Here is an 84,684-nt window from a genome sequence, read left to right on the forward strand (position 1 = left end):
GGTATTCGGTTGCCTTCTCATTGTAGTAGAAAAGGTCACCTTCATGTCGAACCTCCAGGTAGTAGAGCATAGCTACCATGCCCGCAGCCACTTTCATTGACATAAGCACCAGAGTGGCCCTGGTTCCAAAAACTGGCCTGGCATATTGCAGACAGGCCCAGCCGATGATCACAAGGAGAAAAGAACCGACGATCATATTAGTGGTTTTGCCTGATAAGGTGAGTGCCTATTTGGCATGAAAGGCATCTTCTGGGCTGGCAGTAGTGCTGGTAGAGTTCAAGAAAAGCTTGAGACTCATAGGCCGTGGGCTTTTCGACAGGCAAGAAAGAAAGCTTTCTGGTAATGGTGTTTTCCTCAAACTGCAGCTGGTTAAGCAGCAGCAATGCCTTTTCCTCTAGCTCAGTACTCCCCTGCTCCTTTGCATAGGCGAATAACAATGGCACCACACAGTTGATGAGCAAGATGTCTATGCTCTTGCTGCCCACAAAAGCACTTGACCTGCTTGTTTTCCCTTTTTCCACTCCGGGCTCGTCCTTAGCAAATTGAAAATGCGTTGACCAATAGTCGGACACCTTTGATTTAAAAACGCCTCTGAGCCCGGCCAGATCTGAATCAACAAACACTGCAAAAAGCCGGGGCGACTGATGGATGATGGCTGCTAGTTGTGCCAGCCTGATCGTTGGAAAGTTGGCTGGCCGCATGCGCATAAACTTCCAGGGTATAGGAGGCAGTGTGGTGGCTATGAGCTGAAATTTGTGGTTGATGTAATCGAATCGTTCTTTGAGGGCCTTCGAGTAAAAGTCACTTGAGTCGTCATCAAGCAGCCCGGCAAGGCCCAGCAGGTAGGCCTCCAGGTCTTTCTTATCGAAAGCCAGCTTCTTCATCACCTTGTACGAAACCCGCTTGCTTAGCTGCTGAAAACCTTCCTCGTTCTTTTTGAAGCCAAAATACCGGATGAGGAAATGAACCGCTGTGGCATCCCAATCGCCACCGTACTTTTTCAGGAGTATCTCAACATCCTTTGTCTTTCGCTGCAAGCGCTCAACGAGCACCCGATCAATCATCGACTGCCTTTTTAAAGCGTCAATGTTTTTGATTTGTGTTTGGCAGGGCACATCCACTCGCTGCTGAATCAGGCCCTGATACTTCGAGAGTAGCTGCAGCGATACCCTGTCCTTTAGTTCCAGCTGCGGCACGTACGTACCGTCGGTTCTCAGTATCTCACGGTCTGCCTCCCAAACCACGTGGAGAACGACGCTGTCATATGCCTTATCAAACTGATGTTTGTGATTATGCCAGTCGCTGCTTTTGAGGTGTATCTCCACCTGACCATTCCACTCCATTTCCCCAATGCGCAGCCGGGCTTCCTTGAAATCTGGCCCTGCATCGGTGTTCAGAAAACCTTGCTTGCTAATCAGGACGGCCTGTCCGTCGGTAGTTCGTAGATCAGCGCTATCGAAGTATTGAAATTGCCAGATAAAATGGAGGAACTCTTCAGGAAACATCTTGTCATTGAAAAAGTAAATAGATTGGGCTGTCTAAAGCTTCACAGTCATCCAATTTATAAATACTTCTCCAACATATCATCCATTTGTTGCTGAAGATCCGTGGCAGCTAGCTTGGCTTTTTCAGCGAAATCGACGCCGTTACCTGCGTAGATAATGCCCCTTGCCGAATTCACCAGCAGTCCGCATTGGCTGTTCATGCCATATTTGCAGGTAGCTTCCAGATCGCCTCCCTGCGCACCAATGCCCGGCACCAGCAGAAAATGCTCCGGAGCAAGGGCTCTCACTTCTTTGAACATTTCGCCCCTGGTTGCGCCCACTACATACATCATGTTATCGGCACTCCCCCACTGCTGGCTTGTTTCTATTACTTTCTCAAAAAGCTTCCTACCATCTGCCATTGGCTCGTTCTGGAAGTCAGCAAAGCCTTCGTTGCTGGTGAGCCCCAGCAGAATCACCCATTTATTATCAAACTGGAGAAAGGGCTTCACTGAGTCTCGTCCCATGTAAGGTGCTACAGTAAGGCTATCAAAGTTCATCGTCTCAAAAAATGCCTTTGCATACAAAGAAGAAGTGTTGCCGATATCACCCCTTTTAGCATCTGCTATGATGAAAATATCGTTGGGGATATAGTCCAGCGTTTTTTGCAGCGACTCCCAGCCTTTTGTTCCCATGGCTTCATAGAAAGCTATATTAGGTTTGTAGGCAACCGTTACATCTGCTGTCGCATCAATGATTTGCTTGTTGAATTCAAAGATGGGATCCTTCTCTTTGTGAAGATGTGAGGGAATCTTCGTGATATCTGTATCGAGGCCAACACATAAAAAAGAGCGCTTCTTCTTTATGTTGGTAAATAGTTCTTGACGGGTCATGTGGCAAAGATAAACATATACGGCATTTGACATGCCAGGAATTTTGTTTCAATCGAACCCCCATTAGTCTATGTTTCGCTTGTCTTACGCATTCCCAGGCCGCATATTGCATACATTCTCCATTTGTTCAAAGGCTAGCTATTTTTTTTGGCCGGCCAAATCAAAAAAGACATGTTTCCAAATTCCAGCTCTTCCATTGAGCTCAGCCGGTCGGCACTGCAAAACAATATCCAGTTTATACGGAGCCTTGTAGGCCCCGAGGTGATCATTTCATCCGTGCTGAAGGGGAATGCCTATGGGCATGGCATTAAGCATATGGTGCCGGAACTCGAGCGACTTGGTGTTCGCCATTTTTCTGTGTTTGGTTCATTCGAAGCACTGGACGTGGCTAGTTTCAGTACCGAGTCATCGACGATTTTGATCATGGGTGATATTCTTGACGATCATCTACCGTGGATAATTGAAAATGATGTCGAGTGTTTTGTATTTAACGTAATAAGACTCGGGGCTCTTTGCCAACAAGGTCGTCTGATGAAAAAGAAGGCCAGGATTCACCTCGAACTGGAAACCGGCATGAATCGCACTGGCATTAATCCGGACGAATGGGAAGAGATGGCACGACTGCTCAAAGAGTTTGAAGACTGCATTGAGGTAATCGGCATGTGTACACACCTGGCGGGTGCTGAGAGTGTTACCAACTTCAAGCGGATCCTTAATCAAAAAAGTCTTTTTAACGAGGGTGTATCATTTTTCAACCGTTCAGGCATTCGCCCGAAAATCCTTCACACTTCCTGCAGCGCCGGAGTGATCATGTACCCTGAGAATAACCTGGGTATGGTGAGGGTGGGGATTTTGCAGTATGGCCTTTGGCCAAGTCTGGAAACGCAGGTGAGTTATATGAGAGAGAATAAGCTGGCAGAAGATCCACTCAAGCGGGTGATCTCCTGGAAAAGCCATGTAATGGATATAAAACATGTGAAAATGGGCGAGTTTATTGGCTATGGCACTTCCTTTCTTGCGGAATACGATATGAGGGTAGCAAGCATACCCGTTGGCTATAGCTATGGCTTTAGTCGTGGTCTCAGCAACCAGGGCCGGGTGCTGATCAACGGCCACCGACTGAGTGTGGTGGGCGTAGTCAACATGAATATGTTTTTGGTGGAGATCACCCATGCTGAAGTAAAAATCGGCGACACGGTGACCCTGATAGGCAACGATGGAGACCTGTCGATTTCCGTTTCCCATTTTGGAAATTTGAGTGACCAGCTGAACTATGAGCTACTGACGAGGTTGGACAAGGATATACCGAGGGTGGTGGTGTGATCCCTGGCTGAATCAGCAATTTTTTCAATTAGGAAAAATACCCGCTTTGCAATGTATTTAGCTTAATCGTAAATATATTGCCGGTATGTATATGTAGAAATTTATACCAGCACATGAGTATCAAAACAGGCACCCACCTTTTCAATCTATTTTCTTTCAAATCATTAATACTGGCAATGGCCCTTATTGCGAGCTTTGGTTTAGTACAAGCGCAAAGGCTAATGGATGATTTTACGCCGGTGATTAAAGGTTATCCGATAATTTATAGCTCAGCCCTTGACCAAGAAGGTAATTTATATGTTGCTGGCCTTTTCGGTATAGTAGGTAGTGAGACGACAAGTACTATTGTCAGAATCCATCCTAATGGATCGCTGGATCCAACATTTAATGCACCCGCAGACTTATACTACTTTACAACAGATATTATTGTTTCATCTGACAGCGTACTCTTGTGCTTAAATGACCGGAAACTGCTGGTATTGAAGAAAGACGGAGCAATTGAAGAAAGCTTTCAGCCCGACAATTCGTTTTTTGATGTATCAGCCGCAGCTATTGCTGGAGACAAATACATAGTTGGTGCTAGGGCAAAAAGTAATGGTGATTCCAAAATCTTCAGGTTCAATAGAGACGGAACCATCGATGATAGCTTCGAGGAAATTACCTTGGGAGAACTCCCTTCCAAAACTAAAATCAAGGTTTTGTCAGATGGCAAAATACTGATTGCAGGCAAAATCAATACATTCAACACAATTGAAGTTGGAGGTGTTATACGTTTGAATCAGGACGGAACACTTGACGAAACCTTTGACAGTGGCATGGCTCCTAACAGCAGCGTTGAAGAATTGGAAATTCAACCTGACGGTAAAATAATATTAGCTGGCACCTTTACTACTTTCAACAACGTAGACACACACGGTATAATCAGACTCACAGAAGATGGAACTATAGACCCTGACTTTGGCCTAAGTGCAACAGAAAATGCGTTCGTTTTCTACGCCTTGCAAGTGGAGATAAAGGAAAATGGGAAAATTCTGGTGGGAGGGTATTCAAGAGATGGTAGCTACCAGGGGTTTTATAAAATTATACAACTCAATTCTGACGGATCCCTAGATGAATTATTCAATCCTACAATAATTAAGCGAGCGGCTAACGGATTGAGTTTTAGCATGCATGGAGGCAGTGACGGAGTAGTTTATGCTTCAGGCGACATTAATGGAGCTTCTGGAGAAATCAGAATTGGAGTCATTGCCTTCGATGAAGCAGGTGCAGTTTTAGAATTCAATCCGAAAATTGGAAATGTACCCTCTATTAGCGACGTAGTCAGACAGAACGATGGTAAAATCATTATTACTGGCGAATTTTATCAAATCAATAACACACAAGTATATGGTATTGCGAGGATAAATACAGATGGGTCTTTGGACCAGGCTTTTCAAGCTAACATTGATTTTTCTGACCCTAGAGCTAACCAAGCTTATGAAGTAGAATTGCAATCTGACGGAAAGATTATACTAGCAGGTCTACTTCACAATATTGACAATTCTAACAGTAATCAACATCAAATAATTAGGCTCCTTTCGGACGGAACCATTGATGATTCATTTTCTGCAATTCGAACAGAATTCAAGATTAGCGATCTATCGGTGAGTCAATTTGATGAGATCTTTGTGACTGGGCGTTTCTCTTCAGTGAACTATGAAAATGCAAGAAACGGTCTAGCAAAATTTTCTCCAGGTGGTTCATTTATCTCCGAATTTAACTCGTCTAATTTCTTACCGTCAGGTAGTACAACAAGCTCTATAAAGCTGTTATCCAATAATGAGATTTTAATCGGGGGGTTTCTGGAAGATTTATCAAAAGGGTATGTATATAGGATTGATGCAAACGGAAATCTTATGTCTTCACTTGCGGAAGGGGGTCTGGACTATAACCTTATTCACTTCGTTGATGCCGTGGATGAACTAATCTTTTTTGGTGGGAATTTGAGTTCAGGGGGTGATGCCAATACAAAAACACCGCTCTTCATAACAGATCAATCCGGATCCAACCTAAACGGCACAGCAGTTCAAATATCAGACAAATACCTTGGTTCAGCTTTTTTTGGCATTCTGAAAATTTCTGACAATGACATATTGGTCGGAGGATCGTTTACCGAAATAAATGATATTGAAAAGTCTGGATTAGCGAAAGTAACACTATCTGGTATTGTTGATGAAGAATTCACCTTCAATTCTTATGGGCTAAAGGACTGGGGTGGAAGAATAAATCATATTTTGCGAGAGGATGACGAGACTGCATTAGTATTCGGATCTCTATCGAAAATAAACGAGAAGCCCTTTTTTGGAGCAGCAAGAATAAAATTCCTAAATGACGTTCCAGTAATCAATGGTTCAAATTCCGTTCTTTTTACTTATGAAGACTCGCCAATTGAAATATCTCTATTAAATCTAACGGTGACTGACGAAGACAACGCATTCCCCGAAGGATTTACCATGACAATTCAAGAAGGAGAAAATTACACCTTCTCCGAGAATACCATCACCCCAATCAAGGACTTCTTTGGCACGTTGGCAGTGCCATTAATAGTATCCGATGGCAAAGACGAAAGCGAACCTTACCAACTTAGCATCGAGGTCACACCAGTAAATGACAAACCAGTCATTTCAGGTTTTGTGAATATCCCTGGCGTTACTGAAGGCGAAACCTTTAGTCTTTCATTGGATAATTTCACAGTCACCGACCCCGATAATACTTTCCCCGATGATTTTAGTTTAATGCTCGAGGCAGGGACTAACTATACTTTGGACGGGTTAACTGTAATTCCAAATACTGATTTCAATGGCAAGCTGATTGTTAGAGCCAGAGTAAACGATGGTGAAGTTAGCAGCGACGTTTTTGAAGCAGAAGTAACCGTAGTGTCCACTAACGAAGCGCCTGCCATTAACGGCTTTGGCGGCACACTTTCAACGTCTGAAGAGACGGCATTGACCATTGACTTGTCAGATTTTTCAGTAACAGATCCTGACAACACCTTCCCGGATGATTTCACCCTTATCATCGAAAGCGGAGACAATTATTCTGTTGCTGGCTCTACCATTACACCAGCCACAGACTTCAATGGCACTCTCACCGTACCCATAAAAGTGAACGACGGCGAGGCAGACAGCCCGACTCTTGAGCTATTTGTGGAAGTCACACCGGTAAATGATGCTCCTGTGATATTGTCTTATGCAGGTATTTTGACCGGTGGTGAGGATGCTCCATTGGCATTCATTCTCGATGGTTTCACTGTCACTGATCCAGACAACACCTTCCCAACAGATTTCAGCTTCACGCTGGAAGCAGGGGATAACTACACTGTTGATGGGGCGTCCATTCTCCCTGCCGCCAATTACTTTGGCAGTCTTTCAGTTTTGGCAACTGTGAGCGATGGAGCGGCTACCAGCGCTCCTTACGTTATTGCTGTCACTATCAATCCAGTGAATGACAATGCTGTAATAACAGGCTACTCAGGCACCACAACCACCCCGGAAGAAACAGCTTTGACAATTGATATGGCTAGCCTAGCTGTTACCGATCCTGACAACTCATTCCCTGCTGATTTTACACTTGATATTTTTGAGAGCACTACGTATACAATTTCAGGGGCTCAAATTATTCCGATCAATGATTTCAATGGAACAATGACCGTCCCTGTGAGGGTTAGCACGATTGACAATAACAGTGAACACTTTAACCTGACAATCGAAGTAACTCCTGTTAATGATGTCCCGGTTATAGAAGGTTATTCCGGCGAGTTGGAGATGGATGAAAACACCTCGTTGGAATTTAACATCAATAGCTTTCTGGTTAGCGACCCCGACAATACTTTCCCGGATGAACATTCGGTTCTCGTTTCAGAAGGGGACAATTATTCGGTAAATGATGGTAGCAGCATCACGCCAACAACTGACTTTACCGGTGAGCTATCCGTTCCTGTGTCGGTGAGTGACGGAACCGCCACCAGCGCCCCAAGTATTTTAAATATTACGGTCAATGAGGTAACCGGCATTTCAAGCATCGCCAGCTCGGTGGCAATTTTTCCAACCCCAACAGAAAATGAGTTGACACTAAAAATAGACAACGGCTTTGTTGGTGATTTCAATATACGTTTGGTAGACCTAACGGGTAAGGTGGTTTTGGATAGAACAATCAGGAAGAATGCACGTTCGTTCGAATCGGTAATCGATTTGCAGCACCTTGGAGATGGCACCTTTGTTTTCCATGTGGAGCTTACCGGGCATGAAGTTATTTCCAGGAGGATAATTATCGAATAACGCTCAAACCTTCGGAGCCAGCCACAATCCCCCAAACCCTACCAACAGCAACAGATAGAAAATAACTGCAGAGATCGGCTTTTTAATAGTTTGCACGTATCGCCTGGAGATTCCTGGCTCCTTACTGGCATGCAACGCCGTATTGGCTATTTGTTGGGAAAAAGCTACCGATTGCCAGTCTGACTGTTCCTGAACGAAAAAATGCTTTGATTGCCCGGCGGCATCCACAAAAAGTGAATCCCACCCAGTAGCATCCGGCCAAATGGTGCCGCTCCAAACATTGTCCAGCTGCCAGCTCTCTATCAATGGAACTGTTTCACCTTTGTAGCTCACCAACGGCGGCTCTTCCAGGGAACTTATAACCGTAAATCGAATGGGTTCATCTATAAAATATGGTTCTTTAGTCTCCACCTGAATGTCGCAGCAGACAGATGCCTTCCTGGCCAGCGACTCAATCACTTCCATCCACAGAGCCGCATAAGTGAGCTCCTGCCCTTTCAAAACCAGCCTGTAAGTGTCTTGCCACAACGAGGTTCCTATTTTCCCCTGACCCTGATAAGCATAAGCAGCCAGCACGCTGCCACTTGTATCTTCCCAAACCGGGATTATTTCCGGCGACTTGTCAATCGCAAGCCCTACCCCACTCAAGCTAACTTGCCTGCCCAAGTCAACAGCAACCGACAAAGTATCCGCATCATAGCGAGTCAACTGAAGAGGCATCCAACGTCTGGCATTCCTGCTAGCAGACTGCTGATTGACTGTAATAAAAACACCCAAACCCTGATCAACGGCGGCGTTCAGGGCATTTGCCTCCTCCCGGTTCAATGCATCCAATGACGCTTCGTCTATCCATAGCAGATCGGCATCGTCCAAAAGAGTCGTTGTTAATCTCCTGAACGGCACCTCGGCTTGATTGGCAAACTCGTAGCTAAACTTGTCTTTCGATAGCTGGTACCTCAGCGCCAGGGAATGGCCTTGCTCTGCCAGCAGATTTTTTAAATACCTCGACTCAAAAGTTGGGAATTGGCTAACGAAAACCATTTTCAGCTTTCTTTCCTCGGCCACCTGCACCGGAACTTTGTAAGTGGCTGTTGAGGAGCCTGCACTATCCAGCAACTCCAGTTCGTAGATAAACTTTCCGGCGAGTTTAGGTACAAAGCCAAAGGAAAATCCCTCAGTATCTGCTAAAAGCATCAGAGAGTCCATCCTTCCTTCAGGGCCGCTCCACCTGATCATGCTTCCAGGGGTTCCCTGGATCACAACTCCGCTGACGGCACTTCTCCTATTTAAATTCACCTTCTCGGGCACATCAATCGCCTGAATGCCCTCGGGAGACGATGACGGAAAATAGGCAAACCGAAGAGAAGATGCATCATCAAAGACATAGTCCGGCAGTCCGGCCCCAAGCACATAACGAATCCTTTCTTTGATTCCTGTTAGCTGACTAAATGATTTGAGGTCAGTGGCTGCTTTAAAGTCGGCTGCGTCCAATGCCTTGTAAACGCTCAGCCCAGGGTTCGTTTGAAGCAGGCTATCCGCCTTTGCTCCATTGTATCCTTTGGTAAGCAACATGATGTCCGACAGAGCACTTTCGCTTTGATAATGAGGTCTTAGTAACACGCCAGCCAGGCCAATAAAGGCCAGCAGCAATGCTGAGAGCCTGAACAGTTTCCGGCCCATTTTTCTCCGCCACTCTGCCACAGCAATAATAACAAAGAGCAAAATCAAGCCCCACAAGGTCAAATGGATATTCAGCAAAGGCTCAAATGACAGGATCCAGCTACTCATTGGCCTCCATTCTTTTTAAGAACTGCTGATCAATGGCGCTGGCAGCAGTTGGATGTAAGGCTGGTGACGCAGGCTCGTTAGGTACTATTTCCCACAACGCCTTCCTAATCTTCAACAGCGCAATTTTATTTTGCATAAAATCATCATCAATCAAAGCCTTGATCAAACTCATGCTTTCAAGGTATCTCCCGGGAAACTCAATCGCCTGCCCGGCTAACTCATTGCCTGCCAACTGAAGCACATCCTTTTCGTCGTCAGTTGGGGTTGCCGCTGGTTGCTGCATGTATTTCTCCAACAAGACAAGAGCCTTTCGGGAATTAGGAAACGACTTCCTGGATTCCAACAAATACTTTCTCCTCGCCGGATTGATTTCAGTCAGGTCGCCAGTAAGCCGCTTTTCTTCTTTGATTGGAGGTGGATCGAACCCCGTGCGATGTACGTAAATTCTGGAATCGTTGCTGATTTCTTTCAACAGCTTTAGAATCTTGTACTGATAAGGCAGCGACTCCTCCGGATTGTTCATCCGAAGGTGCAGCTCAGCATCCCACATCATCGACAAAGCCGCTCTCAGCTTCGCTTTGACTGATTGGATATAGAAAGTGGCTTCCTCCTCGCTGTCATGCATATGAGCAAACGCCTCCAGCGGGTTTTCCTCTTCTTCCCCCGAATGTTCATGATCCTCTTGCGGCACTAGATTGTGCTCATTTTCGGTGTCATGCGCATGCCCGAACTGCTTCATTGCTTCGTCGGTATTGGTCGGGGCAGCCACTTCTTCCGGTTCATGCGCTTCGGTTTCGGTTATGCCTGATTCAAACTCTTCACCAAGAAACTGCCCATACCTGAGTCTCAGCACCTTTTGATCATGTCCCAACCCATTGCTGGTGTTATCGAAAATCTCTTTTTTTATTTTCCCTCTATCTGCGACAAGCTTTTCAGAGTCGATGATGATTTGGCGCTGGCTGCGGAAGTACTCAGGCATCAAGTCGACTCCCAGCCCACCATCGTTCGAAACGATATAGGAAACCGTGTCCTTTAGCTGCAGAAAGTAGGTCTCTGTTCTTTCGGTTTGCTGTTTGGGTGCCTTGTTGTCCCAGGCCTCGACATAGAAATAAAGCTCATCCCCGGGTTCCAGTCCCATCTTCTTTAGGTCGATGATTCGTTCTGCCACCACCTTTTTGCCAGAGATTGTCTGCGGCTTGTCAAAGAGTAACTTCTCTTCCCTAAACTTGACCGACTCCCCGCTTCCTTTGGCGACTGTAGCGATCAGATAGGCGTCCTTTAGGCCATAGTCATCCGACAAATCTGTTTTTACATTTATTTTCTGAACGTCATTCCACTCGAACTGCTGAAACTGAGGCAAATCCCTTATCGCTAGTTGGGGAGGTAAATCTGCTGCCACTTCAAGTTTGTAAAAATCAGAGGCCTTCCATTCCCCATCTTGCTGCCAGGCAACCTGATAAAATCCTGTGTTAAAGACTTTGGCCGAACAACTGAGCATCGACTGCCTTTTTTCTAAGGCCAAAGTATCGGAGCCAGAGAAGATGATCAGTGCTTGCTGTGGCGCTAACGAAAAGCCCAATTCCCAACTGACAACACTGCCTTCCACGGCTTTAATGTTTGGATCGGCAAATGAAACGGTTCTCAGACCTGTGTAAGCTGGGGCGTTTATTGTGCCCTCAATACTTTCCAGCACAACCGGCTGAAAAGCACTTTCAGCAGAGGCCGTAGTAGGGGAATTTCCCGCAGCACTTTGACCAGAACCAACGCCAATCGGAACTCCCGGGAAGAAAATGAGAAGTGAAATTCCTGCTAATAAAACCAAGCTCGCCACCCATAACTGATGAGGGAAGCGCAGCTTGCTCAACTCCATAATTTTCACCAAAGCCCTCTCTCGTTGTAGCTGCTGTAGACCTGACAAAGGCTGATCAGTCGCCAAAAGGTCAGCACTCCAATTCAGGTCGGGATATTGCCGATTAATAAAAGACGCCAGTCGTGCAGGGCTTAGCTGGTGCAAGCCAAGCCCGTAGATTCGCTGGAGGAGCACAAGTAAGCCAACGGTTCCGGCAAGTACCAGTGCATCAATTGGGTTGAGCCCGGCCACTTTACCCACCACCATCAAAATCAGTCCAACGCCAGCGGAAAGACACAGTACTTCTAGTAGCCGGAGCATTAAGTATCTCTGCTGTAGCGCTATGAGTTGATGGTTTTGTGTCTGCTTCATTGGCCTCTCCTCCATGCCACAAGGCGTTCAATGACAAGTGTCAATACCAGCAGTGCCACCAACCACTGATTGATGTCAGCATAGTTAGCAGTTTTGCCATTAACGTCAACCTCCGCAGCCGTTACTTTGCTCCAACGCCAGGCTTCCGGCATCGTCCGACGGTCGCTCTCAGCCATTAAAGGCAGTTCAGTGTCGAAAAACTTAGACAATTCAACTATCAACCGATCTTCTAACACCACCCTTTTATTGAGCCGTTTGGTGAGTTGCCATTGCTTTGGCGATAGCTGTACCAAAAGATCGTCGGAAGTAGCTTCCTCCATGAAAACAAAATCGTTTTCCAGGGCAGGCGCAGCTGCTGACGCCAGCCAAAAAACTACGGCTTCTTCGTTGGCACTAAAAGACGCAGCACTTTCCGATTGAATATCCATCCTGAAACCAGGCAAGTCATTCAAAACCAGCAGCGCCGTTTCCAGGACTTTTGCGTCGTAAGCATGTTCACCGTCTGATACGATAGCTACCTTTTTTATTTGAATCTCACTGGAAACAGCGCTTTTTACTGCCGTATTAATGGTAGTAAACTTCGTAAACTTATCATCCGTTTGCCCCGAAACTTCCCAAACGGTATCGCCTTCAATAATAAAGATCGCAGGCAGCCTTTCAGACTCAACTGGCATATCAAACCAGGTAACATGCTCTGGCTTTAGCGGCCTTTTTCCACGAAAGCCGGACATGTAAGCCTTTGTAAAAACAACAGCTTCGCTAATCTTTGCTTCCGCAAGCTGCTCAGCAAGAAACCAATGGTTCGGCGTTTTCTCGTCTGACATCGTGTCTTTGGGGAGAGGGAAACCTTCTTCCAAGTACCTTAGCTCATAATCGTTGCTCGTCAAGCTGTCTATTATCCGGCCGATCTCATTGTGTTGCTCTGCTCCCCTATCCACCACTACCCATTTTGGAAGGCTCGCCGATGACTGCAAGAGCAATCCCGCAAGCAAAGCCACTACTGTGATTAGCAGCAGACTTCTCAATGCCAGCAGCAAAAGCTCATTGAGCTTTACGCTTTTGAATTGCCTTGTGGTGGAATCAGTCAGGTGTCGTAGACTACCCACTTTGATGACCTTGCCTTCTTTTCTGCTCAGCAGATGAATAGCAAGTGGCACTGCAAGTCCCAGCAATCCCCAAAGCCACAACGGATTCGCCAGCTGCATCATCTTATCATCGATTTACGAGCTTTCAGGAAAGTCCGAAGCACCTCAGGCGCCGGGTCATCAAGGTAGGTCGGTTGGTATATTACCTGCTTTTGCAACATCCAGTCCCTGGTGGCATCTACCCAATCACTCATCTTTTTGCGATAAACGCTTTGCTGAGCAGACGAGTCTACTTTTAATCGTTCGCCAGTTTCAAGGTCTTCGAAGGTAAGCTGGGTACTATAGCTCAATTCCAATTCTTCTCTTCCTATCAAATGGAAGACTATGACTTCATTGCGGGGAGTCTTCAGCTTTCGAATAAAATCCTGCAGATCCCCATCGTTGTCATACATGTCGGTGAAAAACAGGATCATCTCCTTGCCCTGATGACTGTAAATATGCTCGAGTCCATTGCCCTTCTTCCAGGTGCTTTCAGCTTTTATTTTTATTAACTCATTCAAAAAGCGAATGTATTGTTGTTGGTCAAACCGCGGGTGCACGGCGGTTATATGCAGATCGTTCACTGAGAACAGGCCAAACGTATCACTCTGCTTCCTCGCCAGAAAAGCCAGCGCTGCAATCAACACCTTGGCCATCTGCATTTTACTAACGTCGCCTTCAGCATGCTCCATCGACCGGCTGGCGTCCAGCATAAATTTGACGGTAATATTGGTTTCGATTTCCGACTGCTTGATGTAGTAGCGCTCCGACCTGGCAAACATCTTCCAGTCGAGCTGCCGGAGATCGTCGCCGGGCTCGTAGCTTCTGTACTGGCTAAACTCCTGACCGGCTCCTACAGATTGACTTGGATTGCCTCCACTCATGTAGCCTTCCACTATCACACGGGCTACCAGCTCCAGTCCGTTAACGGTGGAGAGGATCTCTGGTGTAAGTAACTGGCGGATTTGGGGGTTCACAATTGAAGCCTTTTTAGTTTGCCTTAGAAGGACTGAAGATTCCCTGGTAGTTGCCTAAACTCCAGATGGAAGTTTAATCTTATCCAAAAGCTCGGCGGTTACCCTGTCCGAAGTAACACCGTCGGCCTCTGCTTTGAAGTTCATAAGGATTCGATGGCGAAGGACAGGAAATGCTACACTTTTGATGTCCTCCATGGTCACGGCAAAACGGCCTTTGAGGAGTGCCCTTGCTTTAGCAGTTAAGATCATTGCCTGACCTGCTCTTGGGCCTGCACCCCAGCGCACCCATTCGTTCACAAAACTCACCTCGCTTTCGCCCGCCCTGGTAGCCCGCACCACCCTGCTCACAAAGCCAATAAGGTCTCTGCTGATATGCACTTCCCTGACGAGCTTCTGTGCTTCCAGAATTTCTTCGCCTTTGATAACACTTTTCACCGCTTCTTTCTTCTTGCCAGTAGTACTTTCCAAAATATTAAGCTCTTCCTCCGCAGTTGGGTAGCCGATTCGGATGTATAAAAGAAACCGATCCAGCTGCGCTTCCGGAAGCGGGAAAGTACCCGCCTGTTCAATCGGGTTTTGGGTGGCCAAAATAAAGAAAGGCCTCTCCAGCGGATAAGTCGTTCCCGCATAAGTCACCTCAAACTCCTGCATGGCTTCAAGCAATGCCGACTGCGTTTTGGGCGACGTTCGGTTGATTTCATCTGCCAGAATAATATTGGCGAAAATGGGGCCTTTATTGAACTTGAATATCCTTTTGCCTGTGGTGTGGTCCTCCTCCAATATTTCCGTACCAATGATATCGGTCGGCATCAAATCAGGAGTGAACTGGATCCGTCTGAATTTGAGATCAATCGCTTCTGACAGCGTTCGGATCATCAGCGTCTTGGCCAGGCCTGGCACACCTTCGAGCAAGCCATGGCCTCCCGCCAGAAACGTAATCAGCAGCTGGTCAATTGTTTCTCCCTGCCCCACAATCACCTTTCCAATCTCCTTCTTCAGGTCACCCAGGCTGGTCACCAGCTTTTCAGCCGTTTTCTCTATCTCTTTTAATTCTGCATTCATGCTATCAATGTCTCAAACCCAACCAGCTAAAAGGTCAGGCCATCATGGCATACATCACTATATTAATACTAAACCTGGTGTTGTCGATCTTATAAAAACGTTTGTTGCGGAAATCATAATCCCACTCGCAACCGTAATCCTTATTGCTGTAAAGAACTCCTATCCTTCCATCCACTTCTATTGCTTTCAGGTAGTCATGCACAATATCATCGCCCCAACCGTTCAGCTCCTGCGAGGTGGTAGGCGGGCCATCGAATTCGAAAAAAGAAGAATAAATAGGGTGGTTGTTCGGTATTTTCTTCAGCTGGCCTGCTCCAAAAAGCTTTTCCATCTGCGTTTCAAATGACTTGGCAAACAGACCATCGATATCATGGTTGCAGTCGTCGACAAAGACAAAACCTCCATTCTCCACATACTTCTTGAAGTTGTCCCGTTCGGTTGCCGTAAACTCAACCAGCTTGTGGCCGCTCAGGTAACAAAAAGGACTGTTGAAAATCTCGTCAGAGCTCAGCGAAACAATGTTCTCTCTGGTATTCACTGGCAATGTGGTATACTCCACCAGAGAATTGAGCAAATTGGATGGCATGCGCTGATCTACATCCCAATCGCCTGATTCATACTGAAGCCGTGTAAAGAAAAACTCCTCAAAGCGCTTTCTGCTCATACCAGTTTACAACTAAACGTCTTCCCGACAACGTTAAGGTACCGGGAAGACGTTCCCTTGAGAGTTTTAAACAGCGTCAGACAAACTGGAGAAGGTAAAGTCCCTGATCTTCATGTAAGGAATCAAATTACCATCCGTCCGCACCTGCTTACCCAGCGTTTCCAGATTATTGAGCATGATCACGGGGCTCTCATTGAAACGGAAATTTTTTACAGGATAGGCAATTTTGCCATTTTCAATGTAGAAAGTACCGTCACGGGTAAGACCAGTATAAAGCAGCGTTTGGGGATCAACCGTTCTGATATACCAGAAGCGAGTAACCAAAATGCCTTTTTTTGTATCCTTGATCATGTCCTCAAGACTGGCAGTACCGCCTTCCATGATGGCGTTGCCGGGGAATGGCACCGGCGCCACACCTTGTTTTTCGGCCCAGTACCTATCGTAGAACATGTTGCTTACCACACCATTCTTAAGGATATCCATTTTCTTTCTGGCCTGGCCATCCTGTGTCCAGGGAGAAGCAGGCACCTCCGTATTGAACGGGTCGGTATAGATGTTCACCCTTTCGTCAACTATCTTTTCTCCAAGCTTAGTTCCTCCGCCTTTTTTAGCGAGAAAGCTTCTTCCTTCGTCTGCCTGGCGTGCGCCCATGCTGAAAAGCATATTCTGCAAAAGATCAGAAGCGGCGGCGGGCTCAAGAATCACGGTATATTTGCCGGGCTCAATGGCTTTGGCAGTGCTTGACTTTACGGCTTTCTCAATCGCAATTTTGGACGCCTCAGCCGTATCAAGTTTGCTTACATCGTTGTAGTCTCTTGTTGCCCAGCCTGAGCCAAGCCCGTCGTTGGTCCGCATTGTCACTGTAAAGTTGACGTTGGTAGACCTGTTGTAGGCAAAAAGGCCTTTTGTGTTCATCATGGAAGCAAAACCGTAGCTGTCCTCCAAAAAGCCTGCAGCCGTAACATCCTTCGCCGCCGCCGGATTGATACTGTTGGCGGCTGCCTGCGCCCGGTATTCCGGAGTTATCTTAGCTGTTGCTTCGGCGTAGGTTTTTGATTCACCATAGGTCTGTTGCTCAAGAGGCCCCATAAACTCGGGGTTTTCTGGTGCCAGCTGCGCCAGTTCTTCCGATCTTCTCACTACTTTTTCGAGCGACGCATCGTCGAATTCATTCACAGTTGCGGTGCCCGACTTCTTACCGAAGTTCGATTGCACCACCAGCGTCACATCGCTGTTTTCCCCAGCAGTAGAAACGGTGTTCCTTGCATAGCGGATATTGCCCCCATTGGAGCCGTTGAGGTTAGCCTCGCAAGCATCGGCCTTCGAGAATTTCATTACCTTCTCCAGGATCGCCCTTGCTTCGTCTTTTGAAAATATTGCCATTTTGAATTCTGATTTCGAGTTAGTTAATAGGTTAAATGCTTCTCGCAGTATTGATCACGTTGATACCGTTGAACCTCGTCGTTGCACTTCCGTGCGACACTGCGCTTGACTGCCCCGGCTGGCCTTTTCCGTCAAAGAAAGAGCCGTTCAACCGGTAATCTCTGCTGTCGCAAACCTGCACACAGGAATTCCAGAACTCCTGAGTATTTGACTGGTAAGCCACATCTTTCAGCATACCGGCTATCTTTCCGTTCTTAATTTCGAAGAACAACTGTCCACCAAACTGGAAGTTGTAACGCTGCTGATCAATAGAGAATGAGCCGTCCTTTACAATGTAAACGCCTTTGTCAATGCCCCCGATAAGCTGCTCGGGCGTAAGTTGCTCTTCGCCAGCCTTCAACGACACATTGGCCATGCGCTGGAATTGAACGCTGCTCCAGCTATCTGCATAACAGCAGCCATGCGACTCAGTTTCTCCAATGATTTTGGCCTGGTCTCTGATGGCCTGGTAGTTCACCAGCGTACCGTCTTTCACCAGGTCCCACTCTTTTGTCTTCACCCCTTCATCATCCCAGCCGACAGCACCAAGCGAACCTACCTGCGTTTTATCAGCCACAAAGTTGACCTGCTTGCTGCCATAGTTGAATTTCTTGGTTTCCCATTTGTCCAATGTAGCGAAGCTGGTACCTGCGTAGTTGGCCTCGTAGCCCAGCACCCTGTCCAGTTCCAGCGGGTGACCTACCGACTCATGAATGGTCAGCCACAGGTGCGAAGGCTCTAGCGCTAAATCATATTTGCCTGGCTCCACCGATTTTGCTGACAGTATTTCTTTCACTTGTTGCGCTGCCATGGTAGCATCTTCCACCATGTCGTACGACTTATCGTAAAGCGTTACGCCCGCTGGGCCAATGATCTTGTCTTCAGCACGGCCGTCGAGGTACTCGTAGCCCATGCCCACTGGGGCACTGAAAGAGCCACGCTGTTTGAACTGTCCCGAATCTTTATCGATAGCAGTCACCGTAAAGAAAGGCCAGGTTCTGTGCACATCCTGATCGATGTATGATCCTTCAGACGAAGCAAAGTACTTTTGCTCATTCACGAGGAACAGAATGTTATTAATATAGCTTGCTCCGTTCTCCATTGCTCTTGCGTTGGCATTCAGCAGGAGGTCGGCCTTGTCTTTTATGGTTACTTCAAATCCGTTCTTCTTGATAGGAGTTTTATAACTCACCTCTCCGTATCCTTTCACCGGCACCAATTCTACCGGCGACGTCTGGAATTTGGAGTTCGCTTTGGCAATAGCGACCGCCTGTCTTGCCGCTTTCGCAATTCCTTCCTCAGTCACATCGTTGGTCGATGCAAACCCCCAGGTACCGTTGGCAATCACACGAATACCAGTACCAAACGACTCAGTGTTCACCATGTTCTGCACTTTGTCTTCACGGGTGATGACAAACTGATTAAGGTAACGGCCTATGCGAACATCCGTATAACTCGCACCGGCAGAGCGGGATGCGTTGAGTGCCACGTCGGCCAGTCTCTTCTTCTGGATCACATCCAGGGCAGGCTCCAGCAGTCGGCTGGGGTCTACCGATTTGGCAAAAGCGGAAACAGGCAGCATCATTGCTCCAGCTCCCAAACCCGCCAGTTGAACAAAATCTCTTCTCCTCATGGGTTAATTAAGTTAGTCCTTGTTTTATTTTAGTTTGAGTTCCTTCTTTCTTCAAAGGGCTATTAAATAGACCTTCCAGTATTGATCACATTCACTCCATCAAACCTTGTTGTGGAGCTTCCGTGCGATACGGCACTTACCTGCGAGGGCTGACCTTTGCCATCGAAGAAAGAGCCGAACATCCGATAATCATTTTCATCACATATTTTCACGCAGCTATTCCAGAATTCCTGGGTATTGCTCTGATAGGCTACGTCATTAAGCATACCCACTATTTCACCGTTTTTGATTTCATAAAACACAGTGCCGCCGAACTGGAAGTTGTAGCGCTGCTGATCGATAGAGTAAGAGCCCCTGCCAGCAATGTAAATGCCTTTCTCTACGTCTTTGATCATATCGGCCGAGGAGTACTTCTCCTTGCCCGGCGCCAGTGAAACGTTAGGCATGCGCTGGAACTGCACATCCTGCCAGGTCTGGGCATAGCAGCAGCCATGCGACTCATTCTGACCGAGAATATGCACCTGGTCACGAATGGCTTCATAGTTCACCAGAATACCGTCTTTGATCAGGTCCCAACGCTTGGTCTTCACTCCTTCATCGTCGTAACCCACCGCACCCAGCGAGCCAGGCTGCAGCTTGTCAGCAAAAATATTTACCTCCTTGCTGCCGTAATTGAAATCGCCTGACTTCCATTTATCCAATGTGGCAAAACTTGTGCCGGCATAATTGGCTTCGTAACCAAGCACTCTATCCAATTCCAGCGGATGCCCCACAGACTCGTGAATTGTTAAACCAAGGTGGTTCGGCTCCAGTACCATGGTGTATTTACCAGGGTCCACCGACTTGGCGTCGAGCATTTCCTTCGCTTGGAGCGCCGCCGTTTTGGCATCCTCTACTATATCGTAGCTGTTCTTGTACAGCTTCATGCCACCAGGGCCTTCCAGCTTGTCCGATTCCTTTGGAAGCATGTACTCCCATCCCATTCCCATGGGGGCACTCATGGCAGAGCGGGATTTGAATTTTCCTTCGGCACGGTTCACGGCATTCACATTGAACGTAGGCCATATCCTGTGCACGTCCTGATCGATGTACGACCCCTCTGTAGAAGCAAAATACTTCTGCTCATTCACCATGAACAGGTTAGAGTTGACGAAGCTGGCACCAGCGTCCATGGCGGCGGCATTGGCGGCCAGGAGCAAATCAACTTTCTCGGATACAGGTACTTCAAAAGCACTCTTTTCTATTGGGCTTTTCCAGCTTACTTCTCCGTATGACTGAACAGGAGCAAGCTTTACAGGGTCAGTCTGAAATTTTGAATTGGCTTTGGCTATGGACACAGCTTGCATCGTGGCTTTTTGAATACCTGCCGGATTGACCTCGTTGGTGGAGGCAAAGCCCCAGGTACCATTGGCGATAACTCTAATGCCTACACCAAACGACTCAGTGTTGACTATATTTTGCACCCTCGTCTCTCTGGTAAACACATATTGGTTGAGGTACCTTCCTATTCTCACGTCGGCGTAGGTCGCTCCGTTCGCTTTTGCAGCATTCAACGCCACGTCCGCCAGCTGTTTCTTTTGGGCCACATCCAGTGGCGACTCCAAAAAGCGCTGTACCGGCACCGCATTCCCTATCATTGGAATCGACAAAGCAGCCCCTGCCATTCCTAAACCTGCTATCTGTACAAAGTCTCTGCGTCTCAAAGTATTATCGCTTTTGTAGTAATAAGAATTTTTTCTTGCATCCCTTCAAACAAAAGGAGCTGATCGTTAAATAAGTTGTAAAATACACAGCTTCAATTACACAACGATAGTAAAAAATGGTCAGCGGTTAGAAATGGGTTTGGAGGATCAGAATCATCAAGCTAATGCACTGTAAATTAAGTGTGGCAATCATTTATATAACAGGAAAGAACAAAAGGCGTCGCTAGATCAGAGAACCTAAGTCGGGTCGTCCAGCGCTACTTTAAAGAAAAATAGCCTTAGTGTTGATAATTAGACATTATATATATTTATGGAAAATTGACGCCAGCAATCATCGGCTGATAGTTGCCAAATTCCGTTCTCCGCTGACCACCAACAATATAGCGTTCGGATTACGACATAGAATTTCATATTGACAATACCTGACCAATCCGGAGACAGGCCGAAACTCCTCCTTCCGTCATATTTTTACATGTTATTTTCCTAATTAAAGTAAAGTCTCATACATTAAGATGGTCTACTTTAGCGGAATTACTTCTTGACGCCTGTTGATAGGCTAACCAGCAAAAGATAAAATGAGAACAAGCAAGGACAGTTCATTTGTTACTTACACAAGTCTGGCCGTCAACTTCATTGCCATTCTCGTAGTTACTGGATGGATTATTGGATTCGACGTCCTGCTGGCGATAGTTCCTGGCCTGCCGACGATGAAGTTCAATACTGCTCTGGGCTTTTTGTTCGCCGGCCTGGCTCTAACTTTCCTTGACACTTTCAGGAACGGATTCAACCTGCCTGTTCAGCTATTTTCTGTCTTAACCATGCTGATTGGCCTCCTTACGCTTTCGCAATATGCGTTTGGCTACTCGTTGGGGATAGATGAATTCTTCTTTGTCGACAATATTTCGAGAGTGGCAAATGCGCCCTACCCGGGTCGTATGTCGGCCGCTACTGCTACGTGTTTTCTATTGCTGGGGGCCTCCCTGCTGATTTTTTCATCATCCAGGGTGCGGCTTTTGCCGCTTGCACAGTATGTTCTTCATCTGGTGAGCCTGCTCTCATTTATTTCATTAATGGGCTTTTTCTATCAGGTTCCCTCAAGCGCCAAACTGCCGTTTTTTAGCACAATGGCCATTCACACTTCAATCACCTTTTTATTGACTTCACTGGCGGCCAGCCTCAGCCGACCTCACCTCGGGTTGGTTGGCTTTTTTAAAGGACGAAACCTGGGCACCTGGCTGGCGAAGCGGCTCTTGCCACAAATTGCCTTTCTTGTGATAACCCTGGGCTTTTTAATGATTCTTTCCAAGAGGTTCGGCATAGTATCCGTGGAATTCGGCATTTCGCTGCAAACAATCTCCTTTCTGGCAATTTGCCTTGTTCTCATCCTGAGAGTGGCCTTCATACTCAATAGAGTGGATACCGAACGACAAGAAGCAGAAAATCAACTTTCAGACCTCAACCAGTCGCTGGAAGAAAAAATTGCAGAGCGAACGGAAGAACTAAATTTGCTTAATGAGAGGCTACAACTAGCTACCAGTAGTGGAAACGTTGGTTTGTGGACTATCGATATCAAAGATAACTTCCTTGATGTGAACGATGCATTAAGAAAAATTTGGGGTTTTGACCCCTATGAGCCAATATCTCTGGATTCGCTCAGCAAAAGGACTCATCCCGAAGATCGGGCACGAGCTGACAAGGCATTTGATTTGGCGGTAAAAAATCAGCTGTCCATTGGTCTTGAGCACCGGATTATATTACCCAACAAATCTATTAAATACATCAAGGTTAATGGCGTAGTCCACTATGACGAACAGGGCAATCCTTTCCGAATTGCGGGCACTCATTGGGACATTACCGAACAAAAGCTTTTTGAAATAAGTCTTGAGGAAAGTGAAAAACGCAATAGGGTATTTATTGAACAAGCCCCCTCAGCCATTGCCATGTTCGATACCGAAATGAGGTACCTGGCTGCCTCCGAAAAATGGAAAGAAGACTACGGAATCAAAGACAAGCAAATAATAGGCATCTCACACTATGATATTTTCCCTGAGATTGTAGAGGATTGGAAAAAAATCCATACAAAATGTCTCCATGGAGCCATTGACAAAGTGGACGAGGCTCCCTTCAACAGAGCTGACGGGTCGGTGCAATGGCTCACGTGGGAGGTGCGACCCTGGTACAAGAAAGAAGGCGTTGTGGGGGGGCTTATTATGTACACTGCTGACATAACTTCACTAAAGCAGAAGGAAGAGGAAAAAAAACGTCTGGAGTCTATTCTAGAGCAAGCCAGCGAAACTGCCAACATCGGTGCGTGGGAAGTAGATTTGGTTAACAACACCGTTTATTGGGACAAAACAACAAAGGAACTACACAAAGTGGCTGCCGATTATGAACCCAAACTTGACGGCGCCATCCAATTCTTCAAAGAAGGCGAAAGCAGACAGAAGATCGAAGCTGCCGTCCAGAACGCAATATTAAACGGCACTCCCTATGATTTGGAAGTTGAGCTTGTAACAGCCGATGGCTCCACTAAATGGATCCGGGCAGTGGGCCAGGCAGACTTTAGCAACGGAGTTTGCACCAGGCTTTTTGGAGTTTTTCAAGACATCAATCAAATCAAAGAAGCTGAGCTCAACTTAAAGGTGAGCGAAGAGCAGTTCCGGGGAGCCTTTCAGTATTCGGCGATTGGAATGGCTCTGGTATCGCCTGAAGGCAAATGGAAACAGGTAAATAGCCGTGTTTGCGAAATGCTTGGATATGAGGAGAAAGAGCTTCTGCAAACCACCTTTCAGGAGATAACTCACCCTGACGACCTTGAAAGCGACCTTCAACTGGTGCAAAAGGTATTGAGCGGAGAAATTGATTCCTACAAGATGGAGAAGCGTTATTTTCATAAAAAGGGAAACATCGTCTGGGTGCTACTGAGCGTTTCGCTGGTGCGAGATGCCGACAACCAGCCCCTCCATTTCATTTCTCAAATAGAGGATGTTACTGAAAGAAAGGCAACAGAGAATGCCCTGAAAGAGGAAAGAAAGCTTTTGAAATCGTTGATCGATAATATTCCCGTCAATATTTATATCAAAGATTTGGCGTCGAGGAAAACACTTGTCAATAGGCTGGAAATGGAATATTCGGGCTTCAAAAAAGAATCAGAGGTACTGGGCAAAACCGACTTCGACCTCTACCCGGCGGAATCTGCAAATGTATCACGGCAAGAAGACCTAGAGGTGTTCAGCACTGGGAAAGCGATCTTAAATAAAGAGACGATCAACACCAGGCATGACGGAAGCACCAATTGGTTTCTTTCATCAAAAATCCCTTTGCGAAATGATACTGGGGAAATTGTGGGCCTGATAGGCATCAGCTACAACATCACTGCGAGAAAACTTACTGAACGGGCACTACAGGAAAGTGAACAACGCTGGCAATTTGCGCTCGAAGGAGCCAACGATGGCGTGTGGGATTGGAACCTGGCAACCGAAGAAGTATTCTATTCCAAAAGATCACTCGACATGCTGGGGCTAAGCACCAAAGACGCACCAAACAAATCAGGGGCCTGGGATAATCGGGTACACCCAGAGGACAAGGAAGCATACTTTGAAGAAATGCAGAAGCATTTGAGGGGCGAAAGCGAGGTTTATATCAACGAGCACCGTGTGCAACACGAAGATGGACACTATGTTTGGATACTTGATCGGGGCAAGGTGACCGAATTTGACGAGAAGGGCCAGCCTTTGCGAGTCATTGGCACTCATTCGGACATTACCTGGCGCAAGGAAAAAGAGGCGCAGGTCAGGCACTCGTTTGATATTATCAGCGAGCAGAACAAGCGGCTGCTGAACTTTGCGCACATAGTGTCACACAACCTTCGATCTCACTCCGGCAACCTTGAGATGATGATCAACCTCATCGATATGTCTTCTACGCCCGAAGAAAAAGAAGAACTTATCGAGCACCTGGCACAAATATCCGGATCACTGAGCGAGACTATCACCAACTTGAATGAGGTGGTCAAAATACAGGTGGATATTAACACGCAAACAGAGGAACTCAGCTTAAAAGAGTATTTCGTCAAAACGATGCGCATACTGTCGGGTGACATAAAGGAAAAAAGAGCAAGAATAAATTTAAACATAGGTGACGGGGTCACAATTACCTACAACAGAGCTTATCTGGAAAGCATCCTGCTCAACTTCCTGAGCAATGCTATTAAGTACAGGCACCCGGAGAGAAATCCTGTGGTTAATATTGACTTTGTTGAATCTAAAAATTCAAAATTTTTGCAAATTGCAGATAACGGTAGGGGTATCGATCTCAAACTCCACAAAGCCAAATTGTTTGGCATGTACAAGACATTTCACGGCAATGCCGACGCCAAGGGGATCGGCCTTTTCATTACCAAAAATCAGGTGGAGAGCATGGGGGGTAGAATCGAAGTAGAAAGTGAAGTGGGGGTAGGAACAACGTTTAAGATATACTTTTAATAAGCATGGTAGATTTAGCTTGCATCATCGATGATGATCAGATTTATGTATTCGGCCTCAGGAAGCTGATTGATTTTCATAAGTACAGTAAAAACCTGTTGGTATTTAAAAATGGTGCCGAGGCAATTAAGTACATGAAACCTTTGATCAGCACAAGTGAAGAATTGCCTGACGTCATTTTACTGGACATAAACATGCCCGTGATGGATGGATGGCAGTTTCTTGACGAGTTTGTAAAAATCAAACCGATGATAAAGAAGAAGATCACCATTTACATGGTAAGTTCTTCTATAGACCAGGCTGACATAGAAAAAGCGAAGACATACCAGGAGGTTAGCGATTTCATTGTGAAACCCGTAAAAGAAGCTGACCTGGCAAAAATACTGGGGTAACTGCCTGTCCCCTCCCCTTAACTAATCTCACGCCATCGCTCCCCGCAAGTATTAGCACAGGGCTTTTGAAAGTTAAATGCTGTAAGGGAGGCAAAAAAGGGTTGTCCGACCTTTTGGCAGGTGACCACCTGCCATTTACCCGCCCGGGGAATGCAACTACCTAAAGCCTCATGAAGGCCCTTAAATGATATAATTTACAAAACTGAGGAAAACATATTTATTTTATTTACGTTTGTGAGGATAATCAATCGCAAACTTAAAAGAAATGAAAGGCAATAACCTTGGAGAGCTCGAAGAGCTGGTCCTTCTGATGGTGGCTTCACTCGGCGACGAAGCATATGCGGTAGCGGTGAGGGAAGAACTGGAAAAAACAGCCAGCAGAGTAGTAAATATCAGCGCAGTCCACTCTTCACTCTACAGGCTTGAGGACAAGGGCTTTCTGTCGTCCGAATTCGGCGGGGCCACTTCAAAAAGAGGCGGCAAGAAGAAGCGCCTGTTCAAAGTAACCTCAGCCGGCTTTGCCACGCTGAAGGAGTCCAAAGAAATGAAAGAGCAACTGTGGTCCAACATCCCTCAGTTGTCGTTTGTCAATAGCTGAAACCCGGCACTTCTTTGATACCCGCAGGACAAAACCATGTGAATCGGCCACCAGCGCTGGGAACCTTCCTCCTCAGGAAGATTTACAGTGCAGAACTGTTCGAAGAAATCCACGGTGACCTGCTTGAGCTTTACGAAGAAAGACTTGAAACAAAGGGTAAGTGGATCGCCTCGCTTCACTACCTGAAAGACGCCGTACTTTCTGCCCGCAATTACGACCTCAGAAGAAAAAGACATTATACTACTCAAAATAACTCAGGCGCTATGATTCGAAATTACCTTAAAATCACACTGCGGACCATCTCCAAAAACAAGGTCTACACTGCCCTCAACATCATGGGGCTGGCACTTGGCATGGCTGCCTGCATTTTTATTATGCAATACGTGGCCTACGAGCGGAGCTACGACAAGTTCAACGTCAATTTCAAAAATCTGTATCGCATACAGTACAACTTTTACCGCGAAGGAGAGCTTCAGTTTGAATGTGCTGCGGCCGTGCCAAGGGTAGGGCCTTTCATGAAAGAGAAAATGCCCGAGGTGGTAGACTTCGCCAGAGCCTATCCCCTTTCGATGGTAGTTTCTTATAACAATATCAACTTTCGGGAAGACAGAATTCACATTGCCGATCCTGCTTTCCTGAAGATCTTTACCTTCCCACTCATCAAGGGAGATGTGGAAACCTGCCTGACTGAACCGAATACAGTGGTAATTTCTGAAACAGCTGCCAAAAAATACTTCGGCGACGAAGACCCTATCGGCAAAATGATCCGGGCTGACGGGCAATACAGCATGGCGGTGACAGCAGTGGCCAAAGACGTGCCCAACAATTCGCATATCAAATTTGACTTCCTTATCTCCTATCAAACACTCAATAATCAAACTGATAACCAGTCAGAAACAGCCTGGGGGTGGTACGATTTCAATAGCTACGTTCTTTTGCGGGATGGAACTGACCCTGTGGCCTTCAATAAGAAATTTGCTGACGTGCTGTATGAAGAAAGACATGAGGAGGAAGAAAAATACAATATCAGACAAGAGTTCCTCTTACAGCCAATTACCGATATCCACCTGAGCTCTAATCTACTTCAGGAATCGGAGCCGGACGAAGCCGGCGATGGGGAAGCCGTCTTTTTCCTCACCATCATTGCTGCGTTTATCCTGGTGATTGCCTGGATAAATTACATCAACCTGAGCACAGCCAGGTCGGTAGAACGTGCCAAGGAAGTTGGCGTAAGAAAAGTAATGGGCGCATTCAAGGCGCAGCTAATCGGGCAGTTTATTACCGAATCGCTTGTCATGAACTTGCTCTCCTTCGTGTTGGGGCTCGTCATAGTAACACTTGGCATCAATCAGTTCAATGCGCTTACTGATGCAAGCCTGGACCTTTCATTCTTGTTGAGTGCAAGTTTTTGGGGTGTCGCAATGCTGGTCGTTTTTATCGGCTCGTTTCTCTCCGGCCTGTACCCCGCATTTGTTTTGTCGTCATACCAGCCATCTACCGTGCTAAAGGGCAAAATGACTGGCAAAAAGGGCGGCATCCTTCTCAGAAAAACCCTTGTCATATTCCAGTTTGCTTCCTCGGTATGTCTGATTGCCGGAACCCTCATTGTGTATCAGCAGCTCAGCTTTGTCCGCAACCTGGACCTGGGCTTCGATATGACAGAGACCCTTGTGGTAAAAGGGCCCGGTGTATTTGCAGCTGACTCCCTTTATGGCTCAACCATGCAGACCTTCAGGAATGAGCTGCTTCAAATGCCGGAAATTACAGCCCTGGCTTCGGGCACCAACGTTCCGGGAGATGAGATTTTCTGGGCAAACGGTATCAAAAGAGCCGAAGAGCCCAACGAAGCACGCAAAACAATCTATATAGCCGGAGTAGACTATGACTACTTCCCTGCCTACGACATCAGGTTTGTTGCCGGCCGCAACTACGACCGAACATTCGGTACCGACACAGGCTCGCTTATCCTCAACGAAGCGGGTGCGAAATTCCTCGGTTTCGCCTCGGCTGAAGAAGCCATTAACCAAAAGCTAAGCTGGGGACGGGGCAACAAAACCATTGTGGGCATAGTGGAAGACTACAACCAAATGTCGGCCAAAACCAAACCTACTCCCTTGTTGTTTCCGCTGGTAACAGGCCGAAGCAGCTTTTTCACGATTAAGCTCGATAAAAATGGCGTTTCCGACCTTAGCCAGTTGTTCGACAAAGTAGAGCGCACCTACACGGCCTACTTCCCGGGCAACCCGTTCGACTACTTCTTTCTCGACGATTTCTTCAATCGGCAGTACAACCCCGAAAAGAAATTCAGCAGGGTCTTCACCCTGTTTGCAGGCTTTGCTATTGTGATTGCCTGCCTTGGGCTGTTCGGCCTGTCGTCGTTCAATGCACTACAAAAGACCAAGGAAATTGGTATAAGAAAAGCGATTGGCGCCGACGTAGGCCACATTGTCATGCTGCTGTCAAAAGAGTTTGTCTACCTGGTGCTGTTCGCCAACCTCATTGCCTGGCCCGCCACCTGGTTCATCATGAACAACTGGCTCGACAATTTTGCCTACAGAATTTCTATTTCACCGATGATTTTCGTCATTGCCGGATTGCTTGTTTTGGTGATAGCTTTACTTACCGTTGGCTACAAAACGATGTCAACCGCCAAGTCGGATCCGGTAAAAGCCTTGCGGTACGAATAAGAAACATGCCCTAACACAAGGCGCAAATGAAAACCTCGAATGAAACGGATGGCTTGCCACCTCGCTTTGGCTCTTGGCTGCTCAGGCGTGTTCTGAGCCGGGAGCTGTTGGACGAAGTACAGGGCGATTTAACCGAACTGTATGAAGATCGCCGGGTGCAGCATGGCGAAAGGTATGCATCTCTGCACTATCTGAAAGATTGCCTGCTATCCATAAGAAATGCCGGGCTTCGCAAGCAAAAGAAGCCACAAAAAACTCAACTCAACAGCCTGGTCATGATCAGTTACTACTTAAAAATTGCCCTTCGCAATATCAGCAAAGACAGGGCATTTGCTGCCATCAATATCCTTGGGCTGGCAGTAGGCGTTACGTGCTTCCTAACCTTGTTTCTATTCGTTCGCTTCGAACTAAGCTTCGACAAAGCGGATTCACCCGTTGCCAAAAACGAGCAACTTTATCGGGTCTATGTTCGCTCCCACATCAACGGCGAAAGCAATGTTAACTCAAAAACGTCGGGAAGAATGGGTGCCACTCTCAAAGAGAATTTCCCGGAAGTTCTCACCTATACCCGTATAGGCTATCAGGGCCCCAGAGCGTTTCGGCACAATAACCGGGTTTACAGGAGCAATACGGTTCATGCCGTTGACAGCACTTTCTTTGATGTTTTTCCTGTCAAATTTATCGAGGGAGAGCCAGGCTCCGCCCTCACAAGCCCTAACTCGCTCGTAATCACGGAGTCGGCGGCAAAGAGAATCTTTGGTAACGAAAACCCGGTTGGTGCTACACTGGAGACAGAGGGAGGCCGGAGCTACATGGTGACAGCCCTGATAGAGGACTTTCCAAAAAATTCTCACTTTAGCTGCGATTACCTTGAATCCCTCTCTACCTACGAGCCAAATGACGGTTGGATAGAGCTTTGGTATACCACTTACATCGCTTTAAAAAAGGGAACCGATCCGGTCGCCTTCGAGAAGAAAATGCAGTCTATTGTAACCAACTATGTAGCGCCTCAGGTCCAACAAGTACTTGGCGTTTCCTTCGACGAGCTGCTTAAGCAAGGCAGCGACTATGCCTTTGGCTTACAGCCCTTTCAGTCAATTTACCTGAGATCACAACGAGACTACGGTATCGATCTCAATACGGAATGGGGCACGGTCAGGTCGGGAGACATCGCTTACATTTACATATTTTCTGTGGTCGCAGTGTTCATTCTATTCATTGCGGTAATCAACTTCATGAACCTGTCCACAGCCAAGTCGGAAAAGCGGGCAAAAGAGGTGGGGGTTAGAAAAACCTTTGGTTCTACCCGCTATCAGCTCATCACACAATTTATTTCTGAAGCAGTATTGATGAGCCTGCTGGCTGTAGCATTGTCGGTAGTATTTATCCGCCTGGCATTGCCCGGATTCAACAACCTGACAGGAAGGACCCTTACTTTCAACCTTTTCAGCAATGTATACACACTGCCCGGTCTTCTGCTGTTTGCCCTGGTAGTGGGTGTGCTGGCAGGCAGCTACCCGGCTCTGTATTTATCGCAGGCCCGGCCCATCAGCGTTTTGAAACACAACAAAGTTAAAGGAGCTAAAAGCAGCAAGCTGAGGAGTAGCCTGGTCATTACCCAATTTGCCATTTCTATCTCTTTGCTCATCGGCACTATCGTCATCAAAGACCAGCTGCATTATATCCAAAATAAAAACCTGGGATTCAGCAGAGAGCACCTTGTTTCAATCAGGAATGCAGCGCTACTTAGAGAAAAGACAGATGTATTTAGCGAAACCATACGTCAAAACTTGAACATACAGGCGATTACCAACAGTTCCAGACTGTTCAATAGTGGCATTCCCGGAAGCGGTTATTTGTACAATAAAAAGACCGGATCCGACATTGTGCTTGCTCAGTTTATCAACGTGGATGATGCCTTTTTGGAAACTTTTCAAATAGAACTTGTAGCAGGAAGGTTTTTCTCGAAGGACTTCCCCAACGATTCTCAGGCCGTGATCATTAATGAATCGGCCGCCAGGGCCTTTAACGCAGCAGACCCGGTCGGCAGTGAAATAACGTCCATTGATATCACGGAAAGAGGGACGACCTACAAAATCATTGGCGTGGTCAGGGACTTTAACTACGAATCGCTCCACCGGCAGGTCCGGCCCCTGGTACTCAACCTGCGACCACCAAGAGAATCATCGGGAATGCTGACGCTTCGGGTGTCGTCCGACGACATGATGTCGACCATGGCCTTCATTGAAGATGAGTGGTCAAAGCTTGCACCTGAAGGTGAGGCTATCCACTATAGTTTTGTAGATGAAACATTGGCCAGGCTTTACCAAAGCGAACAAAAGGCCGGTACTATTGTTACCATTTTTGCCAGTATTGCCATATTTATCGCCTGTCTGGGCCTTTTTGGACTGGCAGCCTTTGTCACCGAACGACGCACCAAAGAAATTGGCATTCGAAAAGTACTGGGTGCTGGCGTGCCTCAAATCATCGTGATCCTCTCCAGGGAGTTCACCATGTGGGTTCTCCTGGCCAACCTGATTGCATGGCCCGTTTCTTACTTACTGCTGCAGCGATGGCTTGAAAATTTCGCCTTCCGCATCGACATCAGCTGGTACATATTTGCTGGGGCAGGGGCAGCGGCGCTGCTCATCGCTTTGTTTACCATTGGAGTTCATGTGATCAAAACAGCCAGGGCCAACCCGGTCAAAGCGCTGAGATACGAATAAGAATGCAACCTTTGTGTATTGATTGATCGTAAGCGTATTTTTGAGGCTGGCATTGATGCTTTTGTGCTCTCCATACACTTATGAGATTGATTTTAGTTGTTTTCAAGTTTATCGGCATCTCCCTTGCCGGGATTACTACCCTGGTGGTCGTTGTGGGATGGCTTTTCACCGGCCTGAGCCCGCAGTTTGGCGGCACCCCAACTGACGCCCAAATCGCTTCCTACGAAAAGTCCGGCCATTTCGAGGAGGGTCTTTTTGTCAACCAACAGCCCACTTCCATGGACATGGACTGGGCTACAGTAAAAACCCTGCTAAGAGATTACGTTGTGGGCGTGCCCAACCTGGCTCCCGAAAAACCACTTCCTGTTTTGAAGATTGATTCCATGAGCATCGTCAATCGACCGGACACCCTGACCCGGCTTACCTGGTTTGGTCACTCGGCCTTTCTCCTGGAAATGGAAGGAAAGAACATTTTACTCGATCCAATGTTTGGCGACAGCCCTTCCCCTGTTTCGTGGCTGGGCTCGCATCGGTTTACCGAGGGGCTACCCATAGAAATCGAGCAGCTTCCGGCTATCGATGCCGTCTTCTTTTCCCATGACCATTACGACCACCTCGATTACGAATCGGTGATGCGATTAAAGGACAAAGTAAAAGACTTTTACGTACCACTGGGCGTTGGCGCTCACCTGGTCGCCTGGGGTGTAGCCGAAGACAAAATACATGAGATGAACTGGTGGGAGGAAACTACTCATGAGAATCTCCAAATTGTCTGCACACCGGCAAGGCATTTCTCCGGCAGGGGTATTACCAATCGTTTTTCAACCCTGTGGGGTTCGTGGGTGATCAAAGGGCAGCACGCCAACATCTATTTCAGTGGCGATAGCGGCTATGGCTCACATTTTAAAGAAATTGGTCAAAATTACGGCCCGTTTGATGCGGCCCTTATGGAGTGCGGGCAGTACGACCTGCGCTGGCACAATATTCACATGCTGCCAGAAGAAACAGCTCAGGGTGCCGTTGACTTAAATGCAAAAGTTATGATGCCCATCCACTGGGGGGCATTTGTGCTGGCGCTTCATGCATGGAAAGACCCTATTGACCGGGTAACAAAAGAGGCTGCTGCATTGGGGATGCCTATCGCTACGCCAAAAATTGGAGAAAGACTAATAGTGGGCCAGCCAGACTTCCCGATGGAAAGATGGTGGGACTCGCTAAAGTGATTATACCTTATTTTTTGAACACGCCGTCATACCGGCTGCCCATATAGGCACCCCATTTTATTTCTTTGTTAACAGGCAGGGTGGTAGTAAGCCTGATGACTTCCATCCCATCGAAAGTATAGGTATGTTCTGTATTGGTGGCATGACAGTAAACGATATCAATATTGCCATCGCCATCCAGGTCGCCCACCCAGGGGGTTGACGAAAGATTATGTCCATCGGTATGAACATCGAGATCAATGACCTCACCTGTCGTGAAATCGATCACCGCCAGCATGTTGTAGAAGTACTTCTTCATTAATCCATTTTCCAGGCTTTCTGCCTGATAGTTAACAATTACCAATGCATCGTCAACACCATCAAGGGTAAAGTCGGCAATCACAGGCGTGGTGGTTTGATAAAGCCCAAGCGAGTCCAGAAACTCAACAGCTCCATTGGCGCCATTCACCATGAATTGCTTGGTCCAGTCGAGGTTGGGCCAGGAACCCTGTGCAAAAGACAAGAAAAAATCGGGAGTCTTATCGGCGTTGAAATACCCGACTGAGACCGAACTATAAGCTTCAGTATTGTCCATTTGTACCTGCCATATCTTTTGATGCGTCTTACCGTCGAACGCCAGAAACCTCCCATCCACTGCATTGGCAACGATGTCGGACCTGCCGTCGTCATTCACATCTACCCAGGCAGCTGGAGCTATAAACCCCTTATTTGCACTGCTATCGAGCTTGATGGCGGCCGTTAAATCGCCTTTCATCACCTGAGAGAGAGTGCCCAGCCACAGGTTACCTCCAATGGTTTCGCCCCCTGTTCCAAAAATAATTTCTCTGTCATTGCTCCCGGCTATCGGCAAAGTGGCCACCGACATGTATATTTCCTTGCCGTCGGGCATTTTTGCTTTTCCCAGCACTTCGCCATTGAGGATGTTGAGCACTACCAGATGGCCCGACGGTCTGTTTGGGTCGTAAGGTTCTGCCATTACATCGCCGCCATTGGAAATCAATATATCCTCCACACCATCTCCGTTTTGGTCTGGTACAAACTGTGGGTTGTAAAAGTTGAACCACTGCTTTTGCTTCCGTTCTTTGGCCAGGTCGGGGTCATTGAAATGCCAGATCACTTCCCCGGTCTTTCCATTCACAGCCTGCAATTCCGCCGACCTCCCATTGATAAAGATGTCCATCACACCATCACCAGTGATGTCTTTCAAACTGGCCGAACCAAACACCTGATCAATAGCCGACACATTCCAAAGCATGTCGCCGGTTCTTCCGTCCAGTGCAAACACTGCCGAGTCGCAGGCTTTGAATTCCTCCCTGCCCGCCCCGAGAATAATATCTTTGATGCCATCTCCGTTGAGGTCAGCTACTCTGGGCGATGAAAAAGTCCCGATTCCGGGAAGACGTTTTGTCCATGATTCTTGCGCCAGCAACTGACCGGCTATGCTAATGCATACCAGCATAAAAAGTGTAAACCGAAAAGCCATCCGATGCAATTGATTTTAATCCTTTGAAAGATAGATCAAAAGCGCATGAAGTTCAAAAAGGGTTACCCTACCGGGGAGTCACCGGCTGCGTCCAGGCCGTTTCAAAATCACCCTCTTGGAACGGGTTTTCTTTATACTTGTCCGACACTACTTTGGCCCTGACAAACACTATATCCTCGGTTAGCGCAAATTCAGCAGCTATTCCTTTTTTCTCCATCAGCACCGAAGACATCTCCCCACCTTTCTTCACCCCAATGAATTGTATGGTATAAGCAACACCCTCTTCAGCTGCCACCTCCACTCTGATCTTATTTCCCTCCCGACTAATTCCACTCAAAGACACTCCGGTCGACCCATAAAAGTCGCCTGCTTCCATGGCTTCAATCAAAGATGCAGGTCGTAGTGAGTCGGCCTGCACCATCACCCAGCCCCGGCCGCTGTTGCTATAGGCATCGCCAAACATATGGTAATTGTGGCTGTCGTCCGTTGCCACGCCATACATAAGGGGCTTACCGGCGGCCAGGTAGGCAATATTGATGCGATCCCACATCTCCTCCATTCCTATATGGGTGGAGTCGCCGTAGTTGTTAACCATGGGGTGGCCATTGAACACCTCAAAGAATCGCTCACCGTTAAGCGAGATCATGTCGTCTAGCGTAATAGCAAAATAGAAATTGGGATGGTTGATGTGAATGATCATTGGTTGGCCGGTGGCCTGTCGTTGTGCCGCTACTGCGTCGATGCATTTTTGCAGCACATCCGATACACTACTCCCTTCCTGTGCCCCAATCAACTCTTTGACGTTGGTGACGTTCAGGTGTAGAGGTTTTCCCTCGAAACTGTTCGTAATTTCCTCTGACTGTATGATGAGGAATTTGTCCTTTTCGGCAAAAAGTGGCACGTATTCCTGAAAAGTTTTCAGCTTCACACTTACCCGGCCCGTGTCCTCTTTATATTCCACCCAGTCCTCCCCATATTTGTTTAGGTAGGTGTAAAAAGCGTCTTTATACACCCCGCCCCTTGGCACAAGTTTCCACTTTTCACCAGCCGCCAATGTGTTGTGGTCAGAAAGGCCAACAAAGTCATAGCCGTGGTCCTTGTACCAACCCATGATCATTTCAGGAAATTCGTCACCATCACTCCAATAGCTATGGGTGTGCAAATTTCCTTTGTACCATTGCCTTTCAACCTTAGCTGTTTTCGGCGTGCCACACGACCAGAGAAGCAGCAAAAAGACCGATAGAATACCTAATCTTTTCATTTTCTAAAATTTAGATTTTATCAATTCACCAAACGAGTGTTTCAAAAAGAAAGCAAATATTACAATAACTCATCCAATAGATGCGTCTTGCGGTAGCTTTTATCAGTCATTTCGTGCTCAGGTAACAAGCCAAACTCACCAATGAATCAAACAACTAATTCTTTGAAAAATATAATTTAAATAACTGAGCCGATTTCATCATTTAGTTGCATCACCTATACAATTTGGCCTCAAAAGTTGAAATATGAAAAGAAATTGCATAATATACGTTAGCATTCAATAACCTTATAAGTAGAACCATTATTAACCTAACCTGTTTATGTCCAATTTATTGGATATATTTTACCTTAGAGCATGTCACTTAAATCCACCCTCCCAGCAGATATCTACAATCGGATTGAAGAAATCCAGTCCATGATATTCGAAATTGCCAACGGCAATTACAACTTCCGACTTCAGCGCTCAGCCGAAAACAACGAGCTTGATGGCCTCATTGGGGGCATCAACATGCTGGGAGAAGAAATTAAGGCATCTACAGTATCCAGAAACTACCTCCAAAACATCTACAGGGGAGTGATCGACCTGTTGATCATTTTAAAGAAAGACTTCACTATTGAGACAGTCAATCACCAGGTGTTAAGCTCTCTTGGATACACCAAAGACCAGCTTGTTGACCAGCCATTCAGCAAGCTACTCGGCCCCAACTATCAGGACAGCCTGGATCGGATTGAGAAAGATTTGAAAGAAAATAACATCTCGGTGAATTTGGAACTTAATTTCCTCACATCGGACAACGTGCCTGTTACACATGCCGTCTCATTTTCGCTCCTTTCAGGGAGTGATGACCTCGACACCAGCATCTTGGTCACTGCAAAGGATGTTACCGCATTTAAGGAAACTGAGGAACGGCTTAAGCGCCAAAATGAAGCGTTGAAAGAAATTGCCTGGATACAGTCGCACAAAGTGCGGGGGCCGGTTGCCTCTATCAAAGGGCTCATGATGCTGATTGATTTGGATCAAAACTCGCTTGAAGAAAACCGACAAGTTTTTAAGAACATGCAGCTAACCATCGAACAGCTTGATTCCATTATTCATGAAATCGTCAGCAAAACGGGAAACCTCTTCGAGGAGGAGGACCCTCCGCAGTAACATAAGTGACTCCAAAAACTGACTAGTGCGCTGAGTTCACCTCCAAAACCTCCACATAGCCTTATTCCAAATGATTGCTTTGCTGCTGCCGAATGTATCTGCCTGGCCCACAATATTGGTCACCAATTGTCTACTGGCAGTCATTGCACATTAATACAAGCCGACTACCTTGAACTCCTCTGCCTAAATTCATACCTTGATAAAAGCTCCTGCCACCAAACCAAACAGCCGTTGAGTTGTTAAATGCTTGAGTTTCACAGGTACTTGCAAAAACGACCTGATATGAAGGCTTTGATAGTTACATCGCTATTTTTTCTTTTTCAAGGAGAGATCGTGGGCCAGTCGAATTGGCCTTACCGTGTCCCCGCAGGTGTCAAAGTGGAAAGCATAGTACCATTCGACGAACTCTATCTGTTTCCAGCTTTCCGAAAATGCTCCATTTTCTATGTGGATGGCAACACCTCACTGGCCATGGCCAACTACAGTCTGCTATATCAAAAAATGGTATTGATCAGTGTAAAAAAGGATACCACTTTTTTAAAAAACGACTACCTGGTTCAAAAATATGACTTTGGAGATACGGTCATTCTCAACGACTATAAATATGGCCTTGTAGAAGTACAGAAAGACTCATTGTTCCCAAAGCTTGCCAGAAAAGACTTTGTCCATTTAATTCCAGTCGATGAGGGCACCTTTGATGGATACTCCAATTTTGTAGATCCCTCCACAACCAACATCGTACTAAGGAGAGTAGGAAACGACACCGACAGAGTGCTGGAAGACCAGTTTGCCCGGAGCAACATCATCGTGGAAAAGAAGGTAGCATTCTTCTTAATCGACCGCAACCATAGAGTGTTCCCAGCCAGTGGAAAGTATATCTACCGGATACTGCCCCGCCACAAGAACACCATCCGTGATTTTATCAAGGCGGAGTCTATCGACTTCAAAAGTGAAGCCGGCCTCCACAAGCTATTGGATTTCTGTCGAAAACTGTAGCGGTTTTTTCTCTCAGACTCAAAAAGAACTAGTCCTACTAAACTCAATCCGCTATCACTACAACGACCACACCTTCGTACCCTTCTCGTAGGGCACGCAGCTATTGTACCTCCCTGGAATCGATTCGTACCGCAATATTCGCTCTCCCAGCTCCTCAGTATTGAAGTAGCTGGAAACCGTCATGGCCTTCACTTTCTTGAAAATAGAGTTAACCGGCTTTTTGGCCATGTCGGTGCCCCACACAGATATTCCGTAGGACTCAGGAGTGTCATACTTACTGAGAAAAGCCACCTTTTCTTCAGCGCTGCATTTTTCAAACGCCTTGCCCTGGGTACTTTCACATTCTTTCATGAAGGTGTCGAGGTCGGTTTTGAACTGCTCTGCGTCTGCCGGAGAAAACACTACCGAAATAAAGGCATCCATCGTCTGCGCCACCTTCATATCTTTAGCACCAGGCGTAGTAGTTTTAGGAAGAATAGCCTCGGTCAGCTCCTCCAGCGCAACCGCCTGCGATGGTGTGAATACCAAAGGCTGCCACCCTAGCTCGGGAGCACTTTCGCAACTGTTGAGAATTGACACAATGGCTGGCGCTGAAAGGGTATACCCCATGCTAAGGGCCATTCTTTTTATTACTTCTCTTCTATCCATGGCTTAGAGGTTTTTCTTCTTTAGTTGTTCGGCAGCATAGTTGGCAGCCCTGGCTGTGAGAGCCATATAAGTGAGTGAGGGATTCTGACATGCCGACGAGGTCATTGCTGCACCATCTGTCACAAATACATTAGGAGCACCATGCACCTGATTCCATTTGTTCAGAACAGACGTTTTTGGATCGCTACCCATTCTAGCGGTTCCCATCTCGTGTATACCGAGCCCTATAGCTGCAGGAGAGTCATAAGTTTCTACCTTCTTATAACCGCTGGCTTCAAGCATCTCGGCAGCGGCATCAGCCATGTCCTTCCTCATGGCCATTTCATTTTCCCTGAACTCAGCGTCGACTGTGAGGGTCGGCAAACCGTACGGATCCTTTTTATCAAAATTGAGCCACATGCGGTTGTCCCGATGAGGCAGGCATTCACCGAAGCCCACCAACGCCATTTGCCATGGCCCTGGCTCCATCAGTCCGTCCTTGAAATCAGCTCCAAAACCAGGCACACTACCTCCCCGGCCTGCTCCCGCCCTTTCGGCGCCCCCCTGGTAGCCAAAGCCTCTCACATAGTCTGTCCTTTTGGTTTCTTCATTGATATTCCTGAAGCGAGGAATGTAAATACCGTTGGGTCTGCGGCCTTCGTAGTACTTATCGGCAAACCCTTCAAAGTCTCCAATAGCGCCTACCCGATAGTGGTGATCCATCAAGTTACGGCCCAGCTGATCAGAGTCGTTGCCCAGGCCTGTCGGGAATCGCTCACTGATCGAATTCATGAGGATAAAAGTCGACCCCATCGCCGAAGCGTTCAGGAAAACGATCTTTGCGAAGTATTCTGTTGTTGCCTTAGTTTCGGCATCAATCACCTGCACGCCACTGGCTCTGCCGGTTTTATCGTCGTAAATAATTGAATGAACAATTGCATTGGACACCATGGTAAGGTTGCCAGTTTTTTCAGCGTCTGGCAGGGTAGACGACACGCTACTAAAGTAGCCTGCAAATGGGCAGCCACGAGAGCACCTGTTTCGGTACTGGCATGGCCCCCGGCCATTGTGCTGCTGTGTCAGATTAGTAACCCTCCCAATGGTCAGGTAGCGGTGCTTAAAGTTCTTTTCTATTTGCTCTTTTGTGTGTTGCTCCACGCAGTTGAGCTCCATCCCTGGCAAGAACTGCCCGTCGGGTAAGTGTGGCAAGCCCATGGCTTCTCCGCTGATGCCCACATACCTTTCTACATAGTCATACCAGGGAGAGAGATCTTTGTATCGAATGGGCCAATCCACTCCGATACCCTCTTTGGCATTGGCCTCAAAATCGAGGTCGCTTAACCGGTAAGTTTGCCTGCCCCAGGTAAGTGAGCGGCCGCCTGTCTGGTAGCTTCGGATCCAGTCAAAGCGCTTCACCTCATCATAAGGGTTCTCTTTATCATTAACAAAAAAGTGCTTGGTGTCCTGACCTATCCATCCTGTGCGGCTTTGTACTGGTCTTTCCTGCTGCTCTTCATAGGTGAGTGCGCCATTATTGGGCATATCCCACGGATCAAGGTGAGCCGTTGGGTATTCACCATGCTTCACCGAGCGCCCCCTTTCGAGCACCAGCGTTTTCAATCCTTTTTCACAAAGCTCTTTGGCGGCCCAACCTCCGCTTATGCCCGACCCCACAACAATGGCATCGTATTGATGGGTGCTATTCTGATCCTGCATGGTATCAATGTAGTTTAAGTAACAGTATTTCCTTTTCAGGAAAAGCTTTCAATATAGCCATTCCACTGTAAATAGAACAAGAAAGCACGAAACAATATCCCGAGTTTTGAACCGGTCTAAATTACCTAAGGTAAAAGCAGAAAAGCACAGACGGAGTAAATCCTCATCAGTTTCACCAGCCTTAAAGAGTAGTAGTCCTGCGTTCTAATCCTACATTTATTCTTTTTTATTAATCTTAACTATTGACTATATTAAAGGAGATTGCCGTTGCTGGCATATCAAATCGCTCTCAACGGCCTCCTTGTATTAGAAAGGCAAACATAATTTGGACTCTTTTCTAATAAATTTTCATATTCATTAGACTTATTTCAAATGAAGTCATAATTTATTGCGAGATATTTAACACACACCCTGATTGATTATATAGAGTCCATTTGCGAGCAACCCAATCGGATTGATCTGCGGACGCCAGGCAGGCTTTGCTTCATGTCCTAGGGCTGAGGGGGAAACTGCGTGGTGATTCATTGCAAAGTCAATGGAAATGATTGACCCGAACAATGGCCGCTTCACAAATGTTAAAAAAAGGTATCGACTAAAATTAAGCAAAGGCTTCATGCAACACACCAACATTTTCGAGTCTTACCACATCGGCGAGGGTACTTTTGATGAAATGTACCAGGGCAAGGACGTAAGAACTGCCTATCAGGGAATTTTTAATTTTCTTAAGAGTAACAGTCCTGAAGACCTCACCATGAAAGAAGAGCTCTCCAAGCGCCTCTTCATGAGCCAGGGAATCACTTTCACGGTGTACTCCAGCGGCGAGGGCATAGAAAAAATATTTCCTTTCGACATCATCCCAAGAATCATCACGGCCGACGAGTGGGATTTTGTAGAGAGAGGTATCAGGCAGCGGCTCAAAGCACTCAACCTGTTCCTGAAAGACATCTATTCTCATCAGTTCATTCTGAAGGACGGCATAGTGCCCACCGACATTATTTATTCCTGTCCTCATTTTATTCGTGAAATGCATGGACTGAAAGTACCTCACGATATCTATGTGCATATATCAGGCATTGACATAATCCGTGGCGGCGACGGTACTTTCTATGTGCTGGAAGACAATCTGCGCACACCGTCCGGCGTGTCGTACATGATCGAAAACAGGGAGATTACCAAGCGGATTTTTCCTGACGTGCTGCGACGCAACTCTGTGAGGTCAGTGACACAGTATCCCACGTTGCTACACAAAAACCTCAAGTCACTCTCACCCCGGCAGGTGGCTAACCCCACAGTAGTACTGCTCACACCCGGCATGTTCAACTCTGCCTACTTTGAGCATACGACTCTGGCCCGCCTCATGGGCATAGAGCTGGTGGAAGGGCGTGACCTTGTGGTGGAAAACCATAAGGTGTTCATGAAAACAACCTATGGCCTACAGCAGGTGGATGTTATTTATCGCAGGGTGGATGATGATTTTCTTGACCCACTTGTTTTCAACAAAGAAAGTGTGCTGGGCGTGGCGGGCATTATGTCAGCCTACAGAAAAGGCAATGTGGCCATTGTAAACGCAGTAGGCAACGGTGTGGCCGACGACAAAGCCATTTACACCTTTGTGCCTGACATGATCAAGTACTACCTCAACGAGGAGCCTATACTGAGCAATGTGCCTACCTACCACTGTGCAGACCCTGAGCAACTGGAGCATGTTTTCAACAACATCACCTCTATGGTGATCAAAAAGACCAATGGCTCAGGTGGCTACGATATGTTGATGGGTAATTCCGCTACAGAAAAGGAAATTGAGGACTATAAGAAAGCGGTAATCAAAGAGCCAAGGCAGTTCATTGCACAACCTATTATCAGTCTTTCTACCACCCCCTGCTACATCAATGGCAAGCTGACACCAAGGCGTGTCGACCTGCGCCCGTTTGCATTGTTTGGCCCTGAGGGTATAGAGATAGTGCCTGGCGGACTCACCAGAGTTGCTTTGAAAGAAGGCTCCATGGTGGTGAACTCCTCACAGGGCGGTGGCAGCAAAGACACCTGGGTATTGGCTTAATTATTAAATTGGTAAAACACTTTAGAGAACAAATATATGCTTAGCAGAGTAGCAGACTCACTTTTTTGGATGGCTCGTTACATGGAGCGCTCCGACGGCATTCTCCGCATGCTGAAAGTGAATTACAATTCGTCGCAGGACAACCTCAGCGACTTTAGCTGGCAGCCGGTGCTGAAGGTGTTCACCTATCTGGAAGGGCCTGCGATTATTGAGTTGGCCAACGAAAGCAGTGAGGTGTTGCGTTACATGATCCTTGACAAGGAAAATGGCAACTCCGTACAAAACATAGTGATCCACGCCCGGGAGAATGCCCGCTCTGTGCAGGACAATGTCACTATAGAGGTGTGGCAATGCCTCAACGACTTCTATCACCTTATCAGGGACGAACGCCACATCAACAGCCTGGCACAAGGCGATGCCATTTCGGTGATTGACGTGATGGTGAAACAATGTCTGGTGTACTATGGCACTGTGGACATTACCATGTCGAGAGGCAGCGGTTACTGTTTCATGTCGCTGGGCAAGTTTTTGGAAAGAGCACTGCAGTCTATCGATATCCTTGATGTAAAACTTGGCAGTATGTCGGCAGAAGACACACAAGCTTACGACACGCTCTACTGGAAGTACCTGCTGATGTCGGTGTCGGGGTATAAGCTTTACCTAAAAAACTATCAATCAGGGTTTGAGGCCCGCAATGTGGTTCATCAAATTGTGTTGAACACTCATTTTCCAAGGTCTGTCATCTACTCGCTGGATCACCTCCACCGCAACTTCGAGCAGCTCAGTGCCTACCTTGACAAAGCAAGCTTTGATGAACTCAATTTCGAAATAGGTAAACTGCGCAGTAAGGTACGCTACTCTACGCTCAACGATATTGAGGCCATGGGACTACATACCTATCTGGCAGATATTAAAAAGGACTTGTCGGACATTAGCAGCAAGCTGAACCAGTATTGCTTTGCGTATAGCTAGAGGAAGTTGGAAGGTAGGAGGCGGAAGACAGGCGAAAGTCGGAGACATAAAAGTGGCTAAATCAGAAATCTCAAATCAGCAACTTCCTATTCTTTAACATCAAATTTGTAACTTCCAATCCGAAATTGTCAAACCCTGAATTTCAAATTAGCAATTCCTTTATGCCCAAGTTCAACATCCGTCACCTGACCAAATACACCTATACAACTTCAGCCACCAACAGTGCCAATGAGATCATGTTATATCCCATCCAGGACGATCATCAGGAGGTTCTTCAGCATCATGTGATTATTACCGGCAACCCGGACGTATATGTGCACAAGGACTATTATGGCAACAACGTGGGCTCTTTTGCATTTGCTGACCCTCACCTACAGCTTCTGATCGACTCCATTCTGGAGGTTGAAACAAAGAAAGCACCGGAGGTTGCCGACGAAAGCCCAGCCGATGAGCAATGGAAGCACCTTTACAACATATCGAATCATGTGCCTTACATCGACTTTCTCAGGCAGGAAAACTTTCAGGCGATCCCTGAAGTGATGGCAATGATTGAGTCAGTCAAGAAACAAAACGCCACTCCACTACAAGCCGCACTTAACCTTAGCGAATATGTGTTTAGCAATTTCAGTTATATCAAAGGTGTAACCACTGTAGAAACCACCCTCGATGAAATCTGGAAACTGAAGTCTGGCGTTTGTCAGGATTTTGCCCACATGTTGCTTGTGATGCTGCGTCAGCTCTTTATTCCGGCCCGCTACGTGAGTGGCTATGTGTGCCCCAATAAAAATGGCATGCGGGGCGAGGGCGCTACCCATGCCTGGGTGGAAGCCTACATACCAGACCACGGCTGGGTGGGCATAGACCCTACCAACAACTGCCTGGTCAATGACCTGCATGTGCGCCTGGCCATAGGCCGCAGCTTTGTGGATTGCTCACCAGTGAAAGGCACCTACAAAGGCGCAGCCGACCATACCCTTGAAGTGGCAGTGTCAGTTGAATACGAAGGAGGGCCAAAAGTCAACCAAGACCTGGCCCTGGAAGAAATCGCTAAAGCCACCGCTACACCCGACGTCAATTCTTTCCAGCGCTACCAACAGATACAGCAGCAGCAGTAGCCCTCTTACGCCAGATGCTAAGAAGATGGGAAGACGGGAGACCGGAGCTGACCATCCCTAAATATGGTTGACCAATTTGACTAACTTATATCTATCGGACAAGCTACGTGCGATAGTGTTGGCTTGATGCATAGGGCTTTACCCAATGCACAGGTATTGCGCCATTTCAGGGGTTGGGTAGCTGCGAGCCCTGAAAGGACGCAATTCGAGGAGGATGGCGGTGAAGCCCCATCTTAAAAGAAAGACAGGAGACCGCAGCAGACATCCGCACTCCAACCCCCTCATCCTTTCGCTCATTTTTCATAAATTACAAGAGTAACAAGGTAATCCTATCCAATACGCTTATGGTACTCCGCCGTCATTTTCTCAAAAAAACAGCCGCCGGGTTGGTAACCATCCCGGCCATCCTTCCTATGCTCAGTTGTGAAACCAAAGCTGAAAATGCTGAGGCTGATTACAATTGCATACTTACACCGCAACAAACTTCGGGCCCTTTCTATTTCGACACAAAACTAAAACGGAGCAATATCACTGAAAACCGACCAGGGCTCTCTCTTGCTTTCAAAGTGCGGGTAGTGAACGTAAAGGACTGCACTCCTATTGCCAATGCCGTAGTCGACATCTGGCATTCTGATAAAGATGGTTTGTATTCGGGTTACCCACGCCAGGGCGAAAAGCGAATTGACACGACAGGCGAAACCTTCTGCCGTGGCCACCAGACAACCAACGCCGAAGGAGAGGCTTCCTTCGTCACAATGTTTCCGGGCTGGTACCCGGGCCGGGCACCTCATATTCACTTCAAAGTGTATATGGCGGGCAATAGTTTTGTCACCTCACAAATGTATCCACCCTGGGATATTGCCAAGGAAGTCTACGAATCACGTCTCTACGCCTTCAGGGGACAAAGCCCCACTACCTATACCAACGACGGTGTACTCCGCTCTTCCGACCTTGAAAAGCTAACGCTTCCATTGGAAAAAGAAGGAGAAGGATTCAAAGGGACGTTTGTGGTTGGGGTAAAAGCGTAGGGACAAGAGTCGGAAGACCGGAGACCGAAGCAGGCGTCGGTGCGATAGCTCTGGCCTATTGCGGCTGGGCCGTCAGACTCCCGTAAACAAAAATACAATCATAGAAAGCAAGGCTGCTCAAACCTCAAATTAGAAATTTCAAATACCTTCAATTGGTAATCCCTAAATCCCTACTTTCGCATCGTTAAATACTCAGATTTTCAACCTCTCGCCCATGTCCTCCAACAACAACATCTTCGCCTTCTGGTCCTGGTTTGAAGACAACCTCGGCCGCATCCGCACCGTGCTGCTTAACCCCTCCCACCCTGATCGTGAATACGTAGTTAGCTCCCTTGACCAACACATCCTGGCGATTGGCACCTTCACATGGGACATCGAGAAAGGCATGCACCGTCCCTGGAGCCTGACCATCTCCCCCAATGGCGACCCCGAGCTGCTGGAGCAAACCAAAGCCATTGTGGAGCAGGCACCCGAGCTCGCCGACTGGGAGTTTTACCCAGCACACCAACCAAAGAAGCAAGACTTTGCCTTCACAGTGTACGACGAGGAAATGAACCAACAGCCCGTGGATGCCAATCCATGGCACTATGTGCTGATACCGGCGAGTGGCAGGCAGCACACCCTGCTCATAGAGGCAGGCAACTGCCCACATCTCGACGACAATACCCTTTATGCTGCTGTCAACCACCTGGTGACCTGCCTGCTGGGCGAAGAAACCAAAATCCACCGCATTGCCGACATAGAAATAGTAGACGAGCTCGACGAAGAGCACCATAAGGCGGCGAAACCAATTGTGCAGCTAGGGCTGGGGGTATCGGAATAAAGAGGTTACTCTGCCCCCAAGAAAGTAATAACCTCTTTAATCTTCGAAGAAGATAAGTCAAAAAACTAAAGAGATTACATCTGCTGGAGCGAAGAGAGTAACCTCTTTAGTCAAACTTCTTCCCTTCCAGCACGCCCACACCTTTAGGCAATGGATTGCCGGATGAACGCCTGAATGTAACCACCTGGCCTACATGCCACAAGGCGTCAGCAATAGGGCCGTTGATTACATTCCAAAACGGATATACCTGCGCTTTGTCTCCACTGCCAAACACCATCTGGTAGCTTTCCAAATCGGCGGCGCTGCTGGTCAGCAGTTTTTGGCTGGCCTCCTGAATATTAAGCAACGTAGCCTTGCGCAACGCCTCGAAAGTTTCGGGCGCAGGCTCTCCGCCAACGTTGGGTTGCTTGCGGGTGGCATTCACAATCACCTGACTGAGGCCGTGAATGTGCTTTACAGTAGCCATACTGCTGCGAGCCTCGTCGCCGGGGCTCCAGGCCAGGTCCTCAGCACGCAGCCCTTCGGTAGCCCAGTAGTAGCGAAAACCAAGGCCGTCTACCATACGAGCTGCTACTGTGCCAGGGCCATAGGAAGCCGGGTAGTCTGGTATTTGATAGTATGGGAGGTTGGAGGTTTGTGCATTTAGCGCCAGCGACACAAAGGCAAGACCGCAGAAGAGTAAGGTTTTTAACATGTTATTGAGTTTTTGATAAAGCCAAAAGTAAGAATTCGTTTTTTTTTCTGGCTGGCTATCTCAGAAATTACCATGAAGGATGGAAAAGCGTACCAAGTCAAAATACCGGCGACTGCACATGTCCGACTGGCGGTGGGAGGAGTGTGAACGCCAAGCGGAATATACCAGTAGCGTCGGCTTGAAATGAGCAGAGTAGCTCCATACAAAGGGTCAAAAAAGCCACCGAAACTCTCCGGTGGCTCTCACATCATCTATTAACAATCAATATTACTCGATTACATCCACCTTCATCATGTTGGTGCGGTTTTCCCAGTGGTGCGGCTGTGAGCCAGTGTATACCACGGTATCTCCTTTGTGCAGGAATCCCTTGTCTATAAGAATGTCTTCCAGGTGCTTCAATGTTTCTTCAGCGCCAACCCTTTGGTTATAATAAAACCCACGGATACCCCAAACAAGATTCATGGTATTCAAGATCTTTCGGTCATCAGTGAAGATAAAGATATTCGCCTTTGGCCTGTGCGACGATAGTCTGAAACCCGTGTATCCCGATTTTGTCATTCCCAAAATAGCTTTGGCATCGATGTTGGCGCTCAAACGTGCGGCAGCTCTTACCAGCTTGTCGTTCACAAGTGTGGCAGAGTCGTCGTTGCTTTCAGAGAACTTATTGAACATTACGTCGGTGCCCTGCTCAATGGAGGTGATGATCTTCACCATGCTTTTTACCGACTGCACCGGAAATTTGCCTGAAGCTGACTCTGCACTTAGCATCACCGTGTCAGCACCATCCATTACGGCATTGGCCACGTCGTTCGCCTCGGCCCTGGTAGGCCTTGGGTTTTCAATCATGCTTTCCATCATTTGCGTGGCAATAATCACGGGCTTTGCCGCCTTGTTGCACTTGCTCACCATCATCTTCTGGGCTAACGGTACGTCTTCCATAGGAATCTCCACGCCGAGGTCGCCACGTGCCACCATCAGGCCATCGGCCGCTTCGATAATAGCGTCTATATTTTTGAGCGCTTCCGGCTTTTCAATCTTGGCGATGATCCGAGAAGTGCCGCCTTTCCTCCTTATCTTTTCTTTCAGGTCAAGTACATCCTCCGCTTTCCGAACAAATGAAAGTGCTATCCAGTCAACCTCATGCTCCAAACCAAAATACAAATCCTCCTCATCCTTTTCAGTCAGCGACGGGGCGGACACTGGCGTATTAGGCAAGTTGATGCCTTTTTTTGACTTCAAAATGCCACCGTATACTACCTGACACTTCACTTCGTCGCTGGAAGTAGCCAACACTTTCAGCTCCAGGTTGCCGTCGTCGATAAGGATAGAGTCGCCAATGCTTACATCGGTGCAAATACCGGCGTAAGTGGTGCTGATAATTTGTGCATTGCCAACCAGCTTTCGTGTGGTGATAATGATTTCCTGACCCGGCACAATTTCTACGCCCCCATTCTCCATATCACGGGTACGAATCTTAGGCCCCTGAAGATCTTGCAGCAACGCCACGTGCGTACCCATTTCCTCGTTGAGTTCCCTTACCAGCTTAATGACCTTAAGGTGGTCTTCATGCGAACCGTGGGAAAAGTTGAGACGAAAAACATCTACCCCCGTCTGAATAAGGCTTTTCAGCATTTCCTTGCTATTAGAGGCAGGCCCTACGGTGGCTATGATTTTCGTCTTATTAAAAATTGGTGAGCTTTCCATGAGTGTTATTCAAATATGAGATTTTCCTTTTCTTTCAGTTTATTGATGTTAATTGAGGCCAGATACTCTACCACGGGTATGCTTTTCAGAGCCGTAAGGGTACCATCAGGATCAAAAAATCCGCCGTCGTCATTAATCATTATGAGATAATCGAAGTGAGCCAGCTCAGCTAGTAAAAAGCCGGATTTTCCGGCACCTGCCAGGCTCTTATTCTTAAGGAGCCGAAAAGTACTGTATTCCGTTTTAAATAAAAAGTGTGAAATGGTGATTTCACGATCATTGAGAAATTCCACACTGAGTTCCTGCTGTTTTACCAGTCTCACACCAAGCGCACTATTAATATGCCAGGCAAGCTTATACTCCCTGGCTGAAGTGGCCAGGCCAAGTAGCGTGAAGTCATAATTGTACTCAATATGTAACTTTTTGCTCTTCACCTGTGGCTTCCGGAATTTTGGTCATTTCTATTCGGCATCACCTCTTCGGCCCAGCCTGTGAGTATAGCGCACATTTCACTATAATGTGACAGGCGGCGGAGCGTTTACCAACACAAAGTTAGCGTTATTGCGGTAGCCATAAAGGCAAAAAGGGCAAATTCAACGTCGAAAAAACACCGGCTGTCAAATCTTTTTTACTCCCTGAGGGTAATCAATGGCGCACCGCCCCATTCGAAACTAGCAGCATGCATACCAGGCAAAGGAAGCAACAAGAGGAAGCAACCTGCAACACTCCAACAATTCTCCAGCTTGCTAAAGTATCGCTTTAAGGCACCTTCAGGCTATTAAAGCAATGTTTCCCCCAGGCTTGCGCACTCACTTTTAAGTTCAGGTAACCCATTCATTTTCAGCCCCAAAAAGCCCTTTCCGAACCGTTTTTTGCTATCTTTAGCTAAAATTAAGATTGAACGAATTTGTTTGACATTATTGGGGAATATCTATTTCTTTGCAGTGTTTTTTACTAACTAAACATTAAAAAAATGTCTGAAATTGCACAAAAAGTTAAGGCTATCATCGTGGATAAGCTTGGGGTAGAAGAGTCTGAAGTTACTCCTGAGGCAAGCTTCACCAACGACTTGGGTGCTGATTCTCTTGACACAGTAGAACTTATCATGGAGTTCGAAAAGGAGTTCAATATTTCTATTCCTGATGATCAAGCCGAAAATATCACCACTGTAGGACAAGCAATTACATATCTCGAAGAAAACGCAAAATAAATCTCAACCCGGCGGACACCCTTTTATGAATGGCAGAAGAGTAGTAGTTACAGGTCTTGGAGCGCTTACCCCCATCGGCAATAACCTCGAAGAATATTGGAAAGGACTTTCCAATGGAGTAAGTGGTGCGGCCCCTATTACCCGGTTTGATGCCGAAAAATTCAGAACAAAGTTCGCCTGCGAGGTAAAAAACTATGATCCTCTCAATCATTTTGATAGAAAGGATGCAAGAAAGATGGACCCCTTCACTCAGTATGCACTTATAGTGAGTGAAGAGGCCATCAAACATTCAGGTCTTGACCTGGAAAAAGTAGACAAAGATAGGGTTGGGGTGATTTGGGGTGCCGGCATAGGCGGTCTCAAAACCTTTCAGGACGAAGTCACTGATTTTTCACGTGGCGATGGAACACCAAGATTCAACCCATTCTTTATCCCCAAAATGATCGCCGACATAGCTGCCGGCTACATTTCCATCACTTATGGTTTTAGAGGGCCCAATTTCGTAACAGTTTCTGCTTGCGCCTCTGCTACCAACGCCCTCATCGACTCGCTCAATTATATTAAACTAGGCCATGCCGACGTGATTGTTTCCGGCGGTTCTGAAGCCACAGTGTGTGAAGCGGGTGTGGGCGGATTTAACGCACTTAAGGCTCTTTCTGAGCGCAACGATGACCCTGCCACGGCATCCCGTCCGTTCGACAAAGATAGGGACGGGTTTGTATTAGGCGAGGGAGGGGCATGCATCATTCTTGAAGAACTGGAGCATGCCAAAGCCCGTGGTGCAAAAATCTACGCTGAGTTTATTGGCGGCGGCATGTCGTCCGATGCTTACCACATTACTGCTCCGCACCCTGAAGGCTTGGGAGCAAAGAATGTGATGATCAACGCTTTAAGAGATGCCGGCATCAAAACTACAGACGTAGATTATATCAACGTTCATGGTACCTCTACACCACTTGGCGACAAAGGCGAAACGCTGGCGATAAGAGAAGTGTTTGGATCCCATGCCTACAATGTCAACATCAGCTCAACCAAATCCATGACAGGGCACTTACTTGGAGCTGCTGGAGCTATTGAAGCAGTGGCTTCGATCATGGCCATTCAACATCAGCTCGTTCCTCCTACCATCAATCACTTCACTGACGACGAAGAGCTGGACAGCAAGCTGAATTTCACATTCAACAAGGCACAGGCACGCAAAATCGACATCGCACTAAGCAACACTTTTGGTTTTGGCGGCCACAACACCTCCATCATCTTCCGTAAATACGAGGGATAGTGCTGAATCTGGTCAGGCGTCTCAAGTCATTCTTCACCATTTACACAGAAAAGGAACGCTCCCTAAGCAGAGCTGTTAAAACCATTGTCGGCTATTCCCCGATCAATATCCAGTTATACAGGCTGTCGGTGATCCATAGTTCTGCTGCCAAAGAAAATAATAACGGTTTCAAGGAATCAAACGAAAGGCTGGAGTACCTTGGGGACGCAGTGCTGGGCATGATTGTGGCAGAGTATCTCTTTAATAAATACCCTTTCAAAGACGAGGGCTTCCTCACTGAGATCAGGTCACGCATTGTGAACCGGGAGAGCCTCAATGACCTTGCGAGAAAGCTGGGCATTGGCGAGATCATAGAATACGAAGGGGGAGGCCGTAACGGTGTAGGTCATAAGTCGATATACGGCGACACCCTGGAGGCACTCATTGGCGCTGTGTATCTGGACAGAGGCTACCGGTTCTGCCGAAAGTTTGTCATGAACAAGCTGATGAAAAACCACTTCGATATCCAACACATCGTTCGGAACAACCCCAACTATAAAAGCAAGGTCATAGAATGGGCCCAGAAGGAAAACAGGGACATTAGGTTCGAAATTACCGAGCTCAATCAGGACAGTTTTCCCCGCAAGTTTGAGGCACTTGTAATGGTGGATGAAGAACCCTTCGGCAAAGGGTTTGGGTTGAGCAAGAAAAAAGCAGAACAAGATGCAGCTCAAAAAACTTGTGAAATGCTAAACCTGCCATAACTTCGGTTTGTTTTAAGGACGTGTTTGATGAATGAGGGCAGCGAGCTTCACAGGAATGTCATGTTGAGCTTGTCGAAACATAGAATTGGCGTTTGAATCGGTCTTCGACAGGCTCAGACTGACACTCGTTTTCAATTGATAATCCTCTCCTACCAAACACACCTTATCTGGTACTGAATGAACGAATGAAAACACTCAAGCTGGGTGGCGCTACCGTCAACCAAATCCCTTTAGACTGGAAAAACAATAAAGCCAATATCCTGGCCTGTATCGCACAAGCGAAAAAGGAAGGTGTAGAGTTGCTTTGCCTCCCTGAGCTGTGCATCACTGGCTATGGCTGCGAAGATTTGTTTCTGAGCGAATGGCTCCCAGCCAAAGCCATGGAAGTCCTTTTGGAGATTGCCCCGGCTTGTTCCGGCCTGGCAGTCGCCGTTGGCTTGCCCGTACGACATCAAAACAAAACATACAACTGCACCTGCTACATAGTCGACGGTCAAATACAGGGCTTCTACGCCAAGCAAACCCTGGCCAATGAAGGCGTACATTATGAGCCCCGGTGGTTCACACCGGGGCCGCCCTCTACTACCGACACCATTGAAGCCGGAGGTAAGACCTACCCTATTGGCGAGCTAACCTTTCACCTCAAAGACGTACACCTGGGGTTTGAAATCTGCGAAGACGCCTGGCATGACGTGCGGCCAGCCTGCCATCATATGGAAAAAGGCGTAGAGCTCATTCTCAACCCCAGCGCCAGTCACTTTGCCTTTGGTAAAGCCAGCTTCAGGCAAAACCTGGTCGTTGAGAGTTCGAAGAAATTCAATGTGGCCTACCTCTACTGCAACCTATTGGGCAATGAGGCGGGGCGCATGGTGTACGATGGTGATGTGATACTAGCGCAGCATGGAGAGCTACTTTCTTATGGACATCGGCTGTCGTTTGCCAGCTGGAAGCTACAAACCTGTGAGGTCAACTTCAGCAACCCTGAGCGATCGGAACGTCAGTCGATCAAGCCAATAGCGGATCAAAATGAAGAGTTTCCAAAGGCAGCTTCGTTGGCTTTGTTTGACTACATGAGAAAGAGCCGCAGCAAGGGTTTTGTGCTGTCACTTTCCGGTGGCGCCGATTCATCTACCTGCGCTGTGCTGGTGGCCGAAATGGTCAGAAGAGGCACTGAAGAGCTGGGGTTCGATGCCTTCAAAACAAAGCTGGGGTTGCCATCCTCTTTGCCAAACGACAGAAAGACAATTGTCCATAGCATTTTGCAAACGGCCTACCAGGGCACGGTGAATAGCTCCGACGATACTTTCGATTCCGCCAAAGAGCTGGCAGAAAGCATCGGAGCCACTTTCTTCCAATGGCAGATCGACGACGAAGTAAGGGGCTACAGAGAAAAGGTGGAAAAGGCACTGGGTCGGCAGCTTACCTGGGAAAAGGACGACATTGCTTTGCAGAACATACAAGCCCGGGCCCGATCACCGATTATCTGGATGCTGGCGAACATTGCCAATGCGCTACTACTCACCACCAGCAACCGCAGCGAAGGCGATGTGGGTTATGCCACCATGGACGGCGACACTAGTGGCAGCCTGGCGCCTATTGCTGCTGTGGACAAAGAGTTTGTAAAACAATGGCTCAGGTGGGCGCAAAAAGAACTAGGCTACGAAGGCTTGAGAAGAGTGAACAGCCTTACACCAACAGCCGAACTGCGGCCTAAAGAGCAGCACCAGAGCGACGAAACAGACCTAATGCCCTACCATGTGCTGGTCGCCATTGAACGGGAAGGTATCCGCAACCGGAAGTCGCCACTAGAGGTGTTCGAAATTGTGAAAACGCTGAAGCTGGAATCAGACGAATTGCTGAAACAACATATCAAGCGCTTCTTCAGGCTGTGGAGCCGCAATCAGTGGAAAAGAGAGCGCATCGCCCCTGCCTTCCACCTCGACGATTTTAATGTGGACCCCCGCACCTGGTGCCGATTTCCTATTTTATCAGGAGGGTTTGAGGAGGAACTGGAGGAACTTGGTTAGCTTCCACGAAGTTAGTGGTAGCGAGGCAGAAGCCAGTTGATGAACTGCGGTTGAGGAGTGCTGTGTAACTGGCAAAGCCCTTTCGCATGGGGGTTTTAAGAATTAGAACTATTCTTATTAGATTTATAGTTCTTTCATAAACCATTTCTCTTATGATAATCGAAAGAACCAAAGATGAAGTAATAATCAGGCTTCCTGCTACTCTGGATACTAAAGACCTTGAGGAAATGGTTAACTTTTTAAGATTCAAGGAAATTACCGCCACCTCAAAAGCGTCCGAACATGATATTGAAAAACTAAATAAGGATGTAAAGAAAGGCAGGTGGGCCAAACAGAGAGCGAAGTTGCTGGGTGAATGAAAGTTGTTGTAGACACCAACATCGTTTTTAGTGGCCTTTTAAACCCGAAAAGCAGAATTGGCGAACTTCTAATTAAGTCAAAAGATTACTTCACATTTTATTCCCCGGAGTCGTTACTGGAAGAGCTAGAGGAACATCAACAAAAGATCCTCAAAATATCAAAGTATTCAGATTTAGAATATCTGGAAGCCAAGAGCATCATTCTCTCAAAGATTAATGTAGTTGATGATGAATCCATCCCAAAAGAATGCCTCTTAAAAGCTGAAAGCCTATTGACTGCCATTGATCCTGACGACACAATATTCCTGGCCTTGAGCTTCAACCTAAACGCATTCCTTTGGACGGGTGATAAGAAAGTGGCTAATGGGCTGAAAAAGTTGAACGTCGATAAAACCATTTCCACTGAAGATATTTACAAGGCTTATCTGGATCGAGAGTTGAATAAATAGTCGTACAGTCAAATATGTCCTACACAGGAGCAATCTTCTACGAGATTTTTGTTCAGTCCTTTGCTGACTCCAATGGTGATGGCATTGGCGACATCAATGGGTTGACTACCAAACTGGACTACTTGCAAGAGCTTGGCATCACTGCTGTCTGGCTCATGCCCATTTGCCCTTCGCCCAGCTACCATAAGTATGATGTGACCGACTACTATTCGGTTCATCCCGATTACGGCACAGTGGACCACTTCAAAAACTTCGTTTACGAAGCCCATCGTCGTGGCATCAACGTAATCATCGATTTTGTCATCAACCACACCTCCTCTCAGCACCCATGGTTCTTGAATGCCCGCACGGGCATCCACGCAAAGTACCGTGACTATTACATCTGGTCAGACAAAGAGAATGTCGTGGAGCAAATAGAGAAGAAGGAAACCTCAGCAGATTCGGACAATATCCGGCAATGGCACCCAATCAGCACAAAAGACTCAACAGCGCAATACTACTATGGGTTTTTCAATAGTGACATGCCAGACCTGAATCATGACAACCCAGCGGTAAGGAACGAGGTATATGCCATTGGCAAATTCTGGCTGTCGGAAGTTGGCGTTGACGGTTTCAGAATGGACGCAGCCAAGCACATCTTCCCAGACGACAGAGCGGCCGATACACATGCCTTTTGGAAAGCGTTCAGAGCACAAATGCAGTTGGTGAAGCCCGACGTCCATCTTATTGGGGAGGTATGGTCCGATGCCAGAAGTGCCTCACCCTACGCAGCAGGGTTTTCATCGCTGTTCAACTTTGACCTGGCCCAAAGCATCCTCGAATCGGTAGACAAGCGGCAACAGAAAGCAGCAGCGGTAGTCGGCAACTCCTACAAAATAAGTGAAAGCCAGCGACTGGTGGACATCATAAATGAGTCTGCACCGTGGTTTAAAGCGCATAACGAACATTTTCTGGAAGCAAGCTTCCTTAGCAATCACGACCAGAACAGGACAGCGTCCGTTCTGGGCGGCAAGATGGACAAGATAAAGCTGGCTGCTTGCATCCTATTCACACTTCCGGGCATTCCATTCATATACTACGGGGAGGAGCTGGGCATGCTGGGCATAAAGCCGGACGAACACATAAGGGAGCCAATGTTGTGGGACGAAACCGAAAGAGACTCATACCGAACCCGCTGGATAACGCCCCGATACTCTACTGACGAAACAGTTGTTCATGCGACACAACAAATGACTGACAGCAACACTATGCACAGTCTTTACAAACAGCTTATTGCACTCAAGAAAACAGCCCTTTTTTCATTGGGGGCCATTGAAAGTCTGCCACTTGCCGGAGGCAATTTACTGGCGTTTAGCAGAAGGCTGGGGGAAATGCATGCGTTGGTTTATCACAACTTGTCTGCGAAAAAAATATCGATCACAATACCTGTTGGATATAGAGAAGCATTCGTCAGGGGTAAAGTGAAAATATCGAACGACATTCTGACATTGGGTGCCAGGGCTAGTTTGGTTCTCACAAATCCTTAGCCACAAAGTTCGTCTATGGCACCGGGTCGTAGCCACTTCCTCCCCAGGGGTGGCACCTTCCGATTCGCCGGGCGGCCAGCCAACCACCTTTGAAGGGGCCATGTTTGGTAATGGCCTCCTTGGCATACTCACTGCAAGTAGGCGCATAGCGGCAGGACGATGGAAACAGTGGCGAAATGCTATACTGATAAAACTTGATAGGCAAAACAGCCAACCAGATACCCAGCTTTCGAAAAAACGTCCTGCCTCCCATGTCTTAAATTTCCTTTACAACAATCAGTCCGGCCAAAATATCCCCCAGGCTGAAACACTTCCTTTTCACCTTAAATATCGGCATTAATGAGGACTTGTTTGGCAGAGTAACTAAGTTTGAGGTTTCTTTATTTAATTTTCCCAACTAAAGAAACTGAAGTACAACAAATAAAGGAAAATTTGGGTCTGTCCGTGAAATGAAGCTGCCACAGAAAAGGAATATAGGAAAGGATGAACCGGTAATGCAGCTAAAAATCAATGCATTTGCAATTGCCTGCTTTTTTGCGCTGACACTTTTCAGTTGCCTGCCTTCGGCTGCCCAGGATTCAGGCAAAAAGAATAAAACGTCGGCTGCGGACACAGTGCGACAACGTTTTATCAAGGTTGAGAAAATATATATTATCGGCCACAAAAGAACCCGCAAGTCGATCATTACCCGGGAGCTGAGCATCGAGGAGAATGGCATCTACGATTCAACGACCCTGGCCACCACCCTGGAGCTCGACAAACAAAAAATTTTTAACACCCGGCTGTTTAACACCGTGGATGTGACCCTGCTTGAAACCGCCCCCGGGATAGGGAGCGTGCTGGTGAAAGTGGAAGAACGCTGGTACTTCTTCCCTGCCCCTATCTTTCAGCTAGCCGACCGTAATTTTAATGACTGGTGGACAAATCGGGAGCGGGATCTTAGCCGGGTCAACTATGGCGTAAGGGTTGACCAGTACAACCTGCGGGGCATGAATGACCGGCTGCGGTTAATAGCTCAGTTCGGATTTACGAGGCAATTTGACATCACCTACAGCATCCCCTATTTCGACAAACGGCAGCGTCATGGTTTTACAACCGGCGCCTCCTACAACGAGTCCAAGAACGTAGCCTACCAAACCGATAACCACATTCCCACTTTTATCCGGTCGGAAGACTTGATACAAAACCGGTTCAATACCTACCTCCAGTATAGTTACAGAAATGCCTTCTACAACTTTCACTACTTCACTGTTGGATATCAAAAGCTACAGGCAGCCGACACAATACGGCAGCTAAACCCAAACTACTTTGGCATCAATAAGGGGCAACAACAGTTCGTTCATCTCAAATATCAATTTTTAAGAGACAGGAGAGATTTCCGAAATTATCCATTAAAGGGCTACTATATATCCTTCATAGGTGAAAAGGACGGTCTCAGCAATAAGTCAGATGTTAACCTTTGGAGCGGAAAATTGCTCTATGCTAAATTCTGGGATATGGGTAAAGGGTTCTACTTTGCCACAGGCCTTACCGGCCTAGTCTCAGGCCCCTCAAGCCAGCCCTACTCAGTGAACCAAAGTCTGGGCTTCGGCAGAAACTATGTGCGGGGCTTTGAGCTCAACGTGGTAGAAGGGCCGAGGTATGTGCTGAGTAAAAACACTTTCAAGAAGGAGATTTTTAAGACTACGAAAGACATTAGCAGAATCATGCTGATTCCTCAGTTTCAGAAGCTGCCGCTTGCTCTATACGCAAAGGTGTTTTTTGACCTGGGCTACGTGCAAAACTACCCGAACTATGAACTCAACACCCGCCTGAGCAACAAGCTGCTTTATGGCGTCGGCACTGGACTTGACCTCGTTTCTTTCTACGACTTTGTTGTACGAACGGAATACTCCTATAACAGCCAGGGAGACTTTCATTTCTTCCTCAACTTCAAGGCAGAACTGTAATAAGCTTTCATAGCCAAACCTTCAATTACTCTCCTCAGTTTCTTCAAAAACCACAAGCTTTCTCTTCCCTCTTTTATTGACCAAAAACCACTCCCCAACACGTATGCCATTTTCGTAATGACCCTCATACTCCAAAGAGCCATCTTTTCTATAAAATCTCCATAAACCGCTTTCCAAGCCCTCGGTATAAGCTCCTTCCTGCCAAATAGTACCATCATCATAATAAGACGTCCAACTCCTGTTCGGCAGCCCATTTTCATAAGTGCCTTTGCGAATCAGAACACCTTGGTCGTTCATAAAAACCCATTGCCCCTTGTACAAACCCTTTTCATAGACTCCCTTCTTCTCAAGCTGCCCGTTTTCATGATAATAGAAGGCTGAATCAGTGAGCAGTCCATCTTCCCAGGTCTCTTTAGCCATGATAGTTTCATCGGGATAATAGTACATCGCCAGGCCATCGAGCTGGCCAAGGCTGTAATTGATAGTGGCGCTCTTCGTTCCCGACGGGTAGTAAAACACCCACTCTCCTTGCTTACGATGCTCGTCTAATATCCCCTCACTTTTAATACTCCCAGTAGGGTATTTCTCTACTACAGGCTGCGCAAAAAGCGATAAATTAAAAGTAATGAGCCCTATTAGAACATTTAACTTCAATGATTTAGGCACGCCAATCTTGTTTTAACCTCCACATAATTTTGCAAAAGAGAGAGCTTTAGCTAGATTAATACGATGGTTCAAAAGCTTTTACTCTCTGTATGTATTGTTTTTCTCGCACTTAGGGCAGCTGGTCAGGCCGGTGACTACTCCCTGGGTGCCCGAAGCGCCGCCCTGGGAACCACCTCTTCTACACTCACCGATCAGTTCAGTCTTTTCAACAATCCCGCCGGGCTGGCTCAGGCAAACTCACCAGGCGTTTTTGCAAGTTATGAAAATCGCTATCGAATAGAAGATTTTCAAGTGATGGGCGCAGGTGCTTCCATTCCTTTCGGAAAGTTCACCACCGGCGTAGGCTTTTATCGGTTCGGTGGCAAACTCTACACAGAACAGTTGGTAAGTTTAAAAGTGGCCAATAAAATTGGGTTTGTGAGCCTTGGTGGAGGTGTTAGCTATGTGCAGTACAACATCCCAACCATTGGCACCAGGGGTGTATTGGTAGTTGACCTGGGTGGCATAGCGGCAATCAACAAGCACTGGCACCTGGGCGCACATATTTACAACCTCACCCAATCAAAGCTGGTGCCCGGCACTGGTGAAAGGGTGCCGACTGTGATGAAGCTTGGAGTTTCGTACCGACCCATTACAGCGTTCATGGTCAATATGGAAGTATCCAAAGACATTAACTACAAGCCGATAGCAAGAGCAGGGATGGAATACTTCATCATTCCACAGCTTGCGCTGAGAACCGGCTTCAGCACCGGCCCCTTTATTTCCTGCTTCGGCCTTGGGTTTAAGCCGGGCAAATTTCAAATAGACTACGCCTTCAGGAATGATGCAAGATTGGGAGAACTGCACCAAATGTCAGTGATTTATGCTTTCGCCCCTAAAAAATAGCCTGACAGGCATTGCCTTTTGCCTCTTGTGTTGCTTACAGCTACATGCACAGCAGTCGCCGCCTGAACCACCGGCCGAGGACATCGATCTATATGCCTTTGTACAAGAGCTCTTTGCCATACAGGACGAAGACGTCAACTATGATGACTTGTACGAGTCCTTGTTTCAGCTTTACACCAGTCCGATTGACATCAATCTTGCCAGTTTCGAAGAGCTCTCATCTTTTTACATTTTAAGCCCTATTCAAATAGAAAGCCTGCTCAACTACCGGAAGCTCAACGGGCCACTTCTTTCCCTTTATGAGCTACAGGCAGTACCTAATTTTGATCTGGCGACCATCAGAAACATCAGGCCCTTCGTTACCGTTTCGGGAGCAGGCAGCAAACAAGGGAAGTCACTTTTTCAGCGTGTGGTAAATGAAAAGAACAACTACCTGCTGCTGCGAACGGAGCGGACTCTTGAAACAGCCAGGGGCTACACCCAGGCGGATACCGCCACCAATGGTGATCTGAGTAGCAGGTATGCCGGAAGCCCCTACAAGCACTACGCCCGCTTTCGGGTAAGTCATCCCAACGATTTTAGTTTTGGTTTCACAGTGGAGAAAGATGCAGGCGAGGAGTTGGCCTGGAATCGATCGAGACATGCCTACGGTGCCGATTTCTATTCTTTTCATGGGCAATTGAAAAACCAGGGCAATTTCAAGGCCATCAATATTGGTGACTACCAACTTCAAATGGGACAGGGACTGGTGTTTGGAGCAGGATTTGCCGCTGGCAAAGGTGGAGAAACCCTACTGACAGTCAAAAGAAACTCTACTGGGTTACTCCCCTACACCTCCGTTCTGGAAACTGGTTTTTTCCGAGGGGCTGCCGCTACCTATTCATTCGGTAAATGGGAGTTTACCGGTATTGCCTCCCGACTCCGACAAGACGGCACCGTGCGAACAGACACCATCACCGACGGCCCTGAAGCCTACATCTCTTCCATTCTCAACACAGGCTTCCACCGAACCGAATCGGAAATAAATGGCAAAGGTCAGGTGGTGGAGCATGACGTGGGAGGCAACCTGCAATACAAAAGCGGCACTTTTCAATTTGGTCTCAACACTTTGTACACCCAATTCAGTACACCTATTCAAAAAACGCCTGCACTGTACAACCAGTTTGAGTTTTCAGGCCGAGCTAACCATATCAGCAGCCTGTATTTCTCCAAGCTCTGGCAAAACACACAGTTTTTCGGCGAAGCAGCCAGGTCCAGTTCAGGAGGTTGGGGGGCTATTGGCGGCCTTATGGTGAGCATCACCAATAGTCTTGGTGCCAGCATGGTAGCGAGAAACTACCAGCAGGACTTCCACAGCTTTTATGCAAGATCCTTTGGAGAGGCCTCAAGAAATGTGAATGAAAAAGGCATCTATTGGGGCATCAAATGGCGAGCTGCATCAAAGCTATTGTTCACTGCCTATTATGACAAGTTTAGCTTTCCCTGGCTGCGCTACAATACCGACGCTCCTTCGGATGGGAACGAATTCCTTGCCATGGCCACTTACAGTTTCAGCAAGTTGACGAAATTTTATGTACAACTAAGACAACAGACCAAAGGCGAAAATGGCGAAATACTTGCGAATAATTTACAGGTGCCGGTTGAAACCAAAAAAGGAAACATAATCCTCAATCTGGATCATGACACGGGCCACCTGCTAAGCTTCAAATCCCGGCTACAGCTAAGCAGGTACGAAAAAGAAGAAGTGGTGAGCACAGGATTTGCGATCATCCAGGATTTGAATCTTACGCTACCAAAATGGAGGTTCAGCTCACGTGTAGCCTTGTTCGACACCGACGACTATAGCAATCGGCAATATGTGTATGAAAAAGATGTGCTTTATGCCTTTTCTATTCCTGCATACACGGGCAAAGGCATCAGAACTTACCTGCTCGCTCAGTACAAAATCGGTGATAAAGTTACCATATGGGGGCGATGGGCGAAATTTTCCTACATGAATACCAAAAGTACGGGGTCCGGTTTGCAAGAGATAAATGGCTCTTTAAAAAATGATTTTAAAGTACAAATAAAGGTGGCCCTCTGGTGAATTCTACTCTAAAGTTATTTTTTACAGTTATTTGATTGGTTTACAATTGAATTAGTTAACCTATTTTTTTCAAATACGTCAATAAAGCTTCTTTACGATTTCATGCAATGTTTTATTTAATGTTATTTTTTTTATATTTACTGAAAGTAAAACAGCATTACTTCTATGATAATGGAGTTTACGGATATGAAGGAGCTAATAGTTATTGATGATGACCCGATCAATAATTTCATTTGTAAAAAAATGATTGAAGAGATTTCCGGCGATTTCAAAATCAGAAGTTTTGAAAGTGCAGTTGAAGGGTTAGCCTATCTATCCTCCCTGGATCCGAACGCACAGAGCTATCCAACGCATATTATGCTGGATTTGAATATGCCGCAGTATAACGGCTGGCAATTCCTTTCTGACTATCAACGATTAAACCTTCATCAAACTCACCATACCTGCTTATATGTGGTAAGCTCCACGATTCTGAGAGATGAAATTGAGAAGATTAAAGAACTGTCATTTGTAACTGACTTTATATCTAAGCCATTGACTGTCTACAAGTTAAAAAAGCTTGTAGAAAACGAAGACTTGCCGTGAACCAGGTGACTGTAAGTGCAATGGCAATCTCACAGAAGGTTGTGATTGCAGAGATTCCTTACCCTACCGGCTATTTTTGAGCATTGTGGAACTTTCATGGAGACTATCGTATTTATATGTATATACATTAAGTATTGATACCTCCATGACATCCACATTACTACAAAAGGAAACCCCCACCGACTTCGATATACATCCGCTTATTAAAGAAAGGTGGAGCCCAAGATCCTTCTCACAAAAAAAGGTGAGCCGTGATGCCGTCAACCAACTTCTTGAAGCCATGCGCTGGGCCCCCTCTGCCATGAACGAACAACCCTGGGAGGTACTGGCTGCACAAAAAGGCACAAAAAGCCATGACACACTAGCGAAGACACTTGCTCCGGGTAATCAGCCCTGGGCACCAGATGCCCCCGTGTTACTGCTGGTGATGGCACGCACTACTTACAGCAATGGCGCCCCAAATCATTCTGCGCTGTATGACCTGGGTTTGGCAGTCGGCAATTTAAGTGTTGAAGCTACTCATCTCGGGCTTTCGCTCCATCAAATAGGCGGATTTGACAGGGCCGTGGCCAGAGAATCATTCAACCTCCGTGAAAACCTTCAGCCAGTAGTAATGATTGCTGTTGGCTATCGGGACAGCCATGAGAGCCTGCCTGAAGCCCTGCGGCAGCGAGAGCTGGCTCCCAGAAAGCGGAAGAAAATTGAAGAGTTTGCTGTGATCGATTTTTAATTGCTTCCGGCAGTCATAAGTCAACAACGATGGTTTAATAAAGCTGCCACTCCGTTATATTTAAAACCAGGTAGCTTTATTGATTCATGATATACGAGAAGCGAGATCCGGCGCCACATTTGCGGCAAGTAGTGAAGAACTATTGGCGGGTAGACAGCGAAGGTGACAAAACCATTACTACCCAAAAAATCATCCCCGATGGGTACCCGGAGATTATCTTACACTATGGCTCGCACTTCGAAATCTGCCTCTGCAAAACATGGCAACCCCAGGCATTGCACCTTCTCGCCGGACAAATAAAAAAACACTTCTTTCTTAGAAACACCGGCGCTTATGGCATGATTGGAATCAAGCTGATGCCCACCACTTTGGCCAAATTGTTTGGCCTTTCAATGCATGCTCTTACAGACAAAGTGGTGAATTTCCACGAAGTGGCGAATGGCAAATTTTTGGAGCTTGAATCAATCGTTTCTCAGAGTCCTGAAAGCTCACAGGTTTTCGAAAGAATAGACAGTTGGTTCAGTTCAGTGAGCACGGAGTATAAAAACGATACTTCCAGGGCCGAACAGGCATTGCAAGTCGTCTTCGAAAGCGGGGGAACCAGGCAGGTCGGCGAGCTGGCAGTGGGAGTTGGCATTAGCGAAAGGCAGTTAGAAAGGCTTTTTCAGCAACATGTAGGGTTATCACCTAAGTACTACTCCCGAATCATCAGGTTCAATAAAATATTTGACCTGATGCAAAACCAAGATCCGGCATGGGTGCAATTGGCGCTAGATTCCGGCCATTTCGACCAGTCTCATTTTATCAGGAATTTCAAAGCATTTACCGGGGAAGAACCCACAGGCTACCTTTTCAACGAAGAAAACATGGCCAATTTCTTCCTTCACAAATAGATGTCGGGTTTTTACAATACAAAATGCTTTCGCTTAGCTAATGTTGAATAAAAAACTATGAAGTCAATCCTGACCATTACTCTGCTCCTATCGACAGCCTCGTTGTCATATGCACAATCGGCAAACGCCGCTTCTGCCAAAAATTTTAAAAAGCTCTCATGGCTGGAAGGCACCTGGGACCGCACAAATGTAAAGCCAGGAAAAAGTGCTCATGAAAGGTGGGAAAGGGACAGCAAAACAAAGTGGATAGGGTTCGGAGTTTCTCTGCAGGGAGAAGACACTACGTTTTTGGAAAAACTGAGCATTGTGGTTGAAAATGGGGGTATTTATTACATAGCCGACGTGCCAGAGAATAAGGCACCTGTGCTATTTCAGTTCATCCAACTTAGCGATCAGGGCTTTGTTTGTGAGAATCCAACCCACGATTTTCCAAAGAAGATCGCCTACAAGCTAGAGGGAGACAGGCTGGAGGTTCAGATATCCGGGGATGGGCAAGCTGTGGACTTTGAATTTGTAAAGAGAGAATAAAAAAAGGGGCCTCCGCCCCTTTTTTATTCTCCATCAATAACACCATCAATTGGAAAGTTCCGATGGCCAGGTTTTGCTGTCTGTTCGTGTCAGGACAGTGGTACCGGCGTCTCCATAATCGTTAGACCAGTCAATCGTCAGGCTTGTGCCATCGTTGTTTTTAATAACGAAAGTGTAAATAAGACCGTATTGATCGGAGCCAGTAAGGCTAATCTTGTTACACACATCCACCAACCTCACTCCTACTGCAGGCGTATCGTCCCAGGCGCAGTCATACTGACCAAACGTAGCATCAGATACGGCGTACCTGCCGCCACCAAGGGCCGTGAGTGCGCCAGTGCCTGTAACGGGATTGCTACAGTTGCCAGCCGCCCCACCAGGACCAGCTGCGATCACAGTTGTAGAAAAGTCAAACGTTCCGCCAAGATCGGAAGCGCAGGCAATCGACCAGCGCACGTTACAACCCCCGAAGGATGGCTGAGCAGGCTGTTGACACAAATCGCTATTCAGCGCTACTGTGAAAGTTCTTCCATCAGCAGAGTGTATTGGGAAAGTTAGATTGAAGCCATCGCCAACTTTAAAGAAGCTCAAATCCACACCAAGAGACTCCGCCGCAGAGGCTGCTGTAAGGGCAAAGGTAGATGGAAAGGTAGTAACCTCGCCAACCTTCACTGCATCGTACACTTTATCAACGTACACATCCTCCAGCTCATTGTAGGTACCATCTTTCTCAGTAAATGTTAGCATGATATCAACACTCGACACCTCTGTCACGTCAAACCCGTCCACATCAATGGTAAACTCCACTTCTTCAGAAGCCAAAGGGTTCAGGGCATTGAAGAAGTTTTTATCGGGATTCACCGAAATCTTCGTCACCGCTCCAATATTATCGTTGATATCCGGCGCCGGATTCCAGTCCTCGTCCTGGCAGCCGTTCAATAGGATGAGCCAGGCAAATACTACAGTTAATATGCTTATTTTCTTCATGTTCGTTCGCTTTTAAAGTTAGTTAGCATCCCAGAAAATTGGTTCACTCACCAAAGGCACCGGATTAGGAGCATTCGGATTAGACGAAAGCTCTCCCGGAGGATAGGGAAGCCTCAAAGGGAATGGACCACTGGGAGCAAGAGAGGCCGGCTGATTGTTTGGCATTCCTGTACGACGATAGTCGGTGTAAGACTCAAATCCATTGCCATAGCTGGCATAGAATTTCTCAGTCATTACAATGTTCAGCCTTTGGTTATTATTTCCGGCAGCCGCATAAGCTGCTGAAATATCATCCAGATAGTCGTCAACATCCGCCTGATCCATTGCTGTCGCATTGTTAGGATCAATTGCCAGGCCAAAAGCCTCCACTTTGCTGAAAGAGTCCTCGATGCCCTTTACCGTAAGTGCCAAAGGATCGCCTGGTGTCCCCAGCGTAATGGCCGCTTCAGCCAGCATAAATGATACATGGAAATTAGTCAGCCAGGGCATAATACCAGCACCGGTGCCGTGCCCTCTGTCAAACCTGCGCTCCCCGCCACCAGGGCCTACATCGTAAGAGCCGCCTATCGGATATACGCCAAAAGTTGCCCTGATTGTGTTATCACCAGGGATACCTGACGGATCTCCATGGTCTCTGCCAATATAACCGTTGGCCGCAGCGCCCAATGCAGGCAGGCCATTTGAAGGCTCTTGCCCGCCAAGCCACCCATACACACAATCGCTCCTTTGGGAACAAGGCTGCGTCTGGAAGTCCAGGTCATCATCTTCTCCCTGTCTGAAAATGTAGAATGGCAAACGGGGATCATTCTTGGCAATCAAATTGTACATGAAGTAGTTGTTCATGTATTGCGTTTTGCTGCCGGGGATGTACTCCTGCTGATAAATGGGGTGCTGGTTCATTGGAGACACGGAAGACCCAAACGTAAACTGAAAATCGTCAGCATTGCTCGATATAAAATTGTTCTCCGTTATCAGCGTTTCAATGCCTGCCTTCGATCTAGCGGCATCGACTAGACGGATGTTGAGCAGTAAACGGAGTTTAAGCGTATTCGCTGCCTTCACCCACTTGCTGTAATTTCCACCGTAAATCAAATCGCTTGAAACTGGTGACTCGCTGTTATCAATGGCTTCCTTCAGGTCAGCCTTTGCAACATCTACCAAATCAATGATGTGGTCGTAAACAGCTGCGTCGTCTTCGTAATGCGGAAACAATACGTCCTCACCCTGTAGTGCTTCTGTATAAGGCACGTCGCCCCAGGTATCCACCAACACCATGTACAGGTAGGCCTTCATTACTTTGGCAATACCAGAGTAACCTTTGAATCCTGCTTCTTCTCCCTGCTTGACAATTGTTTGCAAGTCTTTAAGCGCCTGATCAAACATCGAATTAAAATCGTTGGAGAAGTTAGCACCGGTGATATTGTAGGTGCTCTGGTTCAACCTTGTGTAGTGCTGAATAAATGCAGATGCATTTTCCTGCACGTTCCTGGTCGTCCAAAAACCAGCCGACAGCTGTGCTGCTGGCAATAGCAGGTTCAATGACGCTTCTGACGGGTTGTTCGGGTCAGTGTTTATATCCAGGAAATCTGATCCACACGACATACTAAATATCGTCAGCATCACTATCCCTGCCTTTGAAAGTCTATTTCTTAAAATCTTCATATTCTCTTCAATTAAAAAGTGAATCTTAGGTTAACACCATATCTCCTTGTCGTTGGGATAATTCCCAGGTCGATGCCCTGGGCGTTACCGCTCTGAAATGCACTCAATCCCTCCACATTACCCGTTCCCAGGGAGTTTGTTTCTGGATCAAAATTGAGGTCATCTGGGAAATTGAGGGCTTTGAACCATAGATTTCTACCTGACAACGAGATGTTAGCAGAACCAAAAGGTGTCTTGTTCAGGAGAGTCTTTGGCAAAGAATAGCCAAGAGAAATTTCCCTTAAACGTATAGTGCTTGCGTCAAACACAGAGAACTCTTCTGGCCCTGAGCTCCCGAATGTGTTGATAAAGTACCAGTCGTTGACAGTAAGTGACGTTGTATTAGGAATAGTATTTCCGTTGTCATCGAGCTTCGCACTTTGCGTGCTTGGATCGCCTACAACACCGGGAATTACAACCGTTACCTCACGGCCTCTTGGGCCTTCTGGCACCGTACCAGTTGTTAGGCCTCGGCCGTATACCTGATTGTAGGTTCCCGACCACATGTCGCCACCATCACGATAATCGAAGAGTACGTTCAGTGTTATTCCTTTAAAACTGAAGCTGTTAGTAACACCCAAAATATAATTAGGGTTAGGGTCTCCGATGATTTGCTCCTCAGATGATTGAATGAGCTTTCCTGTGGCAGGATCAACTAACAATTGACCGTCTTCAGATCTGGCAGCTACAGAGCCTTTGATCTGACCATATGGCAAACCTACAGCATGAACAACCCTTACGCTATTACCGAAGCCATTGATAAACACTTCATCCAGGCCTTCTGTCAGCTCTTCAACCACGTTACGGTTGCGGGTAAACGAAGCAAAAATATTCCAGTTGAAGCCGTTGGCCAGCGATACTGGCGTGAGATCCAGGCCAACTTCGATTCCCTTGTTGCTCACTTTACCGATATTGGACACGGCACTGTTAAAGCCAGAAGTCGACGGCACAGTAATGGCCACAATCTGGTCAGTAGTGTTTCGGTTATAATAGGTAAAGTCTATTCCGACCTTGTTTTTGAACAACCTCAGATCGGTACCGATTTCATATTCAGTAGTAAATTCAGGCGTTAACAGCCCATTGCCCAAACCGCCGGAAACAGTTTGTCCGTTGGTTCCAATGAAAGGAAAATCAACAAAGGCAATATTGTTACCAAAACCTGGCCCGGACGGGTTGGTATTGAACAACACTGACTGTGTGAGATATGGCGACGGGTCACTACCCACTTTGGCAACGCCTACCCTTATTTTTCCGCTATTCAGGATATCGTTAGAAATATTCAAGGCATCAGTGAAAATGAAGGATGAGCTTGCGCCTCCGTAGAAATAGCTTCTCTTGTCTTTAGGCAGCGCCGAGGTCAAATCATTCCGACCTGTTAGGTTAAGGAAAAGGTAGTCCTTGTATGAGAAGGAAAGGTCAGCAAGGAAAGCCTGGTAGGCTCGTTCAGATTTATTTCCTCCAAAAGGCGTTACGCTCTGGGTGTTGTCAAGGTCGTTGATGCCATCAACGATAATACCCACGCCCTGAAATGCCTGGCGATCCACCGTTCTCAAGTTTGCGTTGTGACCAACGATGGCCTTCAACCCAATATTCTCAGACAAGTCTCTTGAAACCGTGATAAGTAAGTTACCATCCAGCTCCATCCTTCTCAGGTCGTCTTTGATGATTCTACCTGTAGGGAATGCGGTATTTGTTCTTGGAAGCACTTCCAGTTTGCGATCGGTAAAGCCGTTAAATCCAACTTTATATGTCACGTTCAACCACTCGAAAACGTCGTAGCCGATATTGAAATTTCCGAAGTACCTGTCCACATCGCTGGTATGTGGCGCATGGTAGGCCAGAAAGTAAGGGTTGTCGTTGTCAGGGCGATAGAATGCCTGATTGCCATTGGCATCCTGATAAGGCAGCCCTTTTACATTGACGTTTGGTGGTGTGAAAAGCAGACGCTGTGTGACAGATGGCCCGCCTGAGAACAAACCTGTTGACGGAGGCGAGGTAAGGTCAGTATTCACATAAGTCATGCTACCGCCAATGAAAATGCCATTGTCCAGTGTGGTGTTGCCACCAAAGTTCATGCTGGTTCTGGTCACTTCGTTGTTGATGACAATTCCCTGGTTGTTCATTCTGGAAAGACCGGCCACAAAATTGGCTTTGTCATTGCCTCCTGAGATATTCACGGCAGTTTCAAGCACTCCGCCGGTCTGGAAAAAATCCTTAGGGGTATTGTAAGCGCCAAGAAGCACTGAATCGCTGCCAAACTCAGGAAAGTAAGGCGTATTGTTAGGGTTGTTATAGCGGTCGTATGGGTGAGCTACCCAGGGACGCCCTGTGGCTGGATCTATACTTTTGATCAGGTCGGCATTCTCCTTTACCTGCCATGCAGGCGAATTCAAATCGAATGGGGCACCCCATGTGCCGAAGTTACCATCAACGTAAAGGAAGTTGTTTCCCTGCGTATACTGGGTTTGATAATCAGGCAAATTGGATACTTTCTCAGTGGAATAAGAAGTGTTTACACTGATTTCCATTCCCTTACGGGTTCCTTTCTTACCAGCTTTAGTTGTTACCACAATCACACCATTCGCAGCCCTTGAGCCATAGAGAGCCGCAGCTGCAGCACCTTTCAACACTGTCATCGACTCGATGGTGTTGGGGTCAAGGTCAAAAGAACGGTTGGACGTAGTGGTTTGGCTGGTAAATGAGCCAGTGGCATAGGTGGTGTTGTCAAAAGGCACACCATCCACTACCCATAGTGGCTGGTTGTTTCCCAAGAGGGAAGAGGCTCCCCTGATGGTGATGTTTGAACCCTGGCCTGCCGCACCACCTGCGCCAATGATGTTGACGCCGGGTATTTTACCCTGCAAGGCTCTCAAAGCATCGGGCTCAGATTTTTGAGCAATCTGGTCGCTCTTCAGCTCTGTTACAGCATAACCAAGTGCTTTCTTCTCCCGCTCAATGCCAACTGCTGTCACAACAACTTCAGAGAGTTGTTTCACGTCGGACTCCATCGTTGCGTCGATAACGGAACGGGAGCCGATTTCAGTTTCCTGGGACAAAAGACCAATAAATGAAAAAACCAATGTCCCTCCCGATGAAGGAACGGTGATTTTGTAATTACCGTCAATATCAGTGACGGTACCAGTTGCCGTGCCTTTCAGCACCACGTTCACACCGGGTAGCTCTGTGCCGTCTTCGGCTGAGACTACCTTACCGGATACGGTTCGGTCCTGCGCCCAAACATGGGTTAATGCTGTCGCAGTAAACAAAAATGTAATCAGTAGAATTTTTCTCATAAGAAAATAATTGGATTGTAGTTAAAAATGATTGTGGCTATTAAGCCATTCGATACATACAGGTTATGCATGTCACCTCGCTGTCCTTGGTTTTCGCTGCCGGAAAGAGTCCGCTACCTTAGCGGAAGTATCCAAGCTCAAATGTCAGCGAAGTGTTGCGTGATTAATTCCCCCTATTTGTGGGATTTTAAAATATGGAGCGTTCAATAATTCCAACAGAAAGCATGTTTCATTGAAAATACTATAATGAAAGTCCGCTTGAGAAAGCATGTGTACAAAGGAAAATTCCTTTGCAGGGGGAATAGAGCAAGCTGGAAAAGAAAAAAGCCTCTATAGAGGCTTTTTTCTTATTGTATATTCAGGTTGAAACTTAGATGTACTTGTTGTGTCGGCCTATCTCAATGGCGTTGGCCTTCGATTTTACTCCCAGCTTGATGTAAATGTTCTTGATATGGGTCTTGATGGTTTCCCTGTGAACGAATAATTCATCGGCAATTTGGGAATAGCTCTTGCCCTCGGCCAGTTTTTCCAGCACTTCAGTTTCCCTTCGGGAAAGCGGTGAGTCTGTGTTCCGTTGGAAAGATTCAATAACCATACGTGATATTTCTTTGGAAAGAGGGGCGCCTCCCTGTAGCACTTCATCAATACCGTCAAGGAGATCGCTGTAGCTAACAGCCTTAGCCATGAACCCGGCAGCGCCTGCATTGAACGATTGAAAAACTGATTCTTTATCGGTATGCAGCGACACCACTATGATATTGGCCTTCGGGAGCTTCTTCTTGATGCGCCCAATGCCCTCAATGCCACTCATACCCGGCAGCTCCAAGTCCATCAATACTACATCCGGTGCGTCGCTTTCGATATTATCCAGAGCCTCTTCGCAAGAAGTATAGGTGTTCACGACGTGGTATTTAGAAATACTGTCGATCAGTATCTTGTAGCCTTCTTTGATAACAAAGTTATCTTCAACAATGCAGATCTTGGTAGGAATGGTTGTCATAGTGTTTGACCACATACAATAAAAATTAGGCTAACTGGAAAGCAGCTATATCAAGCAAATCGATCACGGCCATAAAATACGGTTGGAATATGACCTTACTTACGCTTGGTAACAGCTTAGAGTTGCCTGACCCTCTACCGTAAACAGGGGGATTTTTGCTCCCCCTTGTATAAAGTTTTAATCAAATAGGTTCTACTCGTTCCTCAAAGTCTCAGCCGGGTTCGTTCGGGCAGCTCTCACAGTTTGAGAGCCCACGGCCAGCGCAGCAATGCCAAAAACAACCAGAACACCTCCAAACAACTCCAGGAAGCCAAAGGTCGCTTTGTAGGCAAGGTCGTTAAATACTATCTGATTGAAGAAATACCAGGTAGCAGGCACCGCAATAGCGGCAGAAATAAGCAAAAGGAAGATAAATCCTCTGCCAAGCAGGAACACCAGCGCCTGTTCAGATGCACCAAGCACTTTTCTTATGCTAATCTCTTTCAACCTTGTTTCCGTTGTGAACACCACCATTCCCAGCAAACCCAGCGAAGCGATGGAGATAGCAAGAAAAGCCAAAAAGCCAATGATCTTTACCATTACAAGGTACTCCTCATACGATTTCTGAATCCTGTCGTCGTAAAACTCCGCCTCAAAAGGATGGATGGCGTCCAGCTCATCCCATTTACTTTCTATTTTCTCCATTGTGCCGGGAATGTCGGACGATGAAATCAGCGCATTGATCACATAGTATTGATCTGCTTTGTAGCGATAGGCAAATTCTTTGATTGGAGAATCTATTTTACCATAGTGAAAGTCCTTTACCACGCCAACTATCTTCACATCCTTGTCATCTACCTTTAACGTCTCCCCAATAGCATCCAGCGGCTCACCAATATTGAACCGTTTAAGAAGCTTTTCATTCACGATGATCTGACTTTCGGCGGAACTATCAGACTGCGAGATGAAGTTGCGCCCTGCTATAAGCTCCAAACCATGAATTGGGATGTAGTTTTCGTCAATACCATTGTAGTTTATATTGGTAGAATCCAGAGGGTCTTTGTACTTCGCTGTCGTTCCCCAATAACTTCCAACACTTGTAACAAGCGTTGATGCCGACATGTCCGTGATTTCTGGAATTTCAGATAATGCGGTTTTCACTTTTTCGACGTCATTACCTAACAGATCTATATTGAGGATGTTATCCGTTTTATACCCAAGGTCAAAGTTGACGGCGAAATCGTATTGCTTGTAGGCCATGGTAGCACCGATAATAAAAGCAAGAGACAACGTGTACTGAAAAACGATAAGCACCTTACGGAAAGTGACGTTGCCAAACAGCTTCAGAGATGAAACATTTTTCAGCACCTTATGCACGCTGATTCGGGAAAAAAACAGCGCTGGAAAGAATCCTGCTAAAACTCCCGTTACAACTGCCAGCAGCAGAAAGTAAAGGAAAGTCAGTGGGGAAGGGATAAGAGTGATCATTTCACTTATCTCTTCACTAAGGCCTAAAAAGCGGGGCCGAATAGCTGTGTAGTACAGAATAAAAGCAAAGACCAGCGACAGTCCGGAAATAACGACTGCCTCCAGGATGAACTGCCCAAAGACATCCCCTCCGGAAGCACCTATCACTTTGCGAATACCCACTTCTTTGGATCTCCTTAAAGAGCGAGCGATGGACAAGTTGGTATAATTAAAACAAGCCGAAACGAGTACCACAAAAGCTAAAACAGTGATAATCCAAACCATCTTCAATTCAAAAGACGGCCCTATTTGATTGCTCAGGTCCTCGCCAGGCACGATTGCCGACATGGGTTGCAACCACATATTAATAGTAGTATGCTCATCTACTTCATTTTCTTCCGCACTTATCTGATTGAGGCTTGCCTGAAGTGCTTCGATATCCTGGTCTGGCCGTACCACGAGGTAGATGTAATTAGACCACATGTTGTTCCAGCGGGTGAGCCTGGTGGACTCTTCATTTTCCTTTTCTTTAATTTCGTAGGTGGAGTAAGACGCCACTACCGGGGCCCTCAAATGTGAATTTCCAGGCATATCCTCCATCACTCCGGTAACAGTGTAGCTATCCTTGTCGTTGAGCTTGATCAGCTCTCCAACCGGGTCTTTGTCATCGAAAAGCTTTTTTGCCGTGGTCTCATCCAGTACTACTGAATAGGGTTCTTTAAGCACGGTGGCTGCATCACCTTGTTTTAGCTTAAATGAAAACACAGAAAAGAAGGATGGCTCTGCATAAAGCCCCTCAATGGCAATTATTTTGTTATTGTAGGCGGCATCTCCACGGAAGTTTCTGGTTATCAGCACCATTTCTTCAATGCCCGGAATATCACTTTTGATCCGGCTGGCCGCTTGGATAGAGGTAGAGGCGAATTTGCTTTCGTCCTCCTCCAACCGCTGGTAAGTGTTACCCACCCGGTAAATGCGATCGTACTTTTCGTGGAAGGTGTCGAATGAATAAATGTCGGTAAGAAAGGCAATCATGAGCAGCCCGACTGACATACTGATGGCCAGTCCCACCACATTGATGGTGCTGAAAAGCTTATTCCTGGCCATGCTACGGACCGAGGTTTTGAAGTAATTAGATAGTAAGATAAACTGATTCATTCCTTTAAATATTTGAGGTTTTTGCACTGTGTATAGTCTGAAGAATTTGAGCACGTCGATGATGTAAATGAGCCTGGCGTAGGTCAGCCCTTTCGCAGCTACATTCCGCCCGAAGTACTCCAGCAGGTCTCCCTGCAGATCCTCGTAAAGCGAAGGCTTGCAGTACCATTCCAGGAACCGGGTGGCCCAGCGGGGCGGTCTGTCGATACGGGGTGATATGTGGGAACGTTTACTCATTCCGGAGAATTTGGGCGGGATTAGTGCCGGCAGCCTTCATCGTCTGGCTAACTATCATAAGAAAGGCTATCACCAGCACGACAGCCACTCCACCAAAAAGTTCGGTGAACCCGATAGGGGCATGAAAAGCAAATTGGGCCAGCACTACCTGGTCAAAAAACAAATAGGTGACAGGCAGGGCAATAGCCGTTGCAATGCCAAGAAGCCACAAAAAACCACGCCCGAGCAGGTAAATAAGGCTGCCTTCGCCAGCTCCCAGCACTTTTCGAATGCTTATTTCCTTCAGGCGGGTTTCAGTAGCGAATACAACCATGCCAAACAAGCCCATCGAAGCGATGCAAACTGCCAGAAACGCCAGGAACCCAATCACCTTGAGCATCACTGAAAACTGGCTGTAGGCTTGTTCAATCTGTTCATCGTAAAACTTCGCATCCATTGGGTGAACCGGATCTATTTCATCCCAGGCCAATTCCAGCGAAGCTATTGTCGCCGACAGGTCGGTTGTGTTCACCTTAACATTCAAATATCCACCTGGTTGGGATTCATACCGCAGCACTGTCGGCTCAATAGGATCCTCCAGCGTCTCGTAGTGAAAATCCTTGACGACTCCAATAATGGTCAGCCTCTTGCCTTCGATGGTCAGCACTTCACCCACCGCTTCGGCTACGTTATCCTGAGCGATGTTAAAGCGAGCCAACAGCTTTTCATTAACAATGACCTCCGTTTCCGCAGCACTTTGGGCCTTCGCTTCAAAGTTTCTCCCTGCCAGCAGCGTGTGCCGATGCAATGGCAGGTATTGCTCGTTGATTCCGTTTTGCCACACAAAACCGGAATCTTCCTGGTATTTGGCCTGAGTGCCCCAGGTCGAACCAAGCGAGGTGACCATAGCGGATTTCGATATTTGCTCGACTTCCGGCAGCGCCGCCATGCGGGCCTCCACTATTTCAGGCTTATTATTTTGCAACCTGATGTTGACGATATTGCTTGTTGAAAACCCAAGGTCGTACGATAGCATTCCCTTGTATTGGACATACCCGATAAGCGTGGTGGTAATAAAAATGAGTGAAAAGACATACTGAACCACAATAAGGCCTCTTCGCAAACCAAGCCTCTTCGACGAAAGGATGGCAGAGGCTCCCTTCAATACGGCCAGTGACCGGATTTTTGCAAAGAAAATGGCTGGTAGCAAGCCAGCCACAATTCCCGTAACGATAGCAAATGCCGCAAATGCAAGAACGACATTAAAAGAGAGATCGAGCGACACCAAATTCGACAGAAAGCTATGAAGAGAAAGAAACTGCCTTTTGAGCACCAGAAAAATGCCGAACGAAATCACTAAAGCCAGTAGCGAAATCAAAACCGATTCGGTCAGGAATTGGGCCACAACCTGGCCTTTCGAGGCTCCCACCACCTTCCGGATACCTACTTCCTTCGATCGGCGGAGGGCTCTCGCAATAGACAAATTGGTGTAATTAAAACAAGCGGAGATAATTACCACAGCACCAAGTCCGATCAGTATCCAAAGCGCTATGATATTCATGGTTGATCCTGTTTCGTTGGTGTAGTGATGCCCCACAGCGATTTCATCGATTGGCTGGAGGAAAAGATCGATTGTTTTACCTTCCAGCGCCGCATTCTCAGTCTCGCTTATCTTATCAAGCTTTTCTTGTATCGCCGCCAAATCGCTTCCTTCTTTGACGGTCATGTATGTATGGCTCATGTAGATGTTCTCCCAATTGTAGAAGCCGCCATCCATGTCCGGCTCTTCGGCAGCCACCGTAGCAAATGAAGCCAGTGCCTCAAACCTGATATGCGAAAGCTTCGGGATGTCTTCCAACACCCCTGTCACCTGATAACTGGCGGTGTCAAGTTTCACGATTCGCCCCACGACGTCCGTATCATCAAATAGTTTTCTTGCGGTCGTTTCAGTGAGAACAAGGGAATTTACCTCCTTCAGCGCAGTGCCCGGATTCCCTTTCAAAAGCTTGAATGAAAACACATCCATAAATGACTCGTCGGCCCAAAAGCCGCCCACCTGGATCACCTTGTCCGCTACCTGCACGTCTCTGTCAAAGCCCCTCCTCATGATGGTGAGATTTTCTATCTCAGGCACTTCCTCCCGGATATTAACACCCGCCTTAACAGATGTCGTAGCCAGCTCCATCACAGACCCGTTCGAGCGTTGGTCTTTAGCTATAAGCCTGTAGGTTCGATCTTTGTTTTCGTGGAAATTATCATAAGAAAACAGATCCGATACGAACGCAATGATTAACAATCCGACAGACATGCTGACTGCCAGTCCCGCCACATTGATAGTGGTAAACAACCTGTTGCGGGCCATGCTTCGCACCGACGTTTTGACGTAGTTGCCAAAAATGTAAAACTGATTCATCCTTTTTAATGTTTGAGGTTTTTGAACTGTGTAAAGCCTGAAAAATTTCAACACATCAACTATATAAATGAGCTTAGCCCGAACCATCCCTTTGCTCTCCACATTCCTTTCGATGTACTCCAACAAGTCACCTTGCAAGTCTTCAAAAAGGGAAGGCTTGCAATACCACTCCAGCAGGCAGGTAGCCCAGCGGGGTGGCTCAGGCGGCGGCGATATGCTCTGCTTCTTACTCACTCCTTAAAATTTTTACTGGGTTGGTTCGGGCGGCCTTTGTCGTTTGTGTGGCTATTGCCAACAGAGCTATCAACAGGACGAGAAATACGCCTGAAAGAAGCTCCAAAGGCCCTACAGGAGCCTTGTAGATGGTTTCAGACAGGACAACGTGCTCAAAAACCCAGGTGGTGGCAGGCACTGCCAACAAGCTGGCTAAAATCAGCAGCATGACAAACCCCCGGCTCAGCAAATAGAACAGGCTGCCTTCCGTAGCACCCAGCACCTTGCGGATACTGATTTCCTTGAGTCTGGATTCGGTTGTAAAAACCACCATTCCCAACAGCCCCAGTGAAGCAATGGAAAGTGAAATAAAGGCCAGAAACCCAACTACTTTTACCATGGTGAGGTATTCCTGATAGGCTGCTTCTATATGCTGGTCATAAAATTCTGCCTTTAATGGGTGACCTTGGTCAAGCTCATTCCACGTTCTTGAAATTTCGTCCATTGCGGCCAGCAACACTCCGTCTCTCAACTTCACATGCACTACTTTGTAGTTTTGCGGTGTATAACGAAACACAAAGGGCTCCACAGGGCTGTCCAACATGCCGTAGTGAAAGTCTTCCACAACACCTAAAACTGACTCTTTTACACCATTGAAATACACGATCTTACCTATTGCCTCTTCGGGACTTCCAATACCCAATCGTTCGATAAACTTTTCATTGACAATAACTCCGGCTGATTTTACGTCTGCTGCCATGTGGTGAAAGTTGTTTCCAGCCAATAGCTTATGATCAAGCAGAGGTATATAATTTTCATCTATTGAATTGAAATTGAAGTAGGCGGAATCGGTGAGGTACCTGGCTCGGGTGTACCAGTAATAGCCAGTGCTCAGTACCGAAAATGATTGAGCGATGTCCTCGACTTCTTTGACTTGCCTAAGTTTTTCAATGACTACTTCTGGATTATTTTGCTGCAGATCTATGTTCAATACGTTTTTTGTATCATACCCCAAGTCAAAATTGACCGAATAGTGAAACTGCTTATAAGCAATACCGGCAGCAGTGATAAACGCCAACGAAAAAGCGTATTGTAAAACGATGAGGGTTCTGCGAAGACCAAGCCCTTTCACCGGACGACTCATTAGTCTGCCGCTAAGCTGCAGCGATCGCATTTTGGAAAAGGCAAGAGCAGGAAGAAAGCCAGCAACAAGGCCTACCACGACTGAAAAAAACAGAAACCACCCGAATGCCGGTAGCGAAATATTGAGTTTGAGTAATCCTCCTGCAAACTCCTCAAGCTGCAAAAACTCGCCTCTTATCACCCAATACAGAGGGAGAGAAATGAGTAGCGATAGCATCGAAACCAGTACAGCCTCCAAAACAAACTGGCTGAAAATGTGCCCGGGCTGTGCCCCCACCACTTTCCTGATACCAACTTCCTTTGACCTCCTGAGCGACCTGGCAATAGAGAGGTTCGTATAGTTAAAACAAGCAGATAAAAGGATCACAAAAGCAAGACTCGACAGTATCCATACTACTTTTACGTCGAGTGAAGGGCCCCGCCAGTTGATAAGTGCCGGGCCAGGCACGATGTCGGTGAAGGCTTGCGCTGCCGCAGTAACGGTGGTACCTGCATCTTCAGATGCTTCGTTTTCTTCTTTGCTTATTCTTTCGAGGTTGCTGTCCAGCACTGTCCTGGCATTGCTTTGGTCGAGTAGTACATAAACGTTGTCGGACATCATGTCTGCCCAGTCCCGGCTGACAGCATCAGAGCCGGATTTCTGGTAGGTGCTGTAGGAAACCAGCAGGTCAAACTGCAAATGAGAATTGTGCGGGATATCCTGCATCACCCCGGTGACTGTATACTCAACATTGTCGCCAGCGCTGGCGGATCGACCAGTACTTTCAAAGGAAATGGTTTTGCCGACTGGGTCAGCACTTCCAAATAGCTTTTTGGCACTGCTCTCAGTCAGCACCACTGCATTGGGTGCATAGAGCGCTGTTAGTGGATTGCCACGCTTCAGTTCAAAAGAGAAAACTTCAAAAAATTGCTCAGACGCCCAAAAGCCTGCAACGGTAACCATACGGTCGTCGACACCGACATCTCCTCTCAGGCCGCCATTCAGCACTACCACTTTCTCCACACCCGGCACCTCGCCTCGCACCCTTTCTGCGGCAACCATCGACGCCGTAGCAAAGTCTCTCGCCCCCCCGTTGCTTGTCTGTCTTTTCGAAATGATTCTGTAAATACGGCTCTTATTGGTATGAAAGCTGTCGACCTGGCCAATTTCGTACAAAAGCGAGATAAGAAGTAAGCCAACCGACATGCTCACAGCAAGGCCCACCACATTGATGGTGGTGAACAATTTGTTGCGGGCCATGCTCCGCACCGAAGTTTTAAAGTAGTTACCGAACATATAAAGCTGCTTCATCCTTTTGAATATTTGAGGTTTTTGAACTGTGTACGACCTAAAAAACTTAAGCACATCCATCACGTAAATGAGCTTCGCCCTGACCGCTCCCTTTTTCTCCACATTTCGTTCGAAGTATTCCACCAAATCACCCTGCAGGTCTTCGTAAAGAGAAGGTTTGCAGTACCATTCGAGCAGTCTGGAGGCCCAACGGGGTGGCTGAGCACGGTTTGTCGATTTGGTCTTGCTTATCATTCTGTTCTTAGGCTTTCAACAGGGTTTCTAAGTGCAACTGCCAGCGTCTGAATCATCACAGCCAGCATCGCCAGACAGAGCACTCCTGCTCCTGCGGCGATGAATATCCATAGGTTCGAAAGCAAGGCTATGCGATAAGCAAAGCTATCGAGCCATTTACTCATAAAAACTGCACTGAGTGGCAAAGCGACAATTTCAGACAGCGTCACCACTGCAAGAATGCTTCTGGCTATGAGTGTCAGAATAGAAACTGGTGAAGCACCCAGCACCTTTCTGATACCAATTTCTTTGGTTCGTGTTCTCACGGCATAGGAAGTGAGTCCCAGGAGCCCCAGCAAAGCGATGAAAATGGCTATGAAGGTCATCAAACTCACCATTTTACCAAACCTCTCGTCGGCCTTGTACAGCTGGTCGTACTGCTGGTCAAGAAAGTAGTACTCAAATAACCGCTCCGGGAAGGCCTCTTCCCAGGCTGCTCTGACACCGGCAACAGCTTCTTCGGGCTGGCTGTCAGGGGCAATTCGCACGTACGTGTTGCGGAGAAATTCCTCTTTCTCCATGAAAATGATGGGCTCTATGGCTTCATGAAGCGAACTAAAATGGAAGTCCTTTACCACACCTACAATACGGTCAAGCGTATGGCTGCCAGGCAAAATCAACGTTTCGCCTATTGGTTGCTGAAGTCCAAGTAATCTGGCGGCCGTTTCGTTGATGATCACCGGACTTACCGAGTCAGGTAGCGAAGGATGCTCCCAGCGTTCGACAACTTCAATACCAGCAGCTTTGAAATAGCTATCATCTATATAGGCGAGCTTATGCCCTATTTCCTGTCCGGTAGATGCAGAAGTAGTGCGGCCACTCCAAAAATTTCCGGCAAGCTTTCCAGAGGAGCTTCCAGCCTCCTCCACAAAAGGCTGCTGAAGGAGAAGATGTTTCAGGTTCTTTCTTCTGGCTTCGTCAATGCATTCTGGCAATACAATTACCTGGCTTTCCGAAATGCCAAGATCCTTATTCCTTATGTAGGTGATTTGGGCATGAGTAACAGCTGTGGCGATTACCAGCCCGATAGAGACCACGAACTGAATGGCAACAAGAGACTGCCGCAAACCAACACTGCTTTTGCTGTTCGAAGCAACTGTGCCTTTCAGTGCGCTGACAGGCTTAAACGCACTCAAAAAGAATGCAGGATACATGCCAGCCAATGCTCCTATAAAAATCACTCCAGCGAAAATGAGAAGCCACCCTTCAATAGTCATTACGTTGGTTATCTCAAAGTTTTTGTCAACCAGGGCATTGAACGAGGGCATCAGCAGCCACACAAAAACGATTGCAAGTACAAATGAAATGCAAGCCAGCAACACCGATTCGAAAATGAATTGGTAGACTAATTCACTTTTGGAAGCCCCGTTCACTTTCCTTATGCCAACTTCTTTGGCCCTTCCCAGTGCTCTGGCTGTAGCCATATTTACGTAGTTGATACAAGCAACTATCATGATGACAAATGCTAGTGCCCCCAGAAGAAAAATAACCCGGTAGCTACTGTTTCCGGCCATTTCGCTCTGCAGCGACGAATACAAATGAATGTCGCTTATGGATTGCGTAAAAAAATGTCCTTTTAGCTCCTTTCTGTGACTTTTGACCACGGATCCTATTTTGGCTTCGAATGCTTCGGCTGACACTTCCTTGTGCAACTTTACATAGGTGTAGAAGCTTCTGTTTCTCCAGTTGTTAGCCTCATCGTCAGCAAAATCACTCCACATGGTTCCTCTGATCGGCCGGAACATAGTAAACTGCAAATGCGAATTGGACGGCAAGTCTTCCACCACAGCCGAAACTGTCAGCGTCTTGATGCCCATCATCCAGTTGTCTTCAAGCTGGAGAGTTTTCCCCATACAATCTGTAGTGCCAAAGTACCTGTTGGCTGATGATTCGGTGAGGACTGCCGAATGTGGGTCGTGCAAAGCAGTCACTGCGCTGCCATGGATAAAGTTGAAATTTAGCACGTCAAACAAGCTGCTATCAGCCCGGCACATGCCCAGCTCGTAAAAGCTCTTTCCATCGACCTGAACCAGGTTCCGGCCACCTGTGGAAGGCATTAGCCTCACCATTTGCTGTATTTCCGGGAGACTCTCTTTCAACAGAAGAGCCAGACCAGGAGGGGTAGTTGCCTCAAGAGTAGAAATACCGGCTTCACTCACTGACTCCGAGCTTACTCTGAATATTCTCTCACTATCAGCATGAAAACGATCATAACTCACCTCATGCGACACATAAAAGACGATGAACAAAGCGGATGTGAGCCCGAGCGCCAAACCTGCGATATTGATGGAAGTATAGGACTTGCTTCGTGACATCGACCGCAGCGCTATTTTCAAGTAACTCTGTATCATAATGAGTCGATTTGATGTTACAAAAAGCTGTCGGCGGCGAACCGTATACAGCCTGAAAAACTTCAGCACGTCTATTATATAAATAAGCTTTGCATAACCCGTCCCCCGTTTGTGCAAATTGCGCTCGAAGTACTCAAACAGATCACCCTGGAGGTCTTCGTAAAGCGAAGGCTTGCAGTACCATTCCAGCAGCTTTGAGGCCCAGCGGGGAGGCAGAATATTTTTCATTAAATCCCTTTAAATACTACGTCTGGGATCATGCTCCAAAGCTGATCACGCTGCTCCCTGGCTTTAAGCAAAGTAGCCTTGCCGCCACTGGTAATTGTGTAGAAGCGTTTTCTTCTACCTCCCCGCACATTGGTTGCTTCGCCCAGTCCGCTTTTCACGTAGCCTTTCTCCTCCAGTCTGTTGAGGACAGCGTGCACCACTCCCAGCTTCACCTCCCTACCAGTGTGTTTGGTAAGTTCGTCGCAAACCGCCACGCTGTAGGCCTCCTCCATCAGGGCCGCTATCGTGAGCAAAACGAGTTCTTCAAATTCTCCTAAGTTGGTACCCTTCATCTGTCAATATTTCATTTATTCATTAAATGTATGTAAAATTATTTTAATATATTCATTGTTTGTATGTAAAATATTGAATGGCTGGTCATTTCCTTGTTTGTATTTATGTTTTATATTTGTATAATAGAAATATAAAAGATAGCTAAGATGGCAACATTCACCAGTACACTTCCAGATGAACTATTAAAAATACTTGCAGAAAAGGCCAAAGCGCTGTCACAGCCGAAGAACAGACTGATTGAGAATGCACTTAGGTTGTACCTCGAACATCTTGAAAAAGCAGAATACATCAAGTCGTACAAACAGGCAGCAACAGACAACGAGATACTCTCTATTGCCGAAGAAGGAATGGCTGACTACTTAAGAGAACTGGAGAAATGAGACAAGGTGAAATCTGGAATGCCAATCTGGATCCGGTGAAAGGGAGTGAACAGGCAGGCTACCGTCCGGTGGTAATAATAAGCGGTAATCTACTAAATACTCATCTTCCAATCGCTCTTGTGATTCCCCTCACCTCAAAAATCAAAAGCTATAAAGGAAACCCGATATTAGTACCCGATGACAAAAATGGATTAAAGTCGATCTCAGAAATGCTGATCTTTCACATCAGATCGATTTCAAAAGACCGACTTATTGAAAAACTCGGAGAGATTGATCAATCTACTGTTCAGGAATCAGTTAAAACTCTCAACGATATTTTGAAGTACTGACCATTACATTCCTTTTTTCTTGACTGGGTTGGGCTGTTTGGGCGATTTGAAAATCCCGGCATTCAGTTCATATCCAACAGACCCAGGTGTAATGTGCAGGTAGTTGATTGGATAGGCTGGCTCCTTCCGGATAACAAGTTCCACCTTCCCCTTTTTCACCACATTGGTTTCCACGAAATTTTTATTGTTGGTTGTTTCTACCAGCCCATTGCTGCCGTAGTAGCCCATATAGTGTTGGTTATCTACCATAACACAATCGGTGAACTTATAAGCGGGGCTGGAGTCACCGGGCCGAACCCACACATAATTGCCGCCTGCAATTACATTGTTTTTAAAAGTAAAATTCGCAACAGGCCCCATCCATACTGCACTTTCATTGGCCCCGTAAATGATACTATTTGTCACTGAGAAGTCTTCAACCGAACGGAAAAGCAGAATGGCATTGCGGCAGTTGTAGAACACACAATGGTCGATCTGGGTCTTTGGCCCCTGGGCCCAAATAGCGCCCTGAATCTGCGAGCTGTGCACTTCAGATACAAAATAACATTGTGACACTTCCATATCACCTAAAGACTCATCCTCTTTTGAAATGGGGTAATAGTAAGTCACATCTGGGTGGGCGCTTCCCAGAAACTTCAAGCCACAAATGGTGACATGGCTTGTTGCCACCAGCAGACCTGTGGAATGTACAAACTGAGTGCTGGAGTTATTGCTGGAAATGGATTGAATAACCGGCATTTTTGCTGGCGCCCAGTCTGGATCGTCGGGCATGGTTACTGCCTCCAATGTAAGACGAACAGTGTCGCTCAATATTCGCAAGGGATGGATGGCTACCTTGTCCTTGAGAGAGTACAAACCCGGAAAAAGCTTAATGGTAATCGGGCCACTACCTGTAAGCTCATTGGCTATGGCCACCGCCTTTTCCAGTGAGGCATAGGGAGCAGACTCCGAGCCGTCCGCTGCATCACTGCCGGTATCGGGTTTAACATACAATGTCTGAGCCAATGCGGCACTTGCTCGTAAGAGTAGAGAAAGAGATAGGGTAAAGAGTAATTTTTTCATCGCTTTGATTTTTTCTTTTTGCGATGCAAGTAGTAGTGACGATATCCCTTTCGCCATTCAAGCGCTGTTCAAGTTCCTGCAAGAGCGTCACAATACTGTTCAAAGCTGCTCAAGCCAGACCCTTGCCTTGACAAAGAAAAAGCCTTGAGTAAATTCAAGGCCTGTATTCAATCAAAAGCTGTTACTAACGATAAAATTTTACGTCAGGAAATTTTATTTACCTTTCTTTCAAGAGCGGAGAGTCTTTCTTCCAAATCGTAGTAGTTAGACTCGATGAACTCGTAAAACTCGTAGTTGCGCTTATTCAAATCTTCAAAGCCCTGTTGCAAAAGCTTGATGCTGGCATCTATTTGTTTTTTGTGCCGTTCGAGCTCCCTTTTGAATTCACTACGATCCATAATGACTTTATTTATGAACCTGAGTTCGATTTTAAAAAGCGGCTAATTGGCTTGTTTTGACGGGTTGATATTTGATTGCGGGCTTTTTGGGGAAGAAGGAGTAGGCAATCAATCCTGAAATAAGGTTGGTGATGAAGTTTTCGAAAGACCTATGTCTGGAATGTTCGACTTGACAGATGTTCTTGAGTTCATCGTTTACAGTTTCTA

64 protein-coding genes (1 of these 64 running past the window's edge) are annotated in these 84,684 nt (G+C 46.9%); 31 read left to right on the forward strand and 33 right to left on the reverse strand.

Translation table 11 applies throughout. The features are described 5' to 3' along the window. The 3 genes in view from GC130_RS13280 to pyrF are tightly spaced (at most 56 nt apart) and all read right to left on the reverse strand, a layout consistent with a single transcriptional unit that may run on beyond the window. Window positions 1-196: the start of a hypothetical protein gene (locus GC130_RS13280; RefSeq protein WP_151998808.1), read on the reverse strand. Its footprint begins 1,058 nt before the window's first position; the window shows 196 of its 1,254 coding nt (coding positions 1-196); the start codon lies at window positions 194-196; its stop codon lies off the left edge, out of view. Between the two features lies 1 nt (window position 197). Further along, window positions 198-1,505 (reverse strand): DUF2851 family protein, encoded by a 1,308-nt coding sequence (locus GC130_RS13285; protein WP_151998809.1) that lies wholly within the window; start codon window positions 1,503-1,505, stop codon window positions 198-200. A 56-nt stretch (window positions 1,506-1,561) separates the two neighbouring features. Then, window positions 1,562-2,377: an orotidine-5'-phosphate decarboxylase gene (gene pyrF, locus GC130_RS13290; RefSeq protein ID WP_151998810.1), complete on the reverse strand. Its 816-nt coding sequence runs from the start codon at window positions 2,375-2,377 to the stop codon at window positions 1,562-1,564. Window positions 2,378-2,548: 171 nt separating this feature from the next. Between pyrF and alr the strand changes: the two genes are divergently transcribed. Together alr and GC130_RS13300 are read left to right on the forward strand one after the other, a co-directional pair. Then, window positions 2,549-3,700, forward strand: coding sequence for an alanine racemase (gene alr, locus GC130_RS13295; RefSeq protein ID WP_151998811.1), 1,152 nt, complete (start codon window positions 2,549-2,551; stop codon window positions 3,698-3,700). A gap of 113 nt (window positions 3,701-3,813) precedes the next feature. Continuing rightward, window positions 3,814-8,016, forward strand: coding sequence for a tandem-95 repeat protein (locus tag GC130_RS13300; protein WP_151998812.1), 4,203 nt, complete (start codon window positions 3,814-3,816; stop codon window positions 8,014-8,016). A 3-nt stretch (window positions 8,017-8,019) separates the two neighbouring features. Here the strand turns inward: GC130_RS13300 and GC130_RS13305 are convergent, their stop codons facing one another. The 9 genes from GC130_RS13305 to GC130_RS13345 form a co-directional block, all read right to left on the reverse strand. Beyond that, a complete protein-coding gene (locus GC130_RS13305; protein ID WP_151998813.1) occupies window positions 8,020-9,804 on the reverse strand; it encodes a hypothetical protein in 1,785 nt (594 codons plus the stop codon). After that, window positions 9,797-12,040 (reverse strand): hypothetical protein, encoded by a 2,244-nt coding sequence (locus GC130_RS13310; RefSeq protein ID WP_151998814.1) that lies wholly within the window; start codon window positions 12,038-12,040, stop codon window positions 9,797-9,799. Before GC130_RS13310 ends, GC130_RS13305 begins: the two co-directional genes overlap by 8 nt. Further along, window positions 12,022-13,233, reverse strand: a complete 1,212-nt coding sequence (locus tag GC130_RS13315; protein ID WP_151998815.1) for a BatA domain-containing protein — start codon at window positions 13,231-13,233, stop codon at window positions 12,022-12,024. Before GC130_RS13315 ends, GC130_RS13310 begins: the two co-directional genes overlap by 19 nt. Continuing rightward, window positions 13,230-14,126 (reverse strand): DUF58 domain-containing protein, encoded by an 897-nt coding sequence (locus GC130_RS13320; RefSeq protein WP_201568336.1) that lies wholly within the window; start codon window positions 14,124-14,126, stop codon window positions 13,230-13,232. The genes GC130_RS13315 and GC130_RS13320 overlap by 4 nt, the downstream gene beginning before the upstream one ends. Window positions 14,127-14,180: 54 nt before the next feature. After that, window positions 14,181-15,188 (reverse strand): MoxR family ATPase, encoded by a 1,008-nt coding sequence (locus tag GC130_RS13325; protein WP_151998816.1) that lies wholly within the window; start codon window positions 15,186-15,188, stop codon window positions 14,181-14,183. 34 nt (window positions 15,189-15,222) lie between these two features. Next, the gene (locus GC130_RS13330) at window positions 15,223-15,852 is read right to left on the reverse strand and encodes a DUF4159 domain-containing protein (protein WP_151998817.1); all 630 of its coding nucleotides are present in this window, start codon (window positions 15,850-15,852) and stop codon (window positions 15,223-15,225) included. Between the two features lie 66 nt (window positions 15,853-15,918). Further along, a complete protein-coding gene (locus GC130_RS13335) occupies window positions 15,919-17,235 on the reverse strand; it encodes a TldD/PmbA family protein (RefSeq protein WP_151998818.1) in 1,317 nt (438 codons plus the stop codon). Window positions 17,236-17,266: 31 nt separating this feature from the next. Further along, on the reverse strand, window positions 17,267-18,907 hold the full coding sequence (locus GC130_RS13340; RefSeq protein ID WP_151998819.1) for a TldD/PmbA family protein: 1,641 nt from the start codon (window positions 18,905-18,907) through the stop codon (window positions 17,267-17,269). Window positions 18,908-18,969: 62 nt separating this feature from the next. Continuing rightward, the gene (locus GC130_RS13345) at window positions 18,970-20,610 is read right to left on the reverse strand and encodes a TldD/PmbA family protein (protein ID WP_151998820.1); all 1,641 of its coding nucleotides are present in this window, start codon (window positions 20,608-20,610) and stop codon (window positions 18,970-18,972) included. Between the two features lie 575 nt (window positions 20,611-21,185). Between GC130_RS13345 and GC130_RS13350 the strand changes: the two genes are divergently transcribed. From GC130_RS13350 to GC130_RS13375, 6 genes are all read left to right on the forward strand, one after another. Next, complete coding sequence (locus GC130_RS13350) at window positions 21,186-25,094, forward strand: PAS domain S-box protein (protein WP_151998821.1); 3,909 nt, start codon at window positions 21,186-21,188, stop codon at window positions 25,092-25,094. Between the two features lie 5 nt (window positions 25,095-25,099). Next, window positions 25,100-25,486, forward strand: a complete 387-nt coding sequence (locus GC130_RS13355) for a response regulator (RefSeq protein WP_151998822.1) — start codon at window positions 25,100-25,102, stop codon at window positions 25,484-25,486. A 265-nt stretch (window positions 25,487-25,751) separates the two neighbouring features. After that, window positions 25,752-26,084 (forward strand): helix-turn-helix transcriptional regulator, encoded by a 333-nt coding sequence (locus GC130_RS13360; protein WP_151998823.1) that lies wholly within the window; start codon window positions 25,752-25,754, stop codon window positions 26,082-26,084. 38 nt (window positions 26,085-26,122) lie between these two features. Then, entirely contained in the window at window positions 26,123-28,771 is a 2,649-nt protein-coding gene (locus tag GC130_RS13365) for an ABC transporter permease (RefSeq protein WP_226940470.1), read from the forward strand. A gap of 26 nt (window positions 28,772-28,797) precedes the next feature. Continuing rightward, window positions 28,798-31,497 (forward strand): ABC transporter permease, encoded by a 2,700-nt coding sequence (locus GC130_RS13370; protein ID WP_151998824.1) that lies wholly within the window; start codon window positions 28,798-28,800, stop codon window positions 31,495-31,497. Window positions 31,498-31,577: 80 nt separating this feature from the next. Beyond that, the gene (locus GC130_RS13375; RefSeq protein WP_151998825.1) at window positions 31,578-32,720 is read left to right on the forward strand and encodes an MBL fold metallo-hydrolase; all 1,143 of its coding nucleotides are present in this window, start codon (window positions 31,578-31,580) and stop codon (window positions 32,718-32,720) included. Between the two features lie 7 nt (window positions 32,721-32,727). On the opposite strand, the gene GC130_RS13380 is transcribed toward GC130_RS13375, so the two are convergent. Further along, the gene (locus tag GC130_RS13380; protein WP_151998826.1) at window positions 32,728-34,203 is read right to left on the reverse strand and encodes a PQQ-binding-like beta-propeller repeat protein; all 1,476 of its coding nucleotides are present in this window, start codon (window positions 34,201-34,203) and stop codon (window positions 32,728-32,730) included. A 67-nt stretch (window positions 34,204-34,270) separates the two neighbouring features. Next, on the reverse strand, window positions 34,271-35,464 hold the full coding sequence (locus GC130_RS13385; protein ID WP_151998827.1) for a histidinol-phosphatase: 1,194 nt from the start codon (window positions 35,462-35,464) through the stop codon (window positions 34,271-34,273). A gap of 354 nt (window positions 35,465-35,818) precedes the next feature. Between GC130_RS13385 and GC130_RS13390 the strand changes: the two genes are divergently transcribed. Then, the gene (locus GC130_RS13390; protein ID WP_151998828.1) at window positions 35,819-36,613 is read left to right on the forward strand and encodes a PAS domain-containing protein; all 795 of its coding nucleotides are present in this window, start codon (window positions 35,819-35,821) and stop codon (window positions 36,611-36,613) included. Between the two features lie 282 nt (window positions 36,614-36,895). Then, window positions 36,896-37,609 carry a hypothetical protein gene (locus GC130_RS13395; RefSeq protein ID WP_151998829.1) on the forward strand — a complete coding sequence of 238 codons (714 nt, stop codon included), beginning with the start codon at window positions 36,896-36,898 and terminating at the stop codon, window positions 37,607-37,609. A 57-nt stretch (window positions 37,610-37,666) separates the two neighbouring features. Here the strand turns inward: GC130_RS13395 and GC130_RS13400 are convergent, their stop codons facing one another. Together GC130_RS13400 and GC130_RS13405 are read right to left on the reverse strand one after the other, a co-directional pair. After that, window positions 37,667-38,257, reverse strand: coding sequence for a gluconate 2-dehydrogenase subunit 3 family protein (locus GC130_RS13400; protein ID WP_151998830.1), 591 nt, complete (start codon window positions 38,255-38,257; stop codon window positions 37,667-37,669). Window positions 38,258-38,260: 3 nt separating this feature from the next. After that, window positions 38,261-39,952 carry a GMC oxidoreductase gene (locus GC130_RS13405; protein ID WP_151998831.1) on the reverse strand — a complete coding sequence of 564 codons (1,692 nt, stop codon included), beginning with the start codon at window positions 39,950-39,952 and terminating at the stop codon, window positions 38,261-38,263. Window positions 39,953-40,565: 613 nt separating this feature from the next. Between GC130_RS13405 and GC130_RS13410 the strand changes: the two genes are divergently transcribed. From GC130_RS13410 to GC130_RS13430, 5 genes are all read left to right on the forward strand, one after another. Further along, a complete protein-coding gene (locus tag GC130_RS13410) occupies window positions 40,566-42,011 on the forward strand; it encodes a circularly permuted type 2 ATP-grasp protein (RefSeq protein ID WP_151998832.1) in 1,446 nt (481 codons plus the stop codon). A 36-nt stretch (window positions 42,012-42,047) separates the two neighbouring features. Next, on the forward strand, window positions 42,048-42,983 hold the full coding sequence (locus GC130_RS13415; RefSeq protein WP_151998833.1) for an alpha-E domain-containing protein: 936 nt from the start codon (window positions 42,048-42,050) through the stop codon (window positions 42,981-42,983). 161 nt (window positions 42,984-43,144) lie between these two features. After that, window positions 43,145-44,098 (forward strand): transglutaminase family protein, encoded by a 954-nt coding sequence (locus tag GC130_RS13420; RefSeq protein WP_151998834.1) that lies wholly within the window; start codon window positions 43,145-43,147, stop codon window positions 44,096-44,098. A 344-nt stretch (window positions 44,099-44,442) separates the two neighbouring features. Then, entirely contained in the window at window positions 44,443-45,126 is a 684-nt protein-coding gene (locus GC130_RS13425) for a protocatechuate dioxygenase (RefSeq protein ID WP_151998835.1), read from the forward strand. Window positions 45,127-45,340: 214 nt separating this feature from the next. Continuing rightward, a complete protein-coding gene (locus GC130_RS13430) occupies window positions 45,341-45,949 on the forward strand; it encodes a hypothetical protein (protein ID WP_151998836.1) in 609 nt (202 codons plus the stop codon). A gap of 106 nt (window positions 45,950-46,055) precedes the next feature. Here the strand turns inward: GC130_RS13430 and GC130_RS13435 are convergent, their stop codons facing one another. The 3 genes from GC130_RS13435 to GC130_RS13445 form a co-directional block, all read right to left on the reverse strand. After that, entirely contained in the window at window positions 46,056-46,643 is a 588-nt protein-coding gene (locus GC130_RS13435; protein WP_151998837.1) for a DinB family protein, read from the reverse strand. A 267-nt stretch (window positions 46,644-46,910) separates the two neighbouring features. Next, window positions 46,911-48,347: a pyruvate kinase gene (gene pyk / locus GC130_RS13440; RefSeq protein ID WP_151998838.1), complete on the reverse strand. Its 1,437-nt coding sequence runs from the start codon at window positions 48,345-48,347 to the stop codon at window positions 46,911-46,913. 5 nt (window positions 48,348-48,352) lie between these two features. Further along, window positions 48,353-48,781 carry an IPExxxVDY family protein gene (locus tag GC130_RS13445; RefSeq protein WP_151998839.1) on the reverse strand — a complete coding sequence of 143 codons (429 nt, stop codon included), beginning with the start codon at window positions 48,779-48,781 and terminating at the stop codon, window positions 48,353-48,355. A 539-nt stretch (window positions 48,782-49,320) separates the two neighbouring features. Here GC130_RS13445 and GC130_RS13450 point away from each other — a divergent pair. The 7 genes from GC130_RS13450 (at window position 49,321) to GC130_RS13480 (ending at window position 55,940) form a co-directional block, all read left to right on the forward strand. Further along, window positions 49,321-49,557, forward strand: a complete 237-nt coding sequence (locus tag GC130_RS13450; RefSeq protein WP_151998840.1) for an acyl carrier protein — start codon at window positions 49,321-49,323, stop codon at window positions 49,555-49,557. 25 nt (window positions 49,558-49,582) lie between these two features. Beyond that, a complete protein-coding gene (gene fabF / locus GC130_RS13455; RefSeq protein ID WP_151998841.1) occupies window positions 49,583-50,836 on the forward strand; it encodes a beta-ketoacyl-ACP synthase II in 1,254 nt (417 codons plus the stop codon). Beyond that, a complete protein-coding gene (gene rnc, locus GC130_RS13460) occupies window positions 50,836-51,579 on the forward strand; it encodes a ribonuclease III (protein ID WP_226940471.1) in 744 nt (247 codons plus the stop codon). Before fabF ends, rnc begins: the two co-directional genes overlap by 1 nt. Window positions 51,580-51,764: 185 nt before the next feature. Then, window positions 51,765-53,606 carry an NAD(+) synthase gene (nadE, locus tag GC130_RS13465; RefSeq protein WP_151998842.1) on the forward strand — a complete coding sequence of 614 codons (1,842 nt, stop codon included), beginning with the start codon at window positions 51,765-51,767 and terminating at the stop codon, window positions 53,604-53,606. A gap of 152 nt (window positions 53,607-53,758) precedes the next feature. Further along, the gene (locus GC130_RS13470; protein WP_151998843.1) at window positions 53,759-53,965 is read left to right on the forward strand and encodes a hypothetical protein; all 207 of its coding nucleotides are present in this window, start codon (window positions 53,759-53,761) and stop codon (window positions 53,963-53,965) included. Beyond that, entirely contained in the window at window positions 53,962-54,414 is a 453-nt protein-coding gene (locus GC130_RS13475; protein ID WP_151998844.1) for a putative toxin-antitoxin system toxin component, PIN family, read from the forward strand. Before GC130_RS13470 ends, GC130_RS13475 begins: the two co-directional genes overlap by 4 nt. A gap of 14 nt (window positions 54,415-54,428) precedes the next feature. Beyond that, on the forward strand, window positions 54,429-55,940 hold the full coding sequence (locus tag GC130_RS13480) for an alpha-amylase family glycosyl hydrolase (RefSeq protein WP_151998845.1): 1,512 nt from the start codon (window positions 54,429-54,431) through the stop codon (window positions 55,938-55,940). Window positions 55,941-55,953: 13 nt separating this feature from the next. Here GC130_RS13480 and yidD read toward each other — a convergent pair whose 3' ends face one another. Further along, window positions 55,954-56,193: a membrane protein insertion efficiency factor YidD gene (gene yidD / locus GC130_RS13485; RefSeq protein WP_151998846.1), complete on the reverse strand. Its 240-nt coding sequence runs from the start codon at window positions 56,191-56,193 to the stop codon at window positions 55,954-55,956. 241 nt (window positions 56,194-56,434) lie between these two features. Here yidD and GC130_RS13490 point away from each other — a divergent pair, with 241 nt between their 5' ends. Then, complete coding sequence (locus GC130_RS13490; protein ID WP_193217855.1) at window positions 56,435-57,889, forward strand: POTRA domain-containing protein; 1,455 nt, start codon at window positions 56,435-56,437, stop codon at window positions 57,887-57,889. A gap of 21 nt (window positions 57,890-57,910) precedes the next feature. Here GC130_RS13490 and GC130_RS13495 read toward each other — a convergent pair whose 3' ends face one another. Beyond that, window positions 57,911-58,555, reverse strand: a complete 645-nt coding sequence (locus tag GC130_RS13495; RefSeq protein WP_151998848.1) for a toxin-antitoxin system YwqK family antitoxin — start codon at window positions 58,553-58,555, stop codon at window positions 57,911-57,913. 63 nt (window positions 58,556-58,618) lie between these two features. Between GC130_RS13495 and GC130_RS13500 the strand changes: the two genes are divergently transcribed. The 6 genes from GC130_RS13500 (at window position 58,619) to GC130_RS13525 (ending at window position 64,262) form a co-directional block, all read left to right on the forward strand. Further along, on the forward strand, window positions 58,619-59,440 hold the full coding sequence (locus GC130_RS13500) for a hypothetical protein (RefSeq protein ID WP_151998849.1): 822 nt from the start codon (window positions 58,619-58,621) through the stop codon (window positions 59,438-59,440). Beyond that, window positions 59,418-61,526: a helix-hairpin-helix domain-containing protein gene (locus tag GC130_RS13505; protein ID WP_151998850.1), complete on the forward strand. Its 2,109-nt coding sequence runs from the start codon at window positions 59,418-59,420 to the stop codon at window positions 61,524-61,526. The genes GC130_RS13500 and GC130_RS13505 overlap by 23 nt, the downstream gene beginning before the upstream one ends. A 186-nt stretch (window positions 61,527-61,712) precedes the next feature. Next, window positions 61,713-62,111, forward strand: a complete 399-nt coding sequence (locus tag GC130_RS13510; protein WP_193217856.1) for a response regulator — start codon at window positions 61,713-61,715, stop codon at window positions 62,109-62,111. 145 nt (window positions 62,112-62,256) lie between these two features. Next, window positions 62,257-62,841 carry a nitroreductase family protein gene (locus tag GC130_RS13515; RefSeq protein ID WP_151998852.1) on the forward strand — a complete coding sequence of 195 codons (585 nt, stop codon included), beginning with the start codon at window positions 62,257-62,259 and terminating at the stop codon, window positions 62,839-62,841. 86 nt (window positions 62,842-62,927) lie between these two features. Further along, window positions 62,928-63,734 (forward strand): helix-turn-helix domain-containing protein, encoded by an 807-nt coding sequence (locus GC130_RS13520; protein ID WP_151998853.1) that lies wholly within the window; start codon window positions 62,928-62,930, stop codon window positions 63,732-63,734. Between the two features lie 57 nt (window positions 63,735-63,791). Then, complete coding sequence (locus GC130_RS13525; protein WP_151998854.1) at window positions 63,792-64,262, forward strand: DUF6265 family protein; 471 nt, start codon at window positions 63,792-63,794, stop codon at window positions 64,260-64,262. Between the two features lie 45 nt (window positions 64,263-64,307). Here GC130_RS13525 and GC130_RS13530 read toward each other — a convergent pair whose 3' ends face one another. The 9 genes from GC130_RS13530 to GC130_RS13570 all read right to left on the reverse strand — a co-directional run bounded on the left by GC130_RS13530 (window position 64,308) and on the right by GC130_RS13570 (window position 82,307). After that, window positions 64,308-65,249 (reverse strand): hypothetical protein, encoded by a 942-nt coding sequence (locus GC130_RS13530; protein WP_151998855.1) that lies wholly within the window; start codon window positions 65,247-65,249, stop codon window positions 64,308-64,310. A gap of 18 nt (window positions 65,250-65,267) precedes the next feature. Further along, entirely contained in the window at window positions 65,268-66,911 is a 1,644-nt protein-coding gene (locus GC130_RS13535; RefSeq protein WP_151998856.1) for a SusD/RagB family nutrient-binding outer membrane lipoprotein, read from the reverse strand. 11 nt (window positions 66,912-66,922) lie between these two features. Then, on the reverse strand, window positions 66,923-70,243 hold the full coding sequence (locus tag GC130_RS13540; RefSeq protein WP_151998857.1) for a SusC/RagA family TonB-linked outer membrane protein: 3,321 nt from the start codon (window positions 70,241-70,243) through the stop codon (window positions 66,923-66,925). Window positions 70,244-70,613: 370 nt separating this feature from the next. Then, a complete protein-coding gene (locus tag GC130_RS13545) occupies window positions 70,614-71,258 on the reverse strand; it encodes a response regulator transcription factor (RefSeq protein WP_226940472.1) in 645 nt (214 codons plus the stop codon). Between the two features lie 177 nt (window positions 71,259-71,435). Next, window positions 71,436-74,084, reverse strand: a complete 2,649-nt coding sequence (locus GC130_RS13550) for an ABC transporter permease (protein ID WP_151998859.1) — start codon at window positions 74,082-74,084, stop codon at window positions 71,436-71,438. Beyond that, the gene (locus tag GC130_RS13555; protein WP_226940473.1) at window positions 74,077-76,710 is read right to left on the reverse strand and encodes an ABC transporter permease; all 2,634 of its coding nucleotides are present in this window, start codon (window positions 76,708-76,710) and stop codon (window positions 74,077-74,079) included. The genes GC130_RS13550 and GC130_RS13555 overlap by 8 nt, the downstream gene beginning before the upstream one ends. Continuing rightward, a complete protein-coding gene (locus GC130_RS13560) occupies window positions 76,703-79,357 on the reverse strand; it encodes an ABC transporter permease (RefSeq protein ID WP_151998860.1) in 2,655 nt (884 codons plus the stop codon). The genes GC130_RS13555 and GC130_RS13560 overlap by 8 nt, the downstream gene beginning before the upstream one ends. After that, on the reverse strand, window positions 79,354-81,975 hold the full coding sequence (locus tag GC130_RS13565) for an ABC transporter permease (protein WP_151998861.1): 2,622 nt from the start codon (window positions 81,973-81,975) through the stop codon (window positions 79,354-79,356). The genes GC130_RS13560 and GC130_RS13565 overlap by 4 nt, the downstream gene beginning before the upstream one ends. After that, a complete protein-coding gene (locus GC130_RS13570; RefSeq protein ID WP_151998862.1) occupies window positions 81,975-82,307 on the reverse strand; it encodes a PadR family transcriptional regulator in 333 nt (110 codons plus the stop codon). Before GC130_RS13570 ends, GC130_RS13565 begins: the two co-directional genes overlap by 1 nt. Before the next feature lie 147 nt (window positions 82,308-82,454). Between GC130_RS13570 and GC130_RS13575 the strand changes: the two genes are divergently transcribed. Together GC130_RS13575 and GC130_RS13580 are read left to right on the forward strand one after the other, a co-directional pair. Next, entirely contained in the window at window positions 82,455-82,688 is a 234-nt protein-coding gene (locus GC130_RS13575) for a ribbon-helix-helix protein, CopG family (protein WP_151998863.1), read from the forward strand. Further along, complete coding sequence (locus GC130_RS13580) at window positions 82,685-83,017, forward strand: type II toxin-antitoxin system PemK/MazF family toxin (RefSeq protein WP_151998864.1); 333 nt, start codon at window positions 82,685-82,687, stop codon at window positions 83,015-83,017. The genes GC130_RS13575 and GC130_RS13580 overlap by 4 nt, the downstream gene beginning before the upstream one ends. A gap of 3 nt (window positions 83,018-83,020) precedes the next feature. Here the strand turns inward: GC130_RS13580 and GC130_RS13585 are convergent, their stop codons facing one another. From GC130_RS13585 to GC130_RS13595, 3 genes are all read right to left on the reverse strand, one after another. Then, window positions 83,021-84,079: a right-handed parallel beta-helix repeat-containing protein gene (locus tag GC130_RS13585; protein WP_151998865.1), complete on the reverse strand. Its 1,059-nt coding sequence runs from the start codon at window positions 84,077-84,079 to the stop codon at window positions 83,021-83,023. Window positions 84,080-84,282: 203 nt separating this feature from the next. Further along, the gene (locus tag GC130_RS13590; RefSeq protein WP_151998866.1) at window positions 84,283-84,477 is read right to left on the reverse strand and encodes a hypothetical protein; all 195 of its coding nucleotides are present in this window, start codon (window positions 84,475-84,477) and stop codon (window positions 84,283-84,285) included. Window positions 84,478-84,508: 31 nt separating this feature from the next. Further along, a partial coding sequence (locus GC130_RS13595; protein WP_304599205.1) for a transposase occupies window positions 84,509-84,684 on the reverse strand: 176 nt, incomplete at its 5' end.

Origin of the sequence: Imperialibacter sp. EC-SDR9, from assembly GCF_902498805.1 — a bacterium.
Lineage (GTDB): Bacteria > Bacteroidota > Bacteroidia > Cytophagales > Cyclobacteriaceae > Imperialibacter.

Coding starts and splice junctions, on each gene's coding strand:
- GC130_RS13340 (WP_151998819.1), bottom strand. CDS start 18,907: ATGAGGAGAAGAGATTTTGTTCAACTGGCGGGTTTGGGAGCTGGAGCA.
- GC130_RS13565 (WP_151998861.1), bottom strand. CDS start 81,975: ATGAAAAATATTCTGCCTCCCCGCTGGGCCTCAAAGCTGCTGGAATGG.
- GC130_RS13490 (WP_193217855.1), top strand. CDS start 56,435: ATGCAGCTAAAAATCAATGCATTTGCAATTGCCTGCTTTTTTGCGCTG.
- pyrF (WP_151998810.1), bottom strand. CDS start 2,377: ATGACCCGTCAAGAACTATTTACCAACATAAAGAAGAAGCGCTCTTTT.
- GC130_RS13520 (WP_151998853.1), top strand. CDS start 62,928: ATGATATACGAGAAGCGAGATCCGGCGCCACATTTGCGGCAAGTAGTG.
- yidD (WP_151998846.1), bottom strand. CDS start 56,193: ATGGGAGGCAGGACGTTTTTTCGAAAGCTGGGTATCTGGTTGGCTGTT.
- nadE (WP_151998842.1), top strand. CDS start 51,765: ATGAAAACACTCAAGCTGGGTGGCGCTACCGTCAACCAAATCCCTTTA.
- GC130_RS13515 (WP_151998852.1), top strand. CDS start 62,257: ATGACATCCACATTACTACAAAAGGAAACCCCCACCGACTTCGATATA.
- GC130_RS13385 (WP_151998827.1), bottom strand. CDS start 35,464: ATGAAAAGATTAGGTATTCTATCGGTCTTTTTGCTGCTTCTCTGGTCG.
- GC130_RS13545 (WP_226940472.1), bottom strand. CDS start 71,258: ATGTGGTCAAACACTATGACAACCATTCCTACCAAGATCTGCATTGTT.
- GC130_RS13580 (WP_151998864.1), top strand. CDS start 82,685: ATGAGACAAGGTGAAATCTGGAATGCCAATCTGGATCCGGTGAAAGGG.
- GC130_RS13390 (WP_151998828.1), top strand. CDS start 35,819: ATGTCACTTAAATCCACCCTCCCAGCAGATATCTACAATCGGATTGAA.
- GC130_RS13325 (WP_151998816.1), bottom strand. CDS start 15,188: ATGAATGCAGAATTAAAAGAGATAGAGAAAACGGCTGAAAAGCTGGTG.
- GC130_RS13405 (WP_151998831.1), bottom strand. CDS start 39,952: ATGCAGGATCAGAATAGCACCCATCAATACGATGCCATTGTTGTGGGG.
- GC130_RS13305 (WP_151998813.1), bottom strand. CDS start 9,804: ATGAGTAGCTGGATCCTGTCATTTGAGCCTTTGCTGAATATCCATTTG.
- GC130_RS13370 (WP_151998824.1), top strand. CDS start 28,798: ATGAAAACCTCGAATGAAACGGATGGCTTGCCACCTCGCTTTGGCTCT.
- fabF (WP_151998841.1), top strand. CDS start 49,583: ATGAATGGCAGAAGAGTAGTAGTTACAGGTCTTGGAGCGCTTACCCCC.
- GC130_RS13585 (WP_151998865.1), bottom strand. CDS start 84,079: ATGAAAAAATTACTCTTTACCCTATCTCTTTCTCTACTCTTACGAGCA.
- GC130_RS13470 (WP_151998843.1), top strand. CDS start 53,759: ATGATAATCGAAAGAACCAAAGATGAAGTAATAATCAGGCTTCCTGCT.
- GC130_RS13350 (WP_151998821.1), top strand. CDS start 21,186: ATGAGAACAAGCAAGGACAGTTCATTTGTTACTTACACAAGTCTGGCC.
- pyk (WP_151998838.1), bottom strand. CDS start 48,347: ATGGAAAGCTCACCAATTTTTAATAAGACGAAAATCATAGCCACCGTA.
- GC130_RS13310 (WP_151998814.1), bottom strand. CDS start 12,040: ATGGAGGAGAGGCCAATGAAGCAGACACAAAACCATCAACTCATAGCG.
- GC130_RS13500 (WP_151998849.1), top strand. CDS start 58,619: ATGGTTCAAAAGCTTTTACTCTCTGTATGTATTGTTTTTCTCGCACTT.
- GC130_RS13420 (WP_151998834.1), top strand. CDS start 43,145: ATGCCCAAGTTCAACATCCGTCACCTGACCAAATACACCTATACAACT.
- GC130_RS13530 (WP_151998855.1), bottom strand. CDS start 65,249: ATGAAGAAAATAAGCATATTAACTGTAGTATTTGCCTGGCTCATCCTA.
- GC130_RS13415 (WP_151998833.1), top strand. CDS start 42,048: ATGCTTAGCAGAGTAGCAGACTCACTTTTTTGGATGGCTCGTTACATG.
- GC130_RS13425 (WP_151998835.1), top strand. CDS start 44,443: ATGGTACTCCGCCGTCATTTTCTCAAAAAAACAGCCGCCGGGTTGGTA.
- GC130_RS13535 (WP_151998856.1), bottom strand. CDS start 66,911: ATGAAGATTTTAAGAAATAGACTTTCAAAGGCAGGGATAGTGATGCTG.
- GC130_RS13330 (WP_151998817.1), bottom strand. CDS start 15,852: ATGAGCAGAAAGCGCTTTGAGGAGTTTTTCTTTACACGGCTTCAGTAT.
- GC130_RS13315 (WP_151998815.1), bottom strand. CDS start 13,233: ATGATGCAGCTGGCGAATCCGTTGTGGCTTTGGGGATTGCTGGGACTT.
- GC130_RS13360 (WP_151998823.1), top strand. CDS start 25,752: ATGAAAGGCAATAACCTTGGAGAGCTCGAAGAGCTGGTCCTTCTGATG.
- GC130_RS13380 (WP_151998826.1), bottom strand. CDS start 34,203: ATGGCTTTTCGGTTTACACTTTTTATGCTGGTATGCATTAGCATAGCC.
- GC130_RS13550 (WP_151998859.1), bottom strand. CDS start 74,084: ATGAGTAAACGTTCCCACATATCACCCCGTATCGACAGACCGCCCCGC.
- GC130_RS13400 (WP_151998830.1), bottom strand. CDS start 38,257: ATGGATAGAAGAGAAGTAATAAAAAGAATGGCCCTTAGCATGGGGTAT.
- GC130_RS13375 (WP_151998825.1), top strand. CDS start 31,578: ATGAGATTGATTTTAGTTGTTTTCAAGTTTATCGGCATCTCCCTTGCC.
- GC130_RS13590 (WP_151998866.1), bottom strand. CDS start 84,477: ATGGATCGTAGTGAATTCAAAAGGGAGCTCGAACGGCACAAAAAACAA.
- alr (WP_151998811.1), top strand. CDS start 2,549: ATGTTTCCAAATTCCAGCTCTTCCATTGAGCTCAGCCGGTCGGCACTG.
- GC130_RS13480 (WP_151998845.1), top strand. CDS start 54,429: ATGTCCTACACAGGAGCAATCTTCTACGAGATTTTTGTTCAGTCCTTT.
- GC130_RS13395 (WP_151998829.1), top strand. CDS start 36,896: ATGAAGGCTTTGATAGTTACATCGCTATTTTTTCTTTTTCAAGGAGAG.
- GC130_RS13335 (WP_151998818.1), bottom strand. CDS start 17,235: ATGGCAATATTTTCAAAAGACGAAGCAAGGGCGATCCTGGAGAAGGTA.
- GC130_RS13525 (WP_151998854.1), top strand. CDS start 63,792: ATGAAGTCAATCCTGACCATTACTCTGCTCCTATCGACAGCCTCGTTG.
- GC130_RS13575 (WP_151998863.1), top strand. CDS start 82,455: ATGGCAACATTCACCAGTACACTTCCAGATGAACTATTAAAAATACTT.
- GC130_RS13560 (WP_151998860.1), bottom strand. CDS start 79,357: ATGATAAGCAAGACCAAATCGACAAACCGTGCTCAGCCACCCCGTTGG.
- GC130_RS13300 (WP_151998812.1), top strand. CDS start 3,814: ATGAGTATCAAAACAGGCACCCACCTTTTCAATCTATTTTCTTTCAAA.
- GC130_RS13355 (WP_151998822.1), top strand. CDS start 25,100: ATGGTAGATTTAGCTTGCATCATCGATGATGATCAGATTTATGTATTC.
- GC130_RS13540 (WP_151998857.1), bottom strand. CDS start 70,243: ATGAGAAAAATTCTACTGATTACATTTTTGTTTACTGCGACAGCATTA.
- GC130_RS13410 (WP_151998832.1), top strand. CDS start 40,566: ATGCAACACACCAACATTTTCGAGTCTTACCACATCGGCGAGGGTACT.
- GC130_RS13285 (WP_151998809.1), bottom strand. CDS start 1,505: ATGTTTCCTGAAGAGTTCCTCCATTTTATCTGGCAATTTCAATACTTC.
- GC130_RS13475 (WP_151998844.1), top strand. CDS start 53,962: ATGAAAGTTGTTGTAGACACCAACATCGTTTTTAGTGGCCTTTTAAAC.
- GC130_RS13430 (WP_151998836.1), top strand. CDS start 45,341: ATGTCCTCCAACAACAACATCTTCGCCTTCTGGTCCTGGTTTGAAGAC.
- GC130_RS13510 (WP_193217856.1), top strand. CDS start 61,713: ATGAAGGAGCTAATAGTTATTGATGATGACCCGATCAATAATTTCATT.
- GC130_RS13450 (WP_151998840.1), top strand. CDS start 49,321: ATGTCTGAAATTGCACAAAAAGTTAAGGCTATCATCGTGGATAAGCTT.
- GC130_RS13435 (WP_151998837.1), bottom strand. CDS start 46,643: ATGTTAAAAACCTTACTCTTCTGCGGTCTTGCCTTTGTGTCGCTGGCG.
- GC130_RS13505 (WP_151998850.1), top strand. CDS start 59,418: ATGCTTTCGCCCCTAAAAAATAGCCTGACAGGCATTGCCTTTTGCCTC.
- GC130_RS13570 (WP_151998862.1), bottom strand. CDS start 82,307: ATGAAGGGTACCAACTTAGGAGAATTTGAAGAACTCGTTTTGCTCACG.